98 protein-coding genes, 9 tRNA genes and 1 pseudogene (1 of these 108 cut by a window edge) are annotated in these 114,328 nt (G+C 62.8%); 56 read left to right on the forward strand and 52 right to left on the reverse strand.

All coding sequences use genetic code 11. The annotated features are described in order from the left end of the window. Positions 1 to 149: 149 nt before the first annotated feature. Positions 150 to 569 (forward strand): hypothetical protein, encoded by a 420-nt coding sequence (locus B0G57_RS20230; RefSeq protein WP_018440611.1) that lies wholly within the window; start codon positions 150 to 152, stop codon positions 567 to 569. Positions 570 to 1,076: 507 nt separating this feature from the next. Here B0G57_RS20230 and B0G57_RS20235 read toward each other — a convergent pair. Beyond that, on the reverse strand, positions 1,077 to 2,063 hold the full coding sequence (locus B0G57_RS20235; RefSeq protein ID WP_018440610.1) for a tyrosine-type recombinase/integrase: 987 nt from the start codon (positions 2,061 to 2,063) through the stop codon (positions 1,077 to 1,079). Between the two features lie 85 nt (positions 2,064 to 2,148). On the opposite strand from B0G57_RS20235, the gene B0G57_RS20240 reads away from it, so the two are divergent. The 3 genes from B0G57_RS20240 (at position 2,149) to B0G57_RS20250 (ending at position 3,777) form a co-directional block, all read left to right on the forward strand. Next, positions 2,149 to 2,223 (forward strand) — tRNA-Val (locus tag B0G57_RS20240). A gap of 360 nt (positions 2,224 to 2,583) precedes the next feature. Beyond that, entirely contained in the window at positions 2,584 to 2,850 is a 267-nt protein-coding gene (locus B0G57_RS20245) for a hypothetical protein (RefSeq protein ID WP_146013345.1), read from the forward strand. Positions 2,851 to 3,174: 324 nt separating this feature from the next. Continuing rightward, positions 3,175 to 3,777, forward strand: a complete 603-nt coding sequence (locus B0G57_RS20250) for a 2OG-Fe(II) oxygenase (protein ID WP_018440607.1) — start codon at positions 3,175 to 3,177, stop codon at positions 3,775 to 3,777. A gap of 1,406 nt (positions 3,778 to 5,183) precedes the next feature. On the opposite strand, the gene B0G57_RS20255 is transcribed toward B0G57_RS20250, so the two are convergent. After that, complete coding sequence (locus B0G57_RS20255; RefSeq protein WP_018440606.1) at positions 5,184 to 6,086, reverse strand: LysR family transcriptional regulator; 903 nt, start codon at positions 6,084 to 6,086, stop codon at positions 5,184 to 5,186. A 205-nt stretch (positions 6,087 to 6,291) separates the two neighbouring features. On the opposite strand from B0G57_RS20255, the gene tcuA reads away from it, so the two are divergent. The 3 genes from tcuA (at position 6,292) to B0G57_RS20270 (ending at position 10,244) form a co-directional block, all read left to right on the forward strand. Next, positions 6,292 to 7,695 (forward strand): FAD-dependent tricarballylate dehydrogenase TcuA, encoded by a 1,404-nt coding sequence (tcuA, locus tag B0G57_RS20260; RefSeq protein WP_026229656.1) that lies wholly within the window; start codon positions 6,292 to 6,294, stop codon positions 7,693 to 7,695. After that, on the forward strand, positions 7,682 to 8,857 hold the full coding sequence (tcuB, locus tag B0G57_RS20265; protein WP_018440604.1) for a tricarballylate utilization 4Fe-4S protein TcuB: 1,176 nt from the start codon (positions 7,682 to 7,684) through the stop codon (positions 8,855 to 8,857). Before tcuA ends, tcuB begins: the two co-directional genes overlap by 14 nt. Positions 8,858 to 8,939: 82 nt before the next feature. Then, complete coding sequence (locus tag B0G57_RS20270; protein ID WP_026229655.1) at positions 8,940 to 10,244, forward strand: MFS transporter; 1,305 nt, start codon at positions 8,940 to 8,942, stop codon at positions 10,242 to 10,244. A 6-nt stretch (positions 10,245 to 10,250) separates the two neighbouring features. Here B0G57_RS20270 and B0G57_RS20275 read toward each other — a convergent pair whose 3' ends face one another. Next, entirely contained in the window at positions 10,251 to 11,141 is an 891-nt protein-coding gene (locus B0G57_RS20275; protein ID WP_018440602.1) for a manganese catalase family protein, read from the reverse strand. 291 nt (positions 11,142 to 11,432) lie between these two features. Here B0G57_RS20275 and B0G57_RS20280 point away from each other — a divergent pair, with 291 nt between their 5' ends. Further along, entirely contained in the window at positions 11,433 to 12,242 is an 810-nt protein-coding gene (locus B0G57_RS20280) for a PadR family transcriptional regulator (protein WP_018440601.1), read from the forward strand. Positions 12,243 to 12,335: 93 nt separating this feature from the next. Further along, positions 12,336 to 13,610 (forward strand): MFS transporter, encoded by a 1,275-nt coding sequence (locus B0G57_RS20285; protein ID WP_018440600.1) that lies wholly within the window; start codon positions 12,336 to 12,338, stop codon positions 13,608 to 13,610. Between the two features lie 18 nt (positions 13,611 to 13,628). Here B0G57_RS20285 and uvrA read toward each other — a convergent pair whose 3' ends face one another. The 5 genes from uvrA to B0G57_RS20310 form a co-directional block, all read right to left on the reverse strand. Then, a complete protein-coding gene (gene uvrA, locus B0G57_RS20290) occupies positions 13,629 to 19,637 on the reverse strand; it encodes an excinuclease ABC subunit UvrA (RefSeq protein WP_020566169.1) in 6,009 nt (2,002 codons plus the stop codon). A gap of 257 nt (positions 19,638 to 19,894) precedes the next feature. After that, positions 19,895 to 20,500 (reverse strand): uracil-DNA glycosylase family protein, encoded by a 606-nt coding sequence (locus B0G57_RS20295; RefSeq protein ID WP_018440597.1) that lies wholly within the window; start codon positions 20,498 to 20,500, stop codon positions 19,895 to 19,897. A gap of 49 nt (positions 20,501 to 20,549) precedes the next feature. Then, positions 20,550 to 20,918, reverse strand: a complete 369-nt coding sequence (locus B0G57_RS20300; protein WP_018440596.1) for a DUF488 domain-containing protein — start codon at positions 20,916 to 20,918, stop codon at positions 20,550 to 20,552. 97 nt (positions 20,919 to 21,015) lie between these two features. Continuing rightward, complete coding sequence (locus B0G57_RS20305; RefSeq protein ID WP_018440595.1) at positions 21,016 to 21,966, reverse strand: hypothetical protein; 951 nt, start codon at positions 21,964 to 21,966, stop codon at positions 21,016 to 21,018. Positions 21,967 to 22,171: 205 nt separating this feature from the next. Next, positions 22,172 to 23,236 (reverse strand): glycosyltransferase family 4 protein, encoded by a 1,065-nt coding sequence (locus B0G57_RS20310; protein ID WP_018440594.1) that lies wholly within the window; start codon positions 23,234 to 23,236, stop codon positions 22,172 to 22,174. A 739-nt stretch (positions 23,237 to 23,975) separates the two neighbouring features. On the opposite strand from B0G57_RS20310, the gene B0G57_RS20315 reads away from it, so the two are divergent. Beyond that, positions 23,976 to 25,844, forward strand: coding sequence for an ABC transporter ATP-binding protein (locus B0G57_RS20315; RefSeq protein WP_189595318.1), 1,869 nt, complete (start codon positions 23,976 to 23,978; stop codon positions 25,842 to 25,844). A 67-nt stretch (positions 25,845 to 25,911) separates the two neighbouring features. On the opposite strand, the gene otsA is transcribed toward B0G57_RS20315, so the two are convergent. Both otsA and otsB read right to left on the reverse strand, forming a co-directional pair. Further along, on the reverse strand, positions 25,912 to 27,351 hold the full coding sequence (gene otsA, locus B0G57_RS20320; RefSeq protein WP_018440591.1) for an alpha,alpha-trehalose-phosphate synthase (UDP-forming): 1,440 nt from the start codon (positions 27,349 to 27,351) through the stop codon (positions 25,912 to 25,914). After that, positions 27,348 to 28,100, reverse strand: coding sequence for a trehalose-phosphatase (gene otsB / locus B0G57_RS20325; RefSeq protein WP_018440590.1), 753 nt, complete (start codon positions 28,098 to 28,100; stop codon positions 27,348 to 27,350). Before otsB ends, otsA begins: the two co-directional genes overlap by 4 nt. 331 nt (positions 28,101 to 28,431) lie before the next feature. On the opposite strand from otsB, the gene B0G57_RS20330 reads away from it, so the two are divergent. The 3 genes from B0G57_RS20330 to B0G57_RS20340 all read left to right on the forward strand — a co-directional run bounded on the left by B0G57_RS20330 (position 28,432) and on the right by B0G57_RS20340 (position 30,597). Next, positions 28,432 to 29,124: an SCO family protein gene (locus B0G57_RS20330; RefSeq protein WP_018440588.1), complete on the forward strand. Its 693-nt coding sequence runs from the start codon at positions 28,432 to 28,434 to the stop codon at positions 29,122 to 29,124. Between the two features lie 66 nt (positions 29,125 to 29,190). Continuing rightward, entirely contained in the window at positions 29,191 to 29,664 is a 474-nt protein-coding gene (locus B0G57_RS20335; RefSeq protein ID WP_026229652.1) for a copper chaperone PCu(A)C, read from the forward strand. A gap of 18 nt (positions 29,665 to 29,682) precedes the next feature. Then, positions 29,683 to 30,597 carry a cytochrome c oxidase assembly protein gene (locus B0G57_RS20340; RefSeq protein ID WP_018440586.1) on the forward strand — a complete coding sequence of 305 codons (915 nt, stop codon included), beginning with the start codon at positions 29,683 to 29,685 and terminating at the stop codon, positions 30,595 to 30,597. A 73-nt stretch (positions 30,598 to 30,670) separates the two neighbouring features. On the opposite strand, the gene B0G57_RS20345 is transcribed toward B0G57_RS20340, so the two are convergent. From B0G57_RS20345 to B0G57_RS32495, 3 genes and pseudogenes are all read right to left on the reverse strand, one after another. Further along, positions 30,671 to 31,156 carry a GNAT family N-acetyltransferase gene (locus B0G57_RS20345; RefSeq protein ID WP_018440585.1) on the reverse strand — a complete coding sequence of 162 codons (486 nt, stop codon included), beginning with the start codon at positions 31,154 to 31,156 and terminating at the stop codon, positions 30,671 to 30,673. A 147-nt stretch (positions 31,157 to 31,303) separates the two neighbouring features. Further along, positions 31,304 to 31,594: pseudogene (locus tag B0G57_RS32490) on the reverse strand (helix-turn-helix domain-containing protein); the annotation flags it as partial. Then, complete coding sequence (locus B0G57_RS32495) at positions 31,590 to 31,823, reverse strand: type 1 glutamine amidotransferase family protein (RefSeq protein WP_026229650.1); 234 nt, start codon at positions 31,821 to 31,823, stop codon at positions 31,590 to 31,592. The gene B0G57_RS32495 and the pseudogene B0G57_RS32490, both read right to left, overlap by 5 nt. Before the next feature lie 242 nt (positions 31,824 to 32,065). On the opposite strand from B0G57_RS32495, the gene B0G57_RS20360 reads away from it, so the two are divergent. Beyond that, positions 32,066 to 32,767: an HD domain-containing protein gene (locus B0G57_RS20360; protein ID WP_051090025.1), complete on the forward strand. Its 702-nt coding sequence runs from the start codon at positions 32,066 to 32,068 to the stop codon at positions 32,765 to 32,767. A 100-nt stretch (positions 32,768 to 32,867) separates the two neighbouring features. Here the strand turns inward: B0G57_RS20360 and B0G57_RS20365 are convergent, their stop codons facing one another. Then, on the reverse strand, positions 32,868 to 33,170 hold the full coding sequence (locus B0G57_RS20365) for a HigA family addiction module antitoxin (RefSeq protein ID WP_018440583.1): 303 nt from the start codon (positions 33,168 to 33,170) through the stop codon (positions 32,868 to 32,870). Between the two features lie 22 nt (positions 33,171 to 33,192). Then, positions 33,193 to 33,471 (reverse strand): type II toxin-antitoxin system RelE/ParE family toxin, encoded by a 279-nt coding sequence (locus tag B0G57_RS20370; RefSeq protein WP_018440582.1) that lies wholly within the window; start codon positions 33,469 to 33,471, stop codon positions 33,193 to 33,195. Positions 33,472 to 34,293: 822 nt separating this feature from the next. On the opposite strand from B0G57_RS20370, the gene B0G57_RS20375 reads away from it, so the two are divergent. Beyond that, on the forward strand, positions 34,294 to 34,578 hold the full coding sequence (locus tag B0G57_RS20375; RefSeq protein ID WP_035468612.1) for a toxin-antitoxin system TumE family protein: 285 nt from the start codon (positions 34,294 to 34,296) through the stop codon (positions 34,576 to 34,578). After that, positions 34,575 to 34,937, forward strand: coding sequence for an HVO_A0114 family putative DNA-binding protein (locus tag B0G57_RS20380; protein ID WP_026229649.1), 363 nt, complete (start codon positions 34,575 to 34,577; stop codon positions 34,935 to 34,937). The genes B0G57_RS20375 and B0G57_RS20380 overlap by 4 nt, the downstream gene beginning before the upstream one ends. A gap of 89 nt (positions 34,938 to 35,026) precedes the next feature. Here B0G57_RS20380 and B0G57_RS20385 read toward each other — a convergent pair. From B0G57_RS20385 to B0G57_RS20400, 4 genes are all read right to left on the reverse strand, one after another. Then, positions 35,027 to 35,100: transfer RNA gene (locus tag B0G57_RS20385), tRNA-Cys, on the reverse strand. Between the two features lie 115 nt (positions 35,101 to 35,215). Then, positions 35,216 to 35,291 (reverse strand) — tRNA-Gly (locus tag B0G57_RS20390). A gap of 78 nt (positions 35,292 to 35,369) precedes the next feature. After that, a tRNA-Gly gene (locus B0G57_RS20395) sits at positions 35,370 to 35,445 on the reverse strand. A 147-nt stretch (positions 35,446 to 35,592) separates the two neighbouring features. Continuing rightward, positions 35,593 to 37,059 (reverse strand): gamma-glutamyl-gamma-aminobutyrate hydrolase family protein, encoded by a 1,467-nt coding sequence (locus B0G57_RS20400; RefSeq protein ID WP_026229648.1) that lies wholly within the window; start codon positions 37,057 to 37,059, stop codon positions 35,593 to 35,595. Positions 37,060 to 37,368: 309 nt separating this feature from the next. Here B0G57_RS20400 and B0G57_RS20405 point away from each other — a divergent pair, with 309 nt between their 5' ends. From B0G57_RS20405 to guaD, 7 genes are all read left to right on the forward strand, one after another. Further along, positions 37,369 to 38,796: an amidase gene (locus B0G57_RS20405; RefSeq protein ID WP_018440577.1), complete on the forward strand. Its 1,428-nt coding sequence runs from the start codon at positions 37,369 to 37,371 to the stop codon at positions 38,794 to 38,796. Positions 38,797 to 38,944: 148 nt separating this feature from the next. After that, on the forward strand, positions 38,945 to 39,466 hold the full coding sequence (locus tag B0G57_RS20410; RefSeq protein WP_018440576.1) for a disulfide bond formation protein B: 522 nt from the start codon (positions 38,945 to 38,947) through the stop codon (positions 39,464 to 39,466). Positions 39,467 to 39,749: 283 nt separating this feature from the next. Beyond that, the gene (gene xdhA / locus B0G57_RS20415; RefSeq protein ID WP_018440575.1) at positions 39,750 to 41,303 is read left to right on the forward strand and encodes a xanthine dehydrogenase small subunit; all 1,554 of its coding nucleotides are present in this window, start codon (positions 39,750 to 39,752) and stop codon (positions 41,301 to 41,303) included. Beyond that, positions 41,300 to 43,771, forward strand: a complete 2,472-nt coding sequence (gene xdhB, locus B0G57_RS20420) for a xanthine dehydrogenase molybdopterin binding subunit (protein ID WP_018440574.1) — start codon at positions 41,300 to 41,302, stop codon at positions 43,769 to 43,771. The genes xdhA and xdhB overlap by 4 nt, the downstream gene beginning before the upstream one ends. An 18-nt stretch (positions 43,772 to 43,789) precedes the next feature. Then, positions 43,790 to 44,863, forward strand: coding sequence for a xanthine dehydrogenase accessory protein XdhC (gene xdhC / locus B0G57_RS20425; RefSeq protein ID WP_018440573.1), 1,074 nt, complete (start codon positions 43,790 to 43,792; stop codon positions 44,861 to 44,863). Beyond that, positions 44,844 to 45,866 carry an adenosine deaminase gene (locus tag B0G57_RS20430; RefSeq protein WP_018440572.1) on the forward strand — a complete coding sequence of 341 codons (1,023 nt, stop codon included), beginning with the start codon at positions 44,844 to 44,846 and terminating at the stop codon, positions 45,864 to 45,866. The genes xdhC and B0G57_RS20430 overlap by 20 nt, the downstream gene beginning before the upstream one ends. 120 nt (positions 45,867 to 45,986) lie before the next feature. Beyond that, positions 45,987 to 47,324 carry a guanine deaminase gene (guaD, locus tag B0G57_RS20435; protein WP_018440571.1) on the forward strand — a complete coding sequence of 446 codons (1,338 nt, stop codon included), beginning with the start codon at positions 45,987 to 45,989 and terminating at the stop codon, positions 47,322 to 47,324. Between the two features lie 98 nt (positions 47,325 to 47,422). Here guaD and B0G57_RS20440 read toward each other — a convergent pair whose 3' ends face one another. Next, on the reverse strand, positions 47,423 to 48,121 hold the full coding sequence (locus tag B0G57_RS20440; RefSeq protein WP_018440570.1) for a DUF4136 domain-containing protein: 699 nt from the start codon (positions 48,119 to 48,121) through the stop codon (positions 47,423 to 47,425). Positions 48,122 to 48,253: 132 nt separating this feature from the next. Between B0G57_RS20440 and pepN the strand changes: the two genes are divergently transcribed. The 3 genes from pepN to B0G57_RS20455 all read left to right on the forward strand — a co-directional run bounded on the left by pepN (position 48,254) and on the right by B0G57_RS20455 (position 52,254). Beyond that, entirely contained in the window at positions 48,254 to 50,944 is a 2,691-nt protein-coding gene (gene pepN / locus B0G57_RS20445) for an aminopeptidase N (RefSeq protein ID WP_020566166.1), read from the forward strand. 137 nt (positions 50,945 to 51,081) lie between these two features. Next, complete coding sequence (locus tag B0G57_RS20450) at positions 51,082 to 52,116, forward strand: class 1 fructose-bisphosphatase (RefSeq protein ID WP_018440568.1); 1,035 nt, start codon at positions 51,082 to 51,084, stop codon at positions 52,114 to 52,116. A 62-nt stretch (positions 52,117 to 52,178) separates the two neighbouring features. Further along, positions 52,179 to 52,254 (forward strand) — tRNA-Thr (locus B0G57_RS20455). A gap of 149 nt (positions 52,255 to 52,403) precedes the next feature. Here the strand turns inward: B0G57_RS20455 and pcaG are convergent. Together pcaG and pcaH are read right to left on the reverse strand one after the other, a co-directional pair. Next, positions 52,404 to 53,084 (reverse strand): protocatechuate 3,4-dioxygenase subunit alpha, encoded by a 681-nt coding sequence (gene pcaG, locus B0G57_RS20460; RefSeq protein WP_018440567.1) that lies wholly within the window; start codon positions 53,082 to 53,084, stop codon positions 52,404 to 52,406. Beyond that, entirely contained in the window at positions 53,084 to 53,842 is a 759-nt protein-coding gene (gene pcaH, locus B0G57_RS20465; protein ID WP_018440566.1) for a protocatechuate 3,4-dioxygenase subunit beta, read from the reverse strand. Before pcaH ends, pcaG begins: the two co-directional genes overlap by 1 nt. Positions 53,843 to 53,961: 119 nt before the next feature. Between pcaH and pcaQ the strand changes: the two genes are divergently transcribed. The 5 genes from pcaQ (at position 53,962) to B0G57_RS20485 (ending at position 58,061) form a co-directional block, all read left to right on the forward strand. After that, positions 53,962 to 54,918 (forward strand): pca operon transcription factor PcaQ, encoded by a 957-nt coding sequence (gene pcaQ / locus B0G57_RS20470; RefSeq protein WP_018440565.1) that lies wholly within the window; start codon positions 53,962 to 53,964, stop codon positions 54,916 to 54,918. 114 nt (positions 54,919 to 55,032) lie between these two features. Then, the gene (locus B0G57_RS20475; RefSeq protein WP_018440564.1) at positions 55,033 to 56,418 is read left to right on the forward strand and encodes a 3-carboxy-cis,cis-muconate cycloisomerase; all 1,386 of its coding nucleotides are present in this window, start codon (positions 55,033 to 55,035) and stop codon (positions 56,416 to 56,418) included. Beyond that, a complete protein-coding gene (gene pcaC, locus B0G57_RS20480; protein ID WP_018440563.1) occupies positions 56,415 to 56,804 on the forward strand; it encodes a 4-carboxymuconolactone decarboxylase in 390 nt (129 codons plus the stop codon). Before B0G57_RS20475 ends, pcaC begins: the two co-directional genes overlap by 4 nt. Before the next feature lie 254 nt (positions 56,805 to 57,058). Continuing rightward, entirely contained in the window at positions 57,059 to 57,208 is a 150-nt protein-coding gene (locus B0G57_RS31420; RefSeq protein ID WP_018440562.1) for a hypothetical protein, read from the forward strand. A gap of 256 nt (positions 57,209 to 57,464) precedes the next feature. Then, positions 57,465 to 58,061 carry a chorismate mutase gene (locus tag B0G57_RS20485; RefSeq protein ID WP_083925600.1) on the forward strand — a complete coding sequence of 199 codons (597 nt, stop codon included), beginning with the start codon at positions 57,465 to 57,467 and terminating at the stop codon, positions 58,059 to 58,061. On the opposite strand, the gene B0G57_RS20490 is transcribed toward B0G57_RS20485, so the two are convergent. Both B0G57_RS20490 and B0G57_RS20495 read right to left on the reverse strand, forming a co-directional pair. Beyond that, positions 57,980 to 59,188, reverse strand: coding sequence for an exonuclease domain-containing protein (locus B0G57_RS20490; RefSeq protein ID WP_083925606.1), 1,209 nt, complete (start codon positions 59,186 to 59,188; stop codon positions 57,980 to 57,982). The genes B0G57_RS20485 and B0G57_RS20490 overlap by 82 nt on opposite strands. A gap of 122 nt (positions 59,189 to 59,310) precedes the next feature. After that, positions 59,311 to 59,514, reverse strand: a complete 204-nt coding sequence (locus tag B0G57_RS20495) for a cold-shock protein (RefSeq protein ID WP_018440558.1) — start codon at positions 59,512 to 59,514, stop codon at positions 59,311 to 59,313. 381 nt (positions 59,515 to 59,895) lie between these two features. On the opposite strand from B0G57_RS20495, the gene B0G57_RS20500 reads away from it, so the two are divergent. Beyond that, a complete protein-coding gene (locus B0G57_RS20500; protein ID WP_026229646.1) occupies positions 59,896 to 60,159 on the forward strand; it encodes a hypothetical protein in 264 nt (87 codons plus the stop codon). A 164-nt stretch (positions 60,160 to 60,323) separates the two neighbouring features. Here B0G57_RS20500 and B0G57_RS30945 read toward each other — a convergent pair whose 3' ends face one another. Next, positions 60,324 to 60,632, reverse strand: coding sequence for a hypothetical protein (locus tag B0G57_RS30945; RefSeq protein ID WP_146013344.1), 309 nt, complete (start codon positions 60,630 to 60,632; stop codon positions 60,324 to 60,326). An 82-nt stretch (positions 60,633 to 60,714) separates the two neighbouring features. Between B0G57_RS30945 and B0G57_RS20505 the strand changes: the two genes are divergently transcribed. After that, positions 60,715 to 61,878, forward strand: coding sequence for a porin (locus B0G57_RS20505; protein ID WP_018440556.1), 1,164 nt, complete (start codon positions 60,715 to 60,717; stop codon positions 61,876 to 61,878). 69 nt (positions 61,879 to 61,947) lie between these two features. Here B0G57_RS20505 and greB read toward each other — a convergent pair whose 3' ends face one another. Beyond that, the gene (greB, locus tag B0G57_RS20510) at positions 61,948 to 62,514 is read right to left on the reverse strand and encodes a transcription elongation factor GreB (protein ID WP_018440555.1); all 567 of its coding nucleotides are present in this window, start codon (positions 62,512 to 62,514) and stop codon (positions 61,948 to 61,950) included. Positions 62,515 to 62,718: 204 nt separating this feature from the next. On the opposite strand from greB, the gene B0G57_RS20515 reads away from it, so the two are divergent. Both B0G57_RS20515 and B0G57_RS20520 read left to right on the forward strand, forming a co-directional pair. After that, a tRNA-Arg gene (locus tag B0G57_RS20515) sits at positions 62,719 to 62,795 on the forward strand. A 74-nt stretch (positions 62,796 to 62,869) separates the two neighbouring features. Beyond that, positions 62,870 to 62,946 (forward strand) — tRNA-Arg (locus B0G57_RS20520). Positions 62,947 to 63,038: 92 nt separating this feature from the next. On the opposite strand, the gene B0G57_RS20525 is transcribed toward B0G57_RS20520, so the two are convergent. The 4 genes from B0G57_RS20525 to B0G57_RS20540 all read right to left on the reverse strand — a co-directional run bounded on the left by B0G57_RS20525 (position 63,039) and on the right by B0G57_RS20540 (position 67,440). Further along, positions 63,039 to 65,429 carry a RelA/SpoT family protein gene (locus tag B0G57_RS20525; RefSeq protein WP_018440554.1) on the reverse strand — a complete coding sequence of 797 codons (2,391 nt, stop codon included), beginning with the start codon at positions 65,427 to 65,429 and terminating at the stop codon, positions 63,039 to 63,041. A gap of 106 nt (positions 65,430 to 65,535) precedes the next feature. After that, positions 65,536 to 65,739, reverse strand: coding sequence for a DNA-directed RNA polymerase subunit omega (gene rpoZ, locus B0G57_RS20530; RefSeq protein WP_006999799.1), 204 nt, complete (start codon positions 65,737 to 65,739; stop codon positions 65,536 to 65,538). A gap of 60 nt (positions 65,740 to 65,799) precedes the next feature. Further along, positions 65,800 to 66,504 (reverse strand): guanylate kinase, encoded by a 705-nt coding sequence (gmk, locus tag B0G57_RS20535; RefSeq protein WP_026229645.1) that lies wholly within the window; start codon positions 66,502 to 66,504, stop codon positions 65,800 to 65,802. 12 nt (positions 66,505 to 66,516) lie between these two features. Then, a complete protein-coding gene (locus B0G57_RS20540; RefSeq protein WP_018440552.1) occupies positions 66,517 to 67,440 on the reverse strand; it encodes a YicC/YloC family endoribonuclease in 924 nt (307 codons plus the stop codon). A 151-nt stretch (positions 67,441 to 67,591) separates the two neighbouring features. Here B0G57_RS20540 and rph point away from each other — a divergent pair, with 151 nt between their 5' ends. The 4 genes from rph to B0G57_RS20560 all read left to right on the forward strand — a co-directional run bounded on the left by rph (position 67,592) and on the right by B0G57_RS20560 (position 70,365). Then, entirely contained in the window at positions 67,592 to 68,332 is a 741-nt protein-coding gene (rph, locus tag B0G57_RS20545; RefSeq protein WP_018440551.1) for a ribonuclease PH, read from the forward strand. Positions 68,333 to 68,378: 46 nt separating this feature from the next. After that, positions 68,379 to 68,987 (forward strand): RdgB/HAM1 family non-canonical purine NTP pyrophosphatase, encoded by a 609-nt coding sequence (gene rdgB / locus B0G57_RS20550; protein ID WP_026229644.1) that lies wholly within the window; start codon positions 68,379 to 68,381, stop codon positions 68,985 to 68,987. Next, entirely contained in the window at positions 68,987 to 70,228 is a 1,242-nt protein-coding gene (gene hemW / locus B0G57_RS20555; protein WP_018440549.1) for a radical SAM family heme chaperone HemW, read from the forward strand. The genes rdgB and hemW overlap by 1 nt, the downstream gene beginning before the upstream one ends. Positions 70,229 to 70,275: 47 nt before the next feature. Then, positions 70,276 to 70,365: transfer RNA gene (locus tag B0G57_RS20560), tRNA-Ser, on the forward strand. A 212-nt stretch (positions 70,366 to 70,577) separates the two neighbouring features. Here the strand turns inward: B0G57_RS20560 and B0G57_RS20565 are convergent. Together B0G57_RS20565 and B0G57_RS20575 are read right to left on the reverse strand one after the other, a co-directional pair. After that, the gene (locus B0G57_RS20565; RefSeq protein ID WP_199189642.1) at positions 70,578 to 72,050 is read right to left on the reverse strand and encodes a YaaC family protein; all 1,473 of its coding nucleotides are present in this window, start codon (positions 72,048 to 72,050) and stop codon (positions 70,578 to 70,580) included. Positions 72,051 to 72,505: 455 nt separating this feature from the next. Continuing rightward, on the reverse strand, positions 72,506 to 73,303 hold the full coding sequence (locus tag B0G57_RS20575) for a hypothetical protein (RefSeq protein ID WP_018440546.1): 798 nt from the start codon (positions 73,301 to 73,303) through the stop codon (positions 72,506 to 72,508). Between the two features lie 317 nt (positions 73,304 to 73,620). Between B0G57_RS20575 and B0G57_RS20580 the strand changes: the two genes are divergently transcribed. From B0G57_RS20580 to B0G57_RS20590, 3 genes are read left to right on the forward strand one after another with little or no spacing between them, the layout of a single operon-like run. Continuing rightward, entirely contained in the window at positions 73,621 to 74,196 is a 576-nt protein-coding gene (locus B0G57_RS20580) for a recombinase family protein (protein WP_018440545.1), read from the forward strand. 60 nt (positions 74,197 to 74,256) lie between these two features. Next, complete coding sequence (locus B0G57_RS20585) at positions 74,257 to 74,895, forward strand: hypothetical protein (protein ID WP_018440544.1); 639 nt, start codon at positions 74,257 to 74,259, stop codon at positions 74,893 to 74,895. Then, complete coding sequence (locus B0G57_RS20590; protein ID WP_018440543.1) at positions 74,892 to 76,805, forward strand: caspase family protein; 1,914 nt, start codon at positions 74,892 to 74,894, stop codon at positions 76,803 to 76,805. The genes B0G57_RS20585 and B0G57_RS20590 overlap by 4 nt, the downstream gene beginning before the upstream one ends. 248 nt (positions 76,806 to 77,053) lie before the next feature. On the opposite strand, the gene B0G57_RS20595 is transcribed toward B0G57_RS20590, so the two are convergent. From B0G57_RS20595 to B0G57_RS20615, 5 genes are all read right to left on the reverse strand, one after another. Next, positions 77,054 to 78,847, reverse strand: coding sequence for an ATP-binding protein (locus tag B0G57_RS20595; RefSeq protein WP_018440542.1), 1,794 nt, complete (start codon positions 78,845 to 78,847; stop codon positions 77,054 to 77,056). Next, positions 78,844 to 80,037 carry an SIR2 family protein gene (locus tag B0G57_RS20600; RefSeq protein ID WP_018440541.1) on the reverse strand — a complete coding sequence of 398 codons (1,194 nt, stop codon included), beginning with the start codon at positions 80,035 to 80,037 and terminating at the stop codon, positions 78,844 to 78,846. The genes B0G57_RS20595 and B0G57_RS20600 overlap by 4 nt, the downstream gene beginning before the upstream one ends. 582 nt (positions 80,038 to 80,619) lie before the next feature. Further along, on the reverse strand, positions 80,620 to 81,063 hold the full coding sequence (locus tag B0G57_RS20605; RefSeq protein WP_018440540.1) for a hypothetical protein: 444 nt from the start codon (positions 81,061 to 81,063) through the stop codon (positions 80,620 to 80,622). Between the two features lie 19 nt (positions 81,064 to 81,082). Beyond that, positions 81,083 to 81,907, reverse strand: a complete 825-nt coding sequence (locus B0G57_RS20610) for a hypothetical protein (protein WP_018440539.1) — start codon at positions 81,905 to 81,907, stop codon at positions 81,083 to 81,085. A gap of 375 nt (positions 81,908 to 82,282) precedes the next feature. After that, entirely contained in the window at positions 82,283 to 82,999 is a 717-nt protein-coding gene (locus B0G57_RS20615; protein ID WP_018440538.1) for a helix-turn-helix transcriptional regulator, read from the reverse strand. A 435-nt stretch (positions 83,000 to 83,434) separates the two neighbouring features. Between B0G57_RS20615 and B0G57_RS20620 the strand changes: the two genes are divergently transcribed. The 4 genes from B0G57_RS20620 to B0G57_RS20635 all read left to right on the forward strand — a co-directional run bounded on the left by B0G57_RS20620 (position 83,435) and on the right by B0G57_RS20635 (position 86,888). Further along, positions 83,435 to 84,190, forward strand: coding sequence for a hypothetical protein (locus B0G57_RS20620; RefSeq protein WP_018440537.1), 756 nt, complete (start codon positions 83,435 to 83,437; stop codon positions 84,188 to 84,190). 10 nt (positions 84,191 to 84,200) lie between these two features. Further along, entirely contained in the window at positions 84,201 to 84,800 is a 600-nt protein-coding gene (locus B0G57_RS20625; RefSeq protein WP_018440536.1) for a C39 family peptidase, read from the forward strand. A gap of 135 nt (positions 84,801 to 84,935) precedes the next feature. Then, positions 84,936 to 85,448, forward strand: coding sequence for an energy transducer TonB family protein (locus B0G57_RS20630; RefSeq protein WP_018440535.1), 513 nt, complete (start codon positions 84,936 to 84,938; stop codon positions 85,446 to 85,448). A 123-nt stretch (positions 85,449 to 85,571) separates the two neighbouring features. Beyond that, the gene (locus B0G57_RS20635) at positions 85,572 to 86,888 is read left to right on the forward strand and encodes an MFS transporter (protein WP_020566162.1); all 1,317 of its coding nucleotides are present in this window, start codon (positions 85,572 to 85,574) and stop codon (positions 86,886 to 86,888) included. Positions 86,889 to 86,894: 6 nt separating this feature from the next. Here the strand turns inward: B0G57_RS20635 and B0G57_RS20640 are convergent, their stop codons facing one another. Then, positions 86,895 to 88,049 carry an OpgC domain-containing protein gene (locus B0G57_RS20640; RefSeq protein WP_083925598.1) on the reverse strand — a complete coding sequence of 385 codons (1,155 nt, stop codon included), beginning with the start codon at positions 88,047 to 88,049 and terminating at the stop codon, positions 86,895 to 86,897. A 331-nt stretch (positions 88,050 to 88,380) separates the two neighbouring features. Here B0G57_RS20640 and B0G57_RS20645 point away from each other — a divergent pair, with 331 nt between their 5' ends. Next, on the forward strand, positions 88,381 to 88,560 hold the full coding sequence (locus B0G57_RS20645) for a hypothetical protein (protein ID WP_018440532.1): 180 nt from the start codon (positions 88,381 to 88,383) through the stop codon (positions 88,558 to 88,560). A gap of 182 nt (positions 88,561 to 88,742) precedes the next feature. Further along, a complete protein-coding gene (locus B0G57_RS20650; RefSeq protein ID WP_018440531.1) occupies positions 88,743 to 90,143 on the forward strand; it encodes a chloride channel protein in 1,401 nt (466 codons plus the stop codon). Between the two features lie 101 nt (positions 90,144 to 90,244). Here the strand turns inward: B0G57_RS20650 and minE are convergent, their stop codons facing one another. The 4 genes from minE to B0G57_RS20670 form a co-directional block, all read right to left on the reverse strand. Beyond that, complete coding sequence (gene minE / locus B0G57_RS20655; protein WP_018440530.1) at positions 90,245 to 90,499, reverse strand: cell division topological specificity factor MinE; 255 nt, start codon at positions 90,497 to 90,499, stop codon at positions 90,245 to 90,247. Between the two features lie 14 nt (positions 90,500 to 90,513). Beyond that, positions 90,514 to 91,329, reverse strand: a complete 816-nt coding sequence (gene minD / locus B0G57_RS20660) for a septum site-determining protein MinD (RefSeq protein ID WP_018440529.1) — start codon at positions 91,327 to 91,329, stop codon at positions 90,514 to 90,516. 68 nt (positions 91,330 to 91,397) lie between these two features. Beyond that, positions 91,398 to 92,165 carry a septum site-determining protein MinC gene (gene minC / locus B0G57_RS20665; protein ID WP_026229641.1) on the reverse strand — a complete coding sequence of 256 codons (768 nt, stop codon included), beginning with the start codon at positions 92,163 to 92,165 and terminating at the stop codon, positions 91,398 to 91,400. A gap of 78 nt (positions 92,166 to 92,243) precedes the next feature. After that, positions 92,244 to 92,759, reverse strand: coding sequence for a GNAT family N-acetyltransferase (locus tag B0G57_RS20670; protein ID WP_018440527.1), 516 nt, complete (start codon positions 92,757 to 92,759; stop codon positions 92,244 to 92,246). A 437-nt stretch (positions 92,760 to 93,196) separates the two neighbouring features. Between B0G57_RS20670 and B0G57_RS20675 the strand changes: the two genes are divergently transcribed. After that, on the forward strand, positions 93,197 to 94,573 hold the full coding sequence (locus B0G57_RS20675; RefSeq protein WP_018440526.1) for a sensor domain-containing diguanylate cyclase: 1,377 nt from the start codon (positions 93,197 to 93,199) through the stop codon (positions 94,571 to 94,573). Positions 94,574 to 94,623: 50 nt separating this feature from the next. On the opposite strand, the gene B0G57_RS20680 is transcribed toward B0G57_RS20675, so the two are convergent. The 6 genes from B0G57_RS20680 to B0G57_RS20705 form a co-directional block, all read right to left on the reverse strand. Then, positions 94,624 to 95,097 carry a hypothetical protein gene (locus B0G57_RS20680; RefSeq protein WP_020566161.1) on the reverse strand — a complete coding sequence of 158 codons (474 nt, stop codon included), beginning with the start codon at positions 95,095 to 95,097 and terminating at the stop codon, positions 94,624 to 94,626. 235 nt (positions 95,098 to 95,332) lie between these two features. Further along, positions 95,333 to 95,423 (reverse strand) — tRNA-Ser (locus B0G57_RS20685). Positions 95,424 to 95,614: 191 nt separating this feature from the next. Continuing rightward, a complete protein-coding gene (gene serS / locus B0G57_RS20690; protein WP_018440523.1) occupies positions 95,615 to 96,910 on the reverse strand; it encodes a serine--tRNA ligase in 1,296 nt (431 codons plus the stop codon). A 113-nt stretch (positions 96,911 to 97,023) separates the two neighbouring features. After that, complete coding sequence (locus B0G57_RS20695) at positions 97,024 to 98,337, reverse strand: replication-associated recombination protein A (protein WP_018440522.1); 1,314 nt, start codon at positions 98,335 to 98,337, stop codon at positions 97,024 to 97,026. Between the two features lie 4 nt (positions 98,338 to 98,341). Next, positions 98,342 to 99,073, reverse strand: a complete 732-nt coding sequence (lolA, locus tag B0G57_RS20700; protein WP_018440521.1) for an outer membrane lipoprotein chaperone LolA — start codon at positions 99,071 to 99,073, stop codon at positions 98,342 to 98,344. Positions 99,074 to 99,138: 65 nt separating this feature from the next. Continuing rightward, positions 99,139 to 101,451 (reverse strand): DNA translocase FtsK, encoded by a 2,313-nt coding sequence (locus tag B0G57_RS20705; RefSeq protein WP_018440520.1) that lies wholly within the window; start codon positions 101,449 to 101,451, stop codon positions 99,139 to 99,141. 324 nt (positions 101,452 to 101,775) lie between these two features. Between B0G57_RS20705 and trxB the strand changes: the two genes are divergently transcribed. The 3 genes from trxB (at position 101,776) to B0G57_RS20720 (ending at position 104,197) form a co-directional block, all read left to right on the forward strand. Continuing rightward, complete coding sequence (trxB, locus tag B0G57_RS20710; RefSeq protein ID WP_018440519.1) at positions 101,776 to 102,774, forward strand: thioredoxin-disulfide reductase; 999 nt, start codon at positions 101,776 to 101,778, stop codon at positions 102,772 to 102,774. A gap of 73 nt (positions 102,775 to 102,847) precedes the next feature. Next, positions 102,848 to 103,564, forward strand: a complete 717-nt coding sequence (locus B0G57_RS20715; RefSeq protein WP_051090019.1) for a Smr/MutS family protein — start codon at positions 102,848 to 102,850, stop codon at positions 103,562 to 103,564. Between the two features lie 12 nt (positions 103,565 to 103,576). Beyond that, on the forward strand, positions 103,577 to 104,197 hold the full coding sequence (locus B0G57_RS20720; RefSeq protein WP_026229640.1) for a trimeric intracellular cation channel family protein: 621 nt from the start codon (positions 103,577 to 103,579) through the stop codon (positions 104,195 to 104,197). 46 nt (positions 104,198 to 104,243) lie between these two features. Here the strand turns inward: B0G57_RS20720 and B0G57_RS20725 are convergent, their stop codons facing one another. From B0G57_RS20725 to B0G57_RS20740, 4 genes are all read right to left on the reverse strand, one after another. Beyond that, positions 104,244 to 105,362 carry an ABC transporter ATP-binding protein gene (locus B0G57_RS20725; protein WP_018440516.1) on the reverse strand — a complete coding sequence of 373 codons (1,119 nt, stop codon included), beginning with the start codon at positions 105,360 to 105,362 and terminating at the stop codon, positions 104,244 to 104,246. A gap of 92 nt (positions 105,363 to 105,454) precedes the next feature. After that, positions 105,455 to 106,312: a carbohydrate ABC transporter permease gene (locus B0G57_RS20730; protein ID WP_026229639.1), complete on the reverse strand. Its 858-nt coding sequence runs from the start codon at positions 106,310 to 106,312 to the stop codon at positions 105,455 to 105,457. Then, a complete protein-coding gene (locus B0G57_RS20735; RefSeq protein ID WP_018440514.1) occupies positions 106,302 to 107,243 on the reverse strand; it encodes a carbohydrate ABC transporter permease in 942 nt (313 codons plus the stop codon). Before B0G57_RS20735 ends, B0G57_RS20730 begins: the two co-directional genes overlap by 11 nt. 124 nt (positions 107,244 to 107,367) lie before the next feature. Then, entirely contained in the window at positions 107,368 to 108,633 is a 1,266-nt protein-coding gene (locus B0G57_RS20740) for an ABC transporter substrate-binding protein (protein WP_018440513.1), read from the reverse strand. Between the two features lie 663 nt (positions 108,634 to 109,296). On the opposite strand from B0G57_RS20740, the gene zwf reads away from it, so the two are divergent. The 4 genes from zwf to B0G57_RS20760 form a co-directional block, all read left to right on the forward strand. Next, complete coding sequence (gene zwf / locus B0G57_RS20745; RefSeq protein ID WP_018440512.1) at positions 109,297 to 110,757, forward strand: glucose-6-phosphate dehydrogenase; 1,461 nt, start codon at positions 109,297 to 109,299, stop codon at positions 110,755 to 110,757. Between the two features lie 99 nt (positions 110,758 to 110,856). Next, a complete protein-coding gene (pgl, locus tag B0G57_RS20750) occupies positions 110,857 to 111,558 on the forward strand; it encodes a 6-phosphogluconolactonase (RefSeq protein WP_018440511.1) in 702 nt (233 codons plus the stop codon). Beyond that, positions 111,536 to 113,458 carry a bifunctional transcriptional regulator/glucokinase gene (locus B0G57_RS20755; RefSeq protein WP_026229638.1) on the forward strand — a complete coding sequence of 641 codons (1,923 nt, stop codon included), beginning with the start codon at positions 111,536 to 111,538 and terminating at the stop codon, positions 113,456 to 113,458. Before pgl ends, B0G57_RS20755 begins: the two co-directional genes overlap by 23 nt. A 405-nt stretch (positions 113,459 to 113,863) precedes the next feature. After that, positions 113,864 to 114,328, forward strand: partial view of a porin gene (locus B0G57_RS20760; RefSeq protein WP_018440509.1) — the start only. 681 nt of this gene lie beyond the right edge of the window; only the first 465 of its 1,146 coding nucleotides appear in the window; it begins with the start codon at positions 113,864 to 113,866; its stop codon lies off the right edge, out of view.

The raw sequence follows: 114,328 nt of genomic DNA on the forward strand, positions 1-114,328 counted from the left end.
AGCTGCCGGCGCGAAGCCGACGGCGTCAGCCCCGGTAGCAGCATAGGGCGGCAATTTTAGTTGTCGTCGGCGGCGGTTGTAGTTGACGCCAGACACGCAAGGGCGAACGGCTCACCAGATACGACTTCGCCAAGTGGGGATACAACGTCTTGGACAACGGCGTCACTGAGAGCGATGCGGCACGCTTGGATTCTGACCCGGCCTTTCGCGCGAAGTACATCAAGCGGCATGGCTACGAGAAGGACAAAGTGAAGAACGAACCGCCTGCCCGCATCGACCCTTTTGCTAAAGATCGTAGCGATGAAGCGTGCCATTCTGAGGCTGACCTCGCGTACGAAGTCGCGCAGGCCAGCGCCAAGGGCATTCCAATTGACACAGTGCGCTCAAGAATGGCAAAGGCGCTAGACGCTCAGCACGTCTCGACAGCGGCATACAACGATCACATCCAACTGGTGAACCGGGCATACGCTTGGCAGAAGCACGGCTACACGCTGGTGCAAATCCGTGATGCCGATTTTCAAGCATGCAAGGGCACGCCGGTGTTGGAAGTGCCAAGCATGGGCGAATGAACAACTCAATATGCTGTGCGAGGAGCGTGGGCTAGAAGGTGGGAAAGGAGTGGCCCTATTCGGCGTCAGTTGTTTTCGGGGTGGTCCAAGAAAAATAACTCGGCACAAGGCCGTGCATGGACTCCTTCCAACCGCTGGCGGTCTGACCCACCAACTCCCGTCTTATGCTTGCGCTCCACGCATCGCGGCAACGGCACGTGGATCTGAAGTGGGCGCGTCTGTAAAGATAGCGCCCAACAGCCGTATTTGACGTTATTCCCGGTACATCACCCCGCAGGATCAGACGGTCACCGGTTGCCGCCGGTGCGAATGGTGGGGGTATTCAAAAACTGGGTTAACATGCGCCCTCCTTTTGAAAACCCACTGCTGGGGAAGTAGTAGTTTCACCAAATCCGCAGATTTTTGCAATCGAGCGAATCTGCAACGTCACTTGGAAACTGCCCGCTGAAGGCTGTCCAGGCAGCGCGGCGAGCCGATCTGATGCGCCGCGCGACTCCTACGGGACTATCACCCCATCACGCCAACCAACTCCTCCGCTTTCAGGTGCGTATAGCGCGCCAGCATTCGGATGTCCTTGTGGCCGCTGATAACCGATAGCTGGATCGGATTCAGGCCCGCGCGAGCGTATCGCGTAATGGCCGTATGGCGAAGGTCGTGGAAACGTAGGCCGGTGATTTTGCATCGCTTGACGAGCCGGATGAACTGACGCTTGATCGACTCGGCGGAAAGCCCGAACACCGGCCCGCGACCACGCTCAAGACACTCCAGCGCGGCGATTGCCCGCGTCGATAGGGGCACGTCTCGCGGCAGACCGTTTTTCGACGTGTGCAGGCGGGCGATCTTCCGTGTCCAATCAATGTCCGACCACTTCAGCGCGGCAATCTCCCCTTGTCGCATTGCGGTAGCTATCGCGAACTCGATCACCGGCCGCAGGTCGCCAGCGGCGTTTAGCAATCGTTTCTCCTCTTCCGCCGTCAGCACGCGGTCACGGTGCGGCGGGCTCTTCGGACGCGCAACCTTAATCGGCGGAATCTCCGTGCAGCCCCACTCCGCTCGCGCGAGGTTGACGGCCGCCAGCAGCAAGTTCATCTGCCTCGCGACAGACGAACCGGCCCGCCCCTCTAGCTGCGAATCACGCCACGTCGCGACCTTCTGCGCATCCAACGCGGCCAGTGGCATCGATACGAACTCGCGACACTCTCGCAGCCAGCGGCGGATCGTAAGCCCCTCAATATCGCCGCCACGCTTCTTCGGGCTGATGTCTTCCGCGTACCGTCGCAGCACGTCCGCAAGAGTGTTTAAACCGTCTGCTTTCGGCTTCGCGGCCTTCGATAGCTCGCCGCGATCCAGGGCGCTCTCAGTGGCCCGTACCCACTTGTCCGCCTCCTTCTTGTCGTGGAAGGTCTTCGACTGAGTGGGCCAGCCCTTCCGTCGCACCTTCGCCTGGAATGTAACGTCCCCATTTTTAGCCACGTGTTTGCTAATCGTTCCCATGATGTGTCGAGTCCTCTACGAGTCCTACGGCACTTAGGTAACTGTTGACAGAACTTCCAAGAACCGCCATAATCCGTGGCTCTTCGGGTGGTTAGCTCAGCGGTAGAGCACTGCCTTCACACGGCAGGGGTCACTGGTTCGATCCCAGTACTACCCACCAGGACAATTCGGTGGTTTTTTCCCGAAGGAACGACGGCTTAGATCATCCGATCTAGGCCGTTTTTCTTTGCCGCAATGCTTCCCAAAGCCATCGCGCGAACGCTTTCGAGTCCCTCACGCGTCCCGCGTCTCGCGTTCTACGTTGGCGGGGCGATCGGTAGCTTGGTCGTCGGAACGGACAAAACATAGGCTTTGGCCCGGTGACGCAAGCGCAGATTCATCGTGCGATGCTTGGCGCAACTTTCGCGCTATCCCAGCCCATGTTTGTTCTGTTGCTTCAACATCCCGAAATCGTGAGCACGTCGTTGCCAAATCGCCGCATGTACGGCTCGATGGCTCGTGCCGTCGCAGCGACTAAGCAATGATGGATGATTTTGAAGAATCAATGTATCGGCACGCCAAAGACATGAAATCGTGGTTAATTGATCGTGCATTGCTCCTATTAACGTCGGTCGTCCTGGCCGGCGTCGCGTGGGCGACCATTCACTATCTCGGCGACTCATACTTTTCCGTCTCGACAACAGTGCTGATTGTGGTGCTGTTTGCGGAAAACTGGCGTCTGCACAAGCTACTGCGCGAGCACGGTATTTCGACGCGGTGGCGCAAACGTGCAAAAGACAACTCATGAGCGCGCCCGCTTAGCCGTCGCGCATCAAGGCCGGCTCGTCGTCGGCCGCGTTGCTGCGCATCCAATGGGTTATGCCGCAAGGAGGAGGCTCTCCTGATATTCGAGCGTCCCGCCGTCGCGGCGAGGCTCACATCGGCAACTATCGAATACGGATACCAAGCCCCTCCCTGGCTCATCACCCGACGACGGCAATGTGCAAGCCGCCACTCCCTCAGGGTACGAGACACATAGCGCGCACGCGAAAGGATGTGCACTAGCTGTTTTACCAAGCTGCTCGGCGAACGCTTCGGGTAGGCTTTAATCGACTACACCCGAGGTGCTTAGATGAGCTCGTACCTGTCGATGCCCCCCGGCCCGCCGATCCGGGACCAAAGCTACGCTACATGGCGCGGCGCCTTCACGAAAGAGGATCTCGATAAGATCGTCGAGCTTGGGGAGGCAGTGCCCAGCCAGCCCGCTACCGTATTTAATGACGCTGCCGTGGAGGTAGACGAAGGCATCCGGCGTACGGATGTCGGCTGGATCGCTCGCACCCCCGAGTCCGATTGGCTATACGAAAAGCTCGCATACTATGCAGCCGATTTGAACGCGCGCTATTTCGGGTTTGCTTTATCGGGATTCATCGAGCAACTTCAATACACCATCTACAGAGGTTCCGAGGATCGACCTGGGAAGTACGATTGGCACGTCGATATGGGTATCAATACGGCCGCGCCCCGAAAGTTGTCTCTGGTGGTCTTATTGTCCAGTCCCGAAGAGTACGAAGGCGGAGAACTGGAATTTCAAGGTATTTCGACGTCGCAGGCGACGAAGTCGCAAGGCGACGTCAACGCGTTTTCGTCCTGGGTCATGCACCGCGTCAAGCCGGTCACCAAGGGAACGAGGCGATCGCTTGTTGCCTGGATCTCGGGCCCCCAGTTCCTGTAAGTAGCCCCCGTTCTCCCAGTATTGGGAACGGCATCGTGCTTGGCACGGCGAGGACGAAATCCCGGACCCTATCATTCTTGCCAGGCATAAAAACCGAAGCATGGTCTATCGTCTGACTCAGGAATAGCGTTAACTGAAACTTTCGCCTTTAAATCGCGCAACCGATAAAGCGACCGATACCTGAACATTTATTGAACAGATTGAATTGCCTTCTGAATGGAAACGTCTGGACAACAACACAAATTTCAACACTTTCAATAAATCTTTTTATCAGCCTAAGTTCGACACGCAATAGGTTTATTTTGCCAAATATTCGGCATCGCTTTTCGTTGCCCCCGGTCTTGGGGGGCTTGTTAGCAGTACTTGATATAAGGAGCACGCAAATGTCTGACGCTGCTGCATTGCAACCGAGCGAAAAACGTCCTCCCCAGGGACCGCCGGGACCTCCGGGACCTCCAGGACCTCCAGGACCTCCAGGACCTCCAGGACCGCAGGGACAGCAGGGACAGCAGGGACCCTCCGGCGCTGCGGGGCCAAAAGGCGATCCGGGCCCCAGTGGGCCCCCAGGTACACCAGGCGCTTCTGGACACCCAGGCAGCCCGGGCCAGGCGGGTGCTCCAGGTGCGCCGGGCGCTCCCGGGCCAATCGGACACCAGGGCACGCCGGGTAGTCCAGGTGCACCAGGCTCGCCGGGTAATCCCGGACCAGCGGGACAGCAGGGCTCTCCGGGCAGTCCAGGCTCTCCTGGCTCGCCGGGCCCACAAGGTCCGCAAGGAATTCAGGGGCCTCCTGGACCGGCAGGTGGGGCCTCCGGTGAAACCATGACCTTTAACGTACCCGGCGACTCTCCGACAACAGAGACAACGATCAACGCAACCTTTGATACCTGCTTCCTTGTGTGGTGGCCAGGACTCACGATCAATCTTCCACAGATGAAAACCGCGCCTGGAAGCGCACCAAAAAAGATAACGATAACCGTTGTCAACAATTCTAGCGGAAGTGTTACGGTCAACGCGGCCTCTGGAGACAACATAACGACCTATGATCCCCAATGGGGGGATTCGTCAAACCTGACCCTCCCAGCAGGACATTCTGCAACGTTTATTGTAGCTTGGAAGTCCAAATATTGGGGGGTGCTGTACTACCGCCCGTAATGTCAAGATATCTAAATTCTGGCGTAGGATTACCTCCCGAGATTAGCGCTGTCTCATATCTCGGGAGGCTGTATCAAGGACAGTTCACTTTGGTTCCTTTCGGTGATTTTGTGCGCGACCTGCTAGAAGGCGACATTTCAGGGGAGGTTCAGCAATAGGGAAAAGGAAAAAGCAAAAAAAGCGCAAAACCGGCTGATGCACCGCCAAGCGCTACAGCAATGCGCGATCCGCAGCGGCACGTTCATCTAGGCGTCACGAGAGACAAGACCGTGTAAATAAATCAAACAGCCACTGCGCGCTTCCCGAAAGCGCCCGATTGCGTCGTCGAATCAACCCCATCGTGCGTGACACGCTCGGCTCGACAAGCGGCACGCCGACCAGTACCGAATGCTCGGGCCCCGGCATCGCCATGGCAGGCAGTGCCGCCACACCCAAGCCGGCCTCGACCAGGCCCAACGCCGCCGTCCCGCTTTGTACCTCATAGGCAATCGGAGGACGTGCCGCGACGCCGACGAGCGCGCGATCGACGATGAGCCGATTATCGGACGTGCGCGCTACCGCAATGAACGGAGTCGCCGTAGAAACCACCTGTGCCCAAGACACCTTCTCGAGCTTCGCGAATGGATGATCTCGCCGGCATGCGAGCACGAAGGGCTCTTTGATTAGGGGAAGAAAATCGACGTCGTCGTCCTCGGCGCTCACGAACGTAAAACCGAAATCGGCATCTCCCTGCGCGACCGCCGAACGGACCTCATTCGCCTTCGCGTCGAAGACGGCGACCTGCACGCGCGGATGCTTTTCCCGGAAGCGCTGCAACGCGTTCGACACGTGGTAATGCACCGCCGACGGTACGCAAGCCACCGTCACCCGCTCCACGCGCGTCGCTGCGGCGCCGCGGATGCCGAGCACCGCGTGATCGAGATCGTCCAGCACCGCCCGAACCTTGCGCTCGAACTCGCGTCCGACCGCCGTCAGCTTGACGCGCCGCGTCGTGCGCTCCAGCAGGCGTACGCCGAGCGCTCGCTCTAGTTTATCGATACGTCGGCTATACGCCGGTTGCGATAAATGCACGGCCTCTGCCGCCTTGCGAAAGCTTCCGCATTCGACGATCGCGCGGAATGCAATAAGGTCGTTCAGGTCAAAGTTGATGTTCATCGGAAATCCGCAGTCACGAAGCCGAGCGCTGCACGGCGCCCATTGATGCGTCGATTCTATCAATCGTTGCTTTTATTGCAATTGACGTAGCTGCTCGCTCTGACCGAGACTGGCTGGGTTTCGTCGCGGCATCGCGCTGGGCCAAGGGCCCGCGAGGATAAGCGCGGCGATGACCGAACAGATGAAAGCGACACCCGAGGCGAAATTGATCGACGTTCTCGTTATCGGCGGCGGCAACGCCGCCCTATGCGCGGCCTTGATGGCGCGCGAGCGCGGCGCTGCCGTCCTGCTGCTCGAAGCGTCGCCGCGCGAATGGCGCGGGGGCAACACACAACACACGCGCAACCTGCGCTGCATGCATGACGAGCCTCAAGACGTGCTCGTCGATGCCTACCCCGAAGAAGAGTTCTGGCAAGACCTGCTCAAGGTGACGGGTGGCCAGACCGACGAAGCGCTCGCGCGCCTCGTCATCCGGGCCTCGGCCACGTGCCGGCCCTGGATGCGCAGCCACGGCGTGCGCTTTCAACCGTCGCTCTCGGGCGCACTGCATACGGCCCGTACGAACGCCTTTTTCATGGGTGGCGGAAAAGCGCTCGTCAACGCCTATTACCGGAGCGCCGAGAACCTCGGCGTGCAAATCCGCTACGACGCGCCGGTCGAACGAATCGAACTCGACGGCAGCCGTTTCGTCGCCGCCTACGTCGGAGACGAGCGCGTCGTCGCACGAACCTGCGTACTCGCCGCGGGTGGCTTCGAATCGAACCGGGAATGGCTGCGCGAAGCCTGGGGCCAGAACGAGCGCGGCGAATACCCGGCCGATAACTTCATCATCCGCGGCACACGCTTCAACCGGGGCACGCTGCTGCGTTTCATGATCGAGGCCGGCGCGGACTGCATCGGCGACCCAACGCAGGCACACATGGTCGCGATCGACGCACGCGCCCCGCTCTATGACGGAGGCATCTGCACGCGCATCGATTGCGTTTCGCTCGGCGTAGTGGTGAATCGCGATGCCCGCCGCTTTTATAACGAGGGCGAGGACTTCTGGCCGAAGCGCTATGCGATCTGGGGGCGGCTCGTCGCCCAGCAGCCCGCGCAAATCGCGTATTCGATCATCGACGCGAAAGCGATCGGCCGATTTATGCCGCCCGTTTTTCCCGGAACCCGCGCGAATACGCTGCCCGAACTGGCGCGCGCGCTGGGTCTGCCGGAGGCACAGTTCGTGAAGACGATTGAAGCGTATAACGCGGCATGCCGTCCCGGCACGTTCGATCATGCGCAGCTCGACGATTGTCGCACGGAGGGCCTCGAGCCCCCGAAGACGCATTGGGCAAGACCGCTCGATACTCCACCCTTTTTGGGCTACGCGCTGCGCCCGGGCGTCACGTTCACCTATCTCGGCCTGAAAACGGATGAAACAGCGGCAGTGCGCTTCGCGGGCGAACGCAGCCGGAATCTCTTCGTCGCCGGCGAAATGATGGCAGGCAACGTGCTCGGCCGGGGATACACAGCCGGTGTCGGCATGAGCATAGGTACGGCCTTCGGCCGTATTGCCGGCGCGAACGCCGCCGTCTCCGCAAGCCAGGAAAGTCTCGATGCAGCAGCTTGATACATTGATCGAAAGCGCCCGGACCTGGTCCGACAGGGCGACGCACTCGGCCCACGACGCCGACGCAAACGCCGAAGCCGAAGTCGCCCGCATCATGCAAATCTGCAATGCGTGCCGGTATTGCGAAGGCTTCTGCGCTGTGTTCCCGGCCATGACGCGGCGGCTAGAATTCGGCACGGCCGATGTCCACTATCTCGCGAATCTCTGCCACAACTGCGGCGCCTGTCTGCATGCATGCCAATACGCGCCGCCGCACGAGTTCGCCGTCAATGTGCCGAACGCGATGGCTCGCGTACGGATGAATACCTATCGGCACTACGCGTGGCCGCGCGCGCTCGGTGCGCTTTACGAGCGTAACGGTCTCGCCTTGTCGCTTGCGCTCGCGGGCGGCCTGGCGCTCTTCCTCATCCTCCCGCTGGCGCTCAGAGGCACACTATGGATGTCGGCGCCCGGCGGCAACTTCTATGAGGTGTTTTCGCACTCGCTCATGGTCGCCTTCTTCGCCCCGCCGTTTGTCTACGCGCTCGTCGCGCTGGCGCTCGGCGTGCGGCGCTTCTGGCGCGAAACATCGGCCGGCCACGCGAGCGGCCCTGCGGTCCTCGAGGCCGGCGGAGCGGTTGCGACGCTCAAGTATCTCGATGGCGGCCACGGTGAAGGCTGCAACAACGAGGACGATGCGTTCACGCTCTCACGGCGGCGCTTTCATCAGCTGACGTTTTACGGCTTCTTGCTCTGCTTCCTATCCACCTGTATCGCCACGCTCTATCACTATCTGCTGCGCCTGGAAGCGCCCTACGCCTACACCAGCGTGCCCACGCTCGTCGGCACGATAGGCGGCATTGCGCTCGTCATCGGCGTCGTCGGACTCTGGCGGCTGAATGTCCGTCGCCATCCGCTCGCGGGCGATCCCCAGCAAAAACCGATGGATCGCGGTTTCATGGCGCTACTGCTGCTCATCGCGGCGAGCGGACTCGCGCTCGAGGTCTGGCGCGCAACGCCGTCCATGCCTATCCTGCTAGCAGTGCATCTCGGGGCCGTACTTTCGTTTTTCCTGACGCTGCCCTACGGCAAGTTTGCGCATGGCCCACTGCGCGCCGCGGCGCTGCTGAAATGGGCCATCGAGCGACGGGAGCCGAACCGAACGGGGCTGACGGAAGACTGATCGCGGCGGCGGACTGAGGACGAGGTCCGGCACTTGTCGTCGCCACAATGGGGTGAACGGAATCTTCAACGAGGAGACAAGCGTGACAACGATAGCTGACAAGCCTTCGCAGCAACAGGTCATAAAAGTTGCGGTCGCGAGCATCATCGGGTCGATCATCGAGCAGTACGACTTTCTCGTCACCGGCATCATCGCGGCAACGGTCTGGGGCGGCGTTTTTTTCAAGCTGCCGAGCCTCGCGGCAGTCGCCGCCGCCATCGCCGTCTATGGCATCGGCATCGTCATCCGGCCCGTCGGCGCCTTCATCTTCGGCAACATCGCGGACCGTTACGGTCGCAAGGACGCGATGGTCTATGCGCTGTTGCTGATGGGCGTCAGCACGCTCTTCATCGGGCTCACGCCGACCTACGACACGATCGGCGCCGCCGCGCCCATCTTGCTCATCATCTTCCGGCTGGCCCAGGGCATCAGCTTCGGCGCCGAGTTTGGAACGGCATCGACATGGGTCGTCGAGCAAGCTGCGAACTCGAAGCGCCGCGCATTCTGGGGCGCCTGGGTCGGCTTTGCGATCCCCATCGGCCTGTTGCTCGGCTTCGGCTCGGTCATCTTCGTTCGCTCGCTGATGACCCCCGCGCAATTCACGGACTGGGGCTGGCGGATATTCTTCTATGTGGGCTTCGCCGTCGCGATCGTCGGCATCGTGATCCGCACGCGCACGATGGACAGTTTCGTGTTTGAACGCTTCAGGTCCGAGGAGACTTTGCTGAAAAGCCCGGCCGCGCGTGTCTGGAGCGAGATGCCGTTTCGCATCCTGCGCACTTCGCTCGTCAACGCAATGTTCGGCGGCGCATTCTTTCTCAGCTTCGTGTTCGGCACGAGCTACATGAAGGCGGTCGGCTTCGCGGGTACGGAGGCCGAGAGCATCGGCCTTATCGCCGCGGCTTCGATGCTCGTCTTCATGATCATCGGCTCCTTGCTCGCCGACGTGCTGAGCCGACGCGTGATCCTGCTCACGTCGGCCATCGTGCTGCTTGTCTGGGCGATTCCCTACTTCTACCTGATCAATACGGCCAACTTCTGGCTCGCCGTGCTCGCCGAGGTCGTCGGTTTCGGCTTCGTCTTCGGGTTCGGCTACGGCGCCATTCCAGCGTTCTATACGGAGAACTTCCCGACGCGCTATCGCGCGTCGGGTGCCAGCGCCGGCTATCAGGTTTCGCAAGTCTATGGCGGCGGATTGATTCCGATCATCGCGGGTCTCATCCTTCGCGGCGTCGGCATTCACCGCGCATATATCTACATTGGGCTGTTCGTCATGGTCTATGCGCTGCTCGCAATCTTCGCGATCCTGACGACACCGGACACGAAGGGCATCGACCTGGAAGCTTAGTACCGCTCACTCCCGCAACCCATCCTGCCCCGGCGCGACGGATCCGAGCTCTGCCCCCGTCTCGGGATCCTTCGTCGGGTCCGATTTCAATCGGAGTTTCATCGCATCGAGCGCCGCCCTTTCGGAAGTATTCAGCTGTGAGGTGGCATGGCCATCGCCGCCATCGACAGCCGTGGGCGGATCGTCGACCAGCTCCAGGCCACGTCCCTCGTTCCACGGGCCCCGTTCCGGCGGTTCGCCTTGCGACATCTTGAAATACGTGCTGGCAAAGCGCGGATCCGGCGCGAGCTTGCCCGGGGGGAAATTGCCGGCGATCGCATAGAGCGCCTTTTCGAACGACTTCTGATGCGACACCTCGCGCGTCATCAGAAAACCTAGCGCGTCGCGCACGCCCGCGTCGTCCGAAACGTTGATGAGGCGCTCATAGATGATCTTGGCGCGCGCCTCGGCGGCGATATTCGAGCGCAAATCCGCCGTCGGCTCGCCGATGGTATCGATATAGGCCGCCGTCCACGGCACGCCGGCCGAATTCGTCAACGGCGAGCCCGCGCCGTAAAGTACCTGCGTCACATGACTGTCATTACCGGCGCCGTGCAGCTTGCGGTATAGCTCGGCCTGGCCGTCGACCGCCTCGGCCATCTCGCCCTTGGCACCGCGATTCAGCATCGATACGAGCGATCCGATCACTTCGAGGTGGCTAAGCTCCTCGGTCGCGATGTCGAGCAGCATATCCTTTCGCCCGGGATCTTCCTCACTGATCGCCTGCGTGAAATATCTAATTGCCGCCGCCAACTCGCCCTGAGGTCCGCCGAACTGCTCGAGCAGCAGATTGGCGAGCCCGGGATTCGTCGAACCGACGCGAACGGTGTACTGCAAACGCTTGTTGTGTACGAACATGGGACCCTCTCCTGGTCGCTAAGACGGTGAAACGAAGACGTCGCGAACAAAGTCGCACGCTCGGCGCGCGCAACGAGCATTCCAGGGTGCGCCAGCTTATTTGCCACGACGTACTACGGCTGTCCCTCGCATTCGCGCCCTGTTGTCATCGGCGGTCTTGACGAGGGTACTCAACGTCGCGGACCGGATCGTACTTCGCTGGCACGTGGCGAGGCCATCGCATGAATTGCTTGACTGTATATCTTTAGATATGTATCTTTAGATACACAATCTCCCATCAAGGAGGCCTCCATGAGGCATGGTCATCCTGGCCGTTACACGGACTTCGCCGAGTTCGGCGGCATCGGCGAATTCCCCGCCCGCGCTCGCGAGCACTTCTTTCATCGCCTGCATCGCGCATTTCACGAGGGGCGCGCGGGTACCGCGTTTGAGGAGGCCTGGTGGCGCCACGGCCTGCGCTACGCGATCGGCCGGCATCGTCATCGCCACGGCCGCGGCGGAGCGTTTTGGGGCGGGCGCGGCGAACACGGCTTCGGCGACGATGAAGGCTTCACGCGCGGCCGCAAATTTACGGGCGAGGATCTGCAGTTGATGCTGCTTGCGCTGATCGCCGAGGAGCCGCGTCACGGCTACGAGCTCATCAAGGCGCTCGAAGCGCGTTCGAACGGTTTTTATGCGCCGAGCCCGGGCATGGTGTACCCGGCCCTCACTTATCTCGAAGAGCTCGCGTATGTCACGGTCCAACAGGAAGGCAATCGCAAGCGATACGAGATCGCCGAGGCCGGCCGCGAGTACCTCGACAAGCATCGCGATCAGGTCGATTTGATCCTTGCGAAGCTCAGCTTCGTCGCGAGCAAGATGGAATCGATGCGGCGCGCGTATGCCGCCTCGGCCGAGGCCGATGAGGGAGGCTTCGGCGGCGAAGGCGGCCGCTGGCATCCCAAGCTCGTACAGGCGCGTTACGCGTTGAAGCTCGCTGTCATTCGCCACGCTGATGCGGACGAAGCCGAACAGCGGCGCATCGCCGAAATCCTGTTGCGGGCCGCCGCCGAAATCGAAGGCAATGCGCGCGGGCCCGCCGGAGAGAAAGCACCTGCCTGATCGGCACTTTGCCGCACGCGGCCGGATGCGCAAGCGCATGCGGCCGAATTTTCGCAGTGAATCGGCCAACGCCGAAAATAAGGACGCCAACGAATGTATGCACTGCTTCCCGCCCGCGAGCGGCGTTTGATCTGGGTGCTGGCCCTGGTCCAGTTCACGATCATCATGGACTTCATGGTGATGATGCCGCTCGGCCCACAGATCATGTCGGCATTTCGGATCACCCCGGCCGCATTCGCGGCCGCCGTCTCCGCTTACTCGTGGTGCTCGGGGCTGTCTGGCCTATTCGCCGCGACCTACATCGATCGCTTCGACCGGCGCCGGCTGTTGCTGACGGTCTATGCGCTTTTCGCGCTTTCGAACTTGGCCTGTGCGATGGCAACGAGTTACCCGCTGTTGCTCGTGAGCCGTGCGTTCGCCGGCATCACGGGCGGCGTCCTGGGCGCAGGTGTGATGGCGATCGTGGCCGACGTAGTACCCGTCGCGCGGCGCGGCGCCGCCACCGGTGTCATCATGACTTCCTTTTCGCTGGCGGCCATCGCCGGTGTGCCGGCCGGCGTCCTGCTCGGCGCGCATCACGGTTGGGCTGCGCCGTTCTGGCTGCTCGCCGCGCTCAGTGCCGCGATAGGCTGTCTCGCCGCTGCCGTCGTGCCGTCGCTCGCCGAGCACTTGCGAGTGCGCCCGCCCGCTGTGTCCGAAGCACTTCCCGCTCTCTGGCGCATGCTCACGCGTACCCGCCACGTCAAAGCGTTCACGCTCACGTTTTTGATGATGCTCGCGCACATGCTCGTGATCCCGTTCATCTCGCCGATGCTGGTGGCGAACCATGGCGTGCCGCCGGGCCAGATTTCGTGGCTTTACATGGCCGGCGGCGCGGCGACGTTCTTCACATCCCGTGCCGTCGGTAGACTTGCGGATCGCATCGGTCACCGGCTCGTCTTCAGGATCTTCGGCGTCCTCGCGATGGTGCCCATGCTCGTCATGACCCATCTGCCCGCCGTGCCGTTCGCCATCATGGTGCCGTTCTTCGCACTTTTCATGGTGATTGGATCGGGTCGCATGATCCCGATGCAAGCCATTCTCACGACCGTGCCGGAGCCCACCGAGCGTGGCGCCTTCCTGAGCGCTAACGGTGCCGTGCAGGCGCTCGGCACGGGCTGCGGTGCCTGGATCGGCGGTCTGCTGCTATCGACAGACACGGCTGGGCACGTGCTCGGCTATGGGACGAACGGCTGGCTCTCCGTATCGATTGCAGCGCTTGCGCTCGTGTGGATCGGCCGCGTCACGAGCGCGCCGACGGCGCGCGAGCCATCGCGTGCCGTCACGAGCGTCGCCGCGAACGAAGAGAAACTCGTCCCCGAGGGCTGACGGGCCGCCGCCCTCCCGTCAAGCCACGTGCATCGGCTCATCCGCCCGCTCGGTGCGCGCGAGCACCGGCGCGAGCGCCCCGCCGGTGTGGCTTTCCGGCACTTCGACGAGCGCCTCGGGATCCGTCGCCGCGACGACGGTCCCGCCGCCCGCTCCGCCTTCGGGCCCGAGGTCGATGATCCAGTCCGCCTCGGCGATCACATCGAGATCGTGCTCGATGACGATCACGCTATGCCCCGCATCGACGAGCCTGTGCAGCACGCGGATGAGGCGCGCGACATCGGCCATATGAAGACCTACCGTCGGCTCGTCGAGCACATAGAGCGTGTGCGGCGCTTTCTGCCCGCGCCTCGTCACGTCGTCGCGCACCTTCGCGAGCTCGGTGACGAGCTTGATGCGCTGTGCCTCGCCGCCCGAGAGCGTCGGCGAGGGCTGGCCCAGCGTCAAATAACCGAGCCCGACATCCTTCATCAGCTGCAGCGGATGCGCGACGCTCGGCATCGACGCGAAGAACTCGACGGCCTCGTCGATCTCCATCGTCAGCACGTCACCGATATTCTTCCCTCGCCAAGTGACGGCGAGCGTCTCGGGGTTGAAGCGCTGACCGTGGCAAACGTCGCACGGCACTTTCACGTCCGGCAGGAAGCTCATGCCGATCGTGCGCACGCCCTGCCCTTCGCATGCCGGACAGCGGCCTTCCCCCGTGTTGAACGAAAAGCGCGATGCCGCGTAGCCTCGCGCCCGGGCCTCGAGCGTATCGGCGAAAAGCTTGCGGATCGTGTCCCAGACGCCGATATAGGTCGCCGGGCACGAGCGCGGCGTCTTGCCGATCGGCGTTTGATCGACCTCCAGCACGCGGTCGATCGCCTCCCACCCGGAAATCGACCGGCAGCCCTGCCAACGATGCTCGACGACGAGCGGTGCGGAAGAGGCGCGCGCTTGCCATCCCGAGCGGCGGGCCGGCTGCGCCGGCTGACTCGTTTGCGCAGCGCTGCCCTGCGCATTGCGGCGCGCACGGCGCGTGGCCGGCGACGACATCACCGAGCGGCCAACGGCGTCGAGCAGATTCGTCATCAGCACATCGCGCGCGAGCGTCGATTTGCCGGAACCCGACACGCCCGTGACGGCGACCAGCCGCGCGAGGGGGATGTCGACTGTCACATCGCGCAGGTTATGCAAGTGGGCACCGTGGATGGTCATCCATTGCTCGGGTACGGCGAGCCCATCGGCCGCGCCGGCAGTCGGCTTCGCTGCGGCTCCGTTGCGGCGGCTTCCATTCCCGGTCGCCTTCGTTGCGGTACTGCTGGCCGCCGGCCGAACCGCTCTGCGCGGCTGCAGTGGATGCACAATAGGCCGCGCGAGGAACCGCCCCGTCACCGAGTCGGACTGCGCGGCGAGGACACTGACGTCGCCCTCGGCCACGAGGCGCCCTCCACGCTTGCCGGCACCCGGACCAATATCGATGATGTGATCGGCGCGGCGAATCGTGTCTTCGTCATGCTCGACGACGACGAGCGTGTTGCCCTTGTCGCCGAGCTGGCGCAATGCGTCGAGGAGGATGCGGTTGTCGCGCGGGTGCAAGCCGATCGTCGGCTCATCGAGCACGTAGCAGACGCCCTGCAGATTGCTGCCGAGCTGCGCGGCAAGGCGAATCCGCTGCGCCTCTCCGCCCGATAGACTCGGCGCCGCGCGATCGAGGCTCAGATAGCCGAGCCCCACCTCCTCCAGGAAGCGCAGGCGGCTGGCGATCTCGCTCACGACATCGCGCGCGATCTGCGCATCGCGGCCGCCAAGCTCGAGCGCGTCGATCCAGCGGCGTGTCTCGGCCACCGTCAAACGGCCCACGTCGACGATCGCGCGTCCGTCGAACGTCACGGCGCGCGCCACGGCGTTGAGCCGCGTGCCGTCGCACTCGGGACACGGCGTTTCGCCGACATCTTCGGGCTCGAACTCGTCGGCCGGCAGTGTCTGCTCGCGGCCGCGGCCGTCGTCGGCGAAGGTCGTGTCGTCGAAGGCGGCGCGCTGCTCGCGCGTCAGTTTGAGGCCCGTGCCGACGCAGCTCTCGCACCAGCCGTGCTTGCTGTTGTAGGAGAACATGCGCGGATCGAGCTCGGGATAGCTCGTGCCGCACACGGGGCACGCGCGCTTCACCGACAGTACCTGCAGCGCGCCGACATGGCTATGCGGGCGGCCATCCGCCAGCGTTTCGGCAAGGCCGTCGAGCGGCGCGAGCAGGTGCATGACGCCCTTGCCGATTTCGAGCGCCTGGTCCAGCGCATGGCGCAATTCGGCTTCGCGATCGGCGGAAATGACGAGATCGGCGACGGGCAGTTCGATAGTGTGCTCGCGAAACCGTTCGAGCCGCGGCCACGGATCGACGGGGATGAATTCGCCGTCCACGCGCAAATGGGTATGTCCGCGTGCCTTCGCCCACTTCGCCAGATCGGTATAGACGCCCTTGCGGTTGACGACGAGCGGCGCGAGGAATCCAACGTGCTGGCCGGCATAGTCGCGCAACAATTGCGCCGCGATCGACTCGACGCTTTGCGGCGTCACGGCGGCGCCATCGTGCACGCAGTGCTGCACGCCGAGCTTCACGTAGAGCAGGCGCAGGAAGTGCCAGACTTCGGAGGTCGTCGCGACGGTGCTCTTTCTGCCGCCGCGCGAAAGGCGCTGCTCGATTGCCACCGTCGGGGGAATGCCGTAGACGGCATCCACTTCGGGCCTCCCCGCCGGCTGCACGATCGAGCGCGCGTACGCATTGAGCGATTCGAGGTAACGGCGCTGCCCTTCGTGAAAGAGAATGTCGAAAGCCAACGTCGACTTGCCCGAGCCAGAGACGCCCGTCACGACGCTGAATTTGCCGTGCGGAATGTCGACATCGAGCGCTTTGAGGTTGTGCTCGCGCGCATTGACGATGCGAATGGCGTCCTCGCCTTCGATTGCGCGCCATGCGCGCGCAGCCGTCAGTGCCGACTGAAGGGGCACGCCCGCATCGGGCTCGCGGGACGTCCCCGCGGCCGCGCCGAGCGCCTCGTCGTATTGAAGCAGCGCCTGGCCGGTATGCGAGGCGACGCATGCCTTCACCTCGTCGACGGTGCCGGCAACGACGATCCGCCCGCCGCCATCGCCGCCTTCGGGGCCGAGATCGACGATCCAATCGGCGGACCGCACGACATCGAGGTTGTGCTCGATCACGAGCAGCGAATGCCCGCGCGCGAGGAGCTTGCCGAACGCGCGCATGAGCTTCGCGATATCGTCGAAGTGCAGACCCGTCGTCGGCTCGTCGAACATGAAAAGCCGCCCGCCCGGCGCGCGTGCGCGTCCGCCATTGCCCGGTTTCACGGACGTTTCGGCCAGGAAACCCGCGAGCTTGAGCCGCTGCGCCTCGCCGCCCGATAACGTCGGCACGGGCTGCCCAAGCTTCACGTACTCGAGCCCTACGTCGACGATCGGCTGCAGCACGCGCAGCACCTCGGCATCGCCGGCAAAAAGCACGACCGCTTCGCTGACCGTCAGTTCGAGCACATCGGCAACCGACAGCGCGCGCGCCGGATGGCCGCGCTCGATCGTGACCTCGAGCACCTCAGCGCGATAGCGGCGCCCGTCGCAGTCGGGGCAGCGCAGGTAGACATCCGAGAGGAACTGCATCTCGATGTGCTCGAAGCCCGAGCCGCCGCAGGTCGGGCAGCGCCCGTCGCCGCTATTGAAACTGAACGTGCCGGCCGTATAGCCGCGTTGCTGGGCGAGCGGCGCCTTTGCGAACAGCTTGCGGATTTCGTCGAATGCGCCGACGTAGCTCGCCGGGTTCGAGCGCGCCGTTTTGCCGATCGGCGACTGATCGACGAAGACGGCGTCCTCGATCAGGTCCGCGCCGACGAGACCGCGGTGGGCACCCGGCGTCTCGGTCGCCTGTCCGAGCTGGCGCGCGAGCGCCGGATAGAGCACGTCCTGGATCAACGTCGATTTGCCCGAGCCCGATACGCCCGTCACGCAAACGAGCCGCGCAAGCGGTATCTCCACCGTCACGTCGCGCAAGTTGTGCTCGCTCGCGCCTTCGAGCAAGAGGCGAGGCGTCGTCGCATCGACGGGGCGCGCGGCCCAATGCGTCGCATCGGCGACGTGCTTGCGGCCGCCGAGGTAGTCGCCCGTCAATGTCGGTGCCGTGCGAATATCGGCGGGCGTGCCATCATAGACGATCGTCCCGCCGCGTTCGCCGGGGCCCGGCCCCATGTCGATCAGGCGATCGGCCGCGAGCATGACCGAAGGATCGTGCTCCACGACGACGAGCGTATTGCCCGCATCGCGCAAGCGGCGCATCGCCTCGACAATTCGATTCAAGTCGCGCGGATGCAGTCCGATGCTCGGCTCGTCGAGCACGAACAGCGTCTTCGTCAGCGACGTGCCGAGCGCCGTCGTCAGATTGATCCGCTGCACTTCCCCGCCCGAAAGCGTGCGGCTCTGACGATCGAGCGTCAGATAGCCGAGCCCCACGTCGCACAAATATCTGAGGCGCGTGCGAACCTCGGCGATCAAGAGCTTCAGCGCGTCGTCGAGCAGTGCGCTAGGCAGGGTCAGCGCGTCGAAGAACTGGCGGATCCGCTCGATCGGCAACAGCATCAGGTCGTGCACGGTCAAGCCCGGCAGCGCTTCGAGCTGCGCGCGCGTCCAGGCCACGCCGCGCGGCATGAAGCGCGATGCGGGCGCCAGCACCGCGTCGGCGTTGTCCTTCGTGCCGAGGCGCCAGAGCAGCGACTCCGTCTTCAGCCGCGCACCGCCGCAGGTTTCGCACGGCGTATAGCTGCGATATTTCGAAAGCAGCACGCGGATGTGCATCTTGTACGCCTTCGACTCGAGGTAGCCGAAGAAGCGGCGCACGCCATACCATTGCCGTTGCCAATCCCCATCCCAATCGGGTGAGCCGTTGATCACCCAGTCCCGCTCGGCCTCCGTGAGTTCCGACCAGGGCACGCCGGCCCGTATACGTGCGCGAGCCGCATAGCGCATCAGGTCGTCCTGGCACTCCTTCCAGGCAGGCGTCTGCATCGGCTTGATCGCGCCGCCCGCGAGCGTCTTGCGCGCATCGGGAATCACGAGCCCGAGGTCGACGCCGATCACGCGGCCGAAGCCGCGGCATGCATCGCAGGCGCCATAGGCGGAATTGAACGAGAACAGGCCCGGCTGCGGGTCCGCATAACGGAGATCGCTGTCGGGGCAATGCAGGCCGGTCGAAAAGCGCCAGATTCGCGGCTCGGCTGCTTGCTGCGAACCGGGATCCGCAACGCTGGGCGTTGCGGGCCTCTCGGAGACTTCAGGCGTTTCGGGGAGGACGTAGACGTTGACGCGCCCCGTGCCCCGTTTCAGAGACGCTTCGATCGCTTCCACGACGCGCACCTTCTCCGTGCGCTGCAGCCGGAACCGGTCGGCCACGACATCGAGCACTTTGCGCACGCCGCTCGCCGAGCGCTGCTCGCGCTCGGCCTGCACGCGCGTATAGCCGCTCGCCGAAAGCCATTCGCCGATCTCGTCGGCGCTCGCGTTCTCCGGCAGCTCAACAGGAAACGTGACGACGAGGCGCGGGTCGCCCTGGGCCGTGCGCGCCGCGAGCTCCGCGTAGATCGTTTCGGGCGTGTCGTGACGCACGGGCTCGGCGGTCTGCTTGTCGAAAAGCTGCGCGGCGCGCGCGTAAAGCAGCTTCAGGTGATCGTTGAGCTCCGTCATCGTGCCGACCGTCGAACGGGAGCTTCGCACGGGGTTCGTCTGGTCGATGGCGATTGCGGGCGGCACGCCGTCCACGCGATCGACCTGCGGCCTGTCCATCCGGTCGAGGAACTGGCGCGCGTAGGCGCTGAACGTCTCGACATAACGGCGCTGCCCTTCGGCATAGAGCGTATCGAAAACGAGGCTCGATTTGCCCGAGCCCGACGGCCCCGTCACGACGGCCATCTCGCCCGTGCGAAGGTCGAGGTCGATATTTTTAAGATTGTGCTGGCGAGCTCCGCGGATGCGGATCACTCCGGAAGTCATGGGTTTTCCTCTTGTACGGCTAGTACGGCCGGGCGCTTCGGTACGCTCGGCCAAGCGGCTCGCGCGCCATTTTTGAGATAAAACGGCGCATCAGGGCTGCAATGATAGTCCCGCGCGAACGGGCGCGCCGCATCGCGACTCGACGTTTCGTCGTTTATTTCGGGAGCGAGTCCGCGCCCGCATTCACCGCATCGATTGGTCGGCCGATGCGGCTAATGGCGCGCTGCTGACAGTCGGGGAGCGGGAGCTGTTTATTTTCAGCGCGCCAGACCGAGCACCGTGGCGACGCGTGAGCGCAAAACCGGCAACAACTCGCGCTCGAACCAAGGATGATGCTTGAACCAGCCCTGGTTGCGGCCGGACGGATGCGGCATCGGCATGCGCTTCTCGCCATAGTCCCGCCAGGCCGAGACCGTTTCGGTCAGCGTCGCCCGCCGCTCGCCCGCAAGAAAATGACGCTGCGCATAGGCGCCGACGAGCAGCGTCAGTTCGATCCGTGGCAATTCGGCCAGTACCCGCTGAAGCCAGCGCTGGGCGCATTCGGGACGCGGCGGCAGATCGCCCGACTTTCCGCGCCCTGGGTAGCAATAGCCCATCGGCAGAAGGGCGATTCGTTCTTCGTCGTAGAAGGTCTCGGGGCCTATGCCCATCCATTCACGCAGCCTCTCGCCGCTGCGGTCGTCCCACGGTATGCCCGTCTCATGGACGCGCGCACCCGGTGCCTGGCCCACCACGAGGACGCGCGCGGACCGACCCGCCTGCAGCACGGGGCGCGGACCGAAAGGCAGATGCGGTTCGCAGGCGCGGCAGGCGCGAATCTCGAACAGCAAGGAGGACAATTGCGATGAATCGGGATCCGACATCAAATCAAGGTGATAGGGGGAAAACGAAAGCGGCTCGTCGAGGCGAAGGTCAGCGCGCCGAGAGCTTCTCGACGAGGTAATCTCGCAGCACGACGGCCTGGTTGTGCTCCGGATCACGCGCGCCGTAGACGAGCGTAATCGGGCCATGTTTCGCGGCATCGGCGAGCGGTTGCCAAGCCTCGGCGTTGGCGTCCAGCTCGGCCCGATAGCGTTGGGTGAACTCATTCCAGCGTTCAGGATCGTGAGCGAACCAGCGACGTAGCGCTGTCGTGGGGCCGACGTCGCGCAGCCATTGCTCGATGCCCAACGCTTGCTTCGTCACACCGCGTGGCCAGACTCGATCGACGAGATAGCGGGCCCCTTGGTCGTCCCCGGGAGGGTCGTAGGCCCGCGCAAGACTAATTTGCAACTTTTTCATGGCAACAAGTCGAGCGTCCGCAGAGTTTCCCCCGGGACGCACTCGTCGGGAGTGCTTCTTCGGGAGCCCCCAACGGTACTCCCCTGAGAGCGCCCTACTAAAGATGACTCCCCCGCCGCAGCGTCGCGTCCAGCGCCCGGGCGGCGGCACGATCGCCCTCCGTCGTCAGCGCAACGCGGAACACCGTTTCTCGATTATGGCCAGCGGCGGCAGGCGAATCCCATAATAGCTCGACGCGCGAACGGCGTGCCCGCCCGGTCGTGCGCGGGCCGTGCGCCGCCGCGCCGGGCCCACGCGGACCGACGCCGGGCCGCGGCGAAGCGGCGCTGGCGGGACGGGCCGAATCGACGGCGTCCGGCGACGCCGCGACGGAACGCGACGAGTCGACGTCGGGCGCCGACACATGCGCGCCCGGATGCCCGGCCGCTTGCGGCATCAAAGCCTCGCGCTCGAGCGCCTCCGCCGCGGGCCAATTCACCGACAGCTCGCGCGCATCATACTGCCCCAGCTTGCGGCTCTCGACCCAAACGACGACCGTGCGCGTCGCCGGATCCAGTGCGACCGCGTAGCGTCCGATCGCGAAGCGCCGCGCGGCGATGTTCGTGCGCCATAGCGGGCGCGGGCGACAAATCCACAAGACCGCCGCATAAAGCGCCGGCGCGACGACGAGCCAACCATTCGTCTCGGCGATCGCGTGAACGGTGCGGCGGCCTCCGGCGGCCCAGACGAAGACGCCGATCGACCAGAGCGCGAAGAGCAGCCCGAGAAAAGCGAAGAACCGCAGTGCCTGCCGCAGCCATTGCGGCAAAGGATGGAACGGGCGGTCGGCACGCGCCTGCGCGCCGGGCAACACGATCAACAGAAAGATCAGGACGGCATTGATCGACGCCCACGGCGACGAAGTCATCGCCGAGAAAGACGCACCGTAGCCCATCTCCGACATCGAGTAGAGCCAGCGCGCGAGAAGCACGAGACCGATCGCGCGCAACGCGAACATCGTGCCGGCGCCGGGTGCCGGCGCCTCTTGCGTGGGTTGGGCTCTCGTCAAGTCGTGCTCCTGGATATCGACGCGCTGCCGTGTCGTACGCGGCCGCGTCAGCCTGCCATTATATGGAGTTCGTGTGACTCGATGCGGCGATCGGTATGCGGTTTTCGACACCGGCAAATGGAAACGCCCCGACTGCCGTGCAGGCAGACGGGGCGTTTCGATGCGGCTTGCCACTCGCGGCCCGCAGTCGGCGGGCGGCGCGCGCTTAGCCGGCGGCGACTTCGCGCAGCACGGCGCGGCGCTTCTGGTGCAGCAGGTTCTCGTAAGCGGCCAGATAGTTCTTCGCCATTACCTTCGACGTGAAGCGCGCTTCGAATGCGTTGCGGACCGTTTCACGCGGCAGCGTGTGCAGCCGATTGACGGCCGCGACCGCCGAAAGCTCGTCCTCGACGACGAATCCCGACACGCCGTTTTCAATGACTTCGGGCACCGAGCCGCGCTTGAACGCGATGACGGGCGTGCCGCAGGCCATCGATTCGATCATGACGAGGCCAAACGGCTCCGGCCAATCGATCGGGAACAGCAGGGCGTGGGCGCCGCCGAGGAACTCGGCCTTCTCCGATTCGCTGATTTCGCCGATGTACTCGACGTGCGGCAAGGCAAACAGCGGCTTGATCTGCTCCTCATAGTAAGCGCGATCGGCCTTGTCGAGCTTTGCCGCGATCTTGATCGGCATGCCGGCTTTCTCGGCGATCCGGATGGCCGTGTCCACGCGCTTCTCGGGCGAAATCCGGCCGAGGAAGGCAAGATAGCTCGGCTTGACGTCGGTACGCGGCGTCAGCAGGTTTTCGGGCAGCCCGTGGTGGACCGTCGTCAGGAAGTTGGCCTGCGGCAGCGGCGTGCGCTGATTATCGGAGATCGAGACGACCGGCACTTCGTTGAACGTGTTGAAGATCGGCTGCAGCTCGGGCAGATCGAGCCGGCCGTGCAGCGTCGTCAGATGCGGCGTGGGCTGGCGCGAGAACAGCGAGAACGGGTAGTAATCGATATGGAAATGCAGAATGTCGAACTCGTCCGCGCGGCGGCGCACTTCTTCGAGGAGCAGCATGTGCGGCGCCATCGTGTCGCGAATCGACGGATCGAGTCGCAGCGCTTGAGGCCAGAACGCCTCCAGCTTGGCCGACGTCTTGGAATCGCCGCTCGCAAACAGCGTCACATCGTGCCCGAGTTCGACCAGGGCTTCGGTCAAGTACGACACCACGCGTTCCGTCCCGCCGTAAAGTTTCGGTGGAACCGCCTCATGCAAAGGAGCGATTTGAGCGATCCGCATAGTGATGAACTCCTAATAAAAATTCAGGCAAAGAGGACTACTGTTGTAGAAAAGCGAATCGCACGCCAAAGCGCAAGAAACAGGCCCGAAGGTGATGACCGTCTTGCGCGTCTTTCCCGAAAAGCTCCGCGGTGGTTCGCTTCATTCGGAACACCCTTTCTCTGCGTTGGTCGCAGTGCTCTCGTAAACGCATTTCCGGAACATTCGTTGACCGCCCCGGCAGAGAGGTCTAAGGGCAAACCCGGAGGCGATTATCGGTCCCCCGCGATGCTGCGGCGCACAGCCTTTCAGAAAATTTACGTTGTTACAAGCGAGTAACACTCTGTCGATCTCGTTATTGCGCGGCTCGCCTAGACTGGCTCGCTATTGCCACTCGTTCTTGGTCTGTGTGCACCGCACCGCTGTTACCGGCCGTGCCGATCGAAAGCGCCTCTTTGGCCGAACCGCCGATCGGCGCTCCGTGGACGCTCCGCGCGCCAACCCCGTGACGTTCGGACGAATTTGCTATTGTAACCCGAACCCGTTTACAGATTGCGCCGGTTTCTCGGTTACAACCGCATACCACGCCTCGCGGCCGGCTCAGGGCGGTGCGGCGCCGCGAAGGCCCGTTGTTTGCATCCAACGCCGGTTGCAATGCAACCCTTGAAGCTAGGCAGGATTACGCGGACGTTTACAATGGCGGCTGCCAAACTATCTCGATATTGGCTCGCGGTGCGCGATCCGCAGACTATCCTTTTTCATGACTCATTCTGTTTTGCGTTCACCGCACGAACCCTTGGAACACCTGACCGTCGCCGAGCGTAACGCCCGCAACGCCAAGCTTTCGAGCTACGCGAACCGGCCGCTCGCCTTTTTGCTGAGCTACATCCGACGCCACCCGGTCGCGCACGCCATCGTGCTCGCGAGCGTGTTCGCGGCGGTTGGCTGCGCGCTGGCGTCGCAATACGCCATCAAGCACCTCATCGACGTGCTCGGCATGGGGCGCAACCATCCTGGGCCGCTCTGGGCCGCCTTCGCCATCCTGGTCGGCCTGATCGCCGCCGACAATTTGCTCTGGCGCGTCGGCGGCTGGGTCGCCGCGCATGCGTTCGTCAACGTCACGGGCGATCTGCGCCGCGACCTCTTCCAATACCTGAGCGGCCACGCGCCGACTTACTTCGCCGAACGCCAGCCCGGTACGCTCGCGAGCCGCATCACGGCGACGTCGAATGCGGTCTACACGTCCGAGAACACGATGGCATGGAACGTCTTGCCGCCGTGCATCGCCGTGATCGGCGCGATCGTCATGACGATCACCGTCAACCCTGTCATGGCCGGTTGCCTGCTGTTGTGCTCGGCAATACTGGCCCTCGTGCTGTACCGGCTCGCCGGTCGAGGCTCCTCGAGACATCAGAACTTTGCGTCGAAAGCGGCGGCCGTCGACGGCGAGCTCGTCGACGTCATCAGCAACATGAGCCTCGTGCGCGCGTTCGGCATGACCTTTCGCGAGCAACGCCGGTTCGGCGCGACGGTCAAGGCGGAAATGGACGCGCGCCAGCAAAGTCTGCTCTACCTCGAGCGGCTGCGTCTTCTGCACGCCGCCATCACCGCGCTGCTGTCGGCCGGGCTGCTCGGCTGGGCGCTCTGGCTCTGGAATCAGGGACGGGCGACTTCGGGCGACATCGTGCTCGTCAGCTCGCTCGGCTTTACGATCCTGCACGGCACGCGCGATCTCGCCGTGGCGCTCGTCGACGTGACGCAGCACGTGGCGCGGCTCGCCGAGGCGGTCAAGACGCTGCTTGAACCGCACGGCATGCCTGATCGCGAGAACGCAACGGAACTCATGGCCAAGGGCGGGCGCGTCGAGTTCGAGAAGGTCACGTTCGCCTATCCGCGGCGGCGCCCGATTCTCGATCACTTCGACTTGCAGATCGAGGCGGGGCAGCGCGTCGGGCTCGTCGGCAAGTCCGGCGCCGGCAAGTCGACCGTGCTCGCGCTGCTGCAGCGCTTTTACGACGCGCAGGGCGGCTCGATCAAGATCGACGGCCAGGATATCGGCTCGGTCACGCAAGACAGCCTGCGTCATTCCATCGCGCTGGTGCCGCAAGACATCGCCCTCTTTCACCGCACCGTCTACGAGAACATCGCCTACGGCCGGCCTGAGGCGAGCCGCGACGAAGTCTATGCCGCCGCGCGCGAAGCGCGTTGCACGGATTTCATCGAGGCAATGCCGGAGGGATTCGACACGATCGTCGGCGATCGCGGCGTCAAGCTTTCGGGCGGCCAGCGGCAACGGATCGCCATCGCCCGGGCGATCTTGAAGAACGCACCGATCCTGCTGCTCGACGAGGCGACCTCCGCGCTCGACAGCGCCTCGGAAGAGGCGATCCAGCAGGCGCTCGACAGGTTGATGGTAGGCCGCACCGTCATTGCGATCGCGCACCGACTTTCCACGCTGCAGAACTTCGATCGCATCATCGTCATGAGCGCCGGCAAAGTCATCGACGACGGCACGCCCGAGGCGCTTCGCAACCGTCCCGGGATCTACCGTGATCTGCTGGCGAAGCAGCACGGCAAGAGCGCGCTGCCGCATCCGGGCGGGCACAAGGTCGACGAACGCGTCGCCTGAGGGCAGTCGGACCCGTCGTTCGTTTTGGAGCGACCTACGGCGTCACGCGGCAATCGCGCCGCGGGCGTCACGCGGCAATCGCGCCGCGCGTCGGCCTTGTCTTGGCCGTCCGCCGCTTTTCGCCGGCGGCGCGCAGATCCCGCATGAAATTGTCGCGCCACACCGAGACGTTGTTCTCGCGCAGTTGCGCGATCATGTCGCGATAGCGCGCGCGGCGCTCCGCGAGCGGCATGGCGAGCGCCTCCCCGAGCGCGTCGGCCATGCCGTCGATGTCGATCGGATTGACGATCAGCGCGCCCGACAGCTCCTCCGCCGCACCGGCGAAGCAAGACAGCACGAGCACGCCAGGGTCGTCCGGATCCTGCGCCGATACATATTCCTTCGCGACCAGATTCATTCCGTCGCGCAGCGGGGTCACATAGCCGACGTGCGACTGGCGGAACAGCGCGGCCAGCACGGAGCGCTCGTACTGGCGATGGATGTAGCGGATCGGCGTCCAGTCGAGCTCGGCGAACCGACCGTTGATCCGTCCTGATTCCGCTTCGAGTCTCAACCGAATGTCCTGATAGGCGTGCATGTCGGCCCGCGTGGGCGGGGCGATCTGCACGAACGACACTTGGTTGCGGCAGGCGGGCGAGCGGTCGAGCAGGCGCTCGAACGCGCGAAAGCGCTCCACGAGCCCCTTCGAGTAGTCGAGCCGGTCCACGCTCATGATGAGCTTGCGATCGTGCAGCGTCGCCTTCATCGTCCGTACCGGCTTGCCGCGCGTGCCCGCTTTCGCGAGTTGCGCGACTTCGTCGGGATAAACACCAATCGGATAGGCGGCCGCGCGCAGGGTTCGGCCGAACGCGCGCACCGTTGCCGGCGCGGGCGCGAGGCCGGGCTCGACTTCCCCGCCGGCCTCGCTGACGATGTAGTCGCTGAACGCGCGCAGATCGCGCTGCGTCTGAAAGCCGAGCAGATCGAACGAGCAAAGCGCCTTGACAAGCTCGCGATGCGGCGGCACCGACAGCAGCACTTGCGCGGCAGGGAAAGGGATGTGAAGAAAGAAGCCGATCCGATTCTTCACGCCGGCCGCCCGCAATGCCTCGGCGAACGGGATCAGGTGATAGTCATGGACCCAGATGACGTCATCGGCCTGCAGAAGCGGCACGAGTTGCTGCGCGAGCCAGGCGTTCACGCGGCAGTACCCCTCGAAGTCATGACGATCGTACTGGATCAGGTCGGGCCGATAGTGAAACGCTGGCCAAAGCGTGGCGTTCGAAAAACCGCGATAGTACTGGTCGTAGTCACGGCGCACGAGGCCGATGGTGGCAAACGTCACTGGGCCGCGCTCGACCACCTGCATATGCGGCTGGCCCGACGAAAGCACATCGCCGCTCCAACCGAACCACATGCCACCGGTTTCCTTCAGCGCGTCGTAGACGCCCACCGCAAGACCGCCCGCGGCCGGGCCGCCTTCGGAAATCGGCGCGACGCGGTTCGAAACTATGATCAGGCGGCTCATGTATGTTTTTTTGCGGGTGCGACCAATGACGCGAGCCATGCGTGGAAAGCGCCGACAGACTCGATGCGCGCCCGCGCGGCCGTTTCGCCCGCGCCGACCTTGATCGACAGACCGCCCCGCGCATTGACGACGGCGAAGCCCTTCTCGTCCGTGAGATCGTCGCCCGCGAAAACCGGCATGCGTCCGGCAAATGGAGGCTCGTCGAGAAACGCCGCGATCGCGCGGCCTTTGTCGACGTTCTTCGGCTTGATCTCATAGACCATCTTGCCCGGCTGCAGCACGAACGCGTCGGCATGCCGCTCGACGAGGCGTTTCGTCGCCTCTCGAGCGATGGGCTCGACGAGCGGCGCATTGCGATAGTGAAGCGCCAGCGAGGCCCCCTTGATTTCGAGCAGCGTGCCCGGGTTGGCCTTGATGACGTCGGCCAGCTCGCGCTCCATACGCAGCAGCCGGTCGTCGTCGAAGCCGAGACGGACGACGTCGCCGTTCGCGTCGCGCCGCTCGGCGCCATGCAGCCCGGCCGCGGGCAAATCGGTCATGCCGAGAAAAGCGTCGATGCTATCGAGGCCGCGCCCCGAGACCACGGCCACCGCCCCCTTGGACAAGCGCCGCAATTCGGCGAGCGATTCGACCATCGCAGGCGGTACGAGCACGCCGTCGGGCGTCGGCGCGATCTCGACGAGCGTGCCGTCGAAATCGAAGAAAAATGCAGTCTCGCTTGGAGACAAAAAAGCCGGTAACGATTGCATCAGCGTTCTTCGTGTAACGGCTCCCTCGGCGTCCGCCGCCGTTCGAGCCGGTAAGGTTTGCGCATCTTACCGCGCATTGCGGCCGATTTCGAGGAACGGCGGCCGGGCGGCGGCAAGGTGCGGACGAACAGCTATCTTGCACTTTTTCTGCGTCAAATTGTCTCTCCTTAGGGCCTAAACCGTGCGGTCGCCTGCGGCGCGGCCGCTTTTGCGCTATAGTCGCTGCCGCCGTGCCAGGACGCCGAGCTTGCCGCGGCCGAAGCGAAACGCCACGCTCGCCGCCTCCTGAGGAGACGACCTAGGGGCGCCGCTGCCCCTCTTCGAGATACGGATGTCGCTACGTCTTCGAGTGCGTTCGCCGTCAGGCAAACCGTACGTTCTTTCTTCCGCCACCTCGCCGCTTGGCTCGCCACGCATCGCGATCCGCTATGCCAAGCGCCTTGCCGCCGCGCTGGCCTGCGCGGCGCTCGCTTCCGGCTGTTCGCCGAGCGGCCCACCGTGGCAATTGACCAACGTGACGGGGCACTTGCCTGACCTGAAGTTCTCGCTGACGGACGACGACGGCAAGCCGGTGGACGCATCCGCCTTCAAAGGCGAGACGACGCTCGTCTATTTCGGCTACACGCATTGCCCCGACGTATGCCCGGAGACGATGGCGCGCCTGATGCAGGTGCTCGCCAAGCTCGGCGACAACGAGGCACAGCATGTGCGGATTCTGTTCATCTCCGTCGATCCGGCGCGCGATACGCCGCAGGCCCTGCACGCGTACGTCGACGCATTCGACGCCAAGCATGCACGGGGCCTGACGGGCACCGATCGGCAGATCGAGTCGCTCGCGCGCCGCTACCGCGTGGCCTATCAGATGGAAAAGCGCGATCCGAATGGCAACTACGAGGTGACGCACAGCTCGGCTGTCTACATCTTCGACGCCCAAGGCCGCGCTCGACTCCTAGCGACCAGCAGCGATACGCCGGACGCGATTGCACACGATCTACGCCGCGTCATCGATACGACAACATCGTGATTCTCAAGACCATTGCCGAGGAATTCGTTTCCCACCAGCCCAAGGACCTTGCTCCTGCCGATCAAAATGACGACGAAACTGCAAGCGATCGCTCACCGTACCGTACTCGCGGCCGCCGGCTGCGCCATCACGCTCGTTTTCGCGGCGGCCGCGCATGCGGCTGACGCTTCGCGCCTGACCGCGGAGAACGGCTGGGTGCGCTGGCTACCGAACAACCTGCCTGCCGCCGGCTACGTGACGATCACGAATCCCGGCGACAAACCCGTCGACCTCACCGCCGCCTCCAGCCCTGACTACGGCAGCGTCATGCTGCACGAAACCGTGTCCAACGGATCGACCTCGCAAATGCAAATGGTCGACAAGGCAACGGTACCCGCACACGGAGCGCTCAAGATCGCACCGGGCGGCTATCACTTCATGCTCGAGCAAGCACGTCACAAGGTCGCCCCGGGCGATACCGTCCGGCTCAAGCTGCAGTTCTCCGACGGCACGGAACTCGAGACGCCGTTCAAAGTCAAGCGCCCCGGCGAGGCCCAGTAAGCCGATCGGGCGATAGAGATGGATCTGCTCGTCTGGCTCGAACCTTGGGAGCCGTCGCCCACCGTCGTCATCGCGATTGTCGGCGCCGCGATCCTCTTCGTTCGCGGCGTGCGGCATGCGCGCGTATCGCCGCTGCGGCAGGCGGCATTCTGGTTCGGGCTCGTGGCGCTCTACGTCGTGCTGCACACCCGGCTCGATTATTACTTCGAGCACGAGTTCTTCATGCATCGCCTGCAGCATCTCGTGCTGCACCACCTTGGTCCGTTCTTCATCGCTTGGTCGTACCCCGGTGCCGCGCTCAGGGCCGGCATTCCGTTCAACTGGCGACAACGCTTTCTCAAGCGGGCCACGCGGACGAAACCGATGCGCATCGCGTTCGACGTGATCTTTCATCCCGTCGTCGCCGTCGTGCTGTTCGTCGGGCTCATCTATTTCTGGCTACTCTCGCCGATCCACTTCAAGGCGATGCTCGATTGGCGGCTTTATCGCGTCATGAACTGGAGCATGGCGATCGACGGCCTGCTTTTCTGGTGGCTGGTGCTCGACCCGCGCCCCGCCCCGCCGGCGCGGCTCGCTCCGGGCCGACGCATCATGATGGTCATCGCAGCGATCCCGCCGCAGATCGTGCTGGGCGCGCTGATCTTCTTCACGCCGCGCGAGCTGTATCCCATTTACTCGATATGCGGCCGTGCGTTCACCTGGATCAGCCCGATTCGCGATCAACAAATCGGCGGTCTGTTGATCTGGATCCCGGGTTCGATGATGAGCGTAATCGGCGCCTTGGTCGCGCTGCGCCATTGGATGCGGCTTTCGGCCCGCGCGCGATTGCGTGAGGAGCGTGCGTCGCTCGGTCAGCGCCCACAATCGGCCCCTCGGGACCTGCCGGTGAGTTCGTCGAATCGCACGGAAGGCGGTGAGGCGAGTCGGCTTTGAGTTGGCGCAGCCAGTTCATGTCGGTCTCGTTGGCACGCACACGCGATACGAGCGACGTTCGAGCGGGCGCGCGTCAGGCCGAGCGCATCCAGACGTGAGGAATACCGTCCTCGTCGTGAATATCGGATGTCGGTCGAAAGCCGAATGCGCCATAAAACGGCTGCAGATGAGCTTGCGCATGAAGGCTGATCGCCGCGTTCGGCCATTGCGACGCGATATGCTTCAGCGCCTGCTCGAGCATCGCGTTGCCGAGCCCGATGCCGCGAAACTCCGCCGTGGTCAGCACGCGGCCGATACGGACGTCCGGGTGCGTCTCGTCGGGCAGCAGCACGCGCAGATAACCCGCGAGCGTCGACCGGCCTTCGATCGGCATGAAAGCGAAAAGATGCCATGCGTCTTTGTCGATCCCGTCGATATCGCCATAAACGCAGTTCTGCTCGACGACGAAGACTTTGCTGCGCGCCTCCAGCATCTCGTAGACGTCAGCGGCGCTCAGTTCGGAAAACGGCTTCCACCGCCATTCGATTTCGTTCAGGCGGCTTCTTTGACGGTCGTTCATGAATCGGGTGCAAAATGAGGGCAAGTCGCGATTATCCCGCATCCCGCCGCGCTACGACAAATGCCACGCGCGCGCTGATGCGCCCTGTGACGCGCGAGCCGAAACCTCTCTAAGCGAAGGCGCCGACTCGCACGCCGATCGCCAGCATCAGCGCTCGATCGCAGGCTTACGCCGAAACCGCTCGCGATATTGCAGCGGCGTGACCCCGAGCTGCTTTGCAAACACGGCCCGCATGCGGTCCGCGATCCCGAACCCGCTCTCCCACGCAACCACCTTGAGCGGCGCGTCGCCGCCCTCGAGCAACTGCCGCGCCGCATCGAGGCGCGCGCGTTCGATGAACTCATGCGGCGTGAGCTGGGTTTCCTGCACGAAAACGCGTGCGAAGTTCCGCTCGCTCATGCCGGCGACCTCTGCGAGCTGACGCACCGTGAACTTATCTCTTCAGCGTTCCGCTCGACATATCATCGAACGTCGCTTCGAACGTCGCGTCGGGCAGGAGCGTCATGCCGTTCGACGCGCGTAGCGCATCCCGCGTCGCCGCGACGAGCGTCACCCGGTAACGATCGGCCGGCGCGAGAAAGCGGTTTGCCTCAGAAAAAACATCGATTGGGCCGGCGACATCGAGCGCTTGTACGCCTGGAAATATGGCGACCGCTACGGACTTCATTCTCGTTGCCTTTCTCGTCGAAACGGGCGTTCCTTTTACGCTCGAAGGCTGCATCGGGCAATGCTGCCCGATGGCAGCAATCGTCGTGCGCTTGGCAGTGTTCGATGGTCGTCTTGCGTTGCCGCTCGACTGTGCTTCGCCAATACTCGGTTTCACCGACAACCTACGGACGCTTGGCCAAGCAGCATATCAAAATGCGCGAAAAGCCACGAGCGCTCCGGCATCCTCAAGGAGTCCTAACCGTGAGCACGACGATCGCAGGCATTAAGATCCCCGACAGCGCCATGGCCCGCGCGGCCACCGAATTCGTTCGCGATACGGAGCCCGACTTGCTCTATCACCACTCGCGGCGCGTGTTTCTTTTCGGCGCGTTGACGGGCGAACGCGAAGGTCTCAAATATGATCCAGAACTGCTTTATATCGGAGCGATGTTCCATGACGTGGGACTGGTCGAGGCCTATAGCAGCGCGACCGAACGGTTCGAAGTCGATGGCGCGAACGCGGCGCGGGACTTTCTCAAGCAATACGGCGTGAGCGAATACGACATCGAGCAGGTATGGACTTCCATTGCCTTGCATACGACGCCTGGCATCCCGAAGCACATGAAGCCCGTTGTCGCTTTAGTGACGGCAGGCGTCGAAATGGATGTGCTCGGACTCGCATACGACGCGTTCACGGAAGCGCAGCGCACTCAGGTGGTTGCCGCGCATCCGCGCGTCGAGACATTCAAGAACGACATCATCGACGCGTTCACGCGCGGCACGATCAAGAAGCCGGAGACCACGTTCGGAAACGTGAAAGCCGACGTGCTCGCGCTGCGCGATCCGACTTACAAGCGCCTCAACTTCTGCGAAATTATTCTCGGCTCCGCGTGGGATGATCGGCACGAGCATGCGCATGGGGTTGCGTGCGGATGTCACGACCAGGACGGCACGGGGTCATGAGCGCGCGTGCCCCTTCTGGTGCGACTACGATGCGGAGTTTGTGCGTGCTCTATACAACGAAAATAATAAGCGCGTCTCGCCTCACGATGCAGATCGTGCGTCACACGGCAACCGCGTGTTGCCTGATCTCCGCGATCTTTTCGGCGCCGATCTTCTCCTTCGCCATCTCCGTGTCGTAGTGCGTCTGAAGGTTCATCCAGCTTTGTGGATCAACGCCAAAGAAGGCACCCAACCGCACGGCCGTATCGGCCGTAATGGCGCGGCCGTGCCTGATGATCTCGTTAATACGCCGTGGCGGCACGCCGATCGCCTTTGCCAGGGCATACTGCGAAATGCCCATCGGCTCAAGCCACTCGAGCGCCAGAATCTCGCCAGGTGTCGCCAACGGAACTTGCCTTGCCATAGTAGGTCTCTCACACGACATGTTAATGGTAGTCGACGATTTCCACATCGGTCGCATTGCCGTTTGCAAATCTGAAGCACACGCGCCACCGGCCGTTGATACGGATGCTGTACTGTCCGCGCCGATCCCCCTTGAGGGCTTCGAGCAAGTTGCCCGGCGGAATCTTCAAGAAGTCCAAATCAGCCGCCGCGTGCAACTGCTGCAACTTGCGCATTGCCACGCTCTCGATGTTGATGAACCGGGCAACCCTCTTGCCGAGAAAGAGCCGCTCAGTGTCGCGACACTTGAACGATGTAATCATGTCTATCTAGATAGTAACGTCCTACGTTATTAACGTCAAGCGTTATCACCGGCTCGCATGACTTCAAAGTATGAGGTCATGACAACCGGGCTGGTCGAGCCGCTTGCGCTCGACCTTCATGACGGGCCTGGCCGCGCATCGCCGCAATCGATAAATCCGCCTCGCTCGGACTACGAACCGGGCGGCTCCGCAGTCTGCGAAGTTACGAGACGGTGCAGCCATTCGCGGAAGCTGGATGCGACAAGCTCGCGTTGCGCGTCGTCATGCCAGATGCGAATAACCTGCCCGTACGTCCCGCCTTCCGCACCATCCAACACGCGCTCTGCAGCCATAAAACAACCGAGCCTCGCTCCGGCTCTGCGGTTGTCACTCATATGGCAACCACGCAGCGAAAAACTGACTTCCTTATATCCATCTCCGTTTTCCCCGGGAAAAGTCGTCATGCGACTGCGGGAAGATGGCGTGCTGGTCGAGTGGTAGGTGCGCCACGGACTACTTCTAGGACCAAATAACAAAGGTCGACCCACTCGGTAGGAGGTCGAATCGTTACTGCCTTTCCTGTAACACCCAGAGTTCCAGACCGAGCGGGATTGCGACGATACGGCGCAGAAAAAAAAGCCTGACAAGTCAGGGCTCTATATGGAGGCATGAGCCGGAGTCGAACCGGCCTGCGCGGCTTTGCGGGCCGCCTCTTCTCTTTACAATCAAACGCTTAGGATGAACACCCCATCAGCCACCCTCCAACGTATTAGCTGCGTCAATGCTAACCGCACGCCGTTGGCGGAATTGACAACAAGACGAACTGTTGGCATGATCGCCAACATGAAAGCACGATTGATCCATCGCGACAGGATGGCATTCGATGACGGTGCCATCGTCGAGATGGTCATTTGGGAAGTGCCGACGCCGGTAGAGGGCAGCTCGCATTGCTATAAATATCGGTTGTTCTATGGCTACGCCGGCAGTCGTGTCGTTGGATACGACAATGAGCGGCCCAAAGGCGATCATCGGCACGTCGACGGCGTCGAAGAGCCCTATCGATTCACGGGCCCGGAAGAACTGATCCGGGAGTTCATTGCGGAAGTCACGCGCAGGAGGGCAACATGAAAACTGCCACTATTCGCATCCGTCGGGACACAGCTACTGCGCTCGCGGAGATGGGCGAGCATTTCATCAGCGCCTGGCACGAAGGCGAGTCCGACACGGATACATTCGAGTTTGAATCGCCAAAAGCGCTCTTTTCCGTGCTGACGCCGAAGCGCTGGGAGTTGATGGAGCGTCTGCAGGCGCTCGGCGAGATCAGCTTGCGCGCGCTCGCGCGCAGTCTCGAGCGCGATGTCAAACGAGTTCATGAAGACGCTGCCGTATTACTTGAGTGGGGCCTGATCGAGCGCACGGCGCACGGCAAACTCCATGTGCCCTACGACAAGATTCATACAGAGTTCGATCTACTCGCGGCCGCCTAACGATGAGATCGCTTTACGTCGAACTGCGATCGCATCGTAAAAAAACGCAAAAAAGCCCCAACGGCGCAAACCGTCAGGGCTTCGATGTTTGGAGGCGCGAGCCGGAGTCGAACCGGCCTACACGGCTTTGCAGGCCGCTGCATAACCGCTTTGCTATCGCGCCGTAAGCGGGTCATCCGATCGTTGCCGCGGCATGCCGCGCAGCGATTCGTCGATTTTCTCGATTGGCGCCGGCACTGGCCGCCAAACAAAAAGGGAAGCCAAGCTTCCCCTATACCTGGAGCGGGAGACGAGTCTCGAACTCGCGACCTCAACCTTGGCAAGGTTGCGCTCTACCAACTGAGCTACTCCCGCTTCGAACTTGCGTTCACCAACCTGCTCGCACAACGCTCATCGCCATACACCACCGCGAGATCGTCATGCCAAAAAACCTGGAGCGGGAAACGAGTCTCGAACTCGCGACCTCAACCTTGGCAAGGTTGCGCTCTACCAACTGAGCTATTCCCGCATCGGCTCGACAGCGCCGACATAAACAAGCGCGCCGAAGAAACGAGATTATGTATAAGCCACTGAATCGTGTCAATACCTTCGTTGAGGCCCCGTTTCGTCCAGGCGGCTGAGGACCGTCTCGACCGCGCGCATCAGCGACTTAGAATCAGAATCGCGTCTCACGCGAAGCGCGCAAGAACGAATCGAGCAGCGGCGTGCAGTCGAGCAATTCAGGGCCGCCCGCGCGATGGAACTCGGGATGCCACTGCACGCCCATGACAAACGGAGCACGCCGGTACCGGACGGCTTCGATGAGCCCGTCCTCCGACGACACGGCCTCCACGTTCAGATCGCGTCCGAGTGTCTTGACGGCTTGATGGTGGATCGAGTTCACGAGCGCCTCGTGACGCCCCGGAAACATGTTCACCAGCGTCGAGCCCTGCGGAAAGCGCACGGCATGCCGATGTTGGTCGTAGCGCTCGTTGACATGAACGCCGGCCGTCGGCACTTCGGTCGCAATATCCTGATAGAGCGTGCCGCCGAACGCGACGTTGATCAATTGGCACCCGCGGCAGATCCCGAGCACCGGCTTGCCCGATTCGATGAACTCATAGAGCAGCTCGAGCTCGTACATGTCGCGCACACGATCGCCGGGCCACTCGGCGCTAGCCTCCGTTCCAGCGTACGTTTGCGGCGAAACGTCGGCGCCGCCTTGCAGCAGCAAGCCGTCGAGATGCTTCGCATAATCGCGCAAGCGGATATTGCTCGGATGGAGCATCCCCTGATGGCCGACCGTCGGAATCATGAACACCATCACGTCGCGCGACATCACCCAGTGCGCAACCGATTCCTCGAGATACTGCAGCGTTTTGCCGCGCAGCCCCACGGCCCCTGGCTCGGGGTGAAAGATCCGCGCGGAAACGCCGATGCGCAGCGTGCGCTGCGTGATTCGCTGTCCCGCACGATCGAACAGGCGCCGCGCCCGCGCCACCATCGTGCGGCCGAACACGCTCCACGGCGAATCGCTTTGCTTCAAATAGGCGGGCTTCTCGGGCGGGGGAACCGCGCCCGGCGGCGGCGGGCGCGGTGTGTCGAAATCGGGTTGCGAGCCGAAGCCAGGAGGCGGTGCGCCGCGCGCGGCGGCGGCCTCCCGTTCCTGCTGCAGTTGCAGTTCGGCGCTCTGCTCCGCAGCCGCTTCTTGTTCTGCCGTCTCGCGCGCCGCCGTCACGCGTGCCTCCGCCGCTTCGGCAGCGTGCGATGGCGGGCTCGATGCGGGCTCCACCGCCGATGCGCTCTCGAGCGTATCGCTCGACGCACGCTCGGCCGCTTCGGCGGTCGCGGAATCCGCCGGCGAAGAGCCGCGCATCGCCCCAGCGGCGACGGAATCCGCGCCCGCGCCGACGGGAGGGTCGCTCGCGACCGTATCGGTCGATGCACGGACGGTGTGCCTCGATGAAGACGGCGAAGGCGGCGACGCCGACGAAGCCTGAGCCGCGGCACCGGCGTCAGCACCCGCAGGCGGCAAGGCCGGGCCAGGACGCGCGGAAGACTGCGAAGTGTCGGGGGAGTTGCTGGAAGAAGAGGAAGTGTCCGGGCTGGGACGCGGGGCGTTCGGTGGCGTGTTTTCGCTCATGACGATGGGCAGGCGCGCGTCGCACGCAATTGGCGATCTAAGAACCCCTATTATCCGCCACCGCACAAAGCCCCCGCAATGCGGAGCGGAAAGGCTGACCAGATTTCGAGGCGGGTATCGCGGCGCGCCCTTCGCCACGATCGGCCCCATACGGGCTCGACTGCTCGCAGCTACAATGCGGGCAGCCTGGCTGGCAAAAACGGTGCCGATCGGGCCCGCGAAAGACGAACGTCCGCAGGCCGACTAACGGCAGTAAAAAGCGCGCCGATGCGCATTCTTCGGCCAAATACTGAACGAACGACGATACCCATGACCTCCCATTTCGCCCCCTTTCCGCCGCTCGCGCGCCTCGCGGCCGATCTGGTCTCGGGTGCGACGACGAGCCGCGCCCTCGTCGAAACCGCGCTCGAACGTATCGCCGATCCGGCGGGCCAAGGCTCGACCGTCTTCCTGCAAGTCGATGCCGCCGCCGCCCGCGCCGCGGCCGATGCGCACGATCGGCTGCGCGCGGCGGGCACCGTTCTGTCCCCGCTCGCCGGCATTCCCGTGTCGGTCAAGGACCTCTTCGATATAGCCGGTCAAGTGACCCGCGCCGGCTCCCGCGCGCTGGCCGGCGCGCCGCCGGCCAGCGCCGATGCGCCCGTCGTGGCGCGGTTGCGGCGCGCGGGCGCGGTCATCGTCGGAAGAACCAACATGACGGAGTTTGCTTTCTCCGGGCTCGGGCTCAACCCGCATTACGGCACCCCGCTTTCCCCGTACGGTCGCGGCACCGCCGGGGACGCCCCCTCTCGGGGGCTCACTGAGACAGTGGACGTTCCCTCGGGGGACGAGCGGATCGCGGGCGGATCCTCGTCCGGCGCCGCGGCCTCGGTTGCCGACGGAATGGCGGCCGTGGCGCTCGCGACCGATACGGGCGGCTCCATCCGGATTCCCGCGGCGTTCACGGGCCTGACAGGCTTCAAGCCGACCGCGAGCCGCATTCCTCGAGAAGGCGCCGTGCCGCTCTCGAAGACGCTCGATTCGTTCGGACCGATCGGCGTTTCGGCCGCCTGTTGCGCGCTCGTCGACAGGATCCTCGCCGGCCTCGAGCCGCGCGTACCGGCCGCGCGCCAGATCGAAGGTTTGCGCCTCGGCGTGCTGACGCATTATGTGACGGACGACGTCGAGGCGCCCGTCGCCTCCGCGCTCGATGCGGCGCTCAAGCATCTCGAAGCGGCCGGCGCGATCCTGTCCGACGTGCGCTTCGCCCCGCTCGAGCGGCTACCCGGCGCCGGCCGCTATGCCCTCTCCGCGATCGAGGCCTGTGCCTGGCATCGCCCGCTGATTGCCGCTCACCGCGATGAATACGATCCCCGCGTGCTGTCGCGAATCCTGAAAGCCGAGACGGCGAGCGCGAGCGACTACATCGACCTGCTCGCGGAACGCGCGGAACTCATCGAGGCAGCGCATGAAACGCTGTGGCAACATTTCGATGCGATCGTAGCGCCGACTGTGCCGATCGTGCCCCCGCGCCTTGCCGATTGCGATCGCAGCGACAGCGAGTACGCCCGCATCAACGCGCTCGTGCTGCGCAATCCGAGCGTGTTCAACATGCTCGACGCCTGCGCGATCTCGCTGCCCTGCCATCCGCGCGGTGACGCCCCCGTCGGGCTGATGCTGGCCGGCGCGCCGCACGGCGACGAGGCACTGTTCGGCGTTGCCCTCGCCGTCGAACGCGTCTTGGCGTCGATCCGATAGTTCCGTAGCCCCGCCGCTTCGAATAAACGTCGAACGCTCGAGCGAACTCGGCACGGACGCGGTAGGCTGCAGGTTTTTTGCCAATGACCTGACGAAACGGAAACGGCCTCGCCCGTCTACGCATCGTCGAAAAAGGAGCTTTCGCTTCATGAACGATTTGCTTTCGCAACGCCGCGAGCGCCGCCTGCTCGTCCTGCTGGGCATCGTCTGCCTGGGCCTCGTCGGCGGCGCGCTGTACCTGCAGTACGCAAAAGGTGAGGACCCTTGCCCACTTTGCATCATCCAGCGCTATTTCTTCATTTTCGTTGCCATCTTTGCGTTCGCCGGCGCAGCATTCGACGGCTGGCGCGGCATCGCCTTCTTCGAGACGCTGATCGCCATCATCGCCGCGGCCGGCATCGGCACGGCCGCCCGCCATCTCTACATCCAGCTTCATCCCGGCTTCAGTTGCGGATTCGATGCACTGCAGCCCGTCGTCGACGGCCTGCCGCCCGCGCATTGGCTCCCGAGCGTCTTCAAGGTCGCCGGCCTTTGCGAAACCGTCTACCCGCCGATTTTCGGGATCCTGCTGCCCGGCTGGGCGCTCATTGCTTTCGGCCTGACCTTCGTGCCCGTTGTCGCAAGCCTCTGGGGCCGGCGCGCGCGCCGTCGACGGTTGAAAGCGATCTGACCTGATTTCGCTGAGATTTCGCCGGATATGACCTCCGCGCTTCGAGCGCGGCCTTTTCTGGCATGGCCTGTTGCTCGGGTTCGGCCTATGCGGCTGCTCGCAACTTCCTCGCGCGGGGCGTCGTACTTATCGGTGAGCTGATAGCCCGCATCAGCGTCGGGCGATCCGCTCGGCAATTTGCAGTGCTATCTTCTTCACGGATGGCGATCCACGTGCGCGAAACCGGTCCTAGGCCGGCGCGAAGCGTAACGCGCGCCTGATCCATATCACCAAGGATTCGGCCATGACGACGCATCCCATCCGTTTTTATTACCGCGGAGCCATCCGCGAAGTGCACGGCGTCCCGCCCACCCAGACCGTGCTTCAACACCTGCGTGAAAACGTGCGCTGCACCGGCACGAAGGAAGGCTGTGCCGAGGGCGATTGCGGTGCCTGCACGGTCGTGACCGGAGAGCTCGACTCGCATGGCGAGCTCGTGTTGAAAGCCGTCAACGCATGCATTCAATTCCTGCCCACGCTCGATGGCCGCGCGCTCTTCACGGTCGAGGATCTGCGGGGCCCAGAGGGTTCGCTGCATCCCGTGCAACGCGCGCTCGTCGACTGCCATGGGTCGCAATGCGGTTTTTGCACGCCGGGATTCACGATGTCGATGTGGGCGCTCTACGAGAATCATCCGCGCGCGGCCGGATTGCCGACGCGCGAAGAAATTGCGACGGCGCTATCGGGCAATCTCTGCCGCTGCACGGGCTACCGGCCGATCGTCGATGCCGCGCAAGCGATGTTCGACGAGGAGCGCTACCCTCGCCCGACGCTCGATCGTCACGCGGTCGCCGACGCGTTGCGCAAGATTCGCCGCGCCGATACGTTCGAGTACGCGGGCCCCGACGTGCGCGGCGCTGAGTTCGGCCACCCGGTGTTTCGGGCACCGGTGTCGCTCGACGGCTTCGCCCGGTTGCGCGCCGAGCACCCGCACGCACGCGTGCTCGCGGGCAGCACGGACGTCGGCCTTTGGGTGACGAAGCAGATGCGTGAACTGGGCGACGTGCTTTACATCGGCAATGTGGCCGAACTGAAAACCATCGAGCGCGACGCCACGACGCTGACCATCGGCGCCGCCGCGACGCTCGAAGACGCCTACGCCGAACTCGTCGGCGATTACCCGGAGCTCGCCGAGCTCGCGAAGCGCTTCGCGTCGCTGCCGATCCGAAATGCGGGCACGCTCGGCGGCAACATCGCGAACGGCTCGCCGATCGGCGATTCGATGCCGGCATTGATCGCGCTCGGCGCCGAGGTCGTCTTGCGCCGCGGCGACGCAACGCGCACGCTGCCGCTCGAAGCGTTCTATCTGGGCTATCAGAAAACAGCGCTGGAGCCGGGCGAATTCGTCGCGGCGCTGCGCGTGCCGCGCCCGGGACCACGCTTGCGCTTTCGCACCTACAAAGTCTCCAAGCGCTACGATCAGGACATCTCGGCCGTTTGCGGCGCGTTCGCGCTCGAGATCGAAGACGGCTCGATCGTCTCGGCGCGCGTCGCCTTCGGCGGCATGGCAGCGACGCCCCAACGCGCGAGCCGCGCCGAAACCGCGCTCGCGGGCGCTCAGTGGGACGCTGAATGCGCCCATCGCGCAATGGAGGCGCTCGCCAGCGATTACGTGCCGCTCACCGACATGCGTGCGTCGAGCGGTTATCGGACGAAGGTCGCGCGCAATCTGCTGTGGCGCTTTTACCTTGAAACGCGCGAAGCATCGCCGCTCGCGCTCGCGCAAGTCGACGCATTCGCTTTCGGCGGGGACGAGGCCGATCTTGCGGAGCAGGCTGCCGGGAGGGACTTGCAATGACTGCGCGAATCCATGCATCGACAAGCAGCGCTGGCGCGCGCGCCAGCGCTGCAACGCACGCGGACGTCGCGATCGGCGTGCCGCTGCCGCACGAATCGGCCGAGTTGCACGTGAGCGGCGAAGCCGCCTACACCGACGATCTGCCCGAACTCGCCGGCACGCTTCATGTCGCGCTCGGCCTCTCGAGGTATGCGCACGCGCGCATCGCATCGCTCGACCTTTCGGCAGTCCGAGCCGCGCCCGGTGTGGTCGAAGTATTGACGGCGGCCGACATACCCGGCGAGAACAACTGCGGCCCGGTCTTGCACGACGATCCGATCCTCGCCGAGGACACGGTCTTCTACCTCGGCCAGCCGGTCTTCGCGGTGATCGCGACGAGCCGCGAGCTCGCTCGCCGCGCGGCCGCGCTTGCGAAAAGCGACGACGTCGTGCGCTACGAGCCGCTCGAAGCCGTACTGACGGTCGCCGCCGCACGCGAGCGTAGGCAGTACGTGCTGCCGCCGCTTCATCTGACGCGCGGCGAGCCGGCCGCGAAGATCGCAGCCGCGGCCCATCGCCTGCAAGGTGAGTTCGAGGTGGGCGGACAAGAGCAGTTCTATCTCGAAGGGCAGATCGCCTATGCGATCCCGAAGGAAAACGCCGGCATGCTCGTCTACAGCTCGACTCAGCATCCGAGCGAAATGCAGCAGGTCGTCGCGCATATGCTCGGCCGGCCCGCGCATAACGTCGTTTGCGAATGCCGACGCATGGGCGGCGGCTTCGGCGGCAAGGAATCGCAATCGGCGGTATTCGCCTGCATCGCGGCGCTCGCCGCCGATCGGCTCAGGCGCCCGGTCAAGCTGCGCCCCGATCGCGACGACGATTTCATGATCACCGGCAAGCGCCATGACGCGGTCTACCGCTATGAAGTCGGCTTCGACGACGACGGACGCATTCTCGGCACGCGTGTCGAAATCGCCTTGCGCGCGGGCTACTCGGCCGACTTGTCGGGCGCCGTCGCCACGCGCGCGGTCTGTCATTTCGATAACGCCTACTACCTCGCCGACGTCGACATCGTCGCGCTTTGCTGCAAGACGAACACGCAGTCGAATACGGCGTTTCGCGGCTTTGGCGGACCGCAGGGCGCGCTCGTCATGGAAGTCATGCTCGATGCTGTCGCGCGCGAACTCGGCCGCGATCCGCTCGACGTGAGAATGGCGAACTACTACGGTATCGGCGAGCGCGACCTGACGCCGTATGGTCAGCGCGTGGGGGACAACGTGCTCGCCCCGCTCACCGCTCAACTGCTCGAGTCGAGCGACTATCGCCAGCGACGCGCCGCGCTTGGCGAGTTCAATCGACGAAGCCCTGTGCTCAAGCGCGGAATCGCGATGACGCCGGTCAAGTTCGGTATTTCGTTTAACGTGCCATTCCTCAATCAGGCCGGCGCGCTCGTGCACGTTTATCGCGACGGCTCCGTGCTCGTCAATCACGGCGGAACGGAAATGGGTCAGGGCGTCAATACGAAAGTCGCGCAGGTCGTCGCCGGCGAGCTCGGGCTGCCACTGACTCAGGTGCGCGTGAGCGCGACCGACACGTCGAAGGTTGCCAATACCTCGGCGACGGCCGCCTCGACCGGAAGTGACCTCAACGGCAAGGCGGCCGAGGCCGCCGCTCGCACAATACGCGAGCGGCTCGCCGAGCTGGCCGCGAAAATCCTCGGCGGCGATCCCGCCGAGGTGCGCTTCGAAAACGCCACGGTCGAGGCAGGCGGGGCGTCGATGCCGTTCGCGCAACTCGTCAACGAAGCCTATCTCTCTCGCGTGCAGCTCTGGTCCGACGGCTTCTACGCAACGCCGAAAGTGCATTGGGATTCGAAGACGCTGACGGGTCACCCGTTTTACTATTTTGCCTATGGCGCCGCCGTCTCCGAGGTCGTCGTCGATACGCTGACGGGCGAATGGAAGCTCTTGCGCGCCGACTTGCTGCACGACGTCGGCCGTTCGATCAATCCGGCCATCGATATCGGCCAGATCGAAGGCGGCTTCGTTCAAGGCATGGGATGGCTCACGACCGAAGAGCTCTGGTGGAATCATGAGGGTCGCCTCATGACGCATGCGCCGTCGACCTACAAGATTCCTGCCGTGAGCGACGTGCCCGCCGATTTTCACACGGCGCTCTATCGCAACGAAAACGCCGAGCCGACCGTGTTCCGCTCGAAGGCTGTCGGCGAGCCGCCGCTGCTGCTCGCATTCTCGGTCTTCCTCGCGCTCCGCGATGCCGTGTCCGCCTGCGTGCCGGATGCGCAGGCCGCGCCGCTACTCAGGGCGCCCGCGACGCCCGAAGCGATTCTCGATGCCATCGCTGCCCTGGAAGCATCGCGAGCCGGTGACGCAGTGACCGCAAACGGCACAGCGACGACGGCCACTGCCGATTCCTCCAACGATGCAAGCGAAGCCGTGCCGGGCGATGTGCTCGGCGCCGACTGACGAGAGATCAGGATCCAGATGCATACGTGGCTCACCGATTTGCAGCATCTGCTCGCGCACGGCGACGCCGCCGTGCTCGTGACCGTGGCGCGCATCGAAGGCTCGGCGCCGCGCGAAGCAGGCGCAAAGATGATCGTCACGCGCGACGCCGCACGGCACACCATCGGCGGCGGACATCTCGAATGGCGCGCCATCGAGATCGCGCGCGAGGTGCTGCGCGACGGCATGCGCGTACCGCATCTGCGCCGGCTAGAGCGATTCGCGCTGGGGCCGAGTCTCGGACAGTGCTGCGGGGGTGCCGTCGTGCTCGCATTCGAGCGCCTCGATGTCGGCGATCTCGGATGGGTGGCGACATTGGCGAAACGGCTGCAAGCGGGCGCAAGCTGCGTGCGCACCGTGTCGTTCGGCCCCCCGCTCGACGGCGTGCAGCTTTCAGACCCCGAGCCGGGCACGGTGACGCCCGATTGCCTGCTCTGGGACGGCGCCGGTTTCGACGAAGGCAACGCGCTGCTGACCGAAACGATCGTGCCGCGCGAATTTCCCGTCGTCGTTTTCGGGGCCGGCCATGTCGGCGCGGCGCTCGTGCGCGTGCTCGCGACGTTGCCCTGCCGCGTGCGCTGGGTCGACGAGCGTGATGCGCAGTTCGGGCAGCATGTGCGGCCGAACGAGTTTGCCAACGTGACGATCGACGCGAACGATGCGCCCGACGAAGCCGTCGACGACGCGGAACCCGGCACCTACTTCGTCGTCATGACGCATAACCACGCGCGCGACCTTGCGCTCGCGGAACGCATCCTGCGGCGCGGCGACTTCGCGTTCTTCGGCATGATCGGCTCGCGCACGAAGCGCCGCAAATTCGAGCACCGGCTCGCGGCCGTCGGCATCGATCCCGCGATCGTCGCTAGAATGCACTGCCCGATCGGCATCGAAGGCATCGCCGACAAATCGCCCGAAATCATCGCGATCGCCGTGGCCGCGCAATTGCTGCAAGCGGTCGAGGCGGTACGCGGGAAACGCGGCGGCGCCGAGACATCGTCCGCATCGCACGCTACTCATCGACCCACGATCGACCATGACACCGACATTCGCTAAAAAAATCGCCGGCGCGCCGAAGGCCGAACTGCACATCCATATCGAGGGCTCGCTCGAGCCTGAGCTCATTTTCAAGCTCGCGAAACGCAACGGGGTAAAGCTCGCCTATGACTCGATCGAAGCGCTTCGCGCCGCCTATGCCTTCACCGATCTGCAATCGTTCCTCGACATCTACTACGCCGGTGCGACCGTCTTGCTGACCGAAGAGGACTTCTACGAGATGACGGCGGCCTATGTCGAGCGCGCGCTGGCCGATCACGTCGTGCACGCCGAGATCTTCTTCGATCCCCAAACCCATACCGAGCGCGGCGTCTCGATCGCCACCGCGGTGGCCGGCATCGAACGTGCGCTGGCCGTTGCGGAGCGGCGCGGACTCACGAGCCGCCTCATTCTTTGCTTTCTGCGGCATCTCTCGGAAGAGGATGCACTGACTACGTTCGAAGCCGCGCTACCCGTCTTCGACGAGTACGCGCACCGGCTCGTCGGCGTCGGCCTCGACTCGTCGGAGCGCGGCCATCCGCCCTCAAAGTTCGAGCGTGTGTTCGCGAAGGCCCGCGCACGGGGACTGAAGACTGTCGCCCATGCAGGCGAGGAAGGTCCGCCGTCCTATGTCTACGAGGCACTCGATTTGCTCGAGGTCGATCGCATCGATCACGGCGTGCGCAGCATCGAGGACCCGGCGCTCGTCGCACGGCTTGCCGAGACACGCGTTCCATTGACCGTCTGCCCACTGTCGAACCTGAAGCTGCGAGTCTTCGACGACATGAAGCAGCACACGTTGAAGACATTGCTCTCGCACGGCGTGGCCGTGACGATCAATTCGGATGATCCGGCTTACTTCGGCGGTTATGTTAACGCGAACTACTTGAGCGCTGCCGAAGCGCTCGACCTGACCGATGCCGAAGTCCATACGATTCTGCGCAATGGCTTCGAAGCATCGTTTGTCCCCGCCGACGAGCGCGCCGCATCGATCGCGAAGCTGGACGAGTACTGGCGCCGATGACGTAAGCCGCCGCCGCACTCCGGTGCATGTCGACGCTGCCTGCGGCTACGAGCGCGCCGCGCAGCATGCTATCGACAGGCGAGCAGCGCGGCATCGCGGTATGAGAAGAGATACGAAATCATGAGTGACAAAGGCAACCGCATCACGCAACGCATCGCCTATCGTGCAAAGCTCCTTTCGTTCAGGGGCGATCCCGCGCACGCGGACGACGCAGTCGACTTCGAGGACGATGGTCTGCTCATCGTCGAGGATGGGCGCGTGGTGGCGCGCGGTGCCTATGGCTCGCTTGCGGCGCAATTGACGCCGGCAACGGAAGTTCGCGACTTGCGCGGCAAGATGATCGTACCGGGCTTCATCGATACCCATCTGCACTACCCGCAGACGGACATGATCGCCTCGCCGGCGCCTGGGCTCTTGCCATGGCTCGAAAGCTACACGTTCCCGACCGAGCGCCGCTTTGCCGAGCTCGCCCATGCGGAGGAGACGGCGAACTTCTTCCTCGATCAATTGCTCTCGTGCGGGACGACGACGGCGCTCGTCTACTGCACGGTACACAAGCAATCGGCGGACGCGCTTTTTGCGGCAAGCGAAGCACGAAATCTGCGCATGATCGCGGGGAAGGTGCTGATGGACCGCAATTGTCCCGACTACCTCCGCGATACGGCGCAATCGGGCTACGACGATAGCGCTGAACTCATCGCGCGCTGGCATGGCCGCGGACGGCAACTCTACGCGCTCACGCCGCGCTTCGCGCCGACTTCGACGCCGGAGCAGCTGGAAGCGTGCGGCGCGCTCGCACGCGAGCACGCCGACGTGTTCATTCAGACGCATGTCGCGGAAAACGTCGACGAAGTGAAGTGGGTCGCCGAGCTCTTCCCCGGACACCGCAGCTACCTCGACGTCTACGATCGCCGCGGATTGCTGCGCCGTCGTGCCATTTACGGGCACTGCATTCACTTCGACGAGAACGATCGCCTACGAATGGCCGAAGCAGGCGCCGTCGCCTCGCACTGCCCTACGTCGAACCTTTTTCTTGGCAGCGGCCTCTTCGATATGGCGAAGGCCGACGCCAGCAGCATGCCGGTCGCGCTCGGCACCGACGTCGGCGGCGGCACATCGTTTTCGATGCTGCAAACGATGAACGAAGCGCACAAGGTCGCCCGCATGACGGGCCATCATCTGACGGCCACGCGCATGTTCTGGCTCGCGACGGCGGGTGCCGCGCAAGCCCTCGATCTGGGCGCTACGATCGGCACGCTCGCACCGCGGACGGAAGCCGACTTCGTCGTGCTCGACCCCGAGGCGACGCCGCTCATGGCGCGCCGCACGGCGCGCGCGGAATCGCTCGAGGAATGGCTTTTTGCATTCGCGCTACTGGGCGACGATCGGGCGGTGTACGAGACCTACGCCGCCGGATCGTGCGTTCATCGGCGCGACGAAAATTCCGAGGGGCAATGAAGAATTTACGGCTAGTCGATTCAGGATTGCGGACACGCCGGCTTTTTTGAGCCAACTCGCCTGTCGCGAAAAGATCGGACTGTGCGAGAGCTCGCCCCTCATTGCGGCGGGGCGTTGCCCGGCGAGCCCGACGACGACGCGGAAGGCGGCGTGACGGCAACCTCGTTCGATGCGCCGCCGTGCTTGTCGACCGGAATGCGGATGGTGCGCACTACGCCGTTGCCGAGTGGGAAATCGGCGAGCGCGCTGCGCACGAGATACGGCATCGCGCGAACTAGCGAGGGCTCCTCGTCCGTATTACGCGCCGTCACGTTGTAGACCTCCTTGCCCGATGCCCGCTCCGTGATCCGTATGCCGAGCGTATGCGTATAGACGGGATACGACTGGCTGACATAGCCCGCCGGGAACGGGCCGAACGGCCCCCACGGATCGATCGGCCGCCAGAACGGCCCCGGCCAGGGGTTCGCATAGTAGACGGGCTGCGAAACCGTCACCGTATCGCCGTGACTCGAGTACTCGAGGGCGACGAGGTAATGCGCCTGCCCACTCGGCACCGGCTTGAACGAGTCAGTCGCGAGTTCGTTGGCCACAAGTTGCTCGTACGTCGCCTGTTCGATGCTGTTCTGCTGTTGCGGCGTGCGGCTGAACGCGTAAGTCCGCGTCGCATCGCTGCCGCTCCACTCAGAAAACGCCGTCACCTGTGTCGTCACGTACGTCGTGCAGCCCGAGAGCCACATTGCGCCTATCGCAAGCACTGGCATGACCGCGCGCCGCCATTGCTCCCACTTCGCCATCATCTTCTACCTCGCCTTATCTCAAATGCTCGCCGACTTCCCCCGAGAGGCCGGTGCGATGATACGCCAACGCGGCGAACGCGCCCGCGCCTTTGTACAATGGCTGGGATCCCTTCATCCAAGTATCGATCCGCCATGTCCGACACCGCCACTTCCACTGTGATTCGCCGGGCCGACTACACGCCGCCCGCCTTCCTGATCGATTCGGTCGCACTGGAGTTCGACCTCGTGCCCGAGCGTACGTTCGTCAAGAGCACGATGCGCGTGCGCCGCAACCCCGACGCGGCGCCTGCTGCGCGACTCGACCTGATGGGCGAAGCGCTCGAGCTGGTCTCGGTTGCGATCGACGGGGCCCCGCACCCGGCCCACCGCGCGCACGAGCATGGACTCACCGTGGACAATGTTCCCGACGCCTTCGAGCTCAGCATCGAAAGTGTCTGCAAGCCGGCCGAGAATACGACGCTCTCGGGCCTTTACGTATCGAGCGGCAACTTCTTTACGCAATGCGAGGCGGAAGGTTTCAGGCGCATTACCTACTTCCTCGATCGCCCCGACGTCATGTCGACCTATACGGTGACGATCAGGGCCGACAAGGCGGCTTACCCCGTGCTGCTGTCGAACGGCAACCTCGTCGAGGCGAGCGACCTGCCCGACGGCCGGCATGCCGCGAAATGGGACGATCCGTTCAAGAAGCCGAGCTATCTTTTCGCGCTCGTCGCCGGCAAGCTCGTCGCGCTCGAGGAGCGAATCCGCACGAGCTCGGGCAAGGAAAAGCTGCTGCAGGTCTGGGTCGAGCCGCACGATCTCGACAAGACGCGACACGCCATGGATTCGCTGATTGACGCCATCCACTGGGACGAGGAGCGCTTTGGCCTCGAGCTCGACCTCGACCGTTTCATGATCGTCGCGGTCAGCGATTTCAACATGGGCGCGATGGAAAACAAGGGCCTCAACATCTTCAACACGAAGTATGTGCTGGCCAATCCGGAGACCGCGACCGATACCGATTTCGCCAACATCGAGGCCGTGGTCGGCCACGAGTACTTCCACAACTGGACGGGCAACCGCGTCACTTGCCGAGACTGGTTCCAGTTGAGCCTGAAGGAAGGCCTGACGGTGTTTCGCGATCAGGAGTTCTCAGCCGACATGCAAGGCGGCGCGACCGACGGCGCCGCGCGAGCGGTGAAGCGCATCGAGGACGTGCGCGTGCTGCGGCAGATGCAATTCGCCGAGGATGCGGGCCCGATGGCGCATCCGGTGCGGCCGGAAAGCTACGTCGAAATCAACAACTTCTACACGATGACCGTCTATGAAAAAGGCGCGGAAGTCGTGCGGATGTATCAGACGCTGTTCGGCCGCGAGGGTTTTCGGCGCGGCATGGACCTCTACTTCAAGCGCCACGACGGGCAAGCGGTAACCTGTGACGATTTTCGCCACGCGCTGGCCGATGCAAATGGCCGCGACCTCACGCAGTTCGAGCGTTGGTACAGCCAGGCGGGCACGCCGCGCATTGCCGTGCGCACCGCCTATGACTCGGCCGCGCGCCGCTATGCGGTCACGCTCTCCCAACGCTACGGCGACGCCGCGCCAGCCGCGCGGGAAACGCAGAAAGGCCCGCTTCTGATTCCGTTCGCGATCGGCCTGATCGGCCGCGACGGTGCCGATCTGCCACTGCGCCTCGAGGGCGAGCCGGCGGCCGGCGGCACGACGCGCGTGCTCGAGTTGACCGAGGCAGAACAGACCTTCACGTTCGTCGACGTCGAGCAACCTCCGCTACCCTCGCTGCTGCGCAACTTCTCGGCGCCCGTCATCGTCGAATACGACTACACCAACGACGAACTCGCTTTTCTGCTCGCGAACGATAGCGATGCGTTCAACCGATGGGAAGCCGGCCAGCGCCTCGCGACGCGCGAACTGCTGGCGCTCGCCGAACGAGCCGCCGCCAATGAGCCGCTGTCGCTCGACGATTCGGTCGTCGCCGCGTTCGCCCGCGTGCTGACGGACGAATCGCTTTCCCCGGCATTCCGCGAGCTCGCACTCGTGCTTCCCTCCGAACCCTATCTGGCCGAACAGATGGCCGAAGCGGATCCGGCGGCCGTGCACATGGCGAGACAGTTCGTCCGCCAGCGCCTTGCCACCGCACTGCGCGAGGAATGGCTGGCCGTTTATGCGCGCCACGAAACACCGGGTCCCTTCGAGCCGACGCCGCAAGCGGCCGGACACCGGGGGTTGAAGAACCTCGCGCTCGCCTACCTCGCCGAGCTCGACGATCCTTCTGATGCGATTCGCCTGGCCGTCGCGCAATACGATTCAGCCAACAATATGACCGATCGTGCCGCGGCGCTTTCGGCGCTGCTCGCGGCGTCCGCTACGCGTTCGGCAGCGCAGGCGGACGGAGCGCTCGACGACTTCTATCGGCGCTTCGAGCGCGAACCGCTCGTCATCGACAAGTGGTTCGCGATGCAAGCCACGCAGCGCGGCAGCCAGGAGCGGCCGATCATCGATACGGTGCGCAGGTTGATGGGACATCCCGCCTTTACGTTGCGCAATCCGAACCGCGCGCGCTCGCTGATATTCAGCTTCTGCTCGGGCAACCCCGCGCAGTTCCATGCCGCGGACGGCTCCGGCTATGCGTTCTGGGCCGACCAGGTGATCGCGCTCGACGCATTGAACCCGCAAGTGGCCGCGCGCCTCGCGCGAGCGCTCGAGCTCTGGCGGCGCTATACGCCGGCGTTGCGCGAGCGTATGCGCGCAGCGCTCGAGCGCGTAGCGGCGCAAGCGTCTTCGCGTGATGTCCGCGAAATCGTCGAAAAGGCACTGGCGTAATGCAACCTGCCTGGACGACGTAACGGCCGCTAGCGCCGCCCACGCCCTCGAGCGTGGGCGACCGCGCAAAAACCCGCGGCCACGTCCGTCCCGGCGAGTAAAATTCCGGCATCTCACTTGGCTTTCCGGAGTCCGCAATGTCCTTGCAACGACGCACCACCCTCACGAAGTATCTGATTGAGCAGCAACGCGAGAACAACAATCTGCCCGCGGATCTGCGCCTTTTGATCGAAGTTGTCGCGCGTGCGTGCAAGCTGATCAGCTACCACGTCAGCAAAGGCGCGCTGGGCGAAGCGCTCGGCACCGCGGGCACGGAGAACGTCCAAGGCGAAGTGCAGAAAAAGCTCGATGTCCTGTCGAACGAGATCCTGCTCGATGCAAACGAATGGGGCGGCAACCTCGCTGCGATGGCCTCGGAGGAAATGGAAACGCTGTTTCCGATTCCTTCCAAATACCCGCGCGGCGAATACCTGCTCGTCTTCGACCCGCTCGACGGCTCGTCGAACATCGATGTCAACGTCTCGATCGGCACGATCTTCTCGGTTTTGCGTTGTCCGAACGGCTCAGAAGCAACGGAGGATTCGTTCTTGCAGCCCGGCACGCGTCAGGTGGCGGCCGGCTACGCCGTCTACGGGCCGCAAACCGTTCTCGTGCTGACCACGGGCAACGGTGTGAATGGCTTCACGCTCGATCGCGAACTCGGCTCATGGGTGCTGACGCATCCCAACATGCGCATCCCTGAAGACACGCGCGAGTATGCGATCAACGCATCTAACGCCAGGCACTGGTATCCGCCCGTGCAGCAATACGTGAACGAACTCATGGCCGGCAAGACGGGGCCGCGGCAAGCGGACTTCAACATGCGTTGGGTTGCGTCGATGGTGGCGGACGTTCATCGTATTCTGAGCCGCGGCGGCATCTTCATGTATCCGGCCGATCGGCGCACGCCTGACAAACCGGGCAAGCTGCGGCTGATGTACGAAGCGAACCCGATGTCGTTCATCGTCGAGCAGGCAGGCGGCGCGGCAACGAACGGCAGGCAACGGATTCTCGAAATCGAGCCGAAGAGCCTCCACGAGCGCGTGGCGGTCTTCCTTGGCTCGAAGAACGAAGTGGAACGCGTGACCCGGTATCACGAGGAAGGAACGACGGCCGCCGGACGAAGCGCATAAAAAATTGACGCAGGGGCTTGCAACGAACGCAGACCTGTCTCTATAATCTCGGTTCTCCGGTTGCCGGAATAGCTCAGACGGTAGAGCAGCGCATTCGTAATGCGAAGGTCGGGGGTTCGATTCCTCTTTCCGGCACCAACAGAATCATGCAAAAGGCCCAATCTTCGGATTGGGCCTTTTGCTTTCAGCTGCGATCGACACTGCTCGCATGAAGCAACGGTGGGCGAATAGGAGCAATGAAAACGGCCGCATATCCCTATGCGGCCGTTTTCATTTGTCAACGTGCCTCAAATGTCGAAGAACACAGTCTCCCGTCCGCCGTTGGGCGTGTCTTGCAGCCGGATATCGAACGTGTAGACCGTTCTTCCGTCGCGCTCGCTACGCTCGGCGATCAACGTTTTGCGCCGAACTTCCCATTCGATGCCCGTCAGTACCGGGTCGCGCTGATTGGCCTCCGCTTCGTCGCTGAAGTAAAGGCGCGTGTGCAATCCGATGTTGATCCCGCGCGCGAACAGCACCATGCAAATGTGCGGCGCCTGCGTCATGCCGTTGCGACCTGCCACCTGCCCGGGCTTGATCGTCTCGAACCGATAGAGGCCTGTCTCGAAATCCGCACCGGTGCGCCCCCATCCGCGAAACGACGGATCGAGCTGTTTCGCCTGCCGGTCCGCCGGATGCGCGTATTTGCCGTCGGCATTGGCTTGCCAAACTTCGACGAGCACATCGCGCACGAGCGAGCCGGAACCGTCGTAGACGTGCCCTTGGATGTCGATGCGCTCGCCGCGTGTCTCGTCCGCCACGAGCACATTCCCGAAATTGTTCTCGAAGATATCGAAGCCCGCCTGCTTCGGCGCAAGGCCGATATGGACATAAGGGCCTCCCGTTTGCGATGCCGTCTCGTCGAAATGGACGAGGCCCGACGACGCCGGCGACGGATGCGACGAAAAGAAGAACGGTTTGGAGGACATCACTTGGCTCCCTGAATCTGAATCGCCTGCTCGAAATGCGTGGCACGCCGCCCGCGCAACGTGATGTCGAAGCGATAACAGCGGCTGTCGAGCGGAATGTGATTGGCCGTATCGAGCAGCGCAATGAGCCCGCGAATCTGCTCTTCGCCCGGGACAGTCTTCAAGATCGGGCATTGAGCGATGAGCGGATCTCCCTCGAAGTACATTTGCGTGATGAGCCGTTGCGCCCAGCCGTCGCCGCTCAGCGAGTAATGGATATGCGACGGCCGCCAATCGTTGATACGGTTGCGCCACGGGTAGGGGCCGGGCTTGATCGTCCGGTAGAAGTAGTACCCGTTCTCGTCGGTCAGCATGCGCCCGCATCCGCCGAAGTTCGGATCGATCGGCGCGATGTATTTGTCGTTCTTGTGACGGTATCGGCCGCCCGCGTTGGCCTGCCATACCTCGACGAGCGCGTTGCGCACGGGACGCCCGAACTCGTCTCGAACATAGCCGTGCACGACGATGCGCTCGCCGATCGGCAGTCCGTCTTTCGCGAAATTCATGATGAGGTCGTTGTCGAGCGGGCCCAATTCATCCGGCGAAAAAACAGGCGCTGTCGTTTCGGACAACGTAGCCAGCGTCGAAATCAGCGCATTGCGCGGCGAGCGCAGTACGCTCGTCTTGTAGCCGGCCGTGTAAGCGGGCGGGTGAAGCGTCGTCTCGCGCTGCGCGAATTCGCCGTACGCCGCGCCCTCCCCGGCTGCCGAGATATGCATCGTTCGTCTCCTCTAAACGGATGGCCGCGGCCAAACGGCGCCACGGCGAGCCCTCAATGTAAGGTGAATAAAGCTTTAGGTAAATTGACATGTTCTGCCACTTTCCATAACCTCAGGTGATGGAAAACCGAATCCGCTTTCGCCATATCACTTGCTTTCTCGCCATCGCGCAGGAACACAGCCTCGGCCGCGCAGCCGAGCGGCTTCACCTCAGCCAGCCGGCAGTCTCCAAAACGCTTTCCGAGCTCGAAGCCCTGGCGGGCGCGCAGTTAGTCGAGCGCGGCCGTCACGGCGCTCGGCTCACGCAGGCAGGCGAGCATTTTCTCCGCTATGCGGCGGATGTCGGGCGCGCGCTCGATTCGGCCGGCGCCGCGCTCGCCGGCGCAGTTGAGCCATCGGCCGCGATCCTCGACATCGGCGCATTGCCCACTGTCGCAAGCGGTTTGCTGCCCGATGCGTTGACACGCTTGCGCGAAGTGCGGCCGCATGCCGGCATACGCCTGCGCACGGCGACGAACGCGGTCCTGCTCGCGGCGCTCAAGGCGGGTGAACTCGATTTCGTCGTCGGCCGCATGGCCGAGCCCTCCGCCATGCAAGGTCTTTCTTTCGAACTACTGTATGGCGAGCGGCTCATCATGGCCGTTCGCCCTCGCCATCCGCTGCTGGGCAAAGCCGGCATTTCCCTGGCGGCCGTGCTCGCCTATCCGCTCGTCGTCGCTCCGGCCGGCACGGTGCCGCGGCTGCATACGGACGCGTGGCTCGATGCCCATGCGCTGCGTGTGCCGCCGAGCTCGATGGAAACCCTATCGGTTTCCGTGGCCCGACTCTTCGTGCGGCGTTCCAATGCGGTCTGGATCACGCCGCAAGGAGCCGCGCGCGACGATTTCGACGACGGCCTGCTGGCCCGTCTCGACCTGCCTACGGCCAGCGCGGAGGAACCCGTCGGGATCCTGCGCCGCAGCGCGGGCGCCCCGAGCGAATTGGCGCAACTGCTGCTCGATCTGCTGAGGGACTGCGCGCGCGATGCGCGGCCCGAACGTCAGTCCGGCCGCAAACGAGCAACCCGCGCTTCTTGACCGGCGAGGGAAGCCGGACATACCATCGGCCGTGTTTGTTCGTTATGCGACGTATTGTTCGGTTATCGAACAGGCAATAGCTCACATCACGCGAGTCATCGAGGACCGCCCGCTATGGTTCAAAACTTCGAAGGACGACTAACCGATCGGCTGACCTCCACCGACGCGATGATCGCCGTTTTCTCGCCAAGTGCGACGGTGCAGCGCATGCTCGACATCGAAGCCGCGCTCGCGCGTGCCCTGGCTGCGTGCGGCGTCATCCCGGCCACCGCTGTCGATTCGATCGAGGCGGCTTGTCACGCGGATCGGATCGACGCCGACGCGCTGACCGAGGCCGCTGCTCGAGCCGGCAACCTGGCGATTCCGCTCGTCAAGCAGCTGACGGCGCTCGTCGCATCGAGCTCGCCGGAAGCCGCGAAGTATGTCCACTGGGGTGCAACGAGCCAGGACATCATCGATACGGGGATGATCCTGCAGTTGCGAGACGCGCTTGCGGCCATCGAGGCCCAGCTCGGTACGCTGTCGGCGGCGCTCGCGCGGCAGGCCGAGCGCCATCGTTCGACGCCGATGGTCGGACGAACCTGGCTGCAGCAGGCATTGCCGATCACGCTAGGCTTGAAATTCGCCCAATCGCTCGACGCGATCGAGCGCCACCGCACGCGGCTCGCGCAACTGCGCGCGCGGGCGCTGGTCGTCCAGTTCGGCGGCGCCGCCGGCACGCTCGCAAGCCTCGGCGAGCGCGCCGACGCGGTCGCGCAGGCTCTCGCGCGTGACCTTCAATTGCCGTTGCCCGCCATCCCCTGGCATACGCATCGCGATCGCATCGCCGAAATCGCGACCGTGCTCGGGCTCGTCACCGGCACGCTCGGCAAGATCGCGCGCGATGTTTCGCTGCAGATGCAAACGGAAATAGGCGAAGTCGCCGAGCCGTCCGGGGCCGGCAAGGGCGGCTCGTCGACGATGCCGCACAAGCGCAACCCGGTCGGTTGCGCTGCCGTGTTGAGCGCGGCTGCGCGTACCCCCGGCCTCGTCGCCACGATGCTCGCGGGCATGGTCCAGGAGCACGAGCGCGCGCTCGGCGGATGGCAGGCCGAATGGGAGACGCTGCCCGATATCGTCCGACTCTGCGCCGGCGCCGTGGCGCAGGCGACCGAGATCGTCGACGGTCTAGAGATCGACACCGGACGCCTTGCCACCAACCTCGACGCGACTCGCGGCCTCATCCTGGCGGAAGCGATCATGCTTGCGCTCGGGGAAACGATGGGCCGCCTCGAAGCGCACCATCTCGTCGAACACGCCTCGAAAGAGGCAGTGGCGAGCGGACGAAGTTTGCGTGAAGTGCTGGCGACGAACGTGGAGGTGACGAAGCAGCTATCGACGGAGCGACTCGACGCGCTCTTCGATCCCGCCAACTACAGCGGACGCGCCGAGGCCTTCGTCGATGCGGTGCTCGACGCGTTCCGCACTCGCAAACCCAACTGGAGTTCAGACCAACCATGAACGACGAAGACCGTTATGACGCCGGTATGACCGTGCGTCGGGCCGTGCTAGGCGATGCGCATGTCGATCGATCGATCGCGAACCGAACAGAGCTCACCGCCGATTTTCAGAACTTGATCACACGCTACGCGTGGGGGGAAATCTGGACTCGCCCTGGCCTGCCCCGCCACACGCGCAGCCTGCTCACGATCGCGATGATGGTGGCGCTGAATCGCGGCGAGGAACTCGCGCTGCATCTGCGCGCTGCAAAAAACAATGGCGTCACGCGGGAGGAGATCACGGAAGTCCTGCTGCAAACCGCGATCTACTGCGGCGTGCCGGCAGCGAACTCGGCCTTCCACCTCGCCGAGCGCATTTTCCGTGACGAAGACGAATCGAGCGCGTGAGCGCGCCGGCAAAGCGTGACCGGTTCGGCAACGTTCGTTTCCGGACAGATCGTCTCTATCTTGCATGATAAGTCGCACGGCGCGATTGGACGCCGTCGACGTGCTCTCGGGAAACTCCTGACGGCGCGCGCTTCACAAAAAGGGTATGTGTGCCGTTAATGCAACAAAGCGGCAACAAAGCGTTAAAAATCGCTTCGCTGCTGGCATGGACCCGTGAGCGCGTCGGATAATCGCCTTACGCGAGGAGAGACATCATGGAAGCAAAACCCGCCTACATTCCGCCCCCTGACAAGGTCGCGAGCCCGGATCCTGAGCCGGTAGGCGTCGAATTTCTGGGCGCTGCGCTGCCCGAACACGTTCGTGCGTTTTTCGACGAGCAACGCAAATCGTGCGATTCCAAATGACCGTGCGTCATGCCGGTAACAGGCCGCACGACGCGGCTGGTCATGCGCGCTCGCCGCAAACGCGAGTCGCGCGGGGCGCGCACGTGCAAACCTATTGATGTGGATCTGCAGGGTCGGTCGCATGCCGAGCCCGTTCCGTCTGCCCGTTCGTTCCGCTCTATCCAGTCAGCCCGCAAGCGCCGCTGTCCATGCGCCGCGTCGTTACACGGCGGATGGCTTGCCGAGGCTTGCTGATTCCGCTCCGATCCCAACGCCGATGAAACGTTCTCTCCGCGCCTTTATCGCTTGCCTGACCGTCCTCAGCGCCGCCATGCTGGCGTCTCCCTGCAACGCGGTTGCCGATGGTGACGACACACCGCTCGTGAACCTCGTCGCCTTGGCGTCGCAACGCCTGGCCCTTGCCGTGCCCGTCGCCCAGTGGAAGTGGGCCAACCATCGACCCATTACGGACCCGCCGCGCGAAACGGCACTGCTCGCCGACGTCGAGCAGCGGGCGCGCGCCGGCGGCGTGGATCCCGCCTTCGCACACGCGTTCTTCCAGGACCAGATCCAGGCAAGTAAAGAGGCACAAACCGCACTGTTCGAGAAGTGGCGGACTTCAAGGCCCCCCGAGGGCCCCGCGCCCGACCTGGCCGCATCGACGCGTCCGCAGCTGGACCGGCTCACTCGAGCGATGATCGCGGCGCTCGCGCGCGTGCAGCCGTTGCGCGACGCGCCTGATTGCCCGACGCGGCTTGCGCGCAGCGTCCAGAACTGGAAATCGATGACGCGCTACGACGCGAGCGAAGCCGCGCCTCTGTCGACCGCACTCGCGCACGTCTGTTCGGCCGGCGGAATGGGTGGCGTCGGTTGAGATGGAAGACTAAGCACTCGAAGACCGCGCGCGAGACGCGATTCCAGGATCCGATAGGTCGATAGCTCGAACGCCGGCGCGCCACGGCGCCCCGCCGCGAGGTCGGCGGCCTGCTTCAGCGAAGGCGCGGCGCCGAGGTACCGCCACAGATCGACGACATGGAACGTCGGAGCTGCATCATCGTCACGGGGACCGCGCTCCTCGAAGGCGATCGCGCCGTCGTAAGGCCAGGGAGCATCGCACGGATCGTTGCGCCCTGCCCTCGGTATGCGGTTGAATCTTGGCTTCAAATCGGCGATCCACTGCGCCTCGGTCAAGAGAGCGCCAATCTCGCCACCCGTCTCGCACCATTGCACACGCCGAACCTGTTCGGCAATCCGCAGCTCGCGCGCCGAGCGACGCTCGCCCACGAGGTGGGCGCGCACGCGCTGGCGCAAGCGCACACTGCGCCCGACATAGAGCGCCACGCCTGCTTCGTCGTAAAAGGCATAGACGCCGCAGCCGGCCGGGGCGCTGTCGAGCAGATCCTCCGTGATTTCTCCGGCGATGCGGTAATAGCGCACGGTTCGCTCGATCTGCTCGCGAAGGACGTCGATCGCCCAGCGGCCATGCAGCGTGCGCCAGAACTGCCACAGCAGATCAGCGTCCGCGAGTGCACGGTGGCGCGCGAGCGGCACGAGCTCATGGCGCTCGATGAGCGCATCGAGTCCGTGCCGCTTCTCCTCGGGGAAAAGCGCGCGGGAGAGGCGCACCGTACAGAGAACGTCGGGATTGAAAGCAAAGCCGGCGCGCTTGAACTCGCTACGCAGAAAGCCGCGATCGAAGCCGGCGTTGTGTGCGGCGAAGAGCCTGCCGTCGAGACGCTCGAACAATCCGGCCGCGATCGCCTCGAACGGGGGCGCATCGCGCACCATCTCGTCGGTAATGCCCGTGAGCTGCTGAATGAACGGAGGGATCGGTTGCCGAGGGTTGATCAGCGTGCTCCAGCGCGAAACGCCGTGCGGCCCGGCCTCGACAACGCCGATTTCGGTGATCCGATGGTCGGAAAGGGAACCGCCCGTGGTCTCGAGATCGACGAAAACGACGGAGGTATCGACTGCCGCATTCGGCAGAGGGGATTCGGACATGAAAAAGCGCTCGGTGCGACGATGACCGAAGTATGCCTCAATCATCGGCGTACGACCGAGCGCCTGGCCGGCCGACGCGCGCCTTTGCGCGAGGCGCACTCCGTCCGGACGAAATTGTCAGCTTAAAGCGGACGAATATTGGCCGCCTGCTTGCCCTTGGGGCCAGTTTTCACATCGAACTCGACCCGCTGATTTTCCTTCAGGGACTTGAAGCCATCCGCCCGGATTTCGGAGAAATGCGCAAACAGATCTTCACCGCCCTTGTCCGCCGTGATGAATCCAAACCCTTTAGCATCGTTGAACCATTTGACGACACCAGTTTCCATAGTACTAATTCCCTCGAGATTTTTAATAGACGGGCAGCGCCCTCCACCGAAACCCATGCCTCGGGCATGACACCGCCGCCTCTCCGCCGGCCGCGCCATACCGGGTCAATCCGGCGCTGTTGTTATAAAGGGAACGGCGACGGCTCGTCAAGGAATTTTTCATTAATTGGGCAAACGTCCGATCCATTGCGCATAGCCTGCAAACGGATTGGGAAACCGCCGTCAATGTTACCTACTACTAACGATCCGGCACCGATAAAGGGAAAAACCTACCGGTGTTGCAACAAACCTTTTCGAGTGTAAGTATTTTTCCGGGTTGCCGCGGCTCGCACCGAACTGGATCATCGAATCAGAAGATAGGTTTGCGCTGTGGAGATTGTCATGCGTATCGCAGATGTGAAGCAGTTTTTCTCCGGCCTGCTGCGGATTCCCCGCGTCACGGGCCCCGTTGGCGTCGCGAGCGGAGCTGCACCGCTAGACTTCGATCCATTCTGGCATGGAGATCACTGGCAGAACCTTCTCGCTTCGCCGATGGACGCCCGGCACTATGTCATGGAAGACTGGGCCGTGCCGTCGTCGGAAGAGCGTGAATCAAATCGCGACGCATCATCGAAGGATCGCCGCCGCGGGCGCCGCGTGGCCTGACGGCGACGCACGCCGCCGGCTGATCGAATAACAGCCGGCGCCCCCCCAAAAAAAGCGCGGCCAAAGAGCCGCGCAGACAAAGGTTTGGAGACCTCTTTTTCGGTTCGCGAAAAAGTCCGCTCGCTAGAGCAGAGAACCCAGTGTAATCAGAATCGGCCCGGCGATCATCCCCGCGCGCCGCAATCCTGTATTTCCTGCCCCTCAATAATCGTCACCAAACCGTCACGAGCCGCATACGCGAATGGTTTCCGCGTGTGACGAAAACACAACATCCAATTGTCTCGCAATGCATGGCGCGAAGCGGGAACTTCCGCCGAAGCCCTTGCCCGGCAAGGCTTTCGAGCACTTCTCGCGCCGTTGCGCGAACTCGAATACTTTATTGCATGAATCGCAATGGCGATATGGGCGAAGAGATATTTACACTCGGCCGAGTTGGGAAGAGCCGGGTTGTTTCGCTGTTCGCCGGTCTTCATGCTCGATTCGCCTCTCGCATTATTAGGGCATGATCGCTTCCCGAAGCAGTAAATAAACTTCCTGTTAAACGGAGTAAGAAAGATGAAAAAGACGCTTCTGGTCGGCGCTCTCGCCGGCGCATTCGCAACGATGGCGCACGCACAGAGCAGCGTTACGCTGTACGGGCTGATCGATGCCGGTATCACCTACGCGAACAACTCCGGAGGTCACAGCCTCTGGCAAGAATCGAACGGCGCAATCAACTCGAGCCGTTGGGGCCTGCGCGGCGCTGAAGACCTCGGCGGCGGCCTGAAGGCGATCTTCACGTTGGAAAACGGCTTCAGCATCGCCAATGGCACGCTCGGCCAGCAAGGCCGTGAGTTCGGCCGTCAAGCTTTCGTCGGTCTGTCGAGCGACCAGTTCGGTGCCGTGACCCTCGGTCGTCAGTATGACGACGTCGTCCAGTACCTCGGGCCGCTCTCGCTGACGGGCACGCAATACGGAGGCACCTTCTTCGCCCATCCGTTCGATAACGACAACCTCGACAATACGTTCCGCGTCAACAACTCGGTTCACTATCAAAGTGCGAACTACGCCGGCTTCAAGCTCGGCGCGATGTACGGGTTCTCGAACTCGACCGGTTTCTCGAACAACCGCGAGTACAGCGTCGGCGCGTCGTACAGCTTTGCCGGCTTCAATTTCGCCGCGGCTTACCTGCAATTGAACAGCGGAGTGAACTCGATCACGGCTGCGAGCCCGCTCAATTCGGGCGGCGCCGTGACCGACTCGCCGTTCCTCGCTCAGCGTCAGCGCACCTGGGGTGCCGGCCTGAACTACACGTTCGGCCCCGCAACGGCCGGCTTCGTGTTCACGCAGACCCGCCTCACCGGTGCGGCGAGCATCAGCGGTGGCACCATCGGCAACGGCACGGCGGTGAGCTTGCTGGCCGCCCCTGGCGTGCCGGGCTCGATGCGCTTCAACAACTACGAAGTGAACGCCCGCTACGCGCTGACGCCGGCTCTGAGTCTGGCCGCCGAATACACGTACACGGACGGAAGGTTGAACGGCCTCAGCCCGAAGTGGGGAACGGCCGGCCTGCTCGCCGACTACTACCTCTCGAAGCGTACCGACGTGTACCTGCAAGGCGAATACCAGCACGTGATGAACACCGCGGGCGGTACGTTCAATGCCGATCTCAACACGTTCAAGGCGTCGTCGACCTCCAACCAGGTCGCTGTCACGGCCGGTATCCGTCACCGGTTCTAATAAGATTCGAAGAAACCGTTGGACCCTCGAAGGCGCCGCTTGCGGCGCCTTTTTTTTGTGCTTTGTCGGTTACTCGCCCGCTGACGGATACCGTACGTCGAGCACGTCGATCTGCTCGGCTCCCGCGGGCGTATGCAGCGTGACCACGTCCCCGATCCGCGCCTTCAGCAACGCGCGCGCAATCGGCGAAATCCAGCTCACGTGCCCCTGCTCAAGGTCCACTTCGTCGACGCCAACGATCGTGACGGTATGCGTTTCGCCATCTGAAGTGGCGTAGTCGACCGTCGCCCCGAAAAACGCCTGATCGACGTTCTCCTGTTTGCTGCTGTCCACCACTTCGGCCAAGTCGAGCCGTTTCGTCAGAAAGCGAATGCGCCGATCGATCTCGCGCAGCCGCCGTTTGCCGTAAATGTAATCGCCGTTCTCGGAGCGGTCCCCGTTCGAGGCCGCCCACGAAACCAGCTTCACGACTTCCGGCCGTTCCTCGTCGATGAGGTGCAACAGTTCGTCCCGCAGGCGCTTGTGGCCCGCGGGCGTGATGTAGTTCTTCGTGCCCGCCGGCACCTCGGGCTGCGTGATCTCCAGATCGTCGTCTGCGTCGTCGTCGCCCGACTCTTTCACGAAAGCTTTGTTCATGATGCTCAACCAAACTACGAGGGTTCCTTCAATCGAACTTCTAGCGTACACGATCGTTGGAGTCGACATAAGATCGGCCTGCACCGTCCCCTGCAATGGCGGCGGCAGCCGTTCGCGGCCGGAGACGGTTAGGAGCAAGCCGCGTCAATGAAGCGACGAGCACTTCCCTTTTTTCTGGAGTTTGCTATAATTTCGCTTCTGCGTGCGGCTGTAGCTCAGTTGGATAGAGTACTTGGCTACGAACCAAGGGGTCGTGGGTTCGAATCCTGCCAGCCGCGCCACCTTTTCGAGAGCCTTCTTAGCGGAAGGCTCTTTTCTTTCACCGCGATAAGCGGTGGAATGCACCGTCTGACGTGCGGCTGTAGCTCAGTTGGATAGAGTACTTGGCTACGAACCAAGGGGTCGTGGGTTCGAATCCTGCCAGCCGCGCCATCTTCGAAGGGCCTTCCGAACGGAAGGCCCTTTGCCTTTTCGGCGGTGGTACAGGACACGTGCATCTTTATGACACATGCCTCTTCAGAACATCAATAATCGGCCCGCTCGCGCTCGACGCGCATGCCACCGTCGTGCCGATGATGCCCCTCTTCGCTTGGCCGCTCGCGCGCGATACGAATGACGTCGGGATTCGTCCGCACCCGGCGCATCACATTGGCGAGATGCACGCGATCGCTGACCTGAATCACGAAACGCAAGCATGTGGACTCGTGCGACAAATCCTCGTCCATCGCAATGTGGACGATATTCGCGTCCGCCGACGTGATATCGGCCGCCACGCGTGCGAAGACGCCCTTCGTATTCTTGACGAGCACCTTGATTGCGACGTCGAAGAGCCGTCCTGGCTGCGGCGCCCATGCCACGTCGATCCAGCGCCCCGGATCCCGCCGGTGAATGCGCTGGGCAACACGGCAATCGGTGGTATGGATCGCCATGCCGAGCCCGATGCCGATGTAGCCCATGATGTCGTCCCCCGGGATCGGCCGGCAGCAAGCCGACAACTGCACGGACATGCCTTCGGTCCCCGTGATCACGACCGGCGGCGCATGCGGCGTGTGGGCGTGGTCTCCGCGCGGATGGTCTTCGTCCGCATCGCGCCCGCTGATGAGCACTTCGATGCGCTTGGCCATCACCGCGGCGACACGCCGCCCGAGGCCGATATCGGCAAAGATCTCCTGACGATTCTTGTTGCCCGTCCATTGCACGAGCTTGTCCCATATCTCCGGCTCAACGTCCGCGAGCGAAAGACCGTACCCCTTGAGACCTTGGTCGACCAGGCGCTCGCCCAACTGCACCGATTCGTTGAGACGCATCGTCTTCAGGTAGTGCCGGATCGCCGAGCGCGCCTTACCCGTGCGCACGAAGCCGAGCCAGGCAGGGTTCGGCTTCGAATACGGCGCCGTGATCACTTCGACGATGTCGCCGCTCTTCAGCTCGGTGCGGAGCGGCAGCAGCTCGTTGTTGATTTTGACGGCGACGCATTGGTTGCCGAGGTCGCTATGGATCGAATACGCGAAGTCGAGCGCCGTGGAGCCGCGCGGCAATGCGATGATCTTGGACTTCGGCGTGAAGACGTAGACCGCATCCGGAAACAGGTCGATCTTGACGTGCTCGAGGAACTCGCTCGAATCGCCTGCTTCGCTTTGGATATCGAGCAGCGATTTCAGCCACTGGTGCGCACGCTTTTGCACGTCGTTGAGGTCGGCGGCGCCGCTCTTGTAGAGCCAATGCGCGGCCACGCCCGCTTCCGCGATCTCGTGCATCTTGCGCGTACGCACCTGGAACTCGATCGGGGCGCCGAACGGACCCACGAGCGTCGTATGGAGCGACTGATACCCGTTGACCTTCGGAATCGCGATGTAGTCCTTGAACTTGCCCGGGACCGGCTTGTAGAGCGCATGCAGCGCGCCGATGCAGGTGTAGCACTCGAGCGGTGAGCCGACCACGACACGGAAACCGTAGACATCTAGCACCTGCGAGAACGAAAGCTGCTTGTCCCGCATCTTCTTGTAGATGCTGAAGATCGTCTTTTCGCGGCCCGTTACCTCCGCGTCGATATGGGCGTCGGCGATCGCGCGCTGCACCGACTCGAGGATCTTGCCGACCACCTCTCGCCGATTCCCGCGCGCGGCCTTCACCGCCTTTTCGAGCGTCGCGTAGCGGTTCGGGTTGAAGTTCGCGAAGCTGAGATCCTGGAGCTCGCGATAGGTGTTGTTGAGGCCCAGCCGATGCGCGATAGGGGCGTAGATATCGAGTGTTTCGCGCGCCACGCGACGCCGCTTTTCCGGCGGCACCGCGCCGAGCGTTCGCATATTGTGGAGCCGGTCCGCCAGCTTCACGAGGATCACGCGCACATCGCGCGCCATCGCGAGCAGCATCTTGCGGAAATTTTCCGCCTGCGCCTCCTCGCGATTGCGAAACTCCATCTTGTCGAGCTTCGACAATCCATCGACGAGTTCGGCGACTTTCGCACCGAAGCGCTCCGCCAGTTCGGCCTTCGTCACCCCCTGGTCTTCCATCACATCGTGCAGGAGCGCGGCCATGATCGATTGCGCGTCGAGCTTCCAGCCCGCGCAAGTCTCCGCGACAGCGACGGGATGCGTGATGTACGGTTCGCCGCTCTGACGGTATTGGCCCAGGTGAGCTTCGTCGCTGAAATGGAAGGCGGCCTTGACCTCCTTGATCTCCTCGGGGCTCATGTAGCCCCCGAGCATCGACGTCAGCTTCGCGATCGAGACGACATCGTGCTTGCGAGGTTGCTCAGGGGTGGCCGTCGGCCCGAACAGGTGGCGGAACGACTGTTCGAGAACCGCGTCGATGTATTTGCGCGCAGCGCCCGGCGCCTCGTGTTCGTGTTCGCGTTCGAGGTGAAGTGCTTCGGCGTCAGCGGCAGCGGAGGCAGACGATGGGGTGTTGCTCATATTCGCCTCCGTTCAGGGTTGCAGGACAGAGTACACGTTTCGCACGATCGCGGAAGACCCGACACGGCCCTCATCGGGCGCCCTCGGGTCTTCCGCGCCCGATGCTTCAGACGGGTACCTTCTTCAGCATCTCGATACCGACCTGCCCGGCCGCGATTTCGCGCAGCGCGACGACTGTCGGTTTGTCGCGGCTCTCGATCTTCGGCGTGTGACCCTGTGCCAGTTGCCGGGCACGGTACGTCGCCGCGAGCGCCAGCTCGAAACGATTCGGGATCTGCTTCAGGCAATCTTCGACTGTAATGCGAGCCATGTTCGGGAATTCCTTCTCAATATGTTGCTTATTCTACCGTAAGTGCACAACTGCCCGCCTTCATTCGACATGGGGCAGATGAATGCCGAGCTCGACGAAAAGCTCGCTGTGACGCGCGTATTGCGAACCGAAACGCAGACGCGTCGCGTCGACGACACACTGCAGATCCGAAAGCGCGCGCTCGAAGTGCTCGTTGATGATCACGTACTCGGCCTCGGACGCATGCGCCATCTCGCTGCCGGCCGCGAGAAGCCGCCGCGTGATGACGTTCGGCTCGTCTTGCCCGCGCTTCTTGAGCCGAACCTCGAGCGCGTCGAGCGACGGCGGCAGGATGAAAATCTCGACGGCGTTGCGAAACCGCTTCTTCACCTGCTGCGCGCCCTGCCAGTCGATTTCGAGCAGGACGTCGTGACCGCTTTTCATCTGCTCTTCGATCCAGAGGCGCGACGTCGCGTAGTAGTTGCCGTGCACCTCGGCGCTCTCGAGGAACTCACCGCTCGCATGCCGCTCGAGGAAATCGTCGACCGTGGTGAAGTGATAATGCTGCCCGTCCTGCTCTCCCGGGCGCGGCTTGCGCGTCGTATAGGAGATCGACAGCCGGATCGCCGGATCCTTCGCGAGCAATGCGTTCACGAGCGTCGACTTGCCGGCGCCGGACGGCGCGACGACCATGAAGAGATTGCCGGGATAAGCGCCGGCATACGGATTGCGGGGCGCGGCGCCCGCGTCGCGTTGGGCGCCGCCTTCGGGCGTAGCATGGGTCATCGGTGTACTCACTTACTCCAGGTTCTGCACTTGTTCGCGCATCTGCTCGATCAGCAGCTTGAGCGTCATCGATGCATCGGCCAGCTCCTTCGCCGCCGCCTTCGAGCCGAGCGTGTTCGCCTCGCGGTTGAGCTCCTGCATCATGAAGTCGAGCCGCTTGCCGACCTTGCCGCCTTTCTCGATCACGTGCCGCGTCTCCGCGAGGTGCGCCGCGAGCCGCGAGAGCTCCTCGGCGATGTCGATGCGGATGCCGTACATCGTCACTTCCTGGCGGATACGCTCGGCGATCTCCTCGCGCGAGACGATCGTCGCGGCCGTGTCGGGGGCGGCAATGCCGAGCGCTTCCTGCAGGCGTTCCACGATCTTCTGCTGATGCTTGGCGATGAGTTCCGGCACGAGCGGCGCGATGCGCTGCAGGATCGCTTCCATCTCGGTCACGTTGTTGAGCAGCATCGTCGCAAGCTGCGCGCCTTCGCGCGCCCTCACTTCGATCAGCTCCGTCAAGGCCTGCTTGCCGCACGCGAGCACCCCGTCGCGCAGCGCCTCCGCCGAGGCCTCGCTTTCCGCCAGCACGCCGGGCCAGCGCAGCACCTCGCCGCTACGCATGCGCTCCGCGCCCGGAAACGCTCTCAGCACCGCCTGTTCGAGTTGAGCGAGCTGTGCGAGCACCTCGTGGTTGAGCGCGCCCGCGCTCGGCGCCTGCTCGCTGCGCTGCACGTTGATTCGGATGTCGACCTTGCCGCGCGAGAGCTTCGTCATCAGCATTTCGCGCAGCGTCGGCTCGCAGACGCGCGCCTCTTCAGGCATGCGGAAATTCAGGTCCAGAAAACGGGAGTTCACGGTGCGCAGTTCGACCGATACGCTCATGCTTCCAGTCGCCCCGGCAACCGCGATCTCGCGCGTGGCGCTCGCGTAGCCTGTCATGCTGTAAATCATCGTCCGTCTCGCGATTGAGAGTTGAGCGTGCATTATCCCATTTTTGCAACCGTCTCCTGGCGCAGGCGGCGCGCGACAACGGGCGGCGGCGGGCCTCGTCGGGTCGGCGGCGGTAAAATCGGGGTTTCCTTCCTTGCCCTCGCCCCCAACCATGACCGATACCGTCCAACGTCCGAGCGGACGCCGCCCCGATGAGCTGCGCGATGTGCGCATCACGCGCCACTACACGAAACATGCGGAAGGCTCGGTGCTCGTCGAGTTCGGCGACACCAAAGTGATCTGCACGGCGAGCGTGCTCGAGCGCGTCCCGGAATTCCTGCGCGATCGAGGTCAGGGCTGGCTCACCGCCGAATATGGCATGCTGCCGCGCGCGACGCACACGCGCAGCGATCGCGAGGCGGCGCGCGGCAAGCAGACCGGACGCACGCAGGAGATCCAACGCCTCATCGGGCGGGTGCTGCGCGCGGTGTTCGACCTCGAGCAGCTCGGCCCGCGCACATTGCATATCGATTGCGACGTGATCCAGGCGGACGGCGGCACGCGCACGGCGAGCATCACGGGCGCGTTCGTTGCGGCGCACGATGCGGTAACGAGGCTCATCGCGGCAGGCCGCATCGAGAGCTCGCCAATTACCGATTACGTGGCGGCGATCTCGGTCGGCATTTATGACGGAACGCCCGTGCTCGACCTCGACTACGACGAAGATTCGCGCTGCGATACCGACATGAATGTCGTCATGACGGGCAGCGGCGGGTTCGTCGAAGTGCAAGGTACGGCGGAAGGCTCGCCTTTTTCGCGGGCGGAGATGAACGCCTTGCTCGACCTCGCGGAGCAAGGCATCGGGCAATTGATCCAGAGCCAGAAGGCCGCATTGGAGACGGGGCGTGACTGAACGGAGCAAAGAGAGCGAAAGGAACACCTGCGCGACGCCGCAGCCGGTGCCCGGCACGTTCGGTCGCGTCGTGCTCGCCTCGAATAACGCGGGCAAGCTGCGCGAGTTCGAAGCGTTGCTCGGCGCGGCTGGAATCGAGCTCATCGCTCAGGGCCAGCTTGGGGTCACCGAGGCCGAAGAGCCGCACGCGACGTTCATCGAGAACGCACTCGCCAAGGCGCGGCATGCGGCACAGTCGACCGGGCTCCCTTCTCTCGCCGACGATTCCGGCTTGTGCGTGCGCGCACTCGGCGGCGCGCCGGGCGTGTACTCGGCGCGTTTCGCCCAAGCGCCGGGCGGCGAAAAAAGCGATGCGGCCAACAACGCACGCCTCATGGACGAGCTGCGCGGCGTGGCCGATCGGCATGCTTACTACTACTGCGTGCTGGTGCTGATGCGTCACGCCGACGATCCGGAGCCGCTAGTCGCCGAAGGCCGCTGGCACGGTGAGATTCTCGATGCGCCGCGCGGCGCGAACGGCTTCGGCTACGATCCGCATTTCTTCGTGCCGGCGCTCGGCGCGAGCGCCGCCGAACTCGAGCCCGCTGTGAAAAACACCCATAGTCATCGTGCGCTGGCGCTGCGCGCAATGCTCGCGCGACTCATGGAGGCATGATGGACGGGCCCACCCGAGACGGCGTCGTGACAGCCTTTCTCGCTCCGGGAAAGATCAGCTTGAGCTCGCTCCCGCCGCTCGCGCTGTACGTGCATTTCCCGTGGTGCGTGCGCAAATGTCCTTACTGCGATTTCAACTCGCATGAATGGAAAGGCGAGCGCTTCCCGGAGGACGATTACCTCGACGCATTGCGCGCCGATCTCGAGCAGGCGTTGCCTCTGGTCTGGGGGCGTCGCATCCATACGATTTTCATCGGCGGAGGCACGCCGAGCCTGCTTTCGGCGCGCGGGCTCGATCGGTTGCTTTCGGATGCGCGCGCCTTGCTGCCGATCGACGCCGATGCCGAAATCACGCTCGAGGCGAATCCGGGCACGTTCGAAGCCGACAAATTCGCGCAGTTCCATGCGAGCGGCATCAACCGGCTGTCGGTCGGCATTCAGAGTTTCGATGACGCCCATCTGAAAGCGCTCGGACGCATCCACGGCAGTGCCGAGGCCCATCGCGCGGTGGAAATCGCGGCTCGCCATTTCGACAACTTCAATCTCGATCTGATGTATGCGCTGCCGCGGCAGACGCTCGACGCTTGCCGGGCCGATGTCGAGACCGCGCTCTCCTATGCGCCCCCGCATCTCTCGCTCTATCACCTGACGCTCGAACCGAATACGCTCTTTGCGAAATACCCGCCGGCGTTGCCCGACGACGACGCTTCGGCCGACATGCAGGATTGGATTCATGAACGCATGGCGCAGGCGGGTTATGAGCACTACGAAGTATCGGCTTACGCAAAGCCGAACCGGCAGTGCAAGCACAACCTCAATTATTGGCGCTTCGGCGACTATCTAGGAATCGGTGCGGGCGCGCACTCGAAATTGTCGTTCGCACACCGAATCGTTCGGCAAGCGCGCTATAAGCACCCCGCCACATTCATTGAGAAGGCACGCGCGGGAACGCCGGTACAGGAGGAGCACGAGGTCGATACGCACGAGCTGCCTTTCGAGTTCATGCTCAACGCGCTGCGGCTGAACGAAGGATTCCCCGTTCATCGGTTCCTCGAAAGGACCGGGCTCACGATGACCTCGATCGAACCGGCGCTGCAAGAAGCAGAACGGCGCGGGCTGATCGTGCGCGACTACGAGCGCATCGCGCCGACGCCGCTCGGGTCGCGGTTTCTCAACGATTTACAGGCGCTTTTTCTACGTGATCGTAACGAAGGCGGCGCTGAGAGCGAGCCGGTTCGCTGACGCTGGCAGCGCCGGCGCCGGCGTTTCGAGTTACAATCGCCGTCCTCGGAGGGCTGGCAGAGCGGTTGAATGCACCGGTCTTGAAAACCGGCAAGGCTTCACGGCCTTCGTGGGTTCGAATCCCACGCCCTCCGCCAGAATATCTCGCAAGCCGTTGATTTTAAAGTGTTTTATAAATTGACTTGCGGAGCAACTATCAGTTCGACTATCAAGCCAATCCGCTCGAAGCAATCGCAGTTTCCCGCTTGTGATCGCGATCGCATACCGGGCAAGACGGAACGGTCGCATACCTGAATGCTTTGCAGGCGGAGCAACATCGCCAAGTCGTCCGAAGTCCCCCACCGCGACACTAGAAGAAGCCGCCAGGAAGACTCGAATGCACTCGGTCGCCAGTGACGCTTTCGAGGAACTCCTGCGGCAACATCCGTTCGAACACATCGAGCATTCGCGCGACAAGCGCCAAATGCTGATCCCAGTCGCCTCCTTCGACACGCCTCCAAGCGCTAGGCATATAGCGCACCAGAATGGATAACGCGTACAGGACAATCAAGCAGATCGCGCGATATTCGTGGACTCCAGCAAGCGGGGGGAGAATCAACGTGCCGCTCTGAGTGAACGGGCTGCGATGAATGGGGAGCACTTCATACCAGAACTGCGAACCCGAATGATCGACTCTCGCCCGGTACGTACGGCCGTCATCCTCGTCACCTTGCACGAGAGTAAGCTCGGCGATCGGCCACGTTGTCGAACGCAATCGATCCTCAGCCAAGCGGCCTGACTTGTCCACGAACCGCACATAGCTGCTGCCGACCGCCCTTGCCCCACCCATATGGTTCGACTCTGTGTCGAATATTGGTGTAACCCAGGAGGGCTCAAGATCATAGACATCAAAGAAGAGCGACCCGAGTTCAGGCAGCGTCGCAAGCAATTTGCCGAATGTGGTTACACAGTTGGCTGGGGTTTTGTCGACGTCGCTTGGCGTCTTTGGCTTCGCTCTCGGATAGCTATCGGTGCTGTAACCAAGGAATGTCGCCCAGCGTGGAAAAAAGCCTGTCGCAAGGACGCCAACATACAAGGCCCCGAAGTCGTCGGTCCCAGCCGGAACCGTGAACAGGCCATGTCCCTGCTTTGTCATACCCTCCACTTCATCTAAGTCGGCAGCGCCTGCCGGCGAGGCCAACATCTCGGCGAAAGCCAATGCTAGTGAACCATAGTACAGGCTGATAATGCGTCGATTCGCGCTCTCGTTGGAGGCGCCACGGAAGTAATCGGCAGCGTTTCGAATCGCATACGCTACCCCCGCTGACTTCAGCTTTCTCTGCTCCATCGATAGACATACGGAGTCCTGTTCCGCGCGACGCGCCACAAGCTTATCCGCAAGCTTCACGCTCCCCAGTTGCGTCAAATGCGCCCAAACCTCGTCGACTGGACGTTCAGCCGTGATGTGCCGCAGAGCGCGAGGCTTTTGCTTTTCTGTCGGCTTACCCGTTTCAGGTGCTACCTGTTTGTTCCACTCGACCAGAACCGGGAAAAAGTCATCAATCGGCGAAACGGGGGTTGAGATTCCAAACGCATAGCTCTCCACCTTGTACAGAGCTCCGTTGACGAATATGTGATCAACACATCCGTCCAGTTGCTTGTAGTGTCGGTTATCTGTCGCAGACGTGTACATCAGCGCTAGAGAGCGAGTCACATCGGACTTTTCAGCGCGAATGGTTATATATTCGCCGCCGTCATTCTCGCCTATGACCGTTGCCGCCCAACCGTGCGTTCGCAGAGGTTTGAGTATTTGCTGATCAGCCGCCCTGCGAAGGATGTTCATCCGCTGTTCGACGCCAATGCCTCCCATACGCCCCCCTTTGCTTCATTTGATTTGTGCGCTGTACGGCGTGGGCGACTGCGATATGAAATGTCGCTGCGCCAGCGTTCTCTCCGATCGGCAGCTAACGTTCTAGTTTTGACTGCCAGCGCGGGAACGCTTGCACGAAAGCCTCATCGATTTCGTACCCAAACAGGAGTTCATCACCGACCGTCGTTGTTTTCGGGTACTCAGGCAGTTGGACGGGTTGCCCAATCGGCTTCCCTCCCGTGAACGTCTCCACATCCTTGTGAAGCGCGACTAGTTCGTCTGTGCTCAGCCTGAACTTCAGGAATGACATTGTGGTCTCCCAGGTATGAATCATGAAATCGCCTGCCCGCATGGACACGGCACAGCGCCACGAACGGCATCAACGCTGCCTGCCAGGTCGAGCGGCTACCAAGCCGAATTAGAACCAATCATTTAGAGAGCAAGCTTGATTGAAGCGTCTCTAAACGCGCTCGAACGTCCACAGTCAATTTCCGCAGTCCTTCGCTGTTGTTAAGGTACCGAATGTGCCGAATGTGCGCCACATCAAACGGTACGTCATGAGCGCTCTGCGTGATCATCATGACCTCGCGGGGCAGCGCGTGCGCGATGCCCATCTCGTAAAACACATTTGCGTTTCGGTTTGTCAGGTCGCAGATAACGACGCTGGCTTTACACAAAAGCGTGACCACGTCCTGGATGATGTGGTCGCTAAGCCAGATATCGTCGGCTCGGGTTAAGGCCATTCCTGAGCTCGATGCGGCATCCACAAGGGCTTGATGCACCGGAGCAAACGCTGCATCGAACGGCATCATCGCGGCGACTAGCTTCGGGTCAGGCAGTACTTCTGGCAGTGCAAAAACCTTTGGGCGCTGTCGTGCGCCATTGCCCCGTTTAAGCAGCACGCGGAACAAGTCAACATCTTTAACCGACCAATGATTACGCGTGAACTCGTGAATCGAGGATTTGACATCGATGTCCAGTTCGGAGGCAAGAGCCGTGAGGACTGCGTTCGGAATGGGCGCTATATCAGGATCAAAAACATACTCTATCTGAACTTGCCCTCCCGCTTGCGCAGCCCTAATTATCGTCCCTACACGAGCTGGGGGTTGTGTGCCGTCCCAACTGGTCTCACTGGCGAAGATGGCGGGCAATTCCTTGAGCGCTTGCAGGTCCAAGATGCCGTTCGGCTTAAACCGCTCCGACAGATACTGGCTTGTGTATTCCAAGACCCGAGAACCATCGCACGTCCCTCGGTTGCCATCCCATTCTCTCGATGTAACGATCAAGCTGTACATGCATGACCCCGGACCTGTTTTCTAGTGCGTCCATTGTACTGCCTCAGCCTCGTGCCATATAAGCCCTAGCTTCCATTTATGGTGACATGGGTCATCGACTAACGCATTGAACGCCCGATCTGGCGGCCAACAAACAAACGTCCGTTTTGTTACCGGGCTGGAGATCGCCGCCGCAGTGGTAAACAATTCCTTGCAAACAATATGATTACCGCTTAAAATGGTTACCGCGATTATTTACCGGGGTAACTATGTCCCGCACGTTCCTCTACGCGCGTGTTTCGACCGCCGACCAGACCAACGACAACCAACTGCTTGAAGCTCGTACTGCGGGCTTTGTCGTCCAGCCGCGCCATACGGTTGCTGAGACGATTTCTGGAAATGTTCCGGCTGCGGAGCGCCCCGGCTTCTCGAAGCTGCTGGAGCGCTTGGACGAGGGCGATACGCTTGTCGTTACGAAGCTCGATAGATTGGGCCGCAATACGACCGACGTACTCGCGACAGTCGAGCGATTGGCCGCGCTCGGTGTCCACGTTCGTTGTTTGGCACTCAAAGGCGTTGATTTGACGAGCGCGTCGGGCAAGCTGCACATGACCGTACTCGCGGCCGTTTCCCAATTCGAGCGCGATCTACTCATCGAGCGCACGCACGCTGGGTTGGCTCGGGCGAGGGCCGAAGGAAAGAAGCTGGGACGTAAAGACTCACTTACGCGAGAGCAAAAAGAGGACATCCGGCGAAAGCTAGCGGCGGGCGCTACTGCGCGCGGGCTGGCGAAGGAGTATGCCGTTTCGCACCCGACCATCCTCAAAGTGACGCAACGCGGCTAACCCGAATTGTATAGTTGCAATATCCCGATTCTTGAGATCGAATGCGCGGAGGCGACCTATATGGAAGAAAAGCAAGTAAGCGATCGTGATTACTTTGTCGACCAAGCTGGTGCTAAAGCCTTCAACGAAGCTTTTCTGCGACTGGTGGCGGAGCAGCACAAGCAAATAGTCGCGCAGTACATGTCGGCGGAGAATTCGCTCCGCTTTCGCCACCGTGGTAGTTGGGAATACCCGGGCGCGCCGGAGGCTGTTGTAGGCCAACCTCGGCAACATTCATCGGCAGTCGAGACACAGTTCCAGCACTTGGTCGATAACGATCTCGACACCATCTATCGCAACGTCCAAACGCTGCGTGACGCGATGCATCGACAATTCGCTACGATGCTTTACTCCACGATGTCATCGGTCTGCGAACAAACGGGCAATATGGTTGACGCCAAGGCCGCGGGGTCTGTGGAAAACGCACTGCTCGAGATGATGGAAAAAATTGAGCTTGTCGCAGACCATAACGGCGAGGTCAGGCTCCCTCAAATTCATGCCAGCCCGGAGACTGCTGCTCATATGGCGGAGTCCTTGAGTGCCGTCTCGCCCGAATTCAAGCAGCGCTTGGACGATATTTTGCAGCTAAAGAGAGAAGAAGCAATTGCCCGCGAATCGGAACGCAAAGCGAAATTCGCGCGCTACGGGGACGACGCATGAGGATTCTGCTTTCGATCGGGTGCAACGAGTACGACCATGCCAATGTTCTTAAGGGTGCCGAAGCCGATGCCCGCAGGATGTTCGAGGCTCTCGTTCGTGCTGACATCGGCGATTACGACGAGGCCCGTTCGAAGCTGTTGCTTTCACCATCGGTAGACACTGTCCGTCAGGCCCTACGTGAAGCCCTCTTCTCTCATGGCGACGTCGACACATTTACGTTCTTCTTTGCTGGACATGGTGGTGTCCGAGCTGGAAGCTTCTACATGTGGGTCCGGGATACACGGTCCGATGCACAATCCATTACCGCTCTTTCTCTATCGGACATATTTCGCAGCATCAATGAGGCTGCGCCCGTGCAAAGCAATATCATCATCGACGCGTGCGAGAGCGGTGGCCTGATTGCTGATCTCGGCGTCTTGCTCAAGGCGGATATGCTCGGCGACGCTGGCACGCCTGGAATTACCCTTGTGGCTACGTCGGCACAGAATCAGTTCTCAGGGGAAACCGAATTGGGTGGCTTCGGCACGAACGCAATTCTGGATTGCATAGAAGGACGGGAGTTCGTGCAAGACACGGCAAGTGTCCTAGACCTAGTCGAAGTCGGGCGGTGCGTTTCTAATCGCCTTAGGGCTACGGATCAATCCCCGGTAGTGTGGGGATTGAATCTTTACGGTCCTCCGAAATTCTGCCGTAACCCGCACTACGGTAAAGACCCCGCAAAACCGCTCCGTGAGATCGCGCAATCCTGGCCAGCTGTCAGCGCGAGCGCGGCTCGCGAGCGCTACGACGATCTTTGGCGCGCGTACGCTTCTGTAAGTGGCGAATGGCATCCCCGATCGTTCTCCGATGCAATGGCCAAGGCATTATCGCCACTTGCCGCAACGTCCGAACTACTTGCTGGGTTTGCCGAGCGCTTTGGTGACGCGGCACTTGAGCGGGCTGAGTATTCCGATGATGCATTCAGGAAGGCGCAGGTAAGCGCAGCGCTTGCAGTATGCCTGCTACCATATCTCCAAACCGAATCGGTGGGACGTGCGGCTGGGCGATTCCTAGAGACGACGGGAGATCAGCTAATTGCTGCTGGTTCGAAATTGCTGAACGATTTGACCGGTGATGCCTATGCGCTTCTCGCCAGGCGAGGGGGCGGTCTTTCTGAGCTCTTCTACCTGCCGCTACGAGTCGCAAAGGTGGTGGGTTGGATGGCGGCCGCACCCGGGCTGTATAAGACTGACGATCCTCGACGGCGAACCGCCGAAGCGCTCTTCTCCAGGATTTTGCAGTCGCTGCTTGACCATTACCAAGGCTCGATCGTCGCGATGAGTGACGTCCAAGCTCCATATTGGGCGCTCGCGTTATCCCGTGCCGCACATCTTCATTTGGACCACCAAGCAGACGAACTGGCGGGGCTGCTTTTCAATTCCGTTGTCGCCTGCCGAGCACGTCTTGCGCGCTGGGATATCTCGCCGGAGTCGACGCTCGATTACTTACTTGCTCGACGCGAAAATGACTACTCCAAGGTGCATGACCTTGTGGAGCGCCCCCTCGAAACATTGACCGTCCTAATGAGGATCGCTCCGGCACTCGATCTCGGTCAGGTCTTCGACCAGGACTTATGGAAGCTCGACGGTGTGCCCTTTGCCGCCTATGTCACACCGGCGTTTTCCGAATATGGCGAGGATATGATGACTCACGGACAAAACTTGGCCTGGACGGTAGGTCATGACATTTTCCGTGTGGCCGATCTCGGTCGATCATGGCCCTGCTCTCACCCCGAACCCTCTTCCGCCACCGTGGTCGGAGCCGTCGTATTAGCTTCACTCCTATATCCCGACAGAGTTCCGTGGTTTTGCTTGGAAGGGCTGCCTACAAGGGATGCTGGTGCAGTCGAATGCACAACGATGCGCGCGTGAAATTGCGTGGGCAAAGCTGATCTTGCTAGACCAATTCTATCCGGGCATTGACGCTCTTATCGAGATCAGATTGCAATCACCTTCGAAGCGGAGCTCGCAGCATGAAGCTATCGGCATTTCTCGGCTGTTTTCATTCTGTCCGGAGGAATGTATTGTGTGGCGTGGGCGGGGATGAGGGTCACCCAACGGTCATGAGCGGTCGTTCGCTTGATTAAGCGCTACCTGTAGTGAACGGATATGAGGACCGCTTACTCCGCAGCAGCCGGTGGCGGACTCCAAAGCCTCTCTAGGTCTACGTCCTCACTGGCTGGCTGCTTGTTGTTCGGCAAGCGGTCCACCTGAATCACCATAGGCAGTTCGAACGCCGTACCCGTCACCACACAGCATCCTTGGGACAACCCTGGGATGAGTCCGCGCGAAAGCGCGTCCAGCGTCGAGATAGTGTTATCAATCAAATACAAATCTCTGTCATTCACTAGCCGATGGATAAAAAAATTGTGTAGTTGGGAAACGATCGTAGGCGAGATGTCGGCCGGCCGCTGGCTGGCAATGGTGATAAACATTCCAAACTTGCGTCCCTCCTTGATAATTTCCTCGAACTGCTCCAGCCGGTAGTCCTTCCAAGTTTCGCTTTCGCGCGTCGACTGGTCGGACAGAATGTTGTGCGCTTCGTCTACTATGAGATGGATGGTGCGGTCGGGCGGATTGGCGACCGTAGCTTTGTGACTGTTGTAGTAGTGTTTCGCGAACAGCAACGGCAAGACCTTTTTGACCTCGTTGTTGCAACGACGCATCGAGATTACCGTAAGCAAACGCTCGACTGGTGGAGCATTCGAAATCGACACGACCTTCCGAAGACTAACCAAAGAGGACTCGACGCGTTTGAGAAGAGGCTGGATATGTTCGAACTGAACGTATCCAGCGTTCAAGTCGGACATCAATTGCAGATTGACGCGTAGCACGAGTTGGTCGAATTCGTCGAGCCCCTGGACGTCAAGTGTGTCGACAGTTGGCGCAATGCGCGCGTTGTACTGTGCCCCATCGGGGTCGATGAACGCGCCTTGGTAGTTGAAGCGACCATTGCGATACCATGTAACGTTTGCCAGCAGATCGAGCAGCGTCTGGTTTCCCATGCGCCGTGCCACGGTTCGCATCAGGTCCAGCGTTGCGGGCTTGACTTCGCCAGCGCAAAACGACTGCTGGAATTTGATCTTTGCGTAGTTGGCCAGCGCCCCCGGGTTGGCTCCATACCTAAGCTTGCCCGCGATGACGCGATTGAGAAATGGGCGCTGCGTGTTGGCCGTGGCCTGGAAAAGCAGCGACATCGTTTCAAGGTCCCAGAACTCCTGCGGTGCTAGAGGGAAACGGGCCGTTGGGTCGTTCGGGCCGGGATCTGTTTGCGTGGACAACTGGTAGACCGTCTTGTGGATCGCCGGAGCTAGCTGCTCACCACCGTATTCGCCATTGAAGTCTAAGATGATAAAGCGGCTTTTCCCTGCGATGAGCGGTAGCTTGAGATCGAAGAGGACAGTATGAAGCTTAGCGAGAGTGTTCGACTTGCCGCTGCCAGTGTTGCCGAATATGCCGATATGGCTGTTGAAGAGACGCTTCCACGGCAGCCCGACCGCGATCTCCTCCTTCAGCATGCGCCCGATTCTAAATTCGGTGTCCGCCCCGCGATCGAAGATAGACCGGATTCTCTCCTCGGCAAGCAGGTAAGCCGCGTCTTGGATCATCGGCAGATACTTGATGCCCTGAGTGAAGCCGGTGCGGTCGAAGAAACCAATTGGCCTAGCCTCGACCTTCCGCACAAACGTCGTCCTGCCGTCGCGGGTCTCTATTCGACTCTCGTCCAAGAACTCACCTTCGACCATACAGATGATGTCGCGGAACCCGCGCTGGATCGACAGGTACTCGCGGATCGACACCCCCTTATATTTGTCGCCCGCGTGGAAAAGAGTTTCCTTGCTCGATTGCTCGTCGATTTTTAGGACCACCTTGGTGCCATGGACGGCGATGACTTCGCCCACGCGGATGCTCATAACAAGTCCTCGGCGCCCGCAGCGTCCGCCATCGGTGTCGCGGGCTCTGCTGGAGGAACTGTAGGCGCGGCGGATGTAGCCTCGAGTGCCTCTGGCCAGGCCAGCACTTGCTTATTGAAGAGGGTGAAGTCCATCACCCCTTCGTCGAGCACCACGCATTGGACGTTTCGATGACCTTTGAACTTGCCCGCCATTGCAGTGTGCCCCAACTTATTGAAGCAGCATACGAATACGTGCAAGCCGGGGTTGGAGAGGGAACGCATGACGAGGTTAAGGATGTGCTCGTCGGCGAACGAGAAACCAAAGGTGATAAGTACTGCGTTGGGCTTTTCGAGTTCATAGCTGAGCAGCCGCAACATCTGGTAATAGTGCTCCTCATAAACCGTCTCGTGGAACTTCCACTTCGTCGGATTCACGATGGGCATCTGTTCATACCTTGTCCAAAACGCCTTCATCGCCTCGTCGGTAAATCCTGGTTCAGGGAGGTCCGCAAGCGTGAGGGCTGGATTATCGAGGGCAGCGGAAAATGGTTGCAACAACTCGTTCGCTTCGTCATCAAGCAGAGAAGCACGTGCCGACAGGTCGTAGCCAACCTGAATCGCGGCGCCTAACTTACTCCAGTACACTGATCCATGCAGATGGATTAGGTTTATCTGCGGGATGCTGCTCTGATAGCGACCAAAAACCCCGGCCTGGCAAAGGTAAGCTCCGAAGTTCCTGGCCTGCAGAATGCGCTGGGTGAAGCCACGCGCTCCGTCGTTCAGCACGAAGTCAATCTGGCCTTCCCTGATGAGCGCGTCAGCCACGAGCGGGAAGCAGCCATCGTAGTTAGTCGTGAAAACGTTGCAGCGCCGATCCAGCGCCTTGCGGCGTTTCACCATCTCCAGCGCAGTCATCAGGAAGGTGCGGTAGTTCTTGATGACCGTGGCGCCTGAATCTGTAGCCATCGCGCCATCCAGGCTGAGCCGTTCAGCGGGCCGGATGCAGTTCGCGTAGTAGTGCATGAACAGCGGGATCAAGCGCCGGTCGTTCTCCTGCTCGAACTTGGTTGCAAGCTCTTCCAGGGTGTAGCGCGCGTCGCCGTCGCCAGTTCGTAGCTGCAACTGCAGGGTCGGCAAGAGGCCGAATGACGCGCCCGATCCAAACAAGAAGTTGATGTCCTTGTCATAGATGTCGCTGATTGCAATCACTGTCCCTCCTTTGCCGAATCACTGCTCGACTTGCGGATCGTGCAAGGAGATGACGCTTGCGGACATCGCTCCCCCGTTGCGCAACGCTTCGTTTATATTCTCGCAAGCAGACAAGTGCTCGCTTTGATGCTGCCTTCTTAGTGTTCTACTGGCTTAATGATACGTGATTGCTGTGCTGGCGCACGCCTGACCTCCGCCCCGGAACAGGACGTCAACGTTCGCCAGAAGCCTCTGTTCGAACGAAAATGCCCGGATTACCCGTTGCGGTAGGGTCTCGCTCCATCCGCTCTGTGTCGGTTTCGCGCGATCGCATCGACCAAGCGCTTTTTTTCTATCAGCCAAACTATCTTCTCCGCCGAAGGGCTTGAACCCATATGACAATCGCGGCGACGCGGAGGCCCGCCGGTTCGCCATCTCGCCCGGAGCCGCTCCGTCGCGTCCCTCGGCATCCGCAAGACGGGCGGTGATTCGATGCTGGTGAGGTCAATGCAACGTCAAGTGCATTTTTGCACCGTCGTACGGCTTGCTTGACAGCGCCTCGTTTCCGTCTTGGCGTCAGCGCCTGCCCGCCCGCGGAGTAGATCAAGCGCCTGGCACTAGGCCAAGCCAAATCGAGTCGCACACGACAGCCACTTCCGCACCACAGGACGGCTCAAGAACGAACAGAGCCTTCCGTCCTGCGACGAAATCGGCGATGCGCTGATCGATTTGCTTTTGATCCACCGTCGCCTGGGAATCGTCTCTGCTGTCCACCCAACGCAACCACTGTCCGGCCTCGGCGGCAGAAAAATGGTACGTCGGCGAAATGAGCAGGCGTGAGACAACGTTCTGTTCGGCGAAGTCAACGATCCGCTGCGAAACGACTCCTACAAAGCGGAAAGTCCCGGTCGTTCCGTCTACCCGTGCGAATCGGAGTAGCAATTCCCGATCGGTCGGACGATGGTCGATCCCGACCAGTTCGGCGTCGTGAAAAGTGGGCCGCTCGCCCTCGAATCCGATGACGTTTTGATAATTTTCGTTTTGCATCCTCGTACTCCGATTGCGGTCAGGGAAGAATAGACATCGGCACACCCGGCCCCCGTTGCGGCTTGCCAGTAAGCGGATTGATTGCCCAGTTATGTGCGTGTGGTATGCCTTGGCCGTGATCGTGGTCAAAATCGAAATCGACCGCTGGGTTGCCGTCACCTCCGTACAAACGCATTTGTCCGCTGCCGGGGTTCGTGTACCACGTGCCCGGTTCGCCCGTATTTGGCGTTTTCGCGATCTCAAAGGCGCCATCGGTTGGCGCCTCGTCGGCGTACTCGAATGGTTGCGCATCTCCGAGTGGCGTGGACGGATCGGCGTCTGCGGCGGCAGCATCGCCCGGCGTCCTAGCGATAACGCTCTCGAGGTATTTGATTAGATCGTCAGCGCTCACGTCATCGTAACGCTGCATCCAAGAATACGACTTGGGAGCGGAAACTGCGTCACTCAGCCTCGCGGACGTGCCGCTTCCACCCGCTGCCATCTCAGCGAATGACTGACGGGAAGGCGGGATTGCGCCGATTCGGCGCGTCGGCTGAGGCGCACAGCCGCCCCCGTCTAATCGCTTCGCCGCGCGCTCTATCACAACCATCAGCCTGCCGCTTTTCACTGCTGACCGAAGCAAGGCGATTGTATCGCTCGGGTTCACGCCGGGCGGGTTGTATCCCATGTGAAGTCCGAACTGCCGAAGGTAATCGCGTGCCTGATAGATCGAACGTGTTCGCGGCCAACGCCGCAAGAATTCCTCGACGTCCTGCTGGCGCTTTCCCGCCAAGTTTCCCAAGGCGGCTCCGTCGGAAAGAATTGCTTGTTCACCAAAACCCAAGTCGATTTTGACCGAGGCCATTGATCGATCTTCTCCGTATGTGTAAGGGAATGGGCTGCCATCGTAGCACCGACTCCCGCGATACAAGCCTGTATATCCGGTATCGGTCTACATACCTCGCCCGGTCTCCTGACTATCGGTTCTCTTTCTCGGCTATCGACGATGGGACCGGGGCAAAAACAACGGCAGTTGACGTCGGCCGCGTTTTCGCATGAAGTTCGGCCAACTGCACGTCAGATTTGCATGACGGACGCTCGATTGAAGGACTCTACAAGCCGGCATGGCGTTGCCGCGCCCGCCCCAGCTTGATGCCGAGGAACTTGCGAATCTCTGCGCATGCTGCCGCACTCAATCTTAACCGACACGCCCTCCGCCACCCCCGCCCAACGTCCCGCGTCACAATTCGATCAGTCCCATCCCCACAGCCTTGATCATCGCGGCGCTTCTCGAATGAACCCCCATTTTGATGCGGATATTGGTGATGTGATAGTTGATCGTCGACTGCGAGCAACTGAGGATCTGAGAAATCTCCCAAGTCCCCTTTCCCAACGACATCCACTTCAGGCATTCCATCTCTCGCGGCGTGAGCTTCGGTGCGACGGCGCTCGTTTTCTGCCTCGCGAGTGAGAGACCTGCCGGAGATGCAAAGTCGCGCACAAGACCTAATTCGGGCAGGCTCGAGACGGCATCACGCTTTGCCTCATCCGATCGGACGCTGCTTGCGAAGCACAGCATGCCGACCTCATGCTTTGGGCCGTGAATCGGCAGCGCCACGCCCCATCTCGGCCCGAATGCGCATGCCTGCTCATAGAGCGCCTCTTCCTGCGCGCCAATGAAGGTTTCGCTTCGCCAAACAAGGGGAGTCATCTTTGACCAGCAATGCCGAACGATCGGGTCGATCTCCGCATATCGCTTTTGCTCGTAGATTTTCTGCCACACGGCGGGGTAATTGCTCTTATAAAACACCTCACTATAGGGCAGGCTATCTCTTGGCAGCAGCGCGAAGGTCGTGTACTCGAGTTGATGGCGCCGCCCCACCTCAACGAGCCCATTGAACCAGACGTCAATATTCACCGCGTTCTGTAGTGAGGAATCGATAAACTCACGAAGCATGCTGCCCCCCAGAGTAGTTATCAAAATGCCACCTTGCCTGCGCGCCGCGAGGCAGACGGTTCTTCTTATCGTTTGGCAGATCGAAGATACAAGGTAATTAGATTATTTTCAAATTTTTATATGACCCTGTCATCCCCATATCTGAGAAATCTGCACTGAATAGCTCGAATCGTCGAGATCAATAAGTCGATTTCTCAAACGTTGGGTTTTGGATTATTAAATCGGCCTTAGGCGGGGCATGGAGTGCTCGCACGAGAGATCGGACACCTCGCGGCGGGAAAACCTGATTTGCCAATGCTTTTCCCAACAAATGCGACATAACCTCCGATTGGCAGCGATTCGAGCTCCGTGCCCCTCTCCCCACCGCGCTTAAGCCAATTCGCATAGGCAAGTGATTTGCTCGAGGTAATTTGCCTGTACGCCGGGAGACGGCAAATGCATGCACGAAGATCGCAGACGATACTGGCGCCCGCGATAGCGCTATTGCTGTCATGCTCCGCATCCGCACAAAAGAGCGGCCCGACGAGCGTCGATACGGCCCCTGCGCCAGTTTCGATCGCGGCCGCCCTCGGCACGCCGCAGCGTCAGGCAGCGGAAGCGGCGCTGCATGGCCTCGCCGATCGCCTGAGTGCCAACTCGGACGCAAACGGTATCAATCGCGTCATGGCCGTCGACGATTACGCTCGATTGCGTCACGCGTCACTCGGTGACGGCTTCGAAATGAATATCGTCGACCCTGTCGCGCTGTTGGCCGGACAACCGCTCGATGCCTGCCTTCGAGGCACCGGGCAATGGCGCTTCCTCGTGATTGTGGCTGGCAAACCGGTAGGGCTTCTGACCGTCGAGCGCGTCGGCAACGAGTGGAAAATGGTGGCTGCCGGCGCAAGCGGACTCGCCGTGGAAGTCGCGGGCGTCGAAGCGCGCTATGCCGGCGAGACGCCGCGGCCACGATTGCGCTTCATCCGCAGCTTGCAGGCCGTAGCCGACTTCATCGAAGTGACCTACCCCTCCCCCTTCGGCGAACCCGTCCGACGAAGCTACGTTCCGCTTGCGAGCGCGCGCGCCGCGCTTTACGACGAGCAGCTTCGGACGGACGGCTTTTCGGCCCCACCCCTACCCGAATCGGAAGTCGGAAGCAGGCTCATCGAGCGCGTGCGCCTCGGCATGCGCGATCCTCGCTTCATGCGGTGAGGAGACGCGCATGAACGTTCGCATGGGATTTGCCCTTGTCGTCACCGCATTCATCGCGGTTCTATTGCTCGACCTGCCTCCGGCCGCCTTCGCCGCTGCTGATCAACTCGACCTTCCGGTCGTCGAACAGGAGCACAGCGAATGGTGCTGGGACGCTGACGCCTCCGCCGTGCTCGCTTTCCGCGGCGTCCCCGCGACGCAGTGCGCAATCGGGAACTGGGTCGGCTCGATCGACTACGCTTGCGGGAACTATCCGTTCTATTGGGACGACCCAGCGAACTCGCCGAACTATCTCGCGGGAACGACGGGAATTGCCGGGATCCTTTGGTATTGGGGCCGACGCGATTCTCGGTACTACACGGAACCGCTCGCGTATCCGGCAGTGCGATCGGCGATCATGCACGGTCATCCCATTGTCGTTCTATGGAACTGGTACGGCGGCGGCGGACATTTCATCGTCATAGACGGCTACGACGATGACGGCTCTATGGTGTACTTCATGAATCCCTGGCCGGGGGAGGGAGCGGGAATCGGGGACTACGAGTGGACTCGCGATGGGAGCGGAGAGATGGGCACGCACTGGTGGTCGGAATCGCTGATCATTTATTGAGCTGCGCCTCGTTAGGAGCCGCACCTAGGGAGGGCGAATCGGGATGCGCAACGGCGCTGCGTCGCCTAGGCTCTTATCAACGCTTTTCATCTCGCTCAGCCGAGCGCTCATCGGAAGCTTCACCGCACCACTGCCATGCTCACCATCGTCAACCGTCGCCCGCCCATCTTGCGCGCCCATGGGCTGTGGCACCTCGTTTCCTTCGGCGCATTGCTCGTCACGGGCGCCTGCACGTTCACGCCACCCGAGCGTCCGTCGGCTGTGACGCTGCCGCCCCCGGCCGCCGTCAACAGCCTGACCCTGGATCAGTATCGGTATGCCGTTGCCCAACGGATCACCGAGCGCAATCCGTCTTATGTGCTCAAGCGCGCACCACAAGCCATGCTGCGTTCGCTCGTGGTCGTCGCGTTCACGGTCAATCGGAACGGCGAAGTCGTGTCATCCTCGGTTTACCGGACCAACGGCGATGACGACGCGGAAGCGACCGCGCTGGCAACGCTACGCCGCGCATCGCCGCTGCCGCCGCCGCCGCCAAAGCTGCTCAACCGGCTCGGCCAGGTCGAGATGATGGAAGACTGGCTCTTCAACGACGACGGTAAATTCCAGCTCCGCACGCTCGCCCTCCCTCAAGCACAAGCGTTCGATTAGCGTCTTATAATTCCGGGCACCCCGCGCCCGGATCGCGGCGAACGACGCGTCGCGAGCCCGTCACGCGCGCCATCGCGCGCTGTGATGATCGAGCGCGTCCCGACAAACATGGAGACCAAACCTATGTCGGCTTCGCCGTCTTCCCCCACCGTGGCATCCTCTTCCGACGCGGCAAACGCATCCAGCCGCTCGCGTATCGTATTCGCCAGTTTCATCGGCACGGCGATCGAGTTCTACGACTTCTACGTCTACGCGACCGCCGCCGCACTCGTCATCGGGCCGGTGTTCTTTCCCCACAGTTCGACCACCGCGCAGGCGCTATCGGCATTCGTCACGTTCGGCCTCGCCTTCATCGCGCGGCCGATCGGGTCGCTCCTGTTCGGCCATTTCGGCGACCGGATCGGACGCAAGTCGACGCTCGTGGCCTCGCTGCTCGTCATGGGCCTCTCCACGACGCTCATCGGCTTCGTGCCCGGCTACGATTCCATCGGCGGCCTGGCCCCCGTACTGCTCTGCATCCTACGACTCGGTCAGGGTATCGGGCTCGGCGGGGAATGGGGCGGCGCAGCATTGCTCGCCACCGAGTACGCGCCGGCACAACGCCGCGGCTGGTTCGGCATGTTCCCTCAGCTCGGACCGTCGGTCGGCTTTCTTGCGTCGAACGGCCTCTTTTTCGGGTTGGCGCTCGCGCTATCCGATGCGCAGTTTCGAAGCTGGGGGTGGCGTGTGCCGTTCATTCTAAGCGCGGTGCTGGTTGCGCTCGGGCTCTATGTGCGGCTGAAGATTGCCGAAACGCCGGCGTTCCAGGCAGCGATCGAGCGGCGTGAGCGCGTGCGTGTTCCGCTCGTCTCGCTATTCGCGAACCACGGTTGGCCGACACTGCTCGGCGCACTCGCGATGGTGGTCTGCTACACGCTCTTCTATATCTCGACCGTCTTCACGCTCTCGTACGGTGTATCGGCATTGCATTTCTCACGGCAGAGCTTCCTCGCGATGCTCTGCTTCGCCGTCGTCTTCATGGCGATCGCAACACCGCTTTCCGCATGGGCAAGCGATCGGTTCGGCCGGCGGCCTGTCCTCATCACGGGGATCACAGCCGCTATCGTCTCCGGCTTTGCGATGGCTCCGCTAGTCAGCAGCGGCTCGACACCGCTCGTCACCCTCTTCCTCACGCTCGAGCTGTTCTTGATGGGCGTCACGTTCGCACCGATGGGCGCGCTGCTGCCGGAGCTCTTCCCCACGCGCGTGCGCTACACGGGCGCGGGTGTCGCATACAACCTCGGCGGCATTCTCGGCGCCTCGGTCGCGCCCTACATCGCGACGATGCTCGCCGCGCGCGGCGGTCTCGCCTGGGTCGGCGGCTACGTATCCGTCGCCGCGGCGATCAGCCTCGTCGCCGTTCTCCTCATGCGTGAGACGCGCGACGTGTCATTGTCCTGACCGGGCTCACTGGGGCCGCCGCGGGTGCTCGCGCGACGTCGCGCGCGCGGGCGCCATCCGCGCCGGCAGCTTGGCCGGCTGAAGACGGGCCGCTTTGAGGCGGCTTGCAACGCTTCCGAGCCCGATGAGCACGGCAATCGCCGATGCGTCTCCGAGCAACCGTATCGGCCAATCGGTCAGCAGTTCTGTCGTTCGGACGCCGGCCAGTTGCAAGGCCGCATCGACGCCGATCGAGACGAGCGTGCCGCCCACGAAGCAGACAAGACCTTGCCTGCCGACCGTCACGATCGTCGGTACCGCAACGGCGAGTGATCGCAGCCACCCAAGGCGAACCGCCTGCGCGCAGAGCCACGCAATAGAAAGAAAGCTGACGATTCGCACGCTCGCGAGATCTTGTTTCATGAAGCCGGGCGAAGGATGCCCGTCGATGCAAAGTTTGACGAAAGCGAACGTCAAGGCGACGACGAATGCGACGCGCGTGATCGCTCTGCCCATCGTCGATGTCTGAACGTCGGCTGAAACGGGATGCAGCCGGCACAGCATGCCGAACGCAAACATCAATTGCCATGCGAAAGGGTTGAACGGCCAGTTTGCATCGCCCGTGCGGGGCAGCCAGTTTTCGAGCCACGGCGCCAAGGCCCAGACAGCCACGCTGAACGAGAGCATTGCGAAAGGCGACCGCCGGGCGAGCGGCACCGCGAACGGCACACAAAGCGCGAACAGCACGTACATCGGCAATACGGCGGACAAGAACGGCTGTTCACGAAACGATGCAATGTTCGCGAGTTCCCGCAACGGGTGACGGACGAATGCCTGCCAGCCCGTATCGACGGCAGCCGCACTCGGCAACAGCGTGAGCAACGCACCGCAAGCGAGCATCAGCGCCGCCGTCAGCAGATAGGCGCGATAGATCTCCCATGCGCGCTTCAGAAAGCGATGCAGCGCCGCCGCCTCGCCACGGCGTTCCGCCACGCCGACATAGGCCGCCGCCGACGCGTACCCGCCGAGAAACACGAACACCTCGGCCGCATCGCAGTAGGCGTAGCTATGCAGCATGGCGTATTGCAGGATGCCTCTCGAAATGTGATCGAGCGCAATCACGATCAGCACCACGCCTCGAAGAAAATCGACTTCGAGCGATCGCCTGGTTGACGAACTCATTGATTCACCTTCCCGGTTGACGGCGGGACCGGCAGTAGCGCCGCCCGATCATTCATGCGGTCAAAGCAAATTCGGCGAAGCCGGGCCAAAAAGATTCCCGGCGCAATTCAGTATTCCAATCTTCGTGCCATCTGCGAGACCGGACGCGTGCCACTCGTCGAAAACATCTCCATGAGCGCTAGAAGAGCGCAATCCGCCCGCCGCGTCAGTGGTTTTCCGATCTTGTCCGCTCGAGTTGGCGGCTCGATACTGAGTCGTACGGCGCACTTCATGAAAACCGCTGTATCACTTTTGAAAGCAAGACCTTCCCGATCAGCGAGAGGAACGGGCGATGGATATCGAACTGGGCAATGCCGACATCGTAGCGATCGTCGCCCTCGCATTGCTCGCCGCATTGTTGCTTGCATTTCGCTTCCGGCCGACGACGTGGCTGGGCGTAGCGCTCGAAATTTTGCTCGCGAACGCCCTCGCCATCGCGGCGGTGCTGGCGTTTGACGTCATGCTGTCGTAGCCCGAGCGCCGAAATATCCGTGCCCCCGGTAAGCGGCCGATATTACGGCTCAAACATACGGTCACAGTTTTAACAGGCTTGTAATTTGCTGCGCCGCCAGCGTGCGTCGCTGGCGTGCGGCTTCGTTTGCGTCCGGGTTGCGGAGACCGGGTCGTATAATCTCAGCTTTGGCCCCGAGATTCATGTTCCGCGCTCCCTTCGCCCGCCGTTACAGCGTCTTGCGGCGTGCGCAGCAGTTGTGGCGCCGCTATGGCGTCTTCTGGCTCGGCGCGATCGCCGTCGGCCTCGTCGCGGTCTTCTATGCACGACTGATCGACTGGGGCTACAGCGCGTTTCTAGCGTTGCAGCATCGCTATAGTTGGCTGCCGCTCATCGTCACGCCCGCCGCCGGCGCCCTCTCTGTCCTCGTGACGCGCCGCTTTTTTCGTGGCTCCGAAGGGAGCGGCATTCCGCAGGTCATCGCGACGCTCGAAGAGGGCACGACGTCGCTCGGCCCTCGGCTGCTCGCGCTGCGGCTGCTCGCGGGGAAAATCGCCGTGTCGTTCATCGGCATCCTCGGCGGCTTCACGATCGGCCGCGAAGGGCCAACCGTGCAGATCGGCGCAACGCTCATGTACAACTTGCGGCGCTTCTATCCGCGCTCGACCGCCATCATCGAGCGGCAACTGGTGCTGGCGGGCGCCGCGGCGGGGTTGTCCGCCGCGTTCAACACGCCGCTCGCGGGCATTGTCTTCGCCATCGAAGAGCTGACGCGCAGCTTCGAAGTACGTACGAGCGGCGTGCTGATCACCGCCATCATCGTGGCGGGTGTAATCGCGCTCGGGCTCAACGGCAACTACACGTATTTCGGCACGATTCAGGTCTCGCCCCATTTCCCTGGCGTGCTGGCGCTCGCCGTCATCGTCACGGCGCTGGTCACGGGCGTGGCCGGAGGCGTTTTCGCCTGGTTGCTGCTTCACACGTCGCGCTGGCAACCGGCCGCGCTCGCCAGACTGCATCGCGAGCGGCCGGTCGTGTTTGGAGCGCTCTGCGGCCTGGCAATCGCCGTTGTCGGCATCGCCAGTGGCGGCCACACGTTCGGCAGCGGGTATGCCGAAGCGCGCGGATTGCTCGAGGGTCGTGAGCAGTTGTCGATGCTCTACCCGTTCGCCAAGATGGCTTCGATGGTCGCTTCGTACCTGCCCGGCATTCCGGGCGGTATCTTCGCGCCGTCGCTATCGATTGGCGCCGGTTTCGGCAATTTGCTGCACCTCGCGTTCACGAGCATGCAACTGCAGATGCTGATCGCGCTTGCGATGGTCGGCTATCTGGCCGCCGTCACGCAATCGCCGATCACCTCGTTCGTCATCGTGATGGAAATGATCAACGGCCATGCGCTCGTGATTTCGCTGATGGCCACGGCGCTGGTCGCGAGCCGCGTGTCACGCCTCTTCGCTCCGCCGCTTTATGAAGCGCTCTCGCATCGATATCTGACACCGAAGCGGGAAGCAGCGCCAGCGGCCGACTCGCCGAAAACGCTCGAGCCGCTGTTCGAAGACGAACACGCGAGCGCGGAGCCGCGCGCCGACACGCCGGGCAAGTGATTCAGGCGGGGACGCTCTTCTCGAGCCCCTGACACTGAATCGATCACCCGGCGCATGGGAAAGGCAGGAGGCAATGCGGGCATGAGCCGCCCGCCCCGCCGTCAAAGCTGCGGAATCTCGATTTTGACTTCGAGGACCTCGAGATTGTCCTGGCGCTCGAGGCTCACGCGGATGTCGTCATTGGAAATGTTGACGTACTTCGAGATGACCGCGACGAGCTCGCGTTGCAGCGCGGGCAGATAATCGGCCGGCGGGCGCCCGCCCGCGCGCTCGTGCGCGATGATGAGCTGCAGGCGCTCCTTCGCGACGACCGCGGACTTCTTTTTCTCGCCGAGCAAAAAGGAAAGAATCGACATATCGCGGCTCCCCCTTATCTGTTGCCGAACAGGCGCTGCAGCAAGCCCGGCTTCTGATAATCGGTGAAGCGCAAAGCCTTGTCCTCGCCGAGAAAGCGCGCGACGACATCCTTGTAGGATTCGGCCACGTCGGAACCGTCCATATGCACGGCGGGCAAGCCCTGGTTCGACGCGTGCAGGACCGCTTCCGATTCTGGCACGACGCCGATCAGCTCGATGCGCAGAATTTCCTGGATATCGGAGAGCGAAAGCATCTCGCCTTCGCTGACGCGCTTCGGGTTGTAGCGCGTAATGAGCAGATGCTCCTTGATGGGCTCCTTGCCTTCGATTGCGCGCTTCGTCTTCGACGACAGAATGCCCAGGATTCGATCCGAGTCGCGCACCGACGACACTTCAGGGTTCGTCACAACGAGCGCCTCGTCGGCGAAATGCATCGCGTAGAGCGCGCCCGATTCGATGCCGGCCGGCGAATCGCAGACGATGTAGTCGAAGCCCATGCCGGACAGATCGTTGATGACCTTTTCGACGCCCTCGAGCGTCAACGCGTCTTTGTCGCGCGTCTGCGAGGCCGGCAGGATATACAGGTTCTCGCACTTCTTGTCCTTGATGAGCGCCTGATTGAGGTTGGCCTCACCCTGGATCACGTTGATGAAATCGTAGACGACGCGGCGCTCGCAGCCCATGATCAAATCGAGGTTGCGCAAGCCGACGTCGAAATCGATCACGGCCGTCTTGTGGCCTCTCAATGCGAGTCCCGACGCAAAGCTCGCGCTCGTGGTCGTTTTGCCCACGCCGCCCTTGCCCGAAGTCACCACAACGATTTTTGCCATTTCCCCTTACCCTTGTTCGTCAAATGAGTTCGATGAGGCCCGCGCGGCGCGGCGCGTACTCGCGCGTCCTACGTGAGCCTCAACGGTTCGATGATTAGCTTTTCTTCGGCAAGTCGGATCTGGACGGACTTCCCGAGAACGTCGGCCGGCAACGGATTTTCAGTGGTTCGATAGATGCCGGCGATCGAGATCAGTTCCGGCTCGAGACACGTGCAGAAAATGCGCGCACCGTGGTTGCCGTGCACGCCGGCGAGCGCCCGCCCGCGCAGCGGCGCGTAGATGTGAATATTGCCTTCCGCGATCACTTCGGCGCCATGGCTGACGAGCCCCAGCACGATCAGGTCTCCCTTGGCGTAGACCTGCTGGCCCGAGCGCAGCGGCCTGTCGACGACGAGCGTTTGGGCGCTCGGTGCCTGCCTGCCCGGCGCTTCGGCAGCGGGAAGCGGCTGCGAGGCCGCGCGTTCCGCCTGCTTGCCTTCGTCCGCTTGCCGATCGTCGGCCTTGGCGCCCCCGCCCCGCCTGTCGCGCGCTTCGAGCAGCGGCAAGCCGGCGTCCGCCGCCCAGCCGGTTTGATGAGGCGCGGCGACGATGCCAAGAGGACGCATGCGGACGCTGTCCAACAGATGCGCGATTTCGGCGAGCGGGATGCGTTCGCCTTCGCCGAGACGGCGAAGATCGATCGCGACGACGTCGCCCGCAAAAAATTCGGGAGTCGCTTCGAAGCGTCGCGTGAGCTCGCTCTTCAGCGCGTCGAGATCCGTCGTCTTGACGACGAACATGAGCGTATCGACGGAACCGCTGCGTAATTCGAAGTATGGCGATTTGTTCAGCGACATGGCGTTGAAGCAAAAAATTTCGCCTATTTTACAGGGGTCCGCGCGCGCGGCCAGCATTTTCGAGCGAGACGTCCCCCATCAATCGTGAGTGCGCGGCACATGCCGCACGAGCAGCGTCTCCCATTCGTCGGGCGCGCGCGTCATGCGCTCGTGCTCCCCGGTGGGGCCGAACCCGAGACGTTCGTAAAAACGCATGGCGGTGCGATTGGCGTCCGTCACCCACGCATGCACCTCGGTCGCGCCATGCTCCGCCAGCCATTCGCTCGCCGTGTTCACGAGCAGTTCGCCGCCGCGCAGATGGCGCACAGCCGGGGCAACCCACAGCGCGCAAACGAATGCCATGCGCCGATCGTCGAAATAGGCACCGATGAGTCCGGCTGGATGCCCTTCCGTATAGAGGATGAACGAGGTGGACGAATCCGAAATCGCCTGACGAGCGGCAACGGTTTCGAACGTCTCCCGCTTCTCGTCGAGCGCCTGCTCGAGCGTCTCCCCGAATGCGTAGGGGGCTTCGCGCAACGCGGCCGTGCGGAGCTCGCGCAGCATCGCGCCTTGGTCGGCAGCGATACGGCGAACAGTCAGCGATGAAATCATGGGGCTCCGGTTCAGGGCATAACAGGCAAACCGTAGCTTCGTCCTATCGGGCCAACGAGTCAAATCTCGCTTGTATGGGCCCTCGTGCGCGGACCGCGCAACGCCCGCATCGCGAGCGACGATGCGCCATAGCCTTAGCTGCTATGGCAACGATGAGCGACACCGTCCCGCAAAAGGGATTTGCTTTCGGGGCACTTGGCGGCCATCTCGGCGATTTGATATGGAAGGAACTTGCAGGACAGGCACCCACATGAAAGCGCATTGAAAGAAAGCGCGAAGGCGCTCCGAAACGGCAATCGGCCGTATCGATCAGGGCGCTTTTCGACGGAGCTTTGGCCAGCAATTTGTAGGAAAATAGCGCAGCGTCGCCCAGCGTCGATTTCGCGCCGTGGCGAGCCCTGGCCTAGCCATCAATCAACTACGCGGCGGCAGAAGCGATGGAAAGCCTGCTCATAGGACCGGCGACACGCAAGCAAGCTGCTTGTGCGGGAACGTCAGCGTTGCTCGTGCTGCTTGCGCTCGCGATCGCGGCGCCTCAGGCACGGCAGCCACTATCGCCCGTGGGGCCGTTCATGCCGATGTGCGCGCTGACCGTCTTCACGACCTCGGGGATCGCGGCATTCCTGCTCGGCGCCCGTTTTGCCGTGACGCAGCGGCCGATGCTCTGCGCCCTGGGCGGAGCCTACGCGTTCACCGCCATCACGGTCGCGCTGCAATTGCTCATGTTTCCCGGCGTGTTCTCGCACACGGGACTGCTCGGCGCGCGGCCCAACAGCGCCGCATGGATGTGGGTCTTCTGGCACGGTGGATTTCCGCTCCTCGTCGCTGTGGCGATGCTGTTGCGCGATCAATCGATCGATGGGTCGCCGGCCGGCCGCTTCCGGTTCCACGAGTGGACCCTGACGCTTATCGGCATGCCCGCGGTACTCGCCGCTGTGCTGGGTGTGTTCGCCGCAAACGCGAATCTCTCCGCGCCTTTCTATCCCATGACCGACATCGATTCGGCGAGGATCAGCCCTACCGCCCTCGTCGTCTGCTTGCTCGACGCATTCGCGATCGTGCTGGTCCTAGTGAAAGGGCGACTACGCTCGGTGCTCGACCTATGGATCACGATTGCGCTCCTGGCCTCCTTTGTCGATGCGAGCTTGAATATGCTCAGCGTGGGCCGGTTTACCGTCGGCTGGTACGTTGCGAGGATTTTCAGCATGCTTGCGCCGGGCGTGCTCGTCGGCGTCCTGATATGGGAAGTCACCGTGCTCTATCGCCAGCTGGCCGAGGCCCATGCCTCCCTGCTGCAGACCTCCACACACGACGCACTGACAGGCGTCTATAACCGCCATTACTTCGACGAACAATTCCGCAGGGACTTCGATCGCGCGAGGCTGCATCGCCGGCCGCTTTCTCTCGTCATGGTCGATATCGACAATTTCAAGGCCTATAACGATGCTTTTGGCCATCCGCGCGGCGACGCCTGCCTGCGCGCGGTCGCCGAGGCACTGGCGCAAACAGCCCGGCGCGCGGGCGAATATGTCGCGCGCTATGGCGGCGAAGAGTTCGTAATCGTGCTGCCGGGCTCGGAGCTCGACGATGCGACGACGCGGGCCGAACAAGCGCGCAACGCCGTCATCGCGATCGGCCTGACGGCGCCGGGGCCAGGCGGCCGCGTTACCGTCAGCGCCGGATGCGCATGCAGCGAGGGGAGCGAACCCTCGAACGCGAGCGAACTTCTCGACGGCGCGGATGCCGCGCTCTATGCGGCGAAGCGCGCGGGGCGCAACCGCGTGGAGCGCGTTGCCGTCATCGATCGCGGTTAAAGCTTGCGCACTTGCTTCCTCGGGGGAAGCGCAGCCGGTGTTCGAACAGGCTAGTGCACATACCTGGCGATATAGTAGACGCCCGATACAAGCACTGTCGCGCCGCCCATGATGCGCCACGTCAGGCCGTGAAGCTCACGGTGCAATTCCTCTTTAGTGACGAACGTATCCATCGTCGATGCCAGCTTATCGACCTTGGATTCGAGCTTGTCGACCTTGGATTCGAGTTTGTCAAATTTTGATTCGAGCCTATCCACCCGCGTCTCGATCTTGGAGAGGCGGTCCCGGATCTCATAAAAACCCATTTCGAGGAACGCAAAACGTCCTTCGATGCCACCGCCGCTGCCTCCGGCCTTATGCGTCCACTTGCGCGGCTTCGACCGCGCCCTCTGGGGAAGTTGATAGGAGTTCATCATTGAAGAGTTCATCATTGAAATCGTCGAAAACGTCAACGTAACGGCACTCAGCGTAGCTATACCGTAAAGTGCGGAAAATTCAGCCGGATGGCCTACCGAGGAGGCCATCTGTGCGGCAGCCTACTCGATCTCGCGACTGATTAGCCTGTGCTCGTTATGTTTAGGACGATCTGCGTTGATCGACGCCCGGACCGGCTCGGGCGAACTCGTTCGGAAAGGCCGCGATGATCGTATCGAACGCTTTCGATTTGCTCACGTGCCAAAGCGATCGGCGAGCTGACGACGATATGCCGGACGCAAAAAAGCCCCGCAAATCGATGACTTACGGGGCTCTCGCTAATCCTGGCGGAAAGGGTGGGATTCGAACCCACGGTACGGTATAACCGTACACCGGATTTCGAGTCCGGCGCATTCGACCACTCTGCCACCTTTCCTTTTTCGGATGTCGCGCTTGCGTCGCACGTCAACAGACGTCGTGCGCACACCGCTCCACCCAGTGTTCACCAAGCTGGTCGCTGTTTGGCGAAGCGAAGATTATAGAACATCCGACACGACATTCCAAGGCCTTTTTGCAAGACGAGATGGAACGGCGGGCGCGGATCAAACCGCCGCGGTTCGAGAAGTCTCAAAGCGCAGCAGGCCCGATCCGTTCGGCCCCACCAAGATAAGGGCGCAACGCCGTTGGCACCGTGACCGATCCGTCCGCATTCTGGAAGTTCTCGAGCACGGCGACGAGCGTGCGCCCCACCGCGAGCCCCGAACCATTCAGCGTATGCACGAGCTCCGGCTTGCCCTGCGCGTTGCGGAAACGAGCCTGCATGCGGCGCGCTTGAAACGCCTCCGTATTCGAGCAGCTCGAAATCTCGCGATAGGTGTTCTGCGCGGGCAGCCAGACTTCGAGGTCATAGGTCTTCGCCGCCGAAAAGCCCATATCGCCGGTACAAAGCGTGATCACGCGATACGGCAACTCCAGCTTTTGCAGGATCGCCTCGGCATGCGTGACCATCTGCTCGAGCGCCTCGTACGACGTATCAGGCGCAACGATCTGCACCATCTCGACCTTGTCGAATTGATGCTGCCGAATCATGCCTCGCGTGTCTCGACCATACGATCCCGCCTCCGATCGAAAGCACGGCGAATGTGCCGTAAGCTTCACCGGCAATGCCTCGCCGTCGACGATGCTCTCGCGCACCGTGTTCGTCAGCGAAATCTCGGACGTCGAAATGAGGTACTGCGTGATGACGTTCTCGCCGCCACCCTTTTCGACGCGAAACATGTCGTCGGCGAACTTCGGAAGCTGGCCGGTACCGTAGAGGATCTCGGGATTGACGATGTACGGCGTATAGATCTCGGTATAGCCATGCTGCTGCGTATGCGTATCGAGCATGAACTGCGCGAGCGCGCGATGCAGACGCGCCATCGCGCCGCGCAGCATGGTGAACCGCGCACCGGAGAGCTTCGCGCCGGTCTCGAAATCAAGGCCGAGCGGCGTGCCCACATCGACGTGATCCTTTACTTCGAAATCGAACTGGCGCGACGTACCCCAGCGGCGCACCTCCACGTTGCCGCTCTCATCATCGCCGAGCGGCACGCTCTCGTGCGGCAGATTCGGCATTTCGAGCATGAGTTTCGATACGCGTGCCTGCACGTCATCGAGCTGAGCCGCCGAAGCCTTCATCTCGTCGCCTATGCCGCTCACTTCCGACATCAATGCCGAAGTGTCTTCACCGCGCCCCTTCATCGCGCCAATCTGCTTCGACAGACTATTGCGGCGCGCCTGCAATTCTTCGGTGCGAGTCTGAATGGCCCGGCGTTCGGCCTCGAGCGCCGAGAAGGCCGCGACGTCGAGCGTATAGCCGCGCGCGGCAAGGCGCTTCGCGACTCCTTCGAGGTCTTTGCGCAGCAACTGAATGTCGAGCATGGGAAAAAGCGTGTGTCGTGGAGTAAGGAGGCGATTTTAGCGCACCGGTATGCAACCCCGGGCCCGCCTTGGGAAATCGGCCGGTTCGGCGGGCCTTCGTTCGCCCGGATTGGTTAGTCGCCCTTGGACTTGTGCGCTTCGCGCCACGCGGCATCGAGCTCGGCGAGCCGCGCGAGCTTTTCGCCGATCTTGCCCTCGAGCCCGCGTGGGGTCGGGCGGTACCAATGCGGCTCGCGCATGCCATCGGGCAGGTACGTCTCGCCGGCCGCATACGCGTCGGGCTCGTCGTGCGCGTAGCGGTACTCGCGGCCGTAGCCGAGCGACTCCATCAGCTTCGTCGGCGCGTTGCGCAGATGAACGGGCACACCACGAGAGCGGTCCTTGCCGACGAACGCTCGCGCCTCGTTGTACGCAGCGTAGCCCGCGTTCGACTTCGGCGCGACCGCCAGATAAATCACCGCCTGAGCGAGCGCGAGTTCCCCCTCCGGCGTGCCGAGGCGCTCGTAGGTCTCGGCGGCGTCGAGCGCGATGCGTGCCGCACGCGGATCGGCCAGTCCGATGTCCTCCCAGGCCATCCGGACGAGGCGGCGCGCGAGATAACGCGGGTCCGCGCCGCCGTCGAGCATGCGGCAAAACCAATAGAGGGCGCCATCCGGATTGCTGCCGCGAACCGACTTGTGCAAGGCGCTGATCTGATCGTAGAAGGCATCGCCGCCCTTGTCGAAGCGACGCAGGTTTTCAGTCAGCGCGCTCGCGATCAGCTCGCCGTCGATCTCGTCCGCCTTGCGTGCCGCCGCCGCGCGAACGGCGATCTCGACGTTGTTCAGCAGCTTGCGGCCGTCGCCGTCCGCCGCGCCGATCAGCACCCGCTTGGCCTCGTCCGTGACGCGCAATCCCCCGAGCTCGGTCAGCGCCCGCTCAAGCAGCTCGTGCTGCTCGTCGTCGTCGAGGCTCTTGAGCACGTAGACGGCCGCGCGCGACAACAACGCACTGTTGACCTCGAACGACGGGTTCTCCGTGGTCGCTCCGATGAAGACGAAGAGCCCCGACTCGACGTGCGGCAAAAACGCGTCCTGCTGGCTCTTGTTGAAACGATGCACTTCGTCGACGAACACGAGCGTGCGGCGGCCATGCGCCCGATGCGCCTGCGCGAGCTCGACGGCCTCCCGAATATCCTTCACGCCCGACAGCACCGCCGACAGCGCGATGAATTCGGCATCGAACGCATTCGCCATGAGCCGCGCCAGCGTGGTCTTGCCGACCCCGGGCGGCCCCCAAAGAATCATCGAATGCGGCTCGCCCGATTCGAACGCGACGCGCAACGGCTTCATCGGCCCGAGCAGATGCTTCTGGCCGATCACCTCGTCGATCGTGCGCGGCCTTAACCGCTCGGCGAGCGGTACATTGCCGCGGGGCTCTTCGAACATGGCGTTACCCGTTGATGACGTCGGCACCTTTCGGCACCGCGAACTTGAACGCGTCGGGCTTCAACGGCGGGTTCTTCTGGATGTTCGAGAACGTGAGCAGCGTCACGTTGCCGAATACGTCGTGCAGTTCCATCGCCTCCAGGTTGCCGTCGCGAAAGCCGATGCCGACGCGCTCGAATTGCGTGTCGTGCGCCTTCGGCGTCAGCTCGAGCCAGTCGATGCCGGCTTTCACACCGGCATCGCGCAGCGAGAAGTTCTGCTCGAGATCGTTGCTGCCGAAGAGGATGGCTGCCGGGCTCGCACCCAGCGCGCCGCCGAGCTTGCGAACGGTGACCTGGTTCAAGTCCTTGTCATAGACGTAGAGATTCTCGCCGTCCGCCTGGAGCACCTGCTCATAGGGCTTCTCATAGGTCCAGATGAATTTGCCCGGGCGCGAGAAAACGAAAGTCCCGCTAGACGTGCCGCTGACGCTCGGTTGCGCCATGCCATTCGGGGTCTGCGCCTTCGAAGGTGCCTTGATTTCTTTTTGCACGAAGTCGCCGCGCGCCGAGTGCACCTGCGCGACGAATGCTTTCAGTTGCTCGGTACCGCTCGCGAACGCGGCCGGCGCGGCGACAACGAGCGCTGCGCCCAGCAGTGCCGCAATGAAGCGTCGGCCCGCCGAGCCGGCGCGGGCGAGGCCGTGCCCCCCGAACGAAAACGAACCGGGGGCATAACGGCTGAGAGGATGCTGCATATCAGTTTTTCTCCGTGATGTACTCGCCGCCGACGACATTCTGCCGGGGGGACTGTGTGGCCGCGCTAGTCGCTCTCGCGCGCCGGCACGAGAATCTCGCGATTGCCGTTGGACGACATCGCCGAAACGAGCCCTGACTGCTCCATTTGCTCGAGCAGCCGCGCGGCGCGGTTATAGCCGATGCGCAAATGCCGCTGCACGAGCGAGATCGACGCGCGCCGATGCTTGACCACAATCTCGACGGCCTGATCGTAAAGCGGATCGGCCTCGCCGCCGCCCGCCGCCGCACCGGCCCCGTCCGCCGACCCTTCGTCGCCCTCGCCCGCGATCCCGCCTTCGAGAATGCCTTCGATGTAATTCGGCTCGCCCTGCTCCTTCAGCTTCTCGACGACGCGATGGACCTCGTCGTCCGATACGAACGCGCCATGCACGCGCACAGGCAAGCCCGATCCGGGCGGCAGATAGAGCATGTCGCCCATGCCGAGCAGCGATTCGGCGCCCTGCTGATCGAGGATGGTGCGTGAATCGATCTTCGAAGACACCTGGAAGGCGATTCGCGTCGGCACGTTCGCCTTGATGAGGCCCGTGATCACGTCGACCGACGGCCGCTGCGTCGCAAGGATCAGGTGGATGCCGGCCGCGCGCGCCTTTTGCGCGATGCGGGCGATGAGCTCTTCGACTTTCTTGCCGACGACCATCATCAAGTCGGCCAGCTCGTCGATGACGACGACGATGTTGGGCAACCGCGTGAGCGGCTCGGGATCGTCGGGCGTGAGACTGAACGGATTGGGCAGCTTCTCGTCGCGCTTGGCCGCTTCCTCGATCTTGTTGTTGTAGCTCGCCAGATTGCGCACACCGAGCTTGCTCATCAGCTTGTAGCGTCGCTCCATCTCGCCCACGGTCCAGTTGAGCGCGTGGCCCGCCTGCCGCATATCCGTGACGACAGGGCACAGCAGATGCGGGATGCCCTCGTAGACGCTCATCTCGAGCATCTTCGGATCGATGAGAATCATCCGGACCTGCTCGGCGCTCGCCTTATAGACGAGCGAAAGAATCATCGCGTTGATCCCCACCGACTTGCCCGAGCCCGTCGTACCGGCCACGAGCAGGTGCGGCATCTTCGCGAGATCGGCGCACACGGGCTTGCCGCCGATGTCCTTGCCGAGGCCGATCGTCAACTTCGAGCCTGCGTCGGCATAGACCTCGGAGCCGAGGATTTCCGAAAGCCGCACGGTCTGGCGCCGTTGGTTCGGCAGCTCGAGCGCCATGTAGTTCTTGCCCGGAATCGTTTCGACGACGCGGATCGAGACAAGCGACAGCGAGCGCGCAAGATCCTTGGCGAGATTCACGATCTGGCTGCCCTTCACGCCGGTGGCCGGCTCGATCTCGTAGCGGGTGACGACAGGCCCCGGATAAGCGGCCACGACGCTCACGTCGACGCCGAAATCCTTGAGCTTCTTTTCGATGAGGCGTGAAGTGAACTCCAGCGTGTCGGCCGATACGGTTTCCTGCACGGCCGGCGCGGCATCGAGCAACGCGATCGGCGGCAGCGTCGTGTCGCCGGGCAGGTCCGCGAACAGCGGCACCTGCTTTTCCTTTTCGACGCGCTCGGACTTCGCCGGCGCAACGACGGGCGGCACGATCGTCACCGGCTCGTGCTCCTCGAGCCGCACGCGGCTTTGCTCGACCTTGCCCTCGCGTTTGACGGCCGCCTCGACGCCCGCCTTGCGATCCCGGCCGGCCTCGCGGCGCAGCTTCGCGAGCGTGACGGCCGAAATCAGCTTGTCGCCGACGCGCTCGGCCACCGACAGCCACGAAAACCGAAAATAGAGCGACAAGCCGATGGCCAGCCCGATCAGCAACGCGAGCGTGCCGCCCGTGAAGCCGAGCGCATGGGATACGCCGCGCGCGACGGCGTCGCCGACGATGCCGCCCGGCGCGCGCGGCAACTGCACGCGCATCGACCACATCCGCAGCGCCTCGATGCCGTCGCAAGCGAGCAGCACGAGCGCGAACGCGAACGCGTCGGCGAACCACGAGTCGCGCGGCGCTTGCTCTTCCGGTTCCGCCTGGCGCGTGAGAAGCCGGTAGTTGGCGGCGATGCGCCGCGCGAGCAGCACCACCCACCAGTAGGCGGAAAGGCCGAACAGCAGCAGCAGGATGTCCGACGACCAGGCGCCGACGCGGCCCGCCCAATTCGCGATATGGTCGACCTGCGCCGCGTGCGTCCAGCTCGGATCGCGGCGGCTGTAGCTGACGAGCGCCATCACGAGGAACGCGCAGAGCGCGACCTGCAAGATCCAGCGAATCTCGGTGAAAAGACGCGACATGCGATGCGGCAACGCTTGCGTGTGCGCGGAATAAGGAGCTTTGGCCATGAATCCGTAAAGGCTTGGCGGGCGCGCCGGAGTGCGCCGTCGCCCCGATCGTAGGATGCGGCCTATTGTAAACGCTGCGTTGCGCACCGCGCTGTAAATGACGGTAACGTGCGTTCCATGCAACGCGCGCCCGCCGCCGTTGGTTACCGATGTGCCAGGCTATCGCCGCGATAGAAAAGCCCAGGCGGCAGCGCCCGGCAGGCCCCTTTATAATGCGCGGGTACGCCCCACCTACGGCCGTAGTCCCCCGAGTCGTTCGCGAGAACCCGCGCTCGACCTCCGGCCGATCGGTTGCTGCTCAAAGCATTTCTTAGGATCAAGACCATGTCCACGCGCAAACACGCCAAAGTGCTCATCCTCGGTTCCGGCCCCGCCGGCTACACGGCCGCCGTGTACGCCGCGCGCGCCAACCTGTCGCCGCTTCTCATCACGGGCCTGGCGCAAGGAGGTCAGCTCATGACGACGACCGACGTCGAAAACTGGCCGGCGGACGCGAACGGCGTTCAGGGCCCCGAGCTGATGCAGCGCTTTCTCGAACACGCGGAACGCTTCAAGACGGAGATCGTCTTCGATCACATCCATACGGCGAAGCTGAACGAGCGGCCGCTCAGGCTCATCGGCGATTCGGGCGAATACACGTGCGACGCGCTGATCATCGCCACGGGCGCCTCGGCGCAATATCTGGGGCTGCCGTCCGAGGAGGCGTTCATGGGCCGCGGCGTGTCGGCCTGCGCCACCTGCGACGGCTTCTTCTACAAGCAGCAGCACGTGGCCGTGGTCGGCGGCGGCAATACGGCCGTCGAGGAAGCGCTCTACCTCGCGGGGATCGCGAGCAAGGTCACCGTCGTCCATCGGCGCGACAAGTTCCGCGCCGAGCCGATCCTCATCGACCGTCTGCTCGCGAAGGAAAAGGAAGGCGTCGTCGAGATCAAGTGGAACCACGTGCTCGACGAGGTGAAGGGCGACGATTCCGGCGTCACGGGTGTGCGGATCAAGCACACGCAAACAGGCGTCACGACCGATGTCGCGCTGCAAGGCCTCTTCGTCGCGATCGGGCACAAGCCGAATACCGACATCTTTGCCAGCCAGCTCGAGATGAAAAACGGCTACATCATCACGAACGGCGGCTTGAACGGCAACGCAACGGCCACGAGCATCCCGGGCGTTTTCGCGGCCGGCGACGTGCAGGACCACGTGTATCGCCAGGCGATCACGAGCGCGGGCACGGGCTGCATGGCCGCGCTCGACGCGCAGCGCTATCTCGAGAGCATCCACGAGGTGCATCAAGAGCGCGTGATGAGCCACGAAGCCGATCGTTGCTGAAACGCGCTCGCATACATAGTGGGCGTCGCGCGGCTTCTCTGAGCGCGACGCGCGAGTCAGTTGTGGCGAAACCATGTCGAAACACCGATTGCATCCGGGCGGCACGAAGCCCGCGAGCGCGGAACGCGGCACGCGCGGAATCGGATTGTCCGATCTCGGCGCTTTGCGGGACGCGCTGAAAGAGAGCGCGGCCGAACGCGAGCGTGCGCGCGCCGCCGCAGCCAAGGCGGCCCGCGAGGCGGCGGCCGACGCCGACCTCTTTCGCCGCGAGATCGGCAACGTGGCGCCGCTCGCCGCACCGCCACGCGCGAAGCACGGCCGAACCCCGCCACCGGCGCTGCCGATCCAGACGCAGCTCGACGAGCGGGCGGTACTCGACGAAGCGATCTCGGACGAATTCGACCCCGAGGTGTTGCTCGATACCGACGAAACGCTTTCCTACTGCCGCGCCGGCATCGGCCACGAAGTCGTGCGCAAGCTGCGGCGCGGCCATTGGATCGTGCAGGATCAGCTCGACCTGCACGGCTTGCGCCGGGAAGAGGCGCGCGAAGCGCTCGCCGAGTTCATTCGCGATGCGGTCAAGCGCGGCTTGCGCTGCGTGCGCGTGATCCACGGCAAGGGGTTGGGCTCGATCGGAAAGGAGCCGGTGCTGAAAGGCAAGGTGCGCTCCTGGCTCGTGCAGAAAGCGGAAGTCATCGCCTTTTGCCAGGCGCGGCCGCATGACGGCGGCGCGGGCGCAGTGCTCGTCCTGCTGCAGCCGCGCGCGGCACAGGCCGCGCCTCGCGGCTGAAGCATGACGCCTGTGCACCCGCGGCTGACATTTGCCCTCTCCGTCATAGAGGGGCTCGCCATCTTCGCCTATGCATTTTCGGGATTCATCGAAGCACGCCGTCGACGGCTCGACGCCGTCGGCACGTTTCTCGTCGCGCTCGTGACCGCATTCGGCGGGGGCACCGTGCGGGATGTGCTGCTGGGGCATCGGCCGTTTTATTGGGTCGAGCACGAAACTTATGTCATCGCGATCTTTGCGATGTCGTTCGTGGCGCCCTTCGTCTTGCGGATGGCATCGCGCGTCTTTTCGGAGCGGGCGCTGCTCGTGGCCGATGCGGTCGGGCTCGGCCTGTTCAGCATTTCGGGGACGTCGATCGCGCTCGATGCCGGCATGCCCTGGTTCATCGCGGCGCTGATGGGCGTGGTGACGGGCGTATTCGGGGGCGTGATACGAGACGTGCTCTGCAACGAAATGCCGCTGATCCTGCGGGATTCGCGTCCCTATGCAACCTGCGCGCTCGTCGGCTGCTGGCTCTATTTGTTGCTCGCTTGGCTCGCGGTCGATCCGGTCTACAGCGTCATCGTCGCGACCGTTTTCATCCTCGTCGCACGGCTCGTGACATTCAAGCTCGATGTGCGCCTGCCGCATTGAAAAGCGGCAGACGCAGCGACGTCCGGCTTAGGACCGGCCAGCTCGCTCAGGCGATGCGCGCCTCGGTGGCCGGGTCGAAGAGGACGGCCTTCGAGACATCGAACAGCAGCGGCATTTTTTGCTCTGGCTGCGGGTTCGATGCCGGATGCACACGGCTCACGGTGCGTTTGCCGTTTACTTGCGCAAAGACGAGCGTATCGGGACCCGTCGGCTCGATCACGTCGACCTTCACGTCGATCTGCTGCAAAGCGTCGCTGTGGCCGTTATGCGCGCTGCGCGCATCGGTGATCCGTTCCGGGCGCAGGCCGAGGATAACGTTTTGTCCGATCGAGCCATTCAGGCGATTGGCGTTGAACGGCAAGTTGAGTGCACGGCGCGTCACACCCGTATCGATCTCGATGCCGACGCCTGCCCCCTGCTCGACGAGCTTACCCTCGATGAAGTTCATCGGCGGCGCGCCGATGAATCCGGCCACGAAGAGGTTCGAAGGCGAATCGTAGATTTCCTGCGGCGCGCCAAATTGCTGGACGATGCCGTCCTTCATCACGGCGATGCGATCGCCGAGCGTCATCGCCTCGATCTGATCGTGCGTCACATAGACAATCGTCGTGCCGAGACGCTGATGAAGCAGCTTGATTTCCGAACGCATCTCGATGCGCAGTTTCGCGTCGAGGTTCGACAAAGGCTCATCGAACAGGAACATCACGGGATCGCGCGCGAGCGCCCGCCCCATCGCGACGCGCTGGCGCTGACCGCCCGAGAGCTGGCCCGGCTTGCGATCGAGCAGATGATCGATTTGCAGCAGCTTGGAGACGCGCTCGACGATCGTCTGCTGCTCGCGCTTCGGCACCTTGCGGATATTGAGCCCGAACGAGATGTTCTCGCGCACCGTCATCGACGGATAGAGCGCGTACGACTGGAACACCATCGCGATGTCGCGATCCTTCGGCGAAAGATCGTTGACGACGCGATCGTCGATGCGAATCTCACCCTTCGTGACCGATTCGAGGCCGGCGATCATGTTGAGCAGCGTCGACTTCCCGCAACCCGAACCGCCTACGAGAATGAGGAACTGGCCGTCCTCGATATCGATGTCGACCCCCTTCAAAACGGGCACGCCGTTCGGATAGGTCTTGTAAACGTCGCGGATAGAAAGGCTTGCCATGCTGATATTCCTTAATCTGCCATGCAGCTTGCGTGTATGCGTTGCTGCTCGTTGCGTCCGTTAGCCGGTGTCCGGCGGAACACGTATGAGCCCTACCCCTTCACCGCGCCGGCCGTCAGCCCGCGCACGAAGTAGCGCCCCGCGATCACGTAGACCAACAAGGTCGGCAATGCCGCGATGATCGCGCCGGCCATGTCGACGTTGTATTCCTTGACGCCCGTCGACGTATTGACGAGGTTGTTCAGCGCTACCGTGATCGGCATCGAATCGACACCGGCGAAGACGATCCCGAACAGGAAGTCGTTCCAGATCTGCGTGAACTGCCAGATGACGCAGACCATGAAGATCGGCAACGACACAGGCAGCAGGATGCGCAAGAAGATCGTGAAGAATCCCGCGCCGTCGATGCGCGCGGCCTTGACGAGCTCGGCCGGCACGCCGACGTAGAAGTTGCGGAAGAACATCGTCGTAAAAGCAATGCCATAGACGACGTGCACGAACACGAGGCCGGTAATCGTATTCGAGAGGCCGACGCTGCCGAGCAGTCGCGCCATCGGCAGCAGCACCGTCTGGAACGGAATGAAGCAGCCGACGAGCAGCATCGTGAAGAGCGCATCGGCGCCGCGAAAGCGCCAGTGCGTGAGGACATAGCCATTGAACGCGCCGATGATCGACGAGATCAGGACGGCCGGAATCACCATGCGAACCGAGTTCAGGAAAAACGGCTGCATGCCTTCACAGCGCACACCCGTGCAGGCCTGACTCCAGGCCTTGATCCAGGGCGCGAAAGTCCAGTGCGTGGGCGCGGTCAGCAGATTGCCCGTGCGGAGTTCGTCGATGTCCTTGAACGACGTCGACAGCATCACGTAGATCGGGAACAGGAAGTAAAGCGCAAAGAGCACGAGCGCCGCATAGATGACGGCACGGCTCACGGTCATCTTAGGCTGCATTGCGGGTGCTCCTCGATTCCATATACATGAGCGGTACCAAAACGGCGACTACAGTGGCGAGCATCATCATCGACGAAGCCGCGCCGACGCCAAGCTGCCCGCGGTTGAACGAAAACACATACATGAAGATGGCGGGCAGCGAGGACGAATTGCCGGGGCCGCCTGCCGTCAACGCGACGACGAGGTCGAACGTCTTGATCGCGATATGGCAGAGGATCAGCAGCACCGAGAAGAAGACCGGGCGCATGCTCGGGATCACGATCTTGCGATAGATGGTCGGCAACGTCGCCCCGTCGACTTGCGCCGCCTTGAAGATCTCGGCGTCGACGCCCCGCAGACCGGCGAGGAACAGCGCCATGCAGAAGCCCGTCGATTGCCAGACGGCGGCGATCACGATGCAGAAGATGGCTTTGTCGGGATCGCCGAGCCAGTTGAACGAAAAACTCGTCCAGCCCCAATCCTGCATGATTTTCTCGATCCCGAGCCCGGGATTCAGAATCCATTGCCAGGCCGTGCCCGTCACGATGTACGACAGCGCCATCGGGTAGAGGAAGATGGCGCGCAGCGCGCCTTCGTTGCGAATCTTTTGATCGAGCAGGATCGCGAGCAGCAGACCGAGCGCGACGCAGATGGCGATGAACGGGATCGCGAACCAGCCGAGGTTCTTCGCGGAGGTCCACCAGACATCGTTATGGAACAGCTCGACATAGCGGTCGATGCCGGCGAACTTGAAGTTCGGCATCAGTCGCGACTTCGAGAAAGACATGTAGCCCGTCACGGCGATGAAACCGTAGACGAAAACAAGGCTGATCAAGAGGCTCGGAGACAGCACGAGCTTGGGAACCCAGCGATCGGCGAGCGCCGCGAACGACGACGTGCGATGGGGTGCGGGCGCGACTTCGTTGCCCTTGCCGCTTAGAGAGGCATGCACAACTCGACTCCTAATTCTTGCCTGCCGCCCGCTCCTTAGAAGCGGATCTCGCTCGGGGGGCGGGCGTCATCGGTAATGCGGGCGGCAACGCGGTGCAATGCGTCGCCGGATTCCCCGATTTCGATTACTTCGTCTTGGCGGCGTTGGCGAGCGCCTTGATGGCGTCGTCCGTCGACTCGTTCGAGTTCATGAACTTCGTCACGACGTCCGTGATCGCGCCCGCGACAGCGTCGGACTGCGCCATGCCGTGCGCGAGCGACGGAACGTAACCGCCCGCCTTGAGGGCAGTCTGCTCATCCGCGTACGACTTCTTCGCGCAATCGTCGAACTTCGCCATCGACACGCCGAGGCGCACCGGGATCGAGCCCTTGTAGAGGCTGAACTGCTCCTGGAACGCGGGGCTCATGATCGTCTTCGCCAGCGCGAGTTGACCCGCCGTCGCCTTGTCCTGACCCTTTTCCTTGAAGAAGACGAACGAATCGACGTTGAACGTGTAGGCCTTGTCGGTGCCCGGGACGGGCGCGCAAACGTAATCGACACCCGGCTTCTTGTTCGCGTTCGCGAACTCGCCCTTCGCCCAATCGCCCATGAACTGCATGCCGGCCTTGTTGTTGATGACCATGGCCGTTGCGAGGTTCCAGTCACGCCCGTTGCGGCCGGCGTCGAAGTAGCCCTGGATCTTGCGGACGGTATCGAAGACCTTGTGCATTTGCGGGCCCGTCAGCGTGGCTTGGTCGAGATCGACGATCGCCTTCTTGTAGAAAGGGGCGCCTTGCGAGAGCACCACGTCTTCCCACAGCGTGAGATCCTGCCACGGCTGCCCGCCCATGGCGATCGGCATGATCCCTGCGGCCTTCATCTTGTCGGCGACGGTAAAGAATTCGTCCCAGGTCGTCGGCACCTTGCCGCCCGCCTTGTCGAGCGCCGCCTTGTTGATGTAGAGCCAGTTCACGCGGTGCACCGAGAACGGGGCGGCATAGTAGTCGCCGTCCTTCTTGCCCGCGCGCATGATCGTGTCGATCTCGGGCGGCAGGTTCTTCTGCCAGTTCTCGCTCTTCGCGGCGGAATTGATATCGACGAGCACGTCCTGATCAGCCCATTCCTTGATCAGCGGGCCCTTGATCTGGGCGGCCGACGGCGGGTTGCCGGCGATCACCTGCGAGCGCAGCGCCGTCATGGCCGCCGCGCCGGCGCCGCCCGCGACCGCGAAGTCCTTCCAGGTATAGCCCTGCTTCGTCATGTCGTCCTTCAGCACGCCGATGGCCTTGGACTCGCCGCCCGACGTCCACCAGTGCAGCACCTCCAGGGATTCACCGGCCGCCTGCGCAGCCGATGCACCCACCATGAGCCCCGTGGCCGCGAGCGCCGCCATGATCGCGCGAACTTTCATTCTTTATCTCCTCCGGATTTGAACCGAGAAACGATGCTCCCCGCTCTTGTTGTTGGGGAACGATGGTTGCCAAGCAGAACAACACTGGAAGGCCAGGCCTGCCTCGATGCACTGAGCGCGCGTGCCGTACGCCGCGCTCCACCAAGGCAAACCCGGCCGCGAAAGCGCTTCTTCAGGAAATGAGTGGTTCGGAACTCAACGCCTGTCTCCTGTTTTGATTCGGCCCGACCCGCGTCGCGCGGAAAGCTCGGGGAGGCATAAGCCAAGGCCGCAGGTCCGCAAGCGGACTGCCGCGCTGCTAACATTCAATGTTCGATGCCACACCATCGTGCCGACGCGCCGGCACAACTGTATGCGGATTCAACAGGAAGCACGCCGGAAGCCGCACCGCCAAGGTGCAACGCATGCTTTTTGCATCGAATCGTCGTTACCTCTTGATTTGGATTGTAGTTAAACTACAATTCAGTGTCAAAAATATTTTTATCGCGCTACAAGTCGAGCGATCGTCGGGCAAGGCCGGGCGCGCGCCCGGCGCGAGCACATGGAACCGGAGACAGCGACCAGCGCAGACACGACCGAGCACGACCAGGTTCGATCCAGCAACCCGATGAGTCAGCCGCGGCCCCACGACCCGGCCTCCTCTCGACTTTCGACTCAAGACCCATGCAAATCGACTCAGGCTTTACCTTCGTTCTCTTCGGCGGGACCGGCGATCTGTCGATGAGAAAGATTCTGCCGGCGCTCTACGAGGCCCATCGCGGCGGGATGCTGTCAGAGCAAGGCAGGATCGTCGCCGTCGCACGCCACGCCGCCGATCTGAACGGCTACCTCGACTGGATGAACACCAACGTCAAGGCGCACGTCTCGAAGAACGGCTTCGACGAGGCCGTCTGGAAACGCTTCATCGAGCGTATCGACTACGTGAAGCTCGATCTCGGCAAGTCGGAGGACTTCGTCAAGCTGCGCGATGCACTCGAGGGGCACGCGGGCATTCGTGTGTTCTACCTGGCGACGGGGCCTTCGCTGTTCGTCCCGATTTGCCGCGCGCTCGCCGCCGTCGGTCTGAACCTGAACTCGCGCATCGTGCTGGAAAAACCGCTCGGCTACGATCTGCGCTCGTCGAACGCGATCAACGACGCCGTCGGCGAGATCTTCGCCGAAGAGCAGATCTACCGGATCGACCACTACCTCGGCAAGGAGCCCGTGCAGAATCTGCTCGCGCTGCGGTTCGGCAACGCGCTCTTCGAGCCGCTCTGGCGCCGCGAATGGGTCGAAAGCATCCAGATCACGATCGCCGAGGAGCTCGGCGTCGAGGGGCGGGGCGACTTCTACGACAACACGGGCGCGTTGCGCGACATGGTGCAGAACCACCTTCTGCAGTTGCTCTCGATCGTCGCGATGGAGCCGCCCCATTCGATGGATTCGGATTCCGTGCGCGACGAGAAGCTGCGCGTGCTGCGCGCGTTGAAGCCGATCGACTCGCGCGATATTTCGAAAGTGGCCGTGCGCGGACAGTATCACGGGGGCGTGATCCGGGGCTCGTCGGTGCCGGCCTATGCGACCGAGCCCGGCGTGAAGCCGCAGAGCACGACCGAAACGTTCGTCGCGCTGAAGGCCGAGATCGAGAACTGGCGCTGGTCCGGCGTGCCGTTCTTCCTGCGCACGGGCAAGCGGCTGGCCGACCGGATTGCCGAGATCGTCGTCAACTTCCGCCCCGTCCCCCATTCGGCGCTCGGCGCGCCGGCGCTGCGCCCGGGCTCGAACCGGCTCGTCATCCGCCTGCAGCCGAACGAATGGATCCGCCTCTACTGTCTCGCGAAGCAGCCTGGCGAGGGGATGAATCTCGCGAGCGTCCACCTCGATCTTGCCTTCGATCAGTTCTTCAAGGAAGGCCAGATGGAGGCGTACCAACGGCTGCTGCTCGACGTGATCAACGGCCGCCTCGCTCTGTTCGTGCGGCGCGACGAGCAGGAAGCCGCCTGGCGGTGGGTGGAGCCGATACTCAACGAATGGGCGACGTCGACGAAGCCGCCGAAGCCTTACGCAGCCGGCACGTGGGGACCGGCGGCCGCGAGCGCCATGCTCGCGCAGCACGGCACCTGCTGGCTTGAAGAAGAGAACTGACGACGTTCGGACGCGGCGAGGCCCGCCTTTGGCTGGCCTCGCCGCGCGCAAAGGAACAAGTCCATTGGGGCAGTACTCGAGAAGCAGTCTGGAGGAGAAGTGATCGAGCTTCACGCTTTTGACGACCCGCGCGCTCAAGGCGACGCGCTGGCGAAAGCGGTCGGCGATGCGCTCAACGCATCGCTCGCCGCATCCGGCGGCGCCTCGCGCACGACGCTCGCGGTATCCGGCGGAACCAGCCCGCGCGCGTTTCTGCAAACGCTGGCGCACGAGCCGCTCGACTGGCCGCGCGTCGACGTGACGCTCGTCGACGATCGGTGGGTTCTGGAAACGGATCAGGCCAGCAACGCGCGGCTCTTGCGCGAGACGCTGCTCGCCGACGGCACGAAGGCAGGGGGCGGCGCGCGCTTTTTCCCGCTCGTCGACGTTGCTTCGACGCTCGAGGCAAACGTTGCAGCGCTCAACGCCGATCCGGCGCGCGCGCTGCCGGACGTCGCCGTGCTCGGGATGGGAGAGGATGGTCACACGGCGTCGCTCTTCGCCGATGCGCCCGAGTGGCTCCATATCATCGATCCGGCCGCCGCGCGCTTCGTCGCCGTCCACCCGGGGAATGCGCCGCATGCACGCGTGAGCCTTTCGCTTGCCGCGCTCACGCGCATTCCGAGGCTCTTCCTGTTGATTGCCGGCCCGAGCAAGCTCGATGTGCTGAAGGCCGCCGCCTCCGCACCACAAGAAAACGCCATCTCGAAGCTGGCGAACGACAAGGGAGTGAGACTCGATGTCTACTGGTGTGCCAACTAAAACGATGCCTCTTTCCGGCAACCGTCAGCACGCCGACGGTCCGCGGCTGCTCGCCGACATCGGCGGCACCAACGCACGCTTCGCGCTCGAAACCGGCCCCGGCGAGATCTCGCAGATTCGCGTCTATCCGTGCGCCGAGTACCCCGGCGTCGAGGACGTGCTGAAGAAGTACCTGAAGGATACGAAGGTCGGGCACGTCAATCATGCGGCAATCGCCATCGCGAACCCGGTGGACGGCGATCAGGTCAGCATGACCAATCACAACTGGACCTTCTCGATCGAGGCCACGCGACGCACGCTCGGCTTCGACACGCTGCTCGTCGTCAACGACTTCACGGCGCTCGCGATGGCCCTGCCCGGCCTGACCGATCAGCAGCGCGTGCAGATCGGCGGCGGGGCGCGCCGGCAGAACAGTGTGATCGGGCTGCTCGGGCCCGGCACGGGCCTCGGTGTCTCCGGGCTCATCCCGGCGGACGATCGCTGGATCGCGCTCGGCAGCGAGGGAGGCCACGCGAGCTTCGCGCCGTCCGACGAGCGCGAGGATCTCGTGCTCCAGTTCGCGCGCAAGAAATGGTCGCACGTCTCGTTCGAGCGCGTCGCGGCCGGTCCCGGCATCGAGCTCATCTATCGCGCGCTGGCGTCGCGCGACAAGAAGCGTATCACCGGCTCGGCGGACCCGGCCGACGTCGTCAACCGCGCGCTCGCGGGCGAACCGCTCGCGGCCGAGGCCATCGATTGCTTCTGCGGCATTCTCGGCACGTTCGCCGGCAATATCGCCGTGACGCTCGGCGCCCTCGGCGGCATCTACATCGGCGGCGGCGTGGTGCTGAAGCTCGGCGATTTTTTCGCGCGCTCGTCGTTCCGCCGCAGGTTCGAGGCGAAAGGCCGCTTCGAGGCCTACCTCGCCAACGTGCCGACTTACGTCATCACGGCCGAGTATCCGGCGTTCCTCGGCGTATCGGCGATCCTGGCCGAGCAGCTCGCGAACCGCACCGGCGGCGGCTCGTCGGCCGTCTTCGAGCGCATCCGACAAATGCGCGACGCACTGACGCCGGCCGAGCGACGCGTGGCCGATCTCGCGCTCAACCACCCGCGCTCGATCATCAGCGATCCGATCGTCGATATCGCCCGTAAGGCTGACGTGAGCCAGCCCACGGTCATTCGCTTTTGCCGCTCGCTCGGCTGCCAGGGGCTATCGGACTTCAAGCTGAAGCTCGCCACCGGCCTCACGGGCACGATTCCGGTCAGCCACAGCCAGGTTCACCTCGGCGACACGGCAACCGATTTTGGCGCAAAGGTGCTCGACAACACCGTATCGGCGATTTTGCAGCTGCGCGAGCATCTGAACTTCGAACACGTCGAGCGCGCAATCGATCTGCTGAACGGCGCGCGCCGCATCGAGTTCTACGGGCTTGGCAATTCGAACATCGTCGCGCAGGACGCCCACTACAAGTTCTTCCGCTTCGGCATTCCGACGATCGCCTATGGCGACCTTTACATGCAGGCCGCCTCGGCCGCGCTGCTCGGCAAGGGAGACGTCATCGTCGCCGTCTCGAAGTCGGGGCGCGCGCCCGAGCTTTTGCGCGTGCTCGATGTCGCCATGCAGGCCGGCGCGCAGGTGATCGCGATTACGTCGAGCAACACCCCGCTCGCAAAACGCGCGACGGTGGCACTCGAGACCGACCACATCGAGATTCGCGAATCGCAGCTCTCGATGATCTCGCGCATTCTGCATCTGCTCATGATCGACATCCTGGCGGTAGGCGTCGCGATCCGGCGCGCCGTACCAAACTCGGACGTCGCGGAGGCCGTCGTCAAGGCCCGTGCGGCAGGCACCGACGAATCCGTCGCCGTGCTCGATTGGCTCAGCCACGGCGCGGCGTCGTCAGCCACCGACTGAAGGAGGGCCGCGGGGCGGGCAATTTCGTCGTTGCGCAATGCAGCAAAATACCTGCCCCAACGTAGTGCAAAAGACACAAGCACCGCCTCAGGCAAAGAATCCGGTCCCGATACTTGTCGCGTTCTCGCAACGGTATTTTTACAGTTTTAAGCGTTCCCTTTCATTGAAAGCCAAGCGTCTTGCGGCTTTCAAGAAGGCACTCACTGAAACAGTCTTTTGCTGCTATCGCAATAATTCGTAGCAACTAGTATTTACACCAATGAGGCGGCGGATTACGACTGCCTAGTATCCCCGAGACTGCCTGGACCCGCGGCGGGGACCACTCGTTCATGAGACGAGCGTGTCCGCTGCACTCAACACCCCGGGTGCTCACTTTGCAGTTCAATCGTCTCGGAGACCTCTTTAATGAAGAAATCGCTAATTGCTCTCGCAGTGACGAGCGCTGTTGCGGCACCGGCGTTTGCCCAAAACAGCGTGACGCTGTACGGCGTCATCGACATCGGCATCACCTACGTCAACAACACCGGCGGCCACTCGCAGTGGCAGATGCAAGACGGGATCGTGCAAGGCAGCCGCTGGGGCTTGAAGGGCGTTGAAGACCTGGGCGGCGGCACGAAGGCCATCTTCCAGTTGGAAAACGGCTTCCACCCGGCGAACGGCGGGCTCGCTCAACACGGCCGCGAATTCGGTCGTCAGGCTTACGTCGGTTTGACCAACGACTCGTACGGTACGCTGACCCTGGGTCGCCAATACGACCCGGTCGTCGATATGGCACAGGCGACGACGTTCAACGGTCAGTGGGGCGCCCTCTTCTCGCACCCGGCTGACATCGACAACACCGACAACGGCTTCCGTATCAACAACGCCGTC

The sequence above is a fragment of the Trinickia symbiotica genome, assembly GCF_002934455.1.
In the GTDB taxonomy this organism is placed as follows: Bacteria; Pseudomonadota; Gammaproteobacteria; order Burkholderiales; family Burkholderiaceae; genus Trinickia; species Trinickia symbiotica.

Excerpts from the sequence above, each read along its gene's own strand:
- B0G57_RS20235 (WP_018440610.1), bottom strand. The coding sequence starts at position 2,063 with ATGGGAACGATTAGCAAACACGTGGCTAAAAATGGGGACGTTACATTC.
- B0G57_RS20245 (WP_146013345.1), top strand. The coding sequence starts at position 2,584 with ATGATGGATGATTTTGAAGAATCAATGTATCGGCACGCCAAAGACATG.
- B0G57_RS20250 (WP_018440607.1), top strand. The coding sequence starts at position 3,175 with ATGAGCTCGTACCTGTCGATGCCCCCCGGCCCGCCGATCCGGGACCAA.
- B0G57_RS20255 (WP_018440606.1), bottom strand. The coding sequence starts at position 6,086 with ATGAACATCAACTTTGACCTGAACGACCTTATTGCATTCCGCGCGATC.
- tcuB (WP_018440604.1), top strand. The coding sequence starts at position 7,682 with ATGCAGCAGCTTGATACATTGATCGAAAGCGCCCGGACCTGGTCCGAC.
- B0G57_RS20275 (WP_018440602.1), bottom strand. The coding sequence starts at position 11,141 with ATGTTCGTACACAACAAGCGTTTGCAGTACACCGTTCGCGTCGGTTCG.
- B0G57_RS20280 (WP_018440601.1), top strand. The coding sequence starts at position 11,433 with ATGAGGCATGGTCATCCTGGCCGTTACACGGACTTCGCCGAGTTCGGC.
- B0G57_RS20285 (WP_018440600.1), top strand. The coding sequence starts at position 12,336 with ATGTATGCACTGCTTCCCGCCCGCGAGCGGCGTTTGATCTGGGTGCTG.
- uvrA (WP_020566169.1), bottom strand. The coding sequence starts at position 19,637 with ATGACTTCCGGAGTGATCCGCATCCGCGGAGCTCGCCAGCACAATCTT.
- B0G57_RS20295 (WP_018440597.1), bottom strand. The coding sequence starts at position 20,500 with ATGTCGGATCCCGATTCATCGCAATTGTCCTCCTTGCTGTTCGAGATT.
- B0G57_RS20300 (WP_018440596.1), bottom strand. The coding sequence starts at position 20,918 with ATGAAAAAGTTGCAAATTAGTCTTGCGCGGGCCTACGACCCTCCCGGG.
- B0G57_RS20310 (WP_018440594.1), bottom strand. The coding sequence starts at position 23,236 with ATGCGGATCGCTCAAATCGCTCCTTTGCATGAGGCGGTTCCACCGAAA.
- B0G57_RS20315 (WP_189595318.1), top strand. The coding sequence starts at position 23,976 with ATGACTCATTCTGTTTTGCGTTCACCGCACGAACCCTTGGAACACCTG.
- otsA (WP_018440591.1), bottom strand. The coding sequence starts at position 27,351 with ATGAGCCGCCTGATCATAGTTTCGAACCGCGTCGCGCCGATTTCCGAA.
- otsB (WP_018440590.1), bottom strand. The coding sequence starts at position 28,100 with ATGCAATCGTTACCGGCTTTTTTGTCTCCAAGCGAGACTGCATTTTTC.
- B0G57_RS20330 (WP_018440588.1), top strand. The coding sequence starts at position 28,432 with ATGTCGCTACGTCTTCGAGTGCGTTCGCCGTCAGGCAAACCGTACGTT.
- B0G57_RS20335 (WP_026229652.1), top strand. The coding sequence starts at position 29,191 with ATGACGACGAAACTGCAAGCGATCGCTCACCGTACCGTACTCGCGGCC.
- B0G57_RS20340 (WP_018440586.1), top strand. The coding sequence starts at position 29,683 with ATGGATCTGCTCGTCTGGCTCGAACCTTGGGAGCCGTCGCCCACCGTC.
- B0G57_RS20345 (WP_018440585.1), bottom strand. The coding sequence starts at position 31,156 with ATGAACGACCGTCAAAGAAGCCGCCTGAACGAAATCGAATGGCGGTGG.
- B0G57_RS32495 (WP_026229650.1), bottom strand. The coding sequence starts at position 31,823 with ATGAAGTCCGTAGCGGTCGCCATATTTCCAGGCGTACAAGCGCTCGAT.
- B0G57_RS20365 (WP_018440583.1), bottom strand. The coding sequence starts at position 33,170 with ATGGCAAGGCAAGTTCCGTTGGCGACACCTGGCGAGATTCTGGCGCTC.
- B0G57_RS20370 (WP_018440582.1), bottom strand. The coding sequence starts at position 33,471 with ATGATTACATCGTTCAAGTGTCGCGACACTGAGCGGCTCTTTCTCGGC.
- B0G57_RS20375 (WP_035468612.1), top strand. The coding sequence starts at position 34,294 with ATGAAAGCACGATTGATCCATCGCGACAGGATGGCATTCGATGACGGT.
- B0G57_RS20380 (WP_026229649.1), top strand. The coding sequence starts at position 34,575 with ATGAAAACTGCCACTATTCGCATCCGTCGGGACACAGCTACTGCGCTC.
- B0G57_RS20400 (WP_026229648.1), bottom strand. The coding sequence starts at position 37,059 with ATGAGCGAAAACACGCCACCGAACGCCCCGCGTCCCAGCCCGGACACT.
- B0G57_RS20405 (WP_018440577.1), top strand. The coding sequence starts at position 37,369 with ATGACCTCCCATTTCGCCCCCTTTCCGCCGCTCGCGCGCCTCGCGGCC.
- B0G57_RS20410 (WP_018440576.1), top strand. The coding sequence starts at position 38,945 with ATGAACGATTTGCTTTCGCAACGCCGCGAGCGCCGCCTGCTCGTCCTG.
- xdhA (WP_018440575.1), top strand. The coding sequence starts at position 39,750 with ATGACGACGCATCCCATCCGTTTTTATTACCGCGGAGCCATCCGCGAA.
- xdhB (WP_018440574.1), top strand. The coding sequence starts at position 41,300 with ATGACTGCGCGAATCCATGCATCGACAAGCAGCGCTGGCGCGCGCGCC.
- xdhC (WP_018440573.1), top strand. The coding sequence starts at position 43,790 with ATGCATACGTGGCTCACCGATTTGCAGCATCTGCTCGCGCACGGCGAC.
- B0G57_RS20430 (WP_018440572.1), top strand. The coding sequence starts at position 44,844 with ATGACACCGACATTCGCTAAAAAAATCGCCGGCGCGCCGAAGGCCGAA.
- guaD (WP_018440571.1), top strand. The coding sequence starts at position 45,987 with ATGAGTGACAAAGGCAACCGCATCACGCAACGCATCGCCTATCGTGCA.
- B0G57_RS20440 (WP_018440570.1), bottom strand. The coding sequence starts at position 48,121 with ATGATGGCGAAGTGGGAGCAATGGCGGCGCGCGGTCATGCCAGTGCTT.
- pepN (WP_020566166.1), top strand. The coding sequence starts at position 48,254 with ATGTCCGACACCGCCACTTCCACTGTGATTCGCCGGGCCGACTACACG.
- B0G57_RS20450 (WP_018440568.1), top strand. The coding sequence starts at position 51,082 with ATGTCCTTGCAACGACGCACCACCCTCACGAAGTATCTGATTGAGCAG.
- pcaG (WP_018440567.1), bottom strand. The coding sequence starts at position 53,084 with ATGTCCTCCAAACCGTTCTTCTTTTCGTCGCATCCGTCGCCGGCGTCG.
- pcaH (WP_018440566.1), bottom strand. The coding sequence starts at position 53,842 with ATGCATATCTCGGCAGCCGGGGAGGGCGCGGCGTACGGCGAATTCGCG.
- pcaQ (WP_018440565.1), top strand. The coding sequence starts at position 53,962 with ATGGAAAACCGAATCCGCTTTCGCCATATCACTTGCTTTCTCGCCATC.
- B0G57_RS20475 (WP_018440564.1), top strand. The coding sequence starts at position 55,033 with ATGGTTCAAAACTTCGAAGGACGACTAACCGATCGGCTGACCTCCACC.
- pcaC (WP_018440563.1), top strand. The coding sequence starts at position 56,415 with ATGAACGACGAAGACCGTTATGACGCCGGTATGACCGTGCGTCGGGCC.
- B0G57_RS31420 (WP_018440562.1), top strand. The coding sequence starts at position 57,059 with ATGGAAGCAAAACCCGCCTACATTCCGCCCCCTGACAAGGTCGCGAGC.
- B0G57_RS20485 (WP_083925600.1), top strand. The coding sequence starts at position 57,465 with ATGAAACGTTCTCTCCGCGCCTTTATCGCTTGCCTGACCGTCCTCAGC.
- B0G57_RS20490 (WP_083925606.1), bottom strand. The coding sequence starts at position 59,188 with ATGTCCGAATCCCCTCTGCCGAATGCGGCAGTCGATACCTCCGTCGTT.
- B0G57_RS20495 (WP_018440558.1), bottom strand. The coding sequence starts at position 59,514 with ATGGAAACTGGTGTCGTCAAATGGTTCAACGATGCTAAAGGGTTTGGA.
- B0G57_RS20500 (WP_026229646.1), top strand. The coding sequence starts at position 59,896 with ATGCGTATCGCAGATGTGAAGCAGTTTTTCTCCGGCCTGCTGCGGATT.
- B0G57_RS30945 (WP_146013344.1), bottom strand. The coding sequence starts at position 60,632 with ATGAAGACCGGCGAACAGCGAAACAACCCGGCTCTTCCCAACTCGGCC.
- B0G57_RS20505 (WP_018440556.1), top strand. The coding sequence starts at position 60,715 with ATGAAAAAGACGCTTCTGGTCGGCGCTCTCGCCGGCGCATTCGCAACG.
- greB (WP_018440555.1), bottom strand. The coding sequence starts at position 62,514 with ATGAACAAAGCTTTCGTGAAAGAGTCGGGCGACGACGACGCAGACGAC.
- B0G57_RS20525 (WP_018440554.1), bottom strand. The coding sequence starts at position 65,429 with ATGAGCAACACCCCATCGTCTGCCTCCGCTGCCGCTGACGCCGAAGCA.
- rpoZ (WP_006999799.1), bottom strand. The coding sequence starts at position 65,739 with ATGGCTCGCATTACAGTCGAAGATTGCCTGAAGCAGATCCCGAATCGT.
- gmk (WP_026229645.1), bottom strand. The coding sequence starts at position 66,504 with ATGACCCATGCTACGCCCGAAGGCGGCGCCCAACGCGACGCGGGCGCC.
- B0G57_RS20540 (WP_018440552.1), bottom strand. The coding sequence starts at position 67,440 with ATGATTTACAGCATGACAGGCTACGCGAGCGCCACGCGCGAGATCGCG.
- rph (WP_018440551.1), top strand. The coding sequence starts at position 67,592 with ATGACCGATACCGTCCAACGTCCGAGCGGACGCCGCCCCGATGAGCTG.
- hemW (WP_018440549.1), top strand. The coding sequence starts at position 68,987 with ATGGACGGGCCCACCCGAGACGGCGTCGTGACAGCCTTTCTCGCTCCG.
- B0G57_RS20565 (WP_199189642.1), bottom strand. The coding sequence starts at position 72,050 with ATGAACATCCTTCGCAGGGCGGCTGATCAGCAAATACTCAAACCTCTG.
- B0G57_RS20580 (WP_018440545.1), top strand. The coding sequence starts at position 73,621 with ATGTCCCGCACGTTCCTCTACGCGCGTGTTTCGACCGCCGACCAGACC.
- B0G57_RS20585 (WP_018440544.1), top strand. The coding sequence starts at position 74,257 with ATGGAAGAAAAGCAAGTAAGCGATCGTGATTACTTTGTCGACCAAGCT.
- B0G57_RS20590 (WP_018440543.1), top strand. The coding sequence starts at position 74,892 with ATGAGGATTCTGCTTTCGATCGGGTGCAACGAGTACGACCATGCCAAT.
- B0G57_RS20595 (WP_018440542.1), bottom strand. The coding sequence starts at position 78,847 with ATGAGCATCCGCGTGGGCGAAGTCATCGCCGTCCATGGCACCAAGGTG.
- B0G57_RS20605 (WP_018440540.1), bottom strand. The coding sequence starts at position 81,063 with ATGCAAAACGAAAATTATCAAAACGTCATCGGATTCGAGGGCGAGCGG.
- B0G57_RS20610 (WP_018440539.1), bottom strand. The coding sequence starts at position 81,907 with ATGGCCTCGGTCAAAATCGACTTGGGTTTTGGTGAACAAGCAATTCTT.
- B0G57_RS20615 (WP_018440538.1), bottom strand. The coding sequence starts at position 82,999 with ATGCTTCGTGAGTTTATCGATTCCTCACTACAGAACGCGGTGAATATT.
- B0G57_RS20620 (WP_018440537.1), top strand. The coding sequence starts at position 83,435 with ATGCATGCACGAAGATCGCAGACGATACTGGCGCCCGCGATAGCGCTA.
- B0G57_RS20625 (WP_018440536.1), top strand. The coding sequence starts at position 84,201 with ATGAACGTTCGCATGGGATTTGCCCTTGTCGTCACCGCATTCATCGCG.
- B0G57_RS20630 (WP_018440535.1), top strand. The coding sequence starts at position 84,936 with ATGCTCACCATCGTCAACCGTCGCCCGCCCATCTTGCGCGCCCATGGG.
- B0G57_RS20635 (WP_020566162.1), top strand. The coding sequence starts at position 85,572 with ATGTCGGCTTCGCCGTCTTCCCCCACCGTGGCATCCTCTTCCGACGCG.
- B0G57_RS20640 (WP_083925598.1), bottom strand. The coding sequence starts at position 88,049 with ATGAGTTCGTCAACCAGGCGATCGCTCGAAGTCGATTTTCTTCGAGGC.
- B0G57_RS20645 (WP_018440532.1), top strand. The coding sequence starts at position 88,381 with ATGGATATCGAACTGGGCAATGCCGACATCGTAGCGATCGTCGCCCTC.
- B0G57_RS20650 (WP_018440531.1), top strand. The coding sequence starts at position 88,743 with ATGTTCCGCGCTCCCTTCGCCCGCCGTTACAGCGTCTTGCGGCGTGCG.
- minE (WP_018440530.1), bottom strand. The coding sequence starts at position 90,499 with ATGTCGATTCTTTCCTTTTTGCTCGGCGAGAAAAAGAAGTCCGCGGTC.
- minD (WP_018440529.1), bottom strand. The coding sequence starts at position 91,329 with ATGGCAAAAATCGTTGTGGTGACTTCGGGCAAGGGCGGCGTGGGCAAA.
- minC (WP_026229641.1), bottom strand. The coding sequence starts at position 92,165 with ATGTCGCTGAACAAATCGCCATACTTCGAATTACGCAGCGGTTCCGTC.
- B0G57_RS20670 (WP_018440527.1), bottom strand. The coding sequence starts at position 92,759 with ATGATTTCATCGCTGACTGTTCGCCGTATCGCTGCCGACCAAGGCGCG.
- B0G57_RS20675 (WP_018440526.1), top strand. The coding sequence starts at position 93,197 with ATGGAAAGCCTGCTCATAGGACCGGCGACACGCAAGCAAGCTGCTTGT.
- B0G57_RS20680 (WP_020566161.1), bottom strand. The coding sequence starts at position 95,097 with ATGGCCTCCTCGGTAGGCCATCCGGCTGAATTTTCCGCACTTTACGGT.
- serS (WP_018440523.1), bottom strand. The coding sequence starts at position 96,910 with ATGCTCGACATTCAGTTGCTGCGCAAAGACCTCGAAGGAGTCGCGAAG.
- B0G57_RS20695 (WP_018440522.1), bottom strand. The coding sequence starts at position 98,337 with ATGTTCGAAGAGCCCCGCGGCAATGTACCGCTCGCCGAGCGGTTAAGG.
- lolA (WP_018440521.1), bottom strand. The coding sequence starts at position 99,073 with ATGCAGCATCCTCTCAGCCGTTATGCCCCCGGTTCGTTTTCGTTCGGG.
- B0G57_RS20705 (WP_018440520.1), bottom strand. The coding sequence starts at position 101,451 with ATGGCCAAAGCTCCTTATTCCGCGCACACGCAAGCGTTGCCGCATCGC.
- trxB (WP_018440519.1), top strand. The coding sequence starts at position 101,776 with ATGTCCACGCGCAAACACGCCAAAGTGCTCATCCTCGGTTCCGGCCCC.
- B0G57_RS20715 (WP_051090019.1), top strand. The coding sequence starts at position 102,848 with ATGTCGAAACACCGATTGCATCCGGGCGGCACGAAGCCCGCGAGCGCG.
- B0G57_RS20725 (WP_018440516.1), bottom strand. The coding sequence starts at position 105,362 with ATGGCAAGCCTTTCTATCCGCGACGTTTACAAGACCTATCCGAACGGC.
- B0G57_RS20730 (WP_026229639.1), bottom strand. The coding sequence starts at position 106,312 with ATGCAGCCTAAGATGACCGTGAGCCGTGCCGTCATCTATGCGGCGCTC.
- B0G57_RS20740 (WP_018440513.1), bottom strand. The coding sequence starts at position 108,633 with ATGAAAGTTCGCGCGATCATGGCGGCGCTCGCGGCCACGGGGCTCATG.
- zwf (WP_018440512.1), top strand. The coding sequence starts at position 109,297 with ATGCAAATCGACTCAGGCTTTACCTTCGTTCTCTTCGGCGGGACCGGC.
- B0G57_RS20755 (WP_026229638.1), top strand. The coding sequence starts at position 111,536 with ATGTCTACTGGTGTGCCAACTAAAACGATGCCTCTTTCCGGCAACCGT.